We start from the raw sequence: 100,591 nt of genomic DNA, 5'->3' as shown, positions 1-100,591 counted from the left end.
GTTTCCACAATCATCTGTAGCAGTCCATGTTCTGGTTACACTGTAATTTCCGGCGCAGTTGCCTGGCGTAGTTACATCATTGAAAGTCAAGGTTACCGATGCATCACAAGTGTCAGTTGCAGTAGCTTGCGCAAAGGCAGGCAATGCTGGACAGTTGATAGTTGATGGAGCTGGTAAGGCAGCGATTACCGGCGCAGTAATATCCTGAACATTGATGGTTTGCGTAGCGGTGGAGAAGTTTCCACAATCATCTGTAGCAGTCCATGTTCTGGTTACACTGTAATTTCCGGCGCAGTTGCCTGGCGTAGTTACATCATTGAAAGTCAAAGAAGCAACTTCACAATTATCCGTTGCTGTCGCTTGCGCAAAGACAGGTACGGCTGGACAATTGATAGTTGAAGCAGCTGGTAAAGCAGCAATTACTGGAGCTACTAAGTCCGACGTCCAGGTTGCTGTTCGGGAAACTGGTGCTGCTGCGTTGCCACAGGCATCAGTCACGTTCCAGGTTCTGGTTTGTGAACGTAAACAATCGGTAATTACGATTGCTCCATCTGTGAATGTCGGCGTTACAGCACCACAATTATCGGTGGCTGTTGCTGTTCCAAGCGCTGCATTAATGGCATCTGCTGTTGGATTACAGCCCAGAGTACCATTTGTAGGTGTTCCGGTAGCAATGATAACCGGCGCCCCTAAATCCACTGTCCAGGTTGCTGTGCGAGAAACCGATGCTGCTGCGTTGCCACAGGCATCAGTCACGTTCCAGGTTCTGGTTTGTGAACGTAAACAACCAGTGATTACGATTGTTCCATCTGCAAATGTCGGAGTTACAGCACCACAATTATCGGTTGCTGTTGCTGTTCCAAGCGCAGCACCAATGGCATCCGCAGTTGGATTACAGCCCAGAGTACCGTTTATAGGTGTTCCGGTAGCCGTAATTATTGGTATAATCTCGTCTTCTGCAACAGTAAAAGTACTAGTGCATGTTTTAGGAACTTCGTGGCAAGCATCAAATACTTTATATTCGAAACTCAATTGTCCACCACAAGTCAGATTGCCTAAAGGTGGAAAATCTGCTAGGTTATCAGTAACTGGACTAATTCCACCTGTATTACTGAAACCAGCTTTCCAAGTATTATAAGCTGTTGTTATTGCTTCAGCCGTGCTGCATACTGGTAAAGTAACAGGCTCAGCGCATGTGACTGTCAGATTACTCAAATCCAAATTCAATTGAATTGGAGCCCCCGGAAAATCTTTTAATTCCGATTGGGCTGAACTCCCTGAAGATCTTGTTCTAATAAACAGCGTACTGATTATAAAGCATGGATTATTAGTTGCTTTGAGCACTTCGGTAAGATTGATAGCACCCTCAGCCCATTGATTAGGAGCATAAACACCCGGAGAAGTTCCATAGGTGTCAAAGGGTACTGTGGTAGTTGAAAAGTTATTGGTTAGATAGATATCGCCAAAAAATTCAGAGTTGGGATGAACTACATATTCAAAACCACCTCCTACTGCTGTCCATACCCTAATCACAACGTTAGCGTCACCACCTCCCTGAGTAAATTCAATAGTGAGCAATATGTCACCGACTGTACGTCCACCTTGAGTTCCTGCGCTTGTAAATCCGCCACTGCCGCCTGTAATTGGTGCAACACCACTTAAGGGGTCAGCGGGACCAAAGGTAGCACCAGTAATCATTAAAGGAGCCTGCAAAAACTCAAAATCTATGTAACTGCTCCCATTGGTTACCTGACGGTCACCTGCAAAAAGACACCACAAATCCGTAGTAACTCCAGGTCCGCTAGTACCGGCGACAAAGGTTTCATCATCAATACTTACGCCACCTATTATACCTGGATCACCATAACTAAAATGAGCACCACAATTTTGGATTTCATTTTTGTTAGGAGAAGATCCTGCACCCCAACTATAGGTGTTTGGATTATCATTTATCTTATTCGAAAGGGTAAATATCGTTGGATCATTTTGATAAGGATCCTGTAAAAAATAGCTTACCGGAACGGTCACCGGCTCAGTGGGTTTGTAAAAAACTGCCCCGGTAAATGGATTAATTACACCATGACCCGCTATAGTAGGATGCAATTGGTCAAACAAGTCACCTACACCTTCATATATAGTACCAATAGGTTCATGAGCAAAGGCATCGCCATCAACTCCTGAACCACTAATTGGGTATTGTACTGGCACTATACCTCTAATACTCCCCTGTGCATTGACCGTATGGCTCGTCAGTAAAATTGCTCCTAAAACAAGAGGCAAAACACACCACTGGCGCCAACGATAAGGTCTTAATTCTGATAAATAACCAATTGAAACGCTCTCCTTAAATTTTAAAAAATCTAATTCGGAAATAACGCCTTTCGCTATAAAGCAATTAATTATTGTACAGAATAAAAAATCGAAAAAATCGAAAATCGTACTCTTTTTCATAATAATAGTATTTTTATATCATAAATTAGAAAAAAACAGAAGTTTACAGACTTGGGAATAAAACTTGTAGAAAAATAAAACATCTTCATAAACACGTTTATGAAGTAATCCATCATTCAAAAGATTATTATTGCGTGGTACAACAACGAAATTCTTTTATCAAACTAGTTATGTTTAAAAAAGCAATCAAAAAGCTCTAATCTAAAGCGATTAGCATTGAAATTAATACATTAGGATGAAACAAAAGTTTTCAGATTCGGGGAGAAAACTTGCAGAAAAAAAACACCTCCATAAACACATTTACGAAGTTCTCCATCATCTAAAGGATTATTATTGCGGGGAACAATAACTAAATTCTTTTATCAACCAGATAGTCACTTAAAAAAGCAATCCTAAAAACTTAACCTAAAACAATTAGCATTGAAATCAAAAAACAGGATAAAACAAAAGTTTTCAGATTCGGGGAGAAAACTTGCAGAAAACGAAACATCTTCAAAAACCATTTTATGAAGTACTCCATCGTCCAAAGATTTTTTTATTGTGGGAACAAAAAACCCTTTTCATCTTATAAGCTACTCCTATAATAAACAGCTTAATCAATATTTTTTGTTAAATCAAAGTTAGGTATTACAGGAAAAAATGAAAAAAAAAGAAAGCTAAACAAGACAACATTCTGTTATACCCGACAAAGAACATAGTTCGCTAAGAAAAGCTTTACAACAATAAAAAATTAATAGTAAACAACTCGTTAAGTAATTGATAATCAATTAATTAAGCAATTTATTACATAAATTTTGTTAATTAAAAAATAATGTTAAAAGCGACAAATTGCCTTATGACATTAATCATTTTAATTGCATTTTGACTGATTTTTTAATAACAATTTCAGGAGAGTACTGATAATCTTTAAATTATTAAAATTGATTCGCTTTTTTAGGGTCTAAGAAACAGTTTTAAGAATTTTAAAATATTTCTTTTTATTCTTTCAAAATGCAGGAACAAAATGATAATAAAACTAAGAATGTATTTTACAGTTAAAATCAAAACCTCCTTCGATACTTTTTAGTTAGTACAAATATTAACGAATAATTAATCTGGATCTTAGTACAATTAGAAATCGTTTTTAAATATTTTACTACCTAAAAGGTATTTAAAAAAATTATTAACCAGAAAATTGACAACTAACAACAAAAACTCTATTAAAAACAGCAAAAATAAACCTCGAAAGTTTTTTCCTTTCGAGGTCTACTTATTTCTAATCCATTTTCTATTTTTGGGATTAGCTGATTATTTCGAGACTATTTTGAAGACATTACTTTTTTCACACTACTTCCACGATTAGTGGTCAATTTGACAATATAAACTTGTTCTTGGCCTTTTTTCGTATTGAGGTTTAGTGTAACTTCCTTATTTAAATAACTATTGTTATCCGTTTTTGAAAGTATTGAAACACCTTGTGCATCAATCACATCGATTTTCACATCAGAAGCATAGTCAAAATTATATTTAACGGTAAGCTGGTCTTTGAAAGGAACCGGATATGCATCAAAACCAACTAGTTCTGTTTTTGAAGCTTCAATTGAAGTATTTAGAAGTGTTGTTGCTGGGCATCTTGGAACATCATACCCAATAAATATTCTACAACCGTCAAAAGCATTATTGATTTTATCAACAGCACTTGCAATCTCCGTAAGTGATGCACTTACTGTTCCGCCACCCAAAGCTTTATTTGCCAATTCAAATAATCCTTGAACTGTTTTTTCTCCTTCTATGGCAGCCACAACACTTGCACTAATTGAATGATATTGATAGTCATTAATCACATTAACCAGATTACCAAATTGATCGTAAATACATTGACGCACTTTAGAGATATCTGAACCACAACCGCCTTCAGGAGCAGCAGTTACCAATATTCCTCCTTGCAATTTAAAATCACCAAGTGCCCCATTTATGCCTATATTAAGACCTAACGTTATGGTCTGAGCTAACAAGGTATTATTGATTCTTCCATTTTTCAAATAGCTGTTAGGCAATGCGCTTATAGGGAAGTTACCGGATGACAGCACATAACTACTTCCACCTCCTGGTAAAACATCAATTACGGCATTTCTATCGGTTAGTGTATTTGTAATTATCACAGAAAACCCAGTTAAACCTATTGTCATTGTGCCACCATAGGATGCTAAAGCTCTTTCTATAAGCGCTAAAGTTGTGAATTTGTCAAAACCACCATCCAAATCAGGAGCACATGACATTCCGCCAGGATTTCCATAATACCCTTGTGTATACGTACAGAGTGCTTTGGCACAGGATTCAGCAGTTACAGTCAAACAATTGCTGTAATCATAACAAGGAACCCCATTAACTGTACTAGTAGTTACACGGCGATAGTACGTAGTAACGGTCGCCACGCCTGGATCATATGTAGCTAAAGTAGCACCTTCTATATTACTGAAAGCGGCGCCACAACCTGCAGTATTACTTTGCCATTGGTATGTTATTATACCGCTGCCAGAACCAGGAGTTGTACTTGTAAACGCTGCGACATCATCTCCTATACAAACTTTCTGATCTCCGGAAATTGAGCCCGGATTTACGGCATTTGGCGTTACTGTCAAACAATTACTATTTACAGAACATGGAGCGTCATTGAGTGTTGAAGTAGTTACTCTTCGGAAATTAGTAATTACTGATACAGCTGCTGCGTCAAAAGTATCTGATGTAGTTCCTGGAATATTTGACCATGTACCTTCGCAACCTGTTGTACTCATCTGCCATTGGTATGTTACAACACCATTTCCTGAACCAGGAGCTGTGCTGGTAAAAGCGGTTGGATCAAATGGTGCACAAAGTGTTTGGCTTCCTGTTATTTCTCCCGGATTTACAGCGTTTGGTGTTACGGTCAAACAATTACTGTTTGCAGAACATGGAACACCATTGAGTGTTGAAGTAGCCACTCTGCGGAAATTAGTCACCACCGACACAATTGGCGCATCATAAGTGGCTAAATTTGCTCCGCCAATATTTGACCATGTACCTGTGCAGCCTGTTGTGCTTACTTGCCATTGATAAGTAATAACACCTGAGCCAGTTGCTATAACACTAGTAAATGCTGCTGGATCAAACGGAGAACAAAGTGTTTGATTGCCCGCAATTGAACCTGGGCTAATATCATTTACCGTTACAGTTAAACAATTACTGATTGCCGGACAATCTGCATCTGTTGAGTTAACTACACGACGGTAAGATGTTGTAACTGTCAAGCCGATTGGCGGATCATAAGTCACTGATGTCGCTCCCGGAATGTTGGTAAATGTAGCTGTGGCACAAGTGCCAATACCACGTTGCCATTGATAAGTAAGATTAGATCCGCTTGCCGGTACTGTTTCGGTAAATGCTGCAGGATTATCACCTGAACAAATAGTTTGATTACCCGCAATGGTACCCGGATTTACATTTATAACTGTTACTGTTATACAATTGCTTGTTGCTGAACAAGAAACACCATTTAGTGTTGAAGTCGCAATACGTTGGTAAGAAGTAGTAGCTGCAAGGCCATCAGGCACATCGTAGGTAGCTGAAGTGGCTCCTACAATATTAGTGAATGTAGCGGTAGCGCAAGTGCCTAAACCACTTTGCCATTGGTAACTAATTGCTCCTCCCCCTGTTGTACTTCCCGGAGTTGTACTAGCAAATACAGCAGGATTTCCACCAGAACAAATATTCTGATTTCCCGTAACTGTACCAGGAGCAATACTATTTGGAGTTACAACTAGTACATTACTGTTATCAGAACAAGGCACAGCATTAAGTGTGCTTGTTGCTACTCTTCTGTACCAGGTAATAACAACAACAGCTGGTGCATTGTAAGTAGCAGCAGTAGCTCCAACTATATCCGTAAAACCTGCACTATTACTTGTTGTACTAATTTGCCATTGGTAGGTAATAGCACCTCCTCCTGAACCAGGAGTTGAACTGGTAAAGGTATCCGGATCAAATGGCGTGCACAATGTCTGACTACCGGCAATTGTTCCTGGATTTATCGCATTTGGCGTTACTGTCAAACAATTACTGTTTGCAGGACAGGCCACACCATTAAGGGTTGAAGTGGCAACCCTGCGGAAATTAGTTACTACGGCCACAGCTGGCGCATCGTAAGTCTCGGATGTAGCACCAACAATATCAGACCATGTGCCTTCACAACCATTAATACTCATCTGCCATTGGTAAGTTATCGTACCATTACCTGTTCCAGGTGTTGTGCTGGTAAAGGCTGCTGGATTAAATGGTGTACATAATGTTTGACTGCCTGCAATTGTTCCTGGATTAACTGTAATTACTGTCCCGGTAACCTGAGTCCTTGGTCCTTCACATCCGGTAACACTGGTACAACTTACCCAATAACTTGTTGTTTGAAAAATATTTGGAGAAAAGGAAGTACCTGTAGCAACCTGATTCCCATCAACTGCAGCATCAAACCATTTCAAGGTTCCATCCGCACAACCGCTAGCAGACAGTTCAACGACCCCTGATCCGCAACGTGAAGCTGAAACTGTAACTGGTGCATCAGGTTGGAAACTTAAATTCAATTGAATTGGAGCACCGGGAAAATCCTTGAGCTCAGATTGAGATGAAGATCCTGAAGATCGTGTTCTGATAAATAATGAACTGATATTAAAACAAGGTTTTTCAAAAAATCTGAACACTTGAGTAAGATTGATGGCCCCCTCAGCCCACTGATTGGGAAGATAAGTCCCTGGATCGGTTCCATAGACATCAAAAGGTACTGTAGTAGTGACATTGTTATTAGTACAAAAGATGGAACCAGGAAAAGAAGTATTAGGAACAACTACATATTCGAAACCAGCACCAACTTGTTGCCATGTTCGAATAACAACTGTAGCTTCACCACCTCCCTGCGTAAACTCAATGGTGATTAATACGTCACCCACTGTTCGACCTCCTGTAGAATCAGGTGCGCCAGTAAGAAATGTACCGCTACCGCCATTGATTGCCGCAACACCAGTTTTGGGATCAACTGGACCAAATGTAGCGCCCGTAATTGTTAAAGATTCTTGTAAGAACTCAAAATCGATGTAACTGCTACCATTAATAGTCTGGCGATCACCGGCAAAAAGACACCATAAATCTGTTGCGACCCCCTTAATTCCAGGAGCCGGAGTAGGACTAATAAAGTTTCCTGATGCATCCGTCACTCCCCCATATATGTTTGGATCACCATAACTAAAATGTACCCCACAATTTTGGATTTCATTTTTGTTTGGTGAAGATCCCGCACCCCAAGTATACGTTTTGGGATTATCATTTATTTTATTTGAGGCGGTAAAAATAGTAAAGTCACCTGTATAATTATCTTTTATCTGATAAGTCACCGGAACACTCTGTGCAACAGGTGGATTTTGAGGAGCGCTGGGTTTGTAAAAAACATTACCCGCAGAGGGACCTGGCGTCACGTCAATCAAACCATGACCATTAATGTCAGTGTGGGTAAGATCAAACAAGTCACCTATATTTACAAAATTAGTACCAATAGGTTCATGAGCCCAGGCATCGCCATCGACTCCAGAACCTGATTTGGGATATTGCACTGGAACTATCCCTTTAATATTCTGAGAATTAGCCGTATAGCCCATCGTCAAAACTACCCCCAACATAAGAGTGAAAATATGTGATTGGCGCCAAAAATAGGACTGCAGGCTTGTTAGAAAATCATTAGCGTTTCTCTCATTAAATTTTAATTTAGAAACTCTTTTTTTCGATAAAAAACAACAAATTATTTTGTCGAACAAACCATCGAAAAATTTCGAAATTATACTCTTTTTCATAATAATAGTATTTTTAAGCCATACGTTATATCGAGTAGGAAATTTAAAGATTTGGAAAAAAATTGTAGAAAAACAATCACCTTCATAAACGCTTTTTATGAAGTACTCCATCGTCCAAAGGATTTCTATTGCGGGGAACAATAACTAAATTCTTTATCAACCAGAACTCAATTAAAAAAGCAACCTTAAAACTCTAATCTAAAAAACAACATTGAAATCATCGAAATAGGCATAGTACAAAAGTTTTCAGAGTCGGGGGAGAAAACTTGCAGAAAAAGAAACATCTTCAAAAAATAATTCAATGAAGGAATCCATCTTTCAAAGGATATTTTTTTGGGATAAAAAATCCTTTATTAACCGGAAAGTTGTTAAAAAAAACAACTTAAAACACTCTTAAATGGAGATTAAAATTAGATAATAAAACAAAAAAAGGAAAAAGGAAAAGAAGTATAATCGGCAACAAACGGTTATACTCGATTAAGTACATTTCGATTAAGAAAATTAGTATATAAAAAAGAGGCTTACAAATGCTTTTTTAATCATAACTATTTGTATATCAGATAATTACTTGTTAAAATAAGTGTGTAAATTTTATATTTCAGTTCTTATTTTAGCCTCTAAAAATGATAATTAATGAACTAATAATACATCTAAATTTAAACAACAAAGAGTACCTAATTCAATTTAAGCTAATTAAAAAACAAAACGTTCTTTCAGAACTACACATAAATATTAAGTACTAATTATGCAACTTTATTCAGGAAGTTTCAAAGAGCAAAAAATATTTTTATCAATGAGAAAATTGATTTATAAAAACAGTAAAAATAAACCTCGAAAATAAAAACTTTCGAGGTTTACTTCTATATTCTAATCCATTTAATATTTTTTAGGATTAGATAATTATTAAAAAAACTATCTGGAAGACATTACTTTTTTCGTACTGATTCCTCTGTTAGTAGTTACTTTTACAATGTAAACTTGCTCTTGTCCTTTATTTGCTTTAAGGTTTAGCGTAATTTCTTTGTTCAAATAACTATGAGTATCAGTTTTTGAAAGTACCAAAATACCTTGAGCATTAAATAGTTCGATTTTCACGTCAGACGCATAATCAAATTTGTATTTAATAGTAAGCTGGTCTTTGAAAGGAACTGGATAAGCATCAAAACCTACATTTTCAATTTTCGCATCTATAGGAGCGACATCTGTAGTAGTAGGAGCTTTTGCTGTAATTGAACAATTTCCAGGTAATGGAGTATTATCTGAACAACCTGCAACAGCATCTATAGTTCCAGTAGTTCCTAAGGCAGCTGTAGCTGAGCCATTAATGAAGCTTGCGAAAGTATACTTGCTAATCAAATCAGCACCAGAATAAACAGCACCAATTATTGATTTCACATCGTATTTCACAGAAACAATATAGGTTGCTCCCGGAGTAGCGCCTGTCACGGAGTAACTTGCATCTTTTCCTCCATTAATAACACTTCCTGTAAAGTTCACAGTTTCACAACTGCTTGTAAACAAACGAAGCTGACTTGAGTTTTGAATACTAAACAGTTTATTTAAATCACCATCATTGGATTGTTTTACCACAATTGTAAAGTTTGCTGCAGGAGCAGTAATATTTGAATAGTAGAAGAACACACCCGGTATAGCATTAGTTACTGTTTTATTGCTAACAGTTGTGCACACATTGTTTAACCCAATAGCAGTTCCTGTACTAAAGTGACAACAAGTAGTCTGTGTTGGGAAGATGTGAGCACAAGGAGTCACACTGATGGTTTGGCTACATGGAGCGGACTCATTACCACAGGCATCTGTTGCTTTCCAAGTACGTGTTTGACTTCCATCTGCATTGGTTACCGTACTAACAATAGTAATAGTGGCAGTACCACTACAACTGTCAGTAGCTGTTGGGGGATCAAAAATAAATTCTGCATTACATTCAATTGTTTTATTTGCTACACAAGTGATTGTTGGGACTGTATTATCAGTCACACTTATAGTTTGTGAAGCACTAGAACTGTTACCACAATCATCTGTAGCGGTCCAGGTTCTGGTTACTGAATATTCCTGTGGACAACTGCCAGGTGTAGTTACATCGGCAAAAGTCGGTGTAACACTTGCATCACACGCATCAGTTGCGGTTGGTGTAGTAAATACTGGTGTTGCAGGACATTCTACAGAACTTGGTGCTGGCAATGCTGATAGCACTGGAGCGGTATTATCCGTTACACCAATAGTTTGTGAAGCAGTAGAACTGTTGCCACAATCATCAATAGCGGTCCAGGTTCTGGTTACTGAATATTCCTGTGGACAACTGCCAGGTGTGGTTACATCGGCAAAAGTCGGTGTAACACTTGCATCACACGCATCGGTTGCGGTTGGTGTAGTAAATACTGGTGTTGCAGGACATTCTACAGAACTTGGTGCTGGCAATGCTGATAGCACTGGAGCGGTATTATCCGTTACACCAATAGTTTGTGAAGCAGTGGAACTGTTGCCACAATCATCAGTCGCGGTCCAGGTTCTGGTTACTGAATATTCCTGTGGACAACTGCCAGGGGTGGTTACATCGGCAAAAGTCGGTATAACACTTGCATCACACGCATCGGTTGCGGTTGGCGTAGTAAATACTGGTGTTGCAGGACATTCGATAGCACTTGGTGCTGGCAATGCTGATAGCACTGGAGCGGTATTATCGGTTACACCAATAGTTTGTGAAGCAGTGGAACTGTTGCCACAATCATCAGTAGCGGTCCAGGTTCTGGTTACTGAATATTCCTGTGGACAACTGCCAGGTGTGGTTACATCGGCAAAAGTCGGTATAACACTTGCATCACACGCATCGGTTGCCGTTGGTGTAGTAAATACTGGTGTTGCAGGACATTCTATAGCACTTGGTGCTGGCAATGCTGATAGCACTGGAGCGGTATTATCCGTTACACCAATAGTTTGTGAAGCAGTGGAACTGTTGCCACAATCATCAGTCACGGTCCAGGTTCTGGTTACTGAATATTCCTGTGGACAACTGCCAGGGGTGGTTACATCGGCAAAAGTCGGTGTAACACTTGTATCACACGCATCGGTTGCCGTTGGTGTAGTAAATACTGGTGTCGCAGGACATTCTACAGCACTTGGTGCTGGCAATGCTGATAGCACTGGAGCAGTATTATCTGTTACACCAATAGTTTGTGAAGCAGTGGAACTGTTGCCACAATCATCAGTCGCAGTCCAGGTTCTGGTGACTGAATATTCCTGTGGACAACTGCCAGGGGTGGTTACATCGGCAAAAGTCGGTGTAACACTTGCATCACACGCATCAGTTGCGGTTGGTGTAGTAAATACTGGTGTTGCAGGACATTCTACAGAACTTGGTGCTGGCAATGCTGATAGCACTGGAGCGGTATTATCCGTTACACCAATAGTTTGTGAAGCAGTAGAACTGTTGCCACAATCATCAATAGCGGTCCAGGTTCTGGTTACTGAATATTCCTGTGGACAACTGCCAGGTGTGGTTACATCGGCAAAAGTCGGTGTAACACTTGCATCACACGCATCGGTTGCGGTTGGTGTAGTAAATACTGGTGTTGCAGGACATTCTACAGAACTTGGTGCTGGCAATGCTGATAGCACTGGAGCGGTATTATCCGTTACACCAATAGTTTGTGAAGCAGTGGAACTGTTGCCACAATCATCAGTCGCGGTCCAGGTTCTGGTTACTGAATATTCCTGTGGACAACTGCCAGGGGTGGTTACATCGGCAAAAGTCGGTATAACACTTGCATCACACGCATCGGTTGCGGTTGGCGTAGTAAATACTGGTGTTGCAGGACATTCTATAGCACTTGGTGCTGGCAATGCTGAAAGCACCGGAGCGGTATTATCCTCTACACTAATGGTTTGAGAAGCAGTGGAACTGTTGCCACAATCATCAGTAGCGGTCCAGGTTCTGGTTACTGAATATTCCTGTGGACAAGTACCGGGTGTAGTTACATCGGCAAAAGTCGGTGTAATACTTGCATCACACGCATCGGTTGCCGTTGGGGTTGCAAATGATGGGGTTGCTGGACATACAATAGTACTTGGCGCTGGCAACGATGAAAGCACCGGTGCTGTATTATCTGTCACACCTATTGTTTGAGAAGCAGTTGCAATGTTACCGCAAGCATCTGTAGCGGTCCAGGTTCTGGTTACAGAATATTCCTGCGGACAACCACCTGGTGTAGTTACATCTGCAAAAGTTAGTGATTTTAATTCACAATTGTCAGTTGCAGTTGGTGTTGCAAAAGATGGAGTACCAGGACACTCAACAGTTGTTGGACCTGGCAATGCAGAAATCACTGGTGGTATTTCATCAGTACACAAATTCAATTGAATCGGAGCTCCAGGGAAATCTTTTAATTCAGATTGCGCTGAACTACCTGAAGATCTTGTTCTGATAAACACAGTACTAAGGACAAAACACTCATGCCCAGGTTGATCTAAACCGAACACTTTTGTAAGATTGATGGCGCCTTCAGCCCATTGATTTACAGCATAAGTACCGCCAGTTGCACCGCTTCCGTACACATCAAAGGGCACGAAGGTTGGTGCGGTATTATTGGTACAATAAATACCGCCTAGAAAAAGTGAATTTGGTCTAACAACATATTCAAAACCACCACCGGCTTTGGCTTCCCATCTTCGGATCACAACGGTAGCATCTCCACCACCTTGTGTAAATTCAATGGTGACTAAAATATCTCCAAGAGTACGTCCACCATCGGTACCAGCTGATACAAATCCACCACTGGTAGTACCAAACATTGATAAAGTAGCTTGTAAAAACTCGAAATCAATATAGCTGCTACCATTGGTTACCTGACGGTCACCTGCGAAAAGACACCACAAATCTGTAGGCTTTCCAGCCACAGCATAAGAAGTTCCTTCTACTGTACCTATTACATTTTGATCACCATAAGTAAAATGAACTCCGCAATTTTGGATTTCATTTTTATTAGGAGAAGATCCTGCTCCCCAAGTATAGCCCCCTGTTAAAGGGCCTGGGCCATCTGGATCACCAGGGTTACCATTAATTTTATTAGAACCGGTAAATATAGTTGGATCCTGAACATCGCCACCCCAGGCATCCGCCAACCTAAAGGTAGGCCCGGAACATAAAAATTCTGGAGGAGGTGCTAGATTAATTACACCACCACCTGAACCAACGTTATTATCAAATAAATCACCTACGCCTAGTATAGGAGTGTCAGCAAAAGCATCACCATCCACACCGGAACCTCCATGAGGGCACTGTACCGGGACTACTCCTTTAATAGACTGCCCGTTAGAGACATTACCCGTCATAAGAATTACTACCAACATAATTGGCAATCTAAGTGACTTACGCCAACAGCGTAGCCACAAATCTGAAAGGTACTCGATTGAATTTCTCTCCTCAAATTTTAAAAAATTTAATTTAGAAACAGTGTTTTTCGTTAAGAAACAACAATTTATTTTGCTGGATAAAACATCGAAAAACTTCGAAATTGTATTCTTTTCCATGATAGAAGTATTTTTACGTCATAAATTAGAAAAAAAAGAAGTTTACAGACTTGGGGGAGAAAACTTGTAGATAAAACAAATCACCTTCATAAACACATCATTTATGAAGTACACCATCATCCAAAGGATTTCTATTGTGGGAACAATAACTAAATTCTTTATCAACCAGATACAGGCACTTAAATAGTAACCTTAAAACTCTAATCTAAAAAACAATTAGCATTGAAATTAACGAAATAGGTATAAAGCAAAAGTTTTCAGAATCGGGGAAGAAAACTCGCAGAAAAACGAAACATCTTCAAAAAACAATTTAATGAAGTAGTCCATCATCCAAAGGATTTTTTATTTTTGGGGAACAAAAAAATCCTTTTATTCACCTGACAGTTGCTTTATAAGCAACCAAAATCAAATAATTTTTGTTAAATCAAAGTTAGGTATTACACAAAAAAAAGGAAAAAAAACAGGGCTAAACAAGACAACATTCTATTATTCCCGATGAAGAACACTGTTCGTTAAGAAAAGCTTTACGGCAGCAAAACATTAGTACTTAAACACTTGTTAAGTACTTGATTTTCAAGTAATTAATACTTGTATTACATAAATTTTGTTAATTAAAAATTAATGTTAAAAGTGATAAATATCGCTTATACTTTAAGCATGTTATTGCAATTTATATTGCTTTTTTTATGGAAAATTTGGACAATTATTGATAACATTAAAATTGTTTCATTTTGACTAGATTTTAGAAAAATCTTAAGGATTCTAATCTATTAATTTTTACTTTATAGAAATGTTGTAAAAAACACTGAAAATGTCAATAAAAAAACTCTTCATTACAGAAAAGCCTTTCTTATCTAGATTATCTAATGACCAAATATTTCAAAAAAAACGCTAACGCCAATTAAAACAAAACCGCTCAATAGCTAATGGAACGATTTGATATTAAAACCAATACTGCGTGCTAATTAGTCATTTTTACTTTTTTATTAATAAATTCTCAACACACCTAAGTACACACAACTCGTTCATTTGCAATATATAACGTTTTCGTAAAAGACAAAACAACACACAAATTGGAAAAAATAGATGTCTTCCAGCACATCTCATTTAAGTAATTTAGTACTAGAAATTTTAATTAATAATTAAAAACTAGTATTATGAAAAAGATTTTAAAATTGAGTTTATTGCTGGTAGTAGCAATGACTAGCGTGAATTCGTATGCAATCGATGATGATTTTTTACTTAATGTAAAAAAAGGTAAAGGAAATGAAATTAGCTTTTCTCTAAATGAAATCAAAAAAGTTAGTGTATCTATTTATGATGATGAGAATAATTTAATCTACACCGAAAATGCAAAAGGTGTAAAAGGAATCCTAAGAACCTATAATTTAGATGAATTTCCTGTTGGAACTTATTATTTGGTTGTAGAAAACAATCTGAAAAAAGTAAAACATGAAATTGTTATTTCTGAAGAAAAGGCCATTTTAACAACAAAAGCGATTTCGGAAGTTTACAAACCTGCATTGAAAAATAAAAACATTGCAAATGTTGATTAGTTTGTTGCTGAAACGAATATCCGATTATTATTTTTAAGAGGCTGTCTAAAGAAAGGCAGCCTCTATTTTTTTGTCGCGTTGACATGATTTAACAGTATTATGATATGGCATTCTTTCAAAAAACACAGTTGTTATATATGCAAGAACAACATCAACACTATTTTTGTTTTTACTATGCTGTCTAATAAGGAAACGGCTTGCTTTAATTCCTGAAACTTGTTTTCGGTTTCTTTTAGTCGTTTTTCGTGAATAGCATAACCCTTTACTAAATAATCTTTTAATCGTTGGGTTGCCCATTGTCGGAATTGTGTGCCTTGTTTAGATTTTACACGATATCCAACGGATATTATAACATCGAGGTTGTATAGTGCTATTGATTTATCTGAATTAGCGATATGCATTTTTTGCATATTGCTTTTTTCTTCTAATTCTCCTTCTTTAAATATATTTCGGATATGTCTGGAGATAACGGATTGATCTCTTTTAAACAAAATAACAAGTTGCTCCTGTGATAGCCATACAGTTTCATCTTCAAATTGAACTTCAATTTGTATTTGGTTTTCAGTTGTGATTGTATTTAAAAAAGCGTTGCAAAAGTTTTATATTTCTTAAAAATTAAGTTCAGGAAAATTAAAAACTTTTTAAAATCTCTAAGTTTCCAATCTTTTGGATAAATAACAAAACCTGTTTTACGTTTCCAAACCAGCGTGCTGTTTATTGAATAACGAACGTAAATATTTTAATTATTATTTACTTTGAAGTAAGAATCTTATTGTGGCCTTTATTTTGGTTATTTGAATAATTTACCTATTCCAGTGGACTGGAATACCCGTAATTTAACGATAAACAAAAATTTATTCTAGTCAACCAGTAGGTTAACCAACTGCAAAAAAGAATAAAAACAGATAAACACGAATCACCTACTAACCCAGTAAAATCAAGGTTTTGTTGTTTTTCATGTTCATCTGTTTTCGTGTTTTTACATATTTCTTCTATATTGACCGCCAACTTCAAATAAAGCTGAAGTAATTTGTCCTAGAGAGCAAACCTTAGTAGCTTCCATTAAGTGTTCAAATAAATTTTCGTTTTTAATGGCAGCCTCCTGAAGCGTATTTAGATGTTCATTTACTAAATCCTGATTGGACTGATGCAAATGGTGCAACATATCAATTTGGTATTGCTTTTCTTCTTCGGTGGCACGTATTACTTCGGCTGGAATTACCGTTGGAGAACCCTTGGAACTTAAAAAGGTATTTACTCCAATGATTGGAAATTCACCGGTATGTTTCAAGGTTTCATAATATAAACTTTCTTCCTGTATTTTACTTCTTTGGTACATCGTTTCCATTGCACCAAGAACACCACCACGCTCTGTAATCCTGTCAAACTCCTGAAGAACGGCAGCTTCAACTAAATCTGTTAATTCTTCAATAATAAAGGCCCCTTGAATTGGATTTTCGTTTTTGGCTAATCCTAATTCTTTATTGATAATCAACTGAATCGCCATCGCACGACGTACTGATTCCTCCGTAGGTGTTGTAATTGCCTCATCATACGCATTGGTGTGTAATGAATTACAATTATCATATATCGCATACAATGCCTGCAAAGTCGTACGAATATCATTAAAATCAATTTCCTGCGCGTGTAATGAACGCCCGGAAGTCTGAATGTGGTATTTCAACATTTGTGCACGTTCGTTTGCTCCGTATTTGTTTTTCATGGCTTTCGCCCAAATTTTACGTGCTACACGACCAATAACAGCATATTCCGGATCAACTCCATTCGAAAAGAAGAACGATAAATTAGGTCCAAAATCGTTGATATTCATCCCACGACTCAAATAATATTCCACATAAGTAAAACCATTAGAAAGCGTGAAAGCCAATTGCGTAATTGGATTTGCTCCTGCTTCAGCAATATGATACCCCGAAATAGAAACCGAATAAAAGTTTCTAACGTTTTTAGTGATAAAATATTCCTGAACATCACCCATTAATCGCAGCGCAAATTCAGTAGAAAAAATACAGGTGTTTTGTGCTTGATCTTCTTTAAGAATATCCGCTTGAACGGTTCCACGTACTTGAGACAAAGTTCTTACTTTGATTTCATTATAAATATCCGCAGGTAAAACCTGATCTCCGCTTACACCCATAAGCATAAGCCCTAATCCATTATTTCCTTCCGGTAAATCACCTTGATAATGGGGTCTCTCTACCCCTTTTTTCTTATAGATCTCGTTAATTTTTTCTTCTACCTCAACATCAAGACCATTTTCTTTAATATACAATTCACATTGCTGATCTATCGCTGCGTTCATAAAAAATCCTAACAACATTGGAGCTGGTCCATTAATAGTCATGCTCACTGAAGTCATCGCATGAACTAAATCAAAACCAGAATACAATTTTTTAGCATCATCCAAACAACAAATAGAAACTCCGGCGTTACCTATTTTTCCATAAATATCAGGACGAACATGAGGATCATTCCCGTATAAAGTTACACTGTCAAAAGCCGTCGACAATCGTTTTGCCGGTAATCCTGCACTTACATAATGAAAACGTTTATTGGTTCTTTCCGGTCCTCCTTCTCCTGCAAACATTCTTGAAGGATCCTCGCCTTCCCTTTTGAAAGGATACAAACCAGCTGTGAACGGAAATTCTCCAGGAACATTTTCCTGCAAGCACCAACGTAGAATATCACCCCAAGCCTGATACTTTGGCAAAGCAATTTTCGGAATTTGAGAATGTGAAAGCGATTCCGTATGCGTAGCCATTTTTATTTCTCTATCGCGAACTTTAAATGTGTAAACCGGATTTTTATATCTGTTTATTTTTTCATCCCAAGTCAAAATAATTTCCCAATTGTAGGAATCTAAATCCATTTTTACTTTATCGAATTGATTCAGTAAAAGGTTTAAAAAGATTTTATTCTCAGCTGCACCAGGTTTTTCCGATTCTAAAGCGGTTGGTAAAACAGAATCCTCATTAATTCCTGACTTATTCAATTCAGGGATTTTTTGGGATACCGATTCAATCGTTTTGAAAATTCCATATAATTTCTGGGCAACTTGTTCCTGACTAACCGCAGTAACATCATATTTTCTGTTGCTTTCTGCAATTTCAGATAAATAACGGGTTCTATGAGGCGGAATAACGAATATCTTTTCACTCATTTCGCGAGTGATTTGAAAAGTTGATTTCAAATCAGAATTCGTTTTTTCATGGATTTTATCCATAATCGCTTTGTAAAGCGTATTCATTCCCGGATCGTTGAACTGCGAAGCAATCGTCCCAAAAACAGGAAGTGCATCTAAATTCGCATCCCAAAGATTATTATTGCGTTGGTATTGTTTTTTCACGTCTCTCAATGCATCAAGAGAACCGCGTTTATCAAATTTATTTATCGCTACCAAATCAGCAAAATCAAGCATATCAATTTTTTCCAATTGGGTTGCAGCACCAAACTCCGGTGTCATTACATAGAGAGAAACATCAGAATGGTCCATAATCTCCGTATCAGATTGACCAATCCCTGAAGTTTCAAGGATTATGATGTCATATTTTGCTGCTTTAATCACTTGAATCGCATCAGCAACATATTTTGACAATGCTAAATTCGATTGACGTGTTGCCAATGAGCGCATATAAACTCGGGGACTATTGATGGCATTCATTCGAATTCTGTCTCCAAGTAGTGCACCACCCGTTTTCCTTTTGGATGGGTCTACAGAGATTATTCCGATTGTTTTCTCTGGAAAATCGATTAAAAAACGACGTACCAATTCATCTACCAATGATGATTTTCCTGCTCCGCCCGTTCCTGTAATTCCAAGAACAGGAATAGTACAATTTTCATTTTTCTCTTGAATTCCCTTCAATACTTTTGCTGCAACATCAGGAAAATTTTCTGCCGATGAAATAAGACGGGCAATAGCCATTGGATTTTTCTCTTTCAAACGATTGATTTCATCATCAAGTTTATCTCCAATAGCATAATCCGCACGTTGCACTAAATCATTTATCATTCCTTGCAAACCCATTGCACGTCCATCATCAGGAGAATAAATCCTGGTGATTCCATATGCTTGCAGTTCGGCAATTTCTGTAGGTAGAATCACTCCGCCTCCACCGCCAAATATTTTAATTTTCCCCGCCCCTTTTTCTTGAAGCAAGTCATACATATATTTGAAATATTCATTATGCCCACCTTGATACGATGTTATTGCAATAGCATTGGCATCTTCTTGAATGGCTGTATTGACAACTTCTTCAACGCTTCTATCGTGACCTAAATGAATTACCTCAACACCTGTCGATTGAATAATTCTACGCATTATGTTGATGGCTGCATCGTGTCCGTCAAAAAGAGCTGCAGCGGTTACAATTCTTACTTTATTATTAGGAATATAGGGTTTTACTTGTTCCATTTTGTGAATATGATAATTTAAGAGTGCAATTTACGACTTTTTTTTAATAATTGTTTGATGTCTATCATAGTTGTTGATAAAAAAGCAACAGATTTTACCCTGCCTCTGAACGGAACGACATCCTTTTCCTGTCTCGTCTTGTTCCTAAAACAAGAAAAACAGTAAAAGACAAAAAGCATAGCGAAACCTCTGTTCCCAAAATTAATACTAAAGTTTGTACTCCTAAATTAAATCATGGCTTTATTTTTGAATAAGTAGTACTTTTGACACGAGCCGTCTGACGAACAGACGAAGTAAACTAATAAAAACAATTTACGATGAAAAAATTTTTAATTTTAATGGTGGCGGTCTCTTTTTCCAGTTGTGCCGAAATGCAACAGGTTCTAAATCAATTACCCCAAACTCAAGGAATCGGTGGTGTAGATATTTCGGGTGGATTGAAGGAAGCCCTAAATAATGGAATTTCTAAACAAGTTACAAAATTAACGGCTACCGATGGTTTTTACAGAAATGAAGCCGTAAAAATTTTATTACCGGAAGAATTAAGAAAAGTAGATACTGGTTTAAGAAGAATTGGGCTTAGTTCATTAGCTGATGAAGGTTTAAAAGTATTGAATCGTGCTGCCGAAGATGCTGTGAAGGAAGCGACTCCTATATTTGTTGATGCTGTAAGAAACATGACTTTTATGGATGCCAAATCAATTTTGATGGGCAATGAAAGTTCAGCGACTAACTATTTACAAAATAGCACCACGACTGCTTTATACGGAAAATTTAATCCGGTAATCAAAAATTCGTTTACGAAAGTAGGTGCTGATAAAGTTTGGACCAATATTATAACAAAATACAACAGCATTCCTTTAGTTAACAAAGTGAATCCTGATTTGACTGACTATGTAACCAATCAAGCACTGAATGGTGTTTTCAAGATGGTTGCCGTTGAAGAGAAAAACATCAGAACAAATTTAAGTTCCAGAACTTCTGTTTTATTGCAAAAAGTATTTGCAATGCAGGACAAAATCTAATCAGAACATTAAAGTAGGGTTTAAATAATAAATGGTTATCGCTTTTTAAACATAAACAACTAAATCAAACTTTTTTATAAAAAGAAATAAGATTAGTTTTGATAAAAAATTTGATAACCGTTCAGCCTTAGCTGTGATAAAATCGGCTTTTTTTCTTGTCATTTCTATTGCGATGGAATCTAAGAAAAAAATATAGCGTATCACAGGATTAGCTCCCAAATAAAATTATATGCAGAAAATTACCATACTTATACATTGTGAAGATCAGAAGGCGATTATAGCATCCGTTACTAACTATATTGCTTCGATTGAAGGAAATATTATTTATTTGGACCAGCATGTAGATGCGGATGAAAACGTATTTTTCATGCGTTTAGAGTGCGAACTAAGTGCCCAAAAATGGGATTTAGAAACTATCAAAAAGGATTTTAAAATCAATTTGGCAACTCCTTTTAATATGTCTTGGGAAATTTACCCTCAAGAACAGAAACCAAAAATGGCACTATTCATCTCAAAATATGATCATTGCCTTTACGATATTTTAGGGCGTTACAGTGCAGGAGAATTGCCTCTGGAAATCCCTGTAATTATAAGTAATCACGAAGATTTGAAGGCTGTTGCAGAACGGTTCGACATTCCGTTTCATTATGTTCCTTTCACTAAAGAAATTAAGGCGGAGGGAGAACAACAACAAATTGATTTATTAAAGCAATACGATATAGATTTTATTGTCTTGGCACGTTATATGCAAATTATAACTCCAAATTTAATTGCGAAATACAAAAATAACATAATCAATATTCATCATTCCTTTTTACCTGCTTTTCCCGGGGCAAAACCATATCATTCTGCCTTTAAACGAGGAGTTAAAATTATTGGTGCGACGAGTCATTATGTAACAGAAGGATTAGATGAAGGTCCGATTATTGAACAAGATATTGCTAGAGTTTCTCATAGCCATTCTATCGAAGACTTTATCATGAAAGGACGTGACTTGGAGCGCATGGTTTTAGCAAGAGCCATTAAACTGCATGCGGAACGAAAAACGATGGTTTATAACAATAAAACAGTGGTGTTTTCTTAAAACCTCCTGAAATAGTAGGCTCCAAAGATGAAAGAGGCTAAAACTCAGTACAATTAAAATGTCACAAAAAATGCTCCCATTGAAATACCCCCAAATAGTTAAGCACTATCTGGGGGTGTTTTTTTTATCTTTTTAACTTAAAACTTCAATTTCATTAATTTTTCCACCAGTATCAAAAAAGACTTTCGTCCAAAATGATTTTGCTTTTTTATCCGTTGGATACCAATCTCTATTTTCTTCAACAAGAATAAAAAGTCCTGTATCTGTTCCCAAAACAATAAACTTATTTAGTTTAGGTTGTTTTGAGAATATCGAAAGGCCATATTTTTCGCAGATTTCATCACTCAGCTCTGAAACATTTTTGGCAACAAAACCTATCTCGCTTACCGATAGAACTGATGCACCATCAAATGGTTTCTCCGAGGCATTATCTAAATCATAACGGGCAATAAATTCCAAAACATTTCCATTATTGTCATAAAAATAAAAGGACTTTGCATTCCAGTTATAAAAATCAGCAATTTTATCCGGAGGAATTACCTCTAAAATTTTAGTTTCCTTTTCTATCCAATTAAAGGCTTCCGCCAACTTATTTTTTGGTATATCAAAAGCAAAATGATATACCGGCTTTAAATTCCAGGAAGCTCTGAACGTCAGTTTCGTGGAACCCGCAGCAAATGAAATACTCGAATTGTTTTTTGAAATAGTTTTTAATCCTATGCTATTATTATAAAACGTTTCCGTTTCATTGATATTATCAGTTAACAATTCAAGTTCGAGAATATTCATCTTATTACAGTTAAAACCATTTTATCTTTCAATCAAATTAACATCTACGCCCAATCCTAAAGCAACTCCAGTCCCTATTCGACCATCCGCTCTATACCAATGACTTAACTGACGGTTAACTATTTCTTCTTTTTTAGGTCCTTCAATACCAGACATGTGAGCAATGATATTATTAATCGTATTTAGTTGTTGCTCAACAGTCATAATTTTAAATAAATTACCCGGTTGCGTATAATGATCATTTTCTCCTTCACAATTTCTATCGTACCAGTCTGCAAAAGTACTTTGCATTTCCAAAGGTGGTTCTTTATATGTTTGATCTATTACCATAGCATCGAAACTATTTGGAAAATAATTCGGATTGCTTCCTCCATTACCATCTACTCGCATTTGTCCGTCTCGTTGGTAATTGTTCGTATCAAATGGGCATCGATTTACTGGGATTTGCTCATAATTTGTTCCCAATCGATAGCGCTGTGCATCAGGATATGATAATAACCTTCCTTGCAACATTTTATCAGGAGAATACCCACTTCCATCTACAATATGTGCTGGTGCAAATGCTACCTGCTCAATATCCTGAAAATAATTGTGCGGATTTTGATTCAATTCTAAAACGCCAACATCAATCAACGGAAAATCGCCATGGGGCCAAACTTTAGTTAGATCAAATGGATTTAAATAATAGTCTTGGGAATTTGCCTGCTCTTCCGTCATAACCTGAATTTGTAAATTCCATTGCGGAAAATTTCCCTTATCGATATTTTCAAACAAATCACGTTGTGAAAAATCCATATCACGAGACTTCATTTCTGCTGCTTCCTGATTTGTAAAATTTTTAATACCCTGCGCTGTTTTAAAATGGAATTTAACATAAGTTCGCTCATTAGCACTATTGATCATCGAATACGTATGGCTTCCATAGCCGTTCATATGGCGATAACCAAAAGGTGTCCCTCTATCTGACATAAGTATTAATACCTGATGTAAACTTTCCGGATTCAGCGACCAGAAATCCCACATCATGGTTGGTGATTTCATATTGGTATAGGGATCTCGTTTTTGGGTATGTATAAAATCACCAAATTTTTTGGGGTCTTTAACAAAGAAAACGGGTGTGTTATTACCCACTAAATCCCAATTTCCGTCTTCGGTGTAAAATTTCATGGCAAAGCCTCGCGGATCTCTTTCTGTATCAGCCGAACCTCTTTCACCTCCTACCGTTGAAAACCGAAACACTACTTTAGTTTCTTTTCCAATTTCAGAAAATAGTTTCGCTTTTGTATATTTAGTAATGTCGTGTGTTACGGTAAACGTTCCAAATGCTCCAGAACCTTTTGCATGCACTACCCTTTCCGGAATTCGCTCTCTATTAAAATGAGCCATTTTCTCGTGAAGAATATAATCCTGTAATAATAAAGGCCCTCTTGAACCTATAGATTGAGAATTTTCGTTTTCTACAAATGGTCTTCCAGACGCTGTTGTAAGTTTTTCATGTGATTTCATATTAATAAAATTTAATAGTTTTCATCAAAGAATAACAAGCTAAAAAACACAAACAAAATTGATGATTACTATCAAAAAAAGTCTGCTGCTTTTTTCAACAAAACAAAAAATAAAAATTTGAAAAGGTAACAATCGGTTAAATATAAAGTAAATTCTGGACCAGAGTCGCTTACCGACAATTAAAGAATAAAGTTAAAAAACTTAACTTATATACAACAAAGTAATAACAAAATCTTAACAGCAAAACGCTCGCTTATATATGATCTTTGCAGAGTAATAAACTGGTTATTTATTATTTTGGTTTTGGTTAGTTAAAGAATTGCCTGCATTTTTAATGCAGGCATTTTTTATTTAGCAGTATTTATAAAAGAAAGAACTGCATCATTGAATGCATTAGGCTGCTCCACATTTACAACATGTCCGCATTTTTCTATTACAAATAATTTAGAAGATCTGTAATGATTTTCAACTACTTTTCGAACTGAAGGTAAAAACATATAATCCTCTTCACCCATAACATAAAGGGTTGGAATATTCAATTCAACCTGACGAAACCATTTGAGAACTGGATTTATTTCGGCAGTTAGTTTAAACCATTTTATGAACTCTTTTTGGTATAGTTTTTTAGCCTCATTAATAAAAAGCACACGAGATTGCTTATGGCTTTTTTTAGGCATAATGACAAATGCAAAAAATTTATACAGGACCAAATAAGGCAATACATATTTAAACATATTTCCTAATCGCATTAATACTTGAGAACGGAAATTCATTTTTAGTATTGCACCACCAAGAATCATGCTTTGCACACGTTCCGGATACATTTCTGCCAATTGTCTGATCAAAATAGTACCTAATGAAATACCAACAAAATGTGATTTTTTTATTTTAAGAAAGTCTAAAACTTCAAGAATATCATTGGCTAAAGCCGAAAACGTATATTTTTGTTTGAAGGCCGTTTTCAAAGTAGGTTTTGATTCCCCATGCCCACGCAAATCCAGTAACAATATATTATATTGTTTTTTAAAATCACGTATTTGCTTGAACCAGATAGACGAACTTCCGCCAGCACCATGCACAAAGGTCACCCATTGATTGCTGTTTTTATTTTCGTAAATGGTATAATTAATCACTTCTTTTTTTTGTAAAAATATGACTTTAATTTTAAATCTCAATCTTAACATATAATAATGCTAATTTAACAATTGTAAAACGTAAATTTGCAAAAAATTTACACCGATGACTGGATTATTGAAAGAGAAAAGTGAAATAGAAAAGCTTAAAAGAGAATACCAAATATTCTCAGAACTAAATTTCAACATTGAAAATGACACCTCTGAATCAACTTCTATAACTAAAGAAGAATTAGTGCTGGAGGAATGTGAGCTATAATTTTTGATGTATTTTTTTAAAATATTCAAAAGCTTTTAGTAATCGGCTTCCGTACCAGGAAAACATTTCACCATCAACAAAAATAGTTTTTGCATGATGGGTAAAACGTCCTATTTCAAAAGCATCCTCTTCCTTGAAAGGAAAAGGCTCTGAAGAAAGAAAAACCAAATCCGGATCGCCTTCTAAACGCATTTTTTTAAGTTCAATTTCCGGATAACGCCCTTTGTCCTGATATATATTCTCAAAATGATTTAGTTTCAGTAATTCATTAATAAAATTATCGGAACCAGCTACCATAAAAGGATCTTTCCAAATGAAATAAGCAACTTTTTTGAGCGGTTTATCTTTGATGAAATTTTTAAAATCCCTTAGCGCAAAATCCAATTTATCGTTCCATTTCTGTGCTTCGGTTCTGCAATTGAAAAGCTGACCAAAATCGGTAATCATTTTAAAATTATCTTCAATTGTAATGATATTCGTCACCCAAACTGGGCAGATTTTACGCAATTCATCAACAATTTCTCGTGTATTTTCCTCTTTATTACAGATGATAATATCCGGTTGTAACAATTTGATTTTCTCAAAATGCACTTTTTTGGTTCCACCAACAATTTTCTTTGTTGATTTAAAATGATATGGATGCACGCAGAATTTAGTAATGCCAATAATTCTGTCTTCCAAACCTAAATCATATAATAATTCCGTTTGTGATGGAACAAGTGAAATAATGCGCTTGGGAGAAGTTTCAAAAGAATGGAAAGTTCCAAGTTGATCCGTTAGAATTTTCATGTTATATGCTTAACTATTTTAAACAATCATTAACTTAGAATTGCTTCCATCTCCTGTTGCATTTTCAAAGCTTCGGCTCTTGCTTTTTCAACAAAATCAGTTCCATTTGACGCATAAATAATGGCTCTCGAAGAATTAATCAGTAATCCTACATTAGCATTCATACCGTATTTACAAACTTCGGACAGGCTTCCTCCTTGTGCTCCGACTCCGGGAACCAGCAAGAAACTGTCAGGAACGATTTTACGAATTTCAGTAAAATATTCTGCCTTTGTGGCGCCTACAACATACATTAGATTTTCGCTGTTTTTCCAACTCTTAGACGTTTCTAATACTTGTTTGTACAATTCTTTGCCGTCTGTGTTTAAAGTCTGGAAATCGAAGGCTCCTTCATTTGAAGTCAAAGCCAGCATAATGGTATGCTTATTTTCGAAAGCCAGAAAAGGTTCCACTGAATCTTTGCCCATATAGGGAGCAACAGTAACACTGTCAAAATTTAAATCTTCAAAAAAAGCTTTGGCATACATTGAAGAAGTATTTCCAATATCGCCTCGTTTTGCATCAGCAATTGTGAAAATTTCAGGATACTTCTCGTTGATGTAATTGATTGTTTTCTGCAACGACATCCACCCTTTTATTCCGTATGCTTCATAAAAAGCAGTATTTGGTTTGTAAGCTACCGCTAAATCATATGTCGCATCAATTATAGCTTTATTGAATTCGAAAATAGGATCTTCCAGTTCTAATAAATGCTGTGGAATTTTATTCAAATCAACATCCAGTCCTACAGCTAGGAACGATTTCTTGATTCTGATTTGGTCTATAAGTTGTTGTGTAGTCATTGTTGTGTATTTAACCGTAAAGTTTACAAAGTTTTTCGCAAAGTTTACAACGATTTAATCTGTTTATTGTATTTCAAAGTCGAAAACAGTAAAAAACTATTAAAAAAAATACCATGCTAAATAATTTAGTATGGTATTTTCTCTTTATTCTTGCACCTATTTTCTTTAAAAAACTTCGCTTGCTTCTTTCAATTTTTCCATGTTGTTGACTAACGCTAGCTCATCAACAATTTTCTGAATGTCACCATTCATGATATTTCCTAAATCATACAAAGTCAAACCAACACGGTGATCTGTTACACGACCCTGTGCATAATTATAGGTACGGATTTTTGCCGAACGGTCACCAGAACTTACTTGAGACGTACGTTTTGTAGCATCCTCAGCTTGTTTTTTAGCCAATTCCTGTTCGTATAAACGGGAACGCAAAACTCCAAATGCCTTGTCTTTATTTTTATGTTGTGATTTTTGATCCTGACATTGCGCCACTAATCCTGTTGGAATGTGTGTCAAACGAACTGCTGATTTGGTTGTATTTACAGATTGTCCACCTGGTCCTGAAGAACAGAAAAAATCGACACGCACATCGTTCATATCAATTTGAACATCAAACTCTTCTGCTTCCGGAAGCACCATGACAGTTGCTGCCGATGTGTGAACACGCCCTTGCGTTTCTGTTTGTGGCACACGTTGCACGCGATGAACACCTGCTTCAAATTTCAAAGTTCCGTAAACATCTTCACCGGTAACTTCAAAAATCACCTCTTTGAATCCACCAGAAGTTCCTTCATTCATATCCACAACCGAAGTTCTCCAACCTCTATTTTCACAATACTTTGTGTACATACGGAACAAATCTCCTGCAAAAATACTCGCTTCATCTCCACCCGTTCCGGCACGGATCTCCACCATCACATTTTTAGCATCTTCCGGATCTTTAGGAATCAACATAAATTTGATTTCTTCCTCTAATTCCGGTAACCTTTCTTTCGCTTCGTCAAGTTGCATTTTGGCCATTTCGGTCATATCTGCATCACTATTATCCGCTATTATTTCGTTTGCTTCTTCTATATTTGCCATCAAAAGCACGTACTCATCACGTTTTTCAGCCAAAGCTTTTAAACTTTTGTACTCTTGATTCAATTGCACATAACGCTTCTGATCAGAGATAACATCCGGCTGAATGATTAAATCCGAAATCTCATCGAAACGTTGTTTTACTATTTGAAGTCTATCTAACATTTTCTTATTCCTTTATTTGGAGTGCAAAAATACAAAAAAGTATTCAGTTTGCAATATTCCCTTTTTGCTATTTCCACAAACCCCAATGTAATCCAAAATTATTTTAAAAACCAAGTTATGAAGTCTATAGCCAAGTCTATAACTTTCCTGCGTAAAAACTTTAAACTTTAAACAATTTTTAGATGCTCTTCCTATCATCCCTTGCAAGATTCTTCGCTTCAAACCCTTTTAATAGACAGGAAAGAAAGCTTCCGTTGTTCGCTATGCCACTACTAGAAAAAACACCAGATTGCTCTACTATACGTTATCATTAGCGCAGTATTGCAAACGGAGGGATTGCTTAGTTCCCCGCTAATAGTATACTGCCATGATTGCATTAACTAAAGTTAACAACTCGTTCCTCGCAATTATTAACTCGATACCCGTTCATAACTCCTAAAGATTTCTATTTAATACCAACTTCTAAATTCCTAATTTGCGGCTTTAAAATCAGTAGGAAAAAATGAAAGTCTGTATTGCCGAGAAACCAAGTGTAGCACGCGAAATCGCATCCGTTTTAGGAGCCAATACCAAACACGATGGGTATTACGAGGGCAACGGTTACGCCGTAACCTACACCTTTGGGCATTTATGCACCTTAAAAGAACCGAACGATTACAAACCTCATTGGAAAAGCTGGGATTTGAATAACCTGCCCATGCTTCCCGAAAAATTTGAAACCAAAGTAGTAGAAAATTCAGGTATCCAAAAGCAATTTAAAATTATAAAAAGTTTATTTGACAAAGCCGATCTTGTCATAAACTGCGGGGATGCGGGGCAAGAAGGAGAACTCATTCAGCGCTGGGTAATGAATGAAGCCAATTATAAAGGAGAAGTAAAACGATTATGGATTTCATCCTTAACCACCGAAGCCATCAAAGAGGGTTTTGAAAACTTAAAACCATCCAGTAACTACGATAATTTATACTACGCGGGATTTTCCAGAGCCATTGGCGACTGGTTATTAGGGATGAATGCTACCCGTTTGTACACCGTAAAACATGGCGGTTACAAACAAGTATTGTCAATTGGTCGGGTGCAAACTCCTACACTGGCTATGGTCGTTGACCGATTTAAAGAAATTGAGAATTTTAAACCGCAACCGTATTGGGAGTTGCAAACCTTATATAGAGAGACGCTTTTTAGTTATGAGGAAGGACGCTTTTTGAAAAAAGAAGACGGCGAAATTTTGGCAAATAAAGTCAAGGAAAGTGATTTTGAAATTGTTTCTATTGAAAAAAAGAATGGCAATGAATTTGCCCCTAAGCTATTTGATTTAACAGGCTTGCAAGTATATTGCAATACAAAGTTTGGATTTTCGGCAGACGAAACACTTAAAATTGTTCAAACCTTGTACGAACAAAAAGTAGTCACCTATCCTAGAGTCGATACCACTTTTTTACCAAACGATATCTATCCAAAAGTGCCCGGTATACTGCAAAAGTTAACCAACTACGCCGCGTTGGCGCAACCTCTTTTAGAAAAAAAGATTAAAAAATCGACTAAAGTTTTCAACGATAAAAAAGTAACGGATCACCATGCGATTATTCCAACGGGCATACAAACCAATTTGCAGTACAACCAGCAACTGGTGTATGATATTATTGTAAAACGATTTATTGCCGTTTTTTACGACGATTGTTTGGTAGCCAATACCACTGTAATTGGAAAAGCAGCCGATGTAGCCTTCAAAACCACAGGAAAAGAAATCTTAAAAAAAGGATGGCGCGTTGTTTTTGAAGACCCCAATGCAAAAGAAAAAGAAGCCGATATATTACCGCGTTTTGTTGTAGGCGAAAAAGGACCACATGAACCCTCATTTTTAGAAAAGGAAACCAAACCACCCAATCAATTTACGGAAGCAACTTTATTACGTGCCATGGAAACCGCAGGCAAACAGGTCGATGATGAAGATTTACGTGAATTGATGAAAGAAAATGGCATTGGACGTCCATCAACACGAGCCAATATTATTGAAACTCTTTTTAAACGCCAATACATTGTTCGAAATAAAAAACAGGTATTACCAACGCCAACGGGGATTCAGCTTATTGACACCATACAAAATGATTTAGTAAAGTCGGCCGAACTTACGGGTTCCTGGGAAAAGCAGTTGAAAGATATTGAAAAAGGAATGTTTACGGCCGGTGCGTTTATTAATAACATGAAACGTATGGTAGAAGCCTTGGTATATGAAGTACGAAGTGAAACCACTCGCGCCAATATTTCGCATACAGGAAGTATCCAAAAACAAGAAGCCACCGTGGAGAAAAAAAAAGCGGCAGGAATTTTGGCTGAAGCATGTCCGAAATGCAAAAAAGCTATGCTTGTAAAAGGAAAATCGGCTTATGGTTGCGGTGATTATAAAGCGGGTTGTAATTTTGTATTGCCCTTTACTTTTGCAGAAAAAAAAATATCAGAGAACCAATACTTGAGATTACTACAAAAAGGATCCACAGTAAATTTAAAAGAATTTAAAACCGATGCCGGAACAGTGGAAGGTTTGCTTCGCTTTGATGAAAATTTCAAACTTAAATTAGAACCTAAGAAAATAGCTGCGAAAGCAACATCGGATCTCTTAGCCTGTCCAAAATGTAAAAAAGGAACGGTTATTAAGGGAAACACTGCTTATGGTTGCAGCAATTATAAATTGGGCTGCGATTTTAAAGTTACATTTGATGTGGTTAGAGTTAAGTTAAAAGACCAAAAACCTACCAAAGAATTGGTTCATACTATTTTGAAAGAAAGTATCTAAGACTATTCATCGCAATTTTTAAATTTTAAAACTAAATAAAATTGATATTTCATTACTCGATAACAATCGCTTCTGGATATTCCAAAACTAAAAAGGCACACTATTCTATTTTTTTATACTTTAGCTTATTCAAAATAACATCAAATATTTACACATATGTTTCAAAAAACGATTCTTTTACTGCTTCTGTTAGCAATTGTTTCTTGTAAAAAATCAGATTCAAATAAAAACGAAAAAATCAAAGCGACAAATTGGTTATTGGGAAACTGGGAAAACAATTCGGCTGATGGAAATCTTTCCGAAACTTGGAAAAAAGTAAATGACAGTACTTTTCAGGCACAGTCTTACTTTATAAAAGAAAAAGATACCCTACACTTTGAATCTATAACATTGCAGCAAAAAGGAGAAGAACTGACTTATACCGCAACTGTACAAGGACAAAATAATGACAAACCAGTTTCTTTTAAATTGACAGCTTCAACCGAGAAACAACTGGTTTTTGAAAATCCAAAACACGATTACCCTCAAAAAATCACTTACACTCAAATTACTCCTGACAGTTTGGTTGCTAAAATTTCGGGAATCCAACAAGGAAAACCAAGTTCAGAACAATTTTCGATGAAAAAAACGAAGTAGAAATTCAATATTCCATACTCAAATCAAAACCTTGCTTCAAAAAAGCAAGGTTTTTTTTATACCTAAAATAATACAAATCAACTTGTTAAAATATTACTTTTAATTAGTCTAAATAATTCTTGTTAAATAAAAATTAAATTTTATTTTTGTCTTATTCTTATTTATTCTAAATAAGCTTTAATTAATTTAATTTCTAATCATGAAATATTTAAAACATCGAATACTTCAATTTATTTTCATCACATGTCTATTGCTACTTTCTACTACCACTGCTTTGGCCCAAAACAACGGCAGCTTAAAAGGCACCATTTTGACTAGCGACAACAAACCTGCCGAAGGGGTTTCAGTTTCTATAAAAGGTGCAAACAAAAATACTATTGCGGATAACAACGGTGCTTTTGTGCTAAAAAACATATCCGAAGGAGTTCATGTCCTAAAAGTTACTTTAGTTGGGTATAATGACCTGGAACAAGAAGTAAAAATTACTACAGGAGAAGTTACTGCCGTAGCATTACAACTTACCTTATCAAACAATGAGTTGAATCAAGTGGTAGTTTTGAGTAACAAAAGCGCTTTCAAAACGAATCGTGTTTCTTCTTCGCTTCGTTTGCAATCTCCCATTATTGAGATTCCTCAAAACATACAAGTTATAACAGGGAAACTGATAAACGATCAACAAATTTTTGATATGCTTGAAGGTGTCACCCGCAATGTGAGTGGCGCTACAAGAGTGGAACATTGGGATAATTATGCCAATATTACGATGAGAGGCAGTCAAGTAGCCGCCTTTAGAAACGGAATGAATATAAGTTCTACTTGGGGGCCGCTTACGGAGGATATGAGTATGGTTGAACGTATCGAATTTGTCAAAGGTCCTGCCGGATTTATGCTCGCAAACGGTAACCCAAGCGGTTTTTATAATGTTGTTACCAAAAAACCAAGCGGACGCACCAAAGGCGAAGCGAGTTTAACGCTCGGAAGTTTTGACAGGTATAGAGGTACATTGGATTTTGATGGAAAATTGACCAAAAACGGAAAATTATTGTATCGCATTAACGTAATGGGAGAAAAGAAACAAAGTTACCGGGATTTTGATTTTAATGATCGCTACACATTTGCTCCCGTTCTTAAATATTTGGCTACCGACAAAACAGCAATAACACTGGAATACACACAGCAATTTTCTAAAGTAAATGCCGTTGGCGCCAATTATCTTTTTTCGCACAGAGGATATGCTGACTTACCTAGAAGTTTCTCTACATCAGAAGGTAACTTAGATCCTACAAAAATGACAGAAAGAAATATTCTTGCCATTTTAGATCATAAAATAAGTGACAAATGGAAGTTTACTGCTCAAACATCTTATCTTAATTACCAACAAGAAGGAATGTCATTATGGCCAACTGGCTTTGACCCAACTAATGATGCCATACTTAAACGTGCTGGTGGAAATTGGGATATTTTAGGAAAAATATATGTTGGACAGGCTTTTGTAAATGGTGAAGCTAAAACAGGATCAGTTACCCACAAAATACTATCGGGATTGGATTTAAGTGATAAAACATTTTTTCATGACTGGTCACAATATTTTACTATGCCTGATTTAGACATTTACAATCCGGTACACGGAACACTAGCCGCTTCTCCTACTTTTGACAGAAGTAAAAGTCTAGAAGACAGGGGTGTGAAATACCAAAACAGTTACAAAGCGCTATACGTGCAAGACGAATTGGGTTTCTTGGATAACAAACTTAGATTAACATTGGCAGGAAGATATACCATACTTAAAGCTTATAATGTTTACTCTGGGGGAACCAAAAACGAAAAATTTACACCAAGAGTAGGTTTGAGTTATTCTATTGATAAAAACACAGCTGCCTATTTTGTAAATGATCAATCGTTTAATGAGAACTACGGTGCGAACTGGCAAGGCAAATCTTTTAAACCTGAAACTGGGGGAAACATAGAATTTGGTTTAAAAAGAGACTGGTTAAACGGAAAATGGAATTCAGTTGTTTCCGTTTATCAAATTACCAAAAACAATGTACTAACATTAGATCCTGAACATTCCTCTGGAACACAACAATTTAGTAGAGAAAGTGGACAACAAAAAACAAAAGGGTTTGAGGTAGACCTTAGAGGAGAAATTTTCAAGAATTTAGATATTATTGTTAACTACGCCTTTACGGAAGGAAAAACAACCAAAGACACTGATGCATCGCTTGTGGGAACTCAAGTAGCAGGAACTACAAGACATATCCAAAATGCCTGGTTGAATTATAAAATAGACAGAGGGACACTAAATGGAGTTGGTTTTTCACTGGGATACCAATACCAGGTAAAAAGAGCACCATGGTATATTTCGCCTGATAATAGCGGAATGCTTCCCGACTATTTCCGATTGGACGGAGGTGTCACTTACCAAAAAAACAAAATAGCAGTCAACCTTGTTGTCAATAATATCCTGAACAAATACTTGTATTCTGGAGGATATTATAGCTATAGCGATATGTATTACTGGCAAGCAGAGGCCGGCACCAACATGCGCTTGTCTGTAGCATATAAATTTTAGAGTTAGTTAGTTTTGTTTAACTAAACTCCTCATTTCGGTGGGGAGTTTTATCCATTTTTAATGAAAAATAATAATTTCAAAAAACTAATAGGAAAAATACACCTATGGCTTGGTTTATCATCGGGTATAATTGTTTTTATAATTGCCATAACGGGCTGTTTATATGCTTTTCAGGAAGAAATCCAAAATAGCACTGAAAAGTATCGTTTTGTAAAAGAACAGGACGATGCGTTTTTACCTCCTTCAAAATTAGCTGTAATTGCTAAAAAAGAACTTCCTGATAAACTGCTGCATGCTTTAAAATACAACGAAAAAAATGATGCTGCAGAAGCTGAATTTTATCATTATGAACCCACGTATTACTATACCGTCTTTATAAACCCTTATACAGGAAAAGTTTTGAAAACAGTAAACAATGAGGAAGGATTTTTTCCTTTTATACTAGACGGACATTTCAATTTATGGCTTCCCCATGAAATTGGTCAAGTGGTAGTTTCCGTTGCTACATTAATTTTTTTAGTCTTACTAGTTTCTGGATTGATTCTATGGTATCCCAAAAATAAAAATGCCGCAAAACAACGCTTTTGGTTCAAATGGAAAAAGACCACAAAGTGGAAAAGAAAAAATTATGACTTACATAATATCACCGGTTTTTACGTCCTAATAATTGGAATCATTTTCGCCATTACTGGTTTAGTATGGGGATTTCAATGGTTTGCTGACTCTTATTATAAAGTATCCGGTGGTGAAAAATCATTACTATATGAAGAGCCTCTTTCGAAAATAAACCAAAAAACAGCAACTGATACAATAGTAAAATTGGATAGAATTTGGCAACAAATGCAAAAAGAATACCCTCAAGCGGAATCAATTGAAATTCATCCACCCGAAACAGCTGCTTCTCCAATAGCTGCCAATGCCAATTCAGACAAAGGAACCTATTGGAAAATTGACTATCGGTATTTTGATCAATACAGCCTTAAAGAAATGAATGTCTCCCATTTATGGGGCAGACAAAAAGACGATAAGATTGCCGATAACCTTATTAAAATGAACTATGACATTCATACAGGAGCAATAGTAGGTTTACCAGGGAAAATATTTGCATTCCTGACTAGTTTACTTATTGCGAGTCTTCCAATATCCGGATTCTATGTTTGGTGGGGAAGAAACCGAAAATCAAACCCTAAAATTTAACATTTCATTTCCTATCTCAATTTTAAAAAATAAATAATAAAAAAAATAATTTTTAAAACACTGCTTCACAAGTAATTAATAAAATATTTAAATTATTATTCATATTTAATCTAAATAAATTTTGTTAAATAGAAATCAGATTCTATATTTGCATCGTTATTTTTAATTATTCCAAATAAACAATTATGAGAAGTATTTTAATATCCGCTTTCACCTTATTAGCTAGTATGAGCGGCTTTGCGCAAGAAACTGCAAGTACAGCAGAAAACACGAATACGATTGAAGTATTCAATACTGATTCAGATACTATAAAGAATAAAAAAGGAGGAACTCTTAAGGAAATAATTGTAACTCAAAATCAACATAAAAAACCAGTATCAGCAGTGCGATCAGGTTTAAAACCTATGGATATTCCTCAAAGCATACAAATAATAGGAGCCGAAGTTATTGAACAACAACAAGCGATTAGACTAAGCGATGTTATCAAAAATATAAATGGCGTTTACGTGGGTTCAGCACGTGGTGGAGCACAAGAATCTTTTTTCTCGAGAGGATATGACATGTCTGCAAATAATATGTTTAAAAATGGTTTTCGTTTTAACAGTGGTTCTATCCCAGAAGTTTCTTCTTTAGAAAAAGTAGAAGTACTAAAAGGAAGTGCTGCTTTATTATACGGAAATGTTGCTCCGGGAGGAATATTGAACATGGTAACCAAATCACCTTCTTTCCAAAAAGGAGGAGAAATATCAATGCAAATGGGAAGTTATTCTTTTTACAAACCATCTATTGATATCTATGGTCCATTAAACAATATTATTGCCTACCGATTTACAGGATCTTATGAAAACTCTGAAAGTTTCAGAGACAATGTAACCAAAGAACGTTATTATATTAATCCATCGGTTCTTTTTAAAGCTAGTGATAAAACAGAAATTCTATTACAAGGGGATTATTTAAAAGATGATTGGACTCCAGATTTTGGAACTGGAATCATTGGAAAAGAAATCGTTGATCTTCCTCGCAGTCTCTATTTAGGTGCTACCTGGTCAAATGGACAAACCAAACAAGCAACGGTTTCTGGATTAGTAAGCCATAATTTTAATAAAAACTGGAAACTGGATTTCAATTCTTCTTTTCAAAATTACAGCAGAACTTCAAAAGGAACCGAACGTGTTCAACCATCTCAAAATGGTGACTGGAGCAGACCTCTTGGACAAAACAAAAACCTAGAGCAAATCATTGGTGAGCAACTTAGTTTACAAGGAAGTTTTTCAACAGGAAAAATAAAACACCAATTATTTACAGGTGTTGATTTTGAAAACTCATTTGCACAAGCCTATACTTTTACCTTTAGCCCAACTACATATGGAAGTGGTAACATTTTTGATTTCGAAAATTTTGACCAAGGCGGAGCGATACCTAACGGAACTAATACCAGAATCGTAAAAACAGATACTAACCGTTTTGGAATCTATGCACAAGACTTAATTTCATTAACAGAAAAATTTAAGGTTTTGGCAGGATTGCGTTGGTCTTGGCAGGAAGCACAAGTTAACACGCATGACTTGATTAAAAATACAGTTGCAGAAGCAGGAAAACGTAAAGATCTTGCTTTCACTCCAAAATTAGGATTTGTATTTCAACCCACAAAAGATATGTCTTTATTTGCCAGCTACTCAAACTCTTTTACACCAAATTCAGGAACAACAGTTGATTTAAAAGCGATTGAGCCTTCTATTATTGATCAGTACGAAGTTGGAGTGAAAAAGGATTTTTGGAGCGGAATTTTAAGTACAAACATTACTGTATACCAAATTACAAATAGTAATTTAGCGCAAACCGCTGAATTTAAATCCGATGGTTCAAGCAATACGGATACTACTATAAAAGTCTTGAGCGGAGAAACAACCAGTAAAGGAGTAGAATTTGACATTATTGCAAAACCTATTGAAGGGTTTAATATTATCGCAGGATATAGTTATAACGACATGCGCTACACCAAAACCTCAGGTTTAAAAGGAAGCTTTATAGAAGGAGATCGTCTAGCAAGAACACCAGCAAATACAGCTAATTTAAGCTTTTTTTACACTTTGCCATCAGGAGCTTTAAAAGGAGTCTCTCTTGGGGCTCTGGGGAACTATATTGGAAAAAGAGTTGGTGGTTGGAATAATCAAATAGACGCATCTTTACCTAACGGAATTTTTGACAGAGAAATTCCACTTGAAGGATATACAACAATTGATTTGTCAGTAGGATATAATTGGAAACAATTTTCAATTCTATGTAAGTTATCCAATATTACTAATGAGTTGAATTATACGGTACATGAGAATTACAGTGTAAATCCAATTGCGCCACGCCAGTTAATGACGAGTTTAAAATATAAATTCTAATTAAACCTTTTATTTAAAATTGAGTCTTATTATTTTTTAATAAACTATAATTTTCCTTAACATGAAAAAAATCAACTTTAGAAATTTACACCGCGATTTAGGCTATTTCTATATCGGATTAATTGTTTCTTTTGCCTTCTCAGGGCTTATGATGAACCACAGAGAATTTTGGCATCCTGATAAATATACCACTGAAACAAAAGCTATTGAAGTACAATTGCCCGAAGAAAGCGAAATCAACGAAAAATTTGCTGAAGATCTAGGAAAAAAACTAGGTGTCGATGATAAAATGAGACGTCATATGGTAAAAAAAGGAACTTTTAAAATTTCTTTTGAAAAACATGACATTGAAATTGATATGAAAACCGGAAAAGGTGAAATCGTTTCTTTCATCAAAACCCCTATCATTAGTCAATCCATGAGCTTGCATAAAAACACTTCTAATTTCTGGATCTATTATTCTGATATTTTTGCGATAAGTCTAATCATAATTGCTTTGACAGGAACGATAATGATAAAAGCCGGAAAATTCAGTTGGAAAAACAGAGGCTGGAAACTGGCAGTCGCCGGAGTTTTATTTCCACTACTCTTTTTGATTTTATTCGGATAAGACATACCCAAAAAAAACAACAAACCTCTTCTAGAAATAGAGGGCACTGAAAAAGTCTTTTTAAGAATTAATTGTTAATAAAAAGGAGTAGAAAATCATGGTTTTTCTGCTCCTTTTTTCGTATATTTAGCTGTAATCATAAGGCTTTTTAGATGTTAGTTCAACAACAAAAAATTCAGTTCAGTCCATATTCTTCGTTATACGATTTAATCGTTCCCCAGGATAATTTGCTAAGGAAAATCAATGATTTGATCGATTTTTCATTTATCTACGATGAGTTGCTAAATAAATACTGTACAAATAATGGTCGCACAGCAGAAAGCCCTGTGCGTATGTTCAAGTATTTACTTCTAAAAACAATTTATACTGTTTCAGATGTTGATGTAGTGGAGCGTTCCCGTTTTGATATGTCCTTTAAATATTTTTTGGAAATGGCACCAGAGGAAGATGTTATAAATCCTAGTTCGTTGACAAAATTTAGAAAACTACGTTTGAAAGACACCGACTTATTAAATCTATTAATTGGTAAAACAGTAACTATAGCCGTTGAAAAGGGCATCATTCGCTCTAGGTCTATTATAGTTGATGCCACACATACTTTATCGAGATCAAATCCGTTTTCGGGCAATTGAAGTGTTAAGAGAACGTTCCAAACTGCTACGAAAAACGGTTTATTTATTTGATGACCAATGGAAAGAGCGTATGCCAGAGAAGAACAACTCCGATGAATTGGAAAAAGAATTGACCTATTGTAAAGAGTTGGAGAGAGTAATTGAAAAAGAACAAGCTTTAAGTTCTATCCCTGCTGTAAAAGAAAAATTAAACTTGCTTAAAGAAACAATAGAAGATACTCAGGAAAATTTTACGTTGTCAAAAGATACAGATGCTAAAACGGGTCATAAATCCGCTGACAGTTCATTTTTTGGCTATAAGACTCACCTAGCTATGACCGAAGAGCGCATCATTACAGCAGCTGTTGTAACATCAGGCGAAAAAGGCGATGGGCCAGAATTGCCTAAACTTTTAGAAATTAGTCAAGAAAATGGAATTGATGTTGATACAATTATTGGCGATGCAGCCTATTCAGGAAAAGAAAATCTTAAACTCACAAGTGAGCAAAACATTAAAGTAGTAGCGCGTCTAAATTCTACCATAACACAAGGGGCTAGAAAAGACGATGATAAATTTGATTACAATAAAGATGCCGATAGGTTTGTTTGCCCTGCAGGTCATATGGCTATACGAAAGGCTCTAAATGGCAAAAAAAATATTGGAAAGAATCAAAAACAAACCTATTATTTTGATGTAGAAAAATGTAAGTCTTGTCCTTTAAAAGAGGGTTGTTATAAAGAAGGGTCAAAGACAAAAACATATTCAGTATCGATAAAATCAGAATTACATCAAGAACAAATTGCTTTTCAAGAAACTGGCTACTATAGAGAAAAAGCAAAACACCGATACAAAATAGAAGCCAAAAATAGCGAGTTAAAAAATGTACATGGTTATGATAGAGCTTTATCGTATGGCATTACCAATATGCAAATGCAAGGTGCAATAGCCATTTTTACGGTTAACTTAAAAAGAATACTGAAATTAATGTAGGAAATCGCAACCTATATGAACAGTATCCAGAATCAACCTATATAAGTCAAAAATCGACTGATACAGCATACAATAAAAAACAGTTGTAAAAACAAAAACGCTTATAACGGATCTTTAAAATCCTTTTATAAGCGTTTTTTTTTGTCTAAAAAACGACACTAATCAAAAACAAGGGATGTTTTTCAGTGCCCTCTAGAAATAGTCGAGGTTTTTTGTTTTAAAAACAAAGCCCATTTTAACTATATTTGACAGAACCATTGCTTTGTTTCACTATTTCAACATATTCAATGTAATTCATTTTCAGGACCGTTTCAGTTAAAAAATCACGCCGAAACAAAAAAGTGACGCCGAAATAAATCACTATGAAAAATCCAAAAAACAACCAATTAAAAAAAAGTTTAGGCCTGAGTTTTGGTATTGCGGTATTAATTGGAGGTACAATTGGTGTTGGAATTTTGCGCACTCCCGGTGCGATTGCGGGCATGTTAGATAATTATTGGCTTATAATTGCTTGTTGGTTTTTTGGAGGAATTTATATTTTAATTGGTGCAAATTCTTATGCAGAATTAGCTACCATGCTACCAAAAGCCGGCGGATCTTATAACTATATAAAAAGAGCTTTTGGAGATTATGCCGGATTTATATCGGGTTGGTTTGATTACATCACAAATGCAATTCCACCTGCTTTTTATTGTATCGTTATCAGTGAATATAGTCTTATTTTATTTCCAGATCTGGAAAGTCATTCTACAAGTATAGCCATTGCATTTTTAATTGCATTTACCCTTCTACATGTGAGCGGTGTAAAAAACGGCAGTTTTATACAACAACTGACAAGCATTATTAAAGTAGTTTTCTTTATGGCACTGATTGTTGCCTGTTTTATGTATTCGGGTGTAAAAATAAATTCTTTTGAAAGAGACGCTCCTTTACTTGAAATGGGAGTTATATTCGGATTTTTCAAATCTCTTCAACTAATAATTGGTACTTATGACGGTTGGTACTCTGTTTGTTTTTTTGCAGAAGAAGATAAAAATCCAAGTAAAAACATTCCTAAATCATTATATACTGGAGCTGTAATTGTCATATTACTATATGTATTAATAAATATGGCATTTTTTCATGTGTTACCAGTAGCTTCTTTGGCAAATGCACCTCTGGCGGCTGCGGACGTTGCTAAAGTAGTTTTTGGAAATAATGGCGCAGTCATAGTAACCGTTATTGCTATTTTTTCTTTAATTAGTATTTTAAATGCCTATATGATGATCCCAGCACGAATATTATTCGGATTGAGTCGTGATGGTTTTTTTATTGACAAAGGAACCGCTATAAATAAGGGGGGTACTCCAATAGTGGCACTTTTAGTCTCCTCGTCGTTTAGTTTATTACTGATCATTATAGGCTCATTTGAGGTGTTATTTTCATTTGGAACCTTCATGTCAGTTATTGTTTGGGGACTAGCCTATTTCTCGCTGATAAAATTAAGAAATAAAGAACCTAATTTACCCCGACCCTATCGCTCCTGGGGATATCCATGGTCAACACTATTTGTGATTGCAGCGACCATAGCCCTACTGATCGGTTTTGCTTATAGCGACAAGAAAAACTTTGCAATCATTCTAATTATTACAGTACTATCCTATCCCGCCTTTTTATTTCTAAATCGTAGCAACAAAAAAGAATAAACTCAATCGAGTAGATTTTGTACTTTTCAAATGTCATTATAAAAACAACTTACTTCGCCTAAGCCTGCTTTTTAAATTATTTTGTCAAACGCTTAGAAATAGAAAATAATGTATTAACTTTGAAATGCAAAGTACTTTTGGATATTGCGAGGAAATGATGCTGCTTTCCATCTAACCGCAAGATTGCCCCGACACAAAAAGTTTAAAAATATCTAAAACTTTAATACATAACTAGAGTAACTATGAATAAGAAATCAAATCCTTGGAATATAATCAGTTGGATATTTGGAATTACTGTTTTTGCAACTGGAGTATTGAATATGTTTTGGGGGAACGATCCAGGTTTTGGAGTTTTTTTACTTCTTCTATCTTTCGTTTATTTTCCTCCGGTAAATACCGTTTTCAAGAAAAGGACAGGTTTCTCAATCCCTACAGTATTAAAAATCATCATGTCTATTTTTATTATATGGGCAGTGCTGGGCGTGGGTGAGTTATTCGCCAAGATAGACCTTATGATGATGGATTTATAACGCACAAGCAATGAACTTTACCACGGTTACAGAAAAGCGAGTGTTGCACGAAACCTTTAACAATCAATATGCTAAAATTCAACCAAAAATATTTTGCCATTACAATTTTGCTTTTTCTCATAGAAATCTTAATAGCCTTATTTGTGCATGACAAATTTGTACGACCCTATGTTGGTGATTTTTTAGTCGTAATTTTAATCTATTGCTTTCTAAAATCGTTTCTAAACTTGTCGGTTTGGATTGTCGCATTTATTGTTTTGCTGTTTTCATTCGCTATCGAAATCACGCAATCTTTTAATGCAATAGGAAAGTTAGGCTTGCAGAATTCAGAGATCGCTAAAGCACTTCTGGGAAATTCTTTTTCCTGGATTGATTTGCTTGCCTATGTTATCGGAATTTTGACTGTAATCAGTATTGAAAAATATAATAAAAATTAAACCTAAAATGCGTGGCACTTTTTCTTTCTTTGGAGTTATCTCCAAAAACAGACACTAAGGCACTTAATTTATTTGAATTCCGTTCTTTTCAAGTAGTTCTAAAAGACTGACATTTTGATTAGGATCATATTTCTCAATACCACTTTGATACCATTTCTCTATCATATTCATCTGATACGAAGTATACCCATCGGCATCTATAGGTAAGCCAAGTAACCCGGAGATAAGAAAATCTTCCAAAACTTTATCACTAACAATACGTTGGGGAATTCCATCCCGAATATTTCCGTTCATTCGCTCATAATCCGATCTTCCGGAATTAAATCCAGTGCTAAAAGCATCATTGTATTCTGCACTTCTAAATTGCTGAAATGGGTTTAAACCAATTCTATATCCTTCAGCATAATCTTGTGTATAAGCCGGACTAAATATTCTTTTCATTTCGTTATTTATGTAGTATTTCACAATTACTTTCCAAACATATTAACAATATTTGAGTAAATACACAAAAATCGATTAAAGGACAATATACTCTTTAAAACACAATAGCAGTGACGTTCGTCGATAAAATAGTATAATTCAATTACAACAATATCTGATACTGTTTTTTTTGAGGAAATAGCCTGTGCTTCTCCTCTTATCACAAGAAACATTTTTACACGTTTAATTTTAAATGATTATTTCATTAATTTTGAAGCATCCAATAATTACTTATATAAACTATTATGCCAACACCAATTTCAGAATGTCTGTATTGTCAAGACAATGAAACATTACATAATCTAATGATTAAAATCTGTGATTTAGAAGTGTCTCAATTATTTCTCTTTAAAGAACAGTCTTACTTGGGCCGCTGCAATGTAGTTTATAATAACCATGGCATTGAATTCTATGAATTGAGCGACGAACAGCGCAATGCATTCATGCGCGATGTGGCGACTGTAGGAAAAGCAATTGCAATAGCATTTAATCCAACTAAAATCAACTACGGAGCTTACAGTGATACCTTATCGCATTTACACATGCATATTGTCCCAAAATATAAAGATGGATACGGTTTTGGAAGTGTTTTTGAAATGAATCCACAAAAAACTATGCTATCTGAAGTCGAATATAGTGCGGTAATAGAAAAAATAAAAGCTGGATTATAAATTAAATCAGGAGACAATGTTAACTTTTCCATTTAAGGTACCATCCATAAAGCATGCAGGTAATACTGCCTTTTAATAAAAAAAATAAAACACATATGAAATGCCCCCAGATAGTGTTTAACTTTTTGGGGGCAGTTCATTGGGTGACTGGGATTTTTATAATTCTTAAAAAATCTAATCTTTATTTCAATCCAGCCAAACTGTGTTGGATAGTTTCAATTTTAGACAAAGCATCCGCTTCTTTTTGTTTTTCGTTTGCCAAAACTTTCTCCGGTGCACCAGCCACAAATTTTTCGTTCGCTAGCTTGTTTTGAACTGATTTAAGAAAACCTTGCACATACACCAATTCAAGAGTAAGTTTTTCAATTTCTTCCTCAACGTTTATATTTCCGCTGATTGGAATGAAATACTCATTCGATTTTACACGAAAAGACAAAGCACCATCAACTTTATCGGAAACATATTCTAATGAAGTAATATTTCCAAGTTTAGTCACTACGGAATCAAAATAAGTTGAAACCTTATCATTGTCCACAATTTTCAATTCAATCGTGTCTTTGAAAGGAATATTTTTGTCTTTACGAATCGTTCTTATCCCAGAAATCACTTCAATTGTATTTTCGAAATCAGCAATTAAACCTGCATTAAAAGGCTTCATTTCTGGCCAAGTTGAAACGATTAAAGCCTCTTCGGTAGTTCTAACAGCAAGAATTTGCCAAATTTCCTCTGTTAAAAATGGCATGAACGGATGTAATAATTTCATGTTATTTTCAAGCATTTCTATCGCTTTCGCAAACGTCAAACTATCGATTGGCTTTTGGTACGCCGGCTTTATCATTTCAAGAAACCAAGAACAAAAATCATCCCAAACTAATTTGTAGATTCCCATCAAGGCATCTGAAATTCTATATTTTTCAAAATTATCTTCAATTTCCAGAAGGGTTTGCTGCAACTTGGCTTCATACCATTCAATCGCTACTTTTGACGATTCAGGTTGCGCAATAGTATCTGAAACTTCCCATCCTTTTATTAATTTGAAGGCATTCCAAATTTTATTGGTAAACGCTTTTCCTTGATTGCACAATTCTTCATCAAACATGATATCATTCCCTGCAGAAGCGCTCAAAAGTAATCCCACACGAACACCATCAGCTCCAAACTTTTCGATTAAATCCAAAGGATCAGGTGAATTTCCTAATGATTTAGACATCTTGCGTCTTTGCTTGTCCCGAACCAAACCAGTCAAATATACATTTGTAAATGGTTTTTTTCCTGTATATTCATAACCTGCAATAATCATTCTCGCTACCCAGAAAAACAAAATATCCGGGCCCGTTACCAAATCATTCGTTGGATAATAATATTTAAAATCTTCACTCTCAGGATCCATAATTCCGCCAAAAACGGACATTGGCCAAAGCCACGAAGAAAACCAAGTATCTAAAGCATCAACATCTTGTCTTAAATCAGAAAGTTGAAGTTGCGCATTTGAAGTTTTGGCCTTTGCCAATACTAACGCTTCTTCTTTAGATTCAGCAACTACAAAATCTTCTTTTCCATCTCCATAGAAATACGCAGGAATTTGTTGTCCCCACCACAATTGACGGGAAATATTCCAGTCGCGAATATTCTCCAACCAGTGTCTGTACGTATTGTCAAAACGTTTTGGATGCAATTTAACTTCGCCATCTACCAAAACTGCTTTAATCGCAGGTTTTACTAAATCCTCCATTTTAAGAAACCATTGGTCAGATAAACGGGGTTCGATAACTGCTTTGGTTCTTTCTGAAGTTCCTACTTTATTAAGATGCGTTTCTGTTTTTACTAAAGCTCCGATGGTTTCTAATTCTTTGGCAATTTCCTCACGGACTACAAAACGATCTTTTCCTTTATAATGCAATCCAAAACTATTCAAAGTCGCATCTTCGTTGAAAATATCAATAATTTCAAGATTATGCTTCTCCCCTAGCGCTTTGTCGTTCATATCATGGGCCGGCGTCACTTTCAAACATCCGGTTCCAAATTCTATATCAACATATTCATCTTCAATAATTGGAATTACTCGTCCGCAAATAGGCACAATCGCTTTTTTGCCCTTCAAAGAAGCGAAACGTTGGTCTTTTGGATTAACACAAATTGCAGTATCCCCAAAAATAGTTTCCGGACGTGTTGTAGCAATCGTCAGGAAATCTTCACTTCCTTCGATTTTATATTTTAGAAAATATAATTTTCCTTGTTGTTCTTCGTAAATTACTTCTTCGTCAGACAAAGTAGTTTTTGCTTCAGGATCCCAATTTACCATTCTGTATCCTCTATAAATCAATCCTTTGTTATATAAATCCACAAAAGAACGAATTACCGAAGCTGACATGTCAGGGTCCATTGTAAATTTGGTTCTTTCCCAATCACAGGAAGCACCCAATTTTTTTAATTGGTCTAAAATTACACCGCCATATTTGTCAGTCCATTCCCAAGCGTGAGCCAAAAACTCTTCGCGTGTTAAATCATTTTTGTTAATTCCTTCTGCTTTTAATTTGGCTACAACTTTAGCTTCAGTAGCTATAGAAGCATGGTCTGTCCCAGGAACCCAACAAGCATTGAAACCCTTAAGACGTGCTCTTCTGATTAATACATCCTGAATCGTATTGTTCAACATGTGTCCCATGTGCAAAACGCCAGTAACATTAGGAGGTGGAATTACGATGGTATATGGTGTTCTGTGATCTGGCTTGGAATGGAAATAATTATTTTTCATCCAGTAGTCATACCACTTATCTTCAATGGTTTTAGCGTCAAATTGTGCAGGAATTGTCATTTTATTACGGATTCGTTTTAGCGTTAAATTCGATTGTTTGCTGGTTCAATTAAACGAATAACCAAATCAACAAATAATCTTTTAGACTTTGGTCTGATATTTGTACTTTCAATAGGGAACAAAAGTAAATAATTAAGTACACTATAAAAAGAGAAATAAAAATTTGTGCATTAATTAAAACAAAGTACTTTTACTAAACAGAATTTAAAAAAATGAAAATGAAAAAAATAATTACTTTAATAGCAATTGTATTTGCAAGCAGTATTGGGTTTGCCCAATCTGGAGCTAAAATTGAATTTGCAGCTAAAGACAATACCATTGATTATGGAAAGATTTCCAAAGGAAGTGATAATGGAATAAGAGTATTTCAATTTACAAATACCGGAGATGCCCCATTAATTATTACCAATGTATTATCTACTTGCGGATGCACCGTCCCAACTAAACCAACAGAACCTATTTTGCCAGGAAAAACTGGAAAAATTGAAGTTAAATACAACATGACTCCTGGTCCTATACGCAAAACAATTACTGTAGAAACAAATGCAGTAAACTATGACGGCGGAAGAGTTGCTTTGAAGATAAAAGGGGAAGTGATTACGAATTAAAGTCTATTTAAAATATTAAGAAGCGTTTTTTGAATCATTCAAAGGCGCTTTTTTTTTTAGAATATCGTGTAACTGAAACCTGAATTTTAGAGTTTGACCATTTCTTTTAACTTCTAATGTAATCCATTTTTCTTCTTCCGATTTAAAAAGGGAATTGATTTCCTGCAACGAATACCTATAAGTCAGGTTTTTGTTAATTGAAATAATTAAATCTCCTTTTTGCAAACCACTATTTGCCGCTGGTGAATTTTTCCTGACATGTGAAATTTCATAAATCGGTTTTAATCTAAATTTATATTTAAAATCGTTAGTATTATTCTTTAATGGAAAAGGATTGTCTCTAGATATTGAAGTAACAGTCTCAAGAGCTACCGTTTCTTCGACCCATTGTAATCCAGAATGCTGAATTTCGACTCCGCTCCTATTATAGTTAAAAGGATCATAATATTCTTTATTCTTCTTTAGATATAATAAATTATTAGTGTAATCAAAAATAACTGAAAATCTTTTCAAAATCTCCCCCCCCACAGAACCCACTCTTCCTGGAACTATTTTCACATTTCTTAGGGAACTCGAATCAGGGAAAGCAACAAGTGGATTAAGAAATTCAAATTCCGACATTTTAAACTTTGCAATTCTAGCTCTTTTCCCTTCAATATCGCCACTAAACCCCTTCCCCAGATAATCTTCAAAATTATTAGAAGGAACCTTAATTTCTTTGGATCTATTTTCAAAAAGCCAAACCGCATCGCTATTACCAAGATCTATTAATAATTTTGCAGGAAAACCAACAGAGTCAATAGTAATTGTATTTATTATATAAGGCTTTGATCTTTCTATTGCAATGTCAACTTTCTTGAATTTTTTTTCAATTTTATTCTTATTTCTCTCATTATCCCTATGAATAATTACCCTTCTTCTTTCGTAATTTATTTCTACTAAATTATTTCTAAAAAAATGATACCCAATAATTCCGTTCACCGGAATTCCTACATGGGCTGATAAATTAAATTCATCATCCAAAATAATATATAACAAGTGATTTTTGGACTTTAGCCCTTCGATTTCCAAAATATTATTAGTAGATTTTAATCCTTCAATAGCATCTTCACTACCTAAACCACGTAAAGTAATTTTTTCAATGTTAGAAAATTTAATTTCTTTTTTATCCTCTTCCAAACTAAACAGAATAGTCTCTTCAACACCGGAATCTAATAAAAAATTCAGTTCTATACCATTGACTTTTATGGGAACAAACACCAAATTATTTATAAACTTAAAAGGAATACTTACTTTATCACTCTTTTTGCTAAATTGAAATCCATCTTGAGCTAAAATAGTCAAGGCGCTGAAAAGAAGAAAAAACAAAATAATTACCTTTTTCATTAAAAATTCTTTCTATAAAGTTACTAAAAATACAACATAATTCTGCATTTTTGACACCAAATTGACTTACTAATTAAGGTAAATTTGGAAAAAAATTTGCAAATTTGCATTTCAATAATTAAATCATGCCAGAAATATCAAACAGAGGCAAACAGATGCCTGAATCTCCAATACGAAAATTGGCTCCTTTTGCCGACATGGCTAAAAAAAAGGGTCATAAAGTATACCATTTAAATATAGGTCAACCCGATATAAAAACTCCCGAAGTAGCCATTAAAGCCATTAAAAATATTGATTTAAGCATTATTGAATACGGTCCCTCCGCTGGTTATGAAAGTTACAGAAAAAAATTAGCCAAATTTTACACCAATCAAGATGTGAAAGTATCTTTTGAGGACATCATGATAACAACTGGAGGTTCCGAGGCACTTTTATTTGCTTTAGGAAGCATTATGGACCAGGGAGATGAAATTATCATCCCAGAACCATTTTATGCTAACTACAGTGCTTTTTCAGCAGAATCCGGTGCTACGGTAGTTCCCGTAAATTCTGTTTTTGAAAGTGGTTTTACCTTACCTCCTATTGAAGAATTTGAAAAATTAATCACTCCAAAGACGAAAGCAATATTGATATGTAATCCAAGTAACCCAACTGGTTATTTATATTCCGAATCAGAAATATTGCAACTAGGTAAACTCGCGAAGCAATACGATTTATTCTTGATTGCAGATGAAGTATATAGAGAATTTATATATGACGAAGACATTCATTATTCTGTAATGAATCTTGAAGGACTCGAACAAAATGTCATCATGATTGATTCTGTATCTAAACGTTACAGTATGTGCGGCGCCAGAATTGGATGTATGGTTACAAAAAATAGAGAGGTAATTTCAGCAGCGATGAAATTTGCCCAAGCTCGCTTGTGCCCTCCTACAATTGAACAAATAGCCTGCGAAGCAGCCATCGATACTCCTCAAAGCTATTTTGATGAAGTAATTGCAGAATATAAAGAACGTAGAGATACATTAATTTCGGAATTAAATAAAATTGAAGGCGTTATTGTTACCAAACCTAAAGCCGCTTTTTACTGTATTGCACAACTTCCTGTTGACAATACGGATGTTTTTGCACAATGGCTTTTAGAAAGTTACGATTTGAATGGAGAAACCGTTATGGTCGCTCCAGCTGCAGGCTTTTATTCGACTCCAGGAATGGGATTAAACCAGGTGCGTATCGCTTATGTTCTTAAAAAAGAGGATTTGATTAGCGCTGTTCGTATTCTGAAAGAAGCAATTCCTGTATATAATTCAACCCGATTAAAAAAGTTGGTTGCAACTGAATAATTACAATGAAAAAACACCTGGCTATCCTAATTGATAACCAAAGATTTCAAATAGTTTACAAAAGGCAGTAACAATAAAGTTATTGCCTTTGCTTTTTTAAAGCAATTAGAAAATCCTGCTTTGCAGATGATTGCTATATAGGCATCATTAAATAGTATAAACGATAGAAATTCTTTAGTTTTTATTAATTATCTTTACCGCTTAAATTTACATACCCAATATAATAGTCCCTTTTTAATGATAAATAACGAAGAATTTCAAGACGAGATAGGAAACAATCATGTTAGTACAAGTGCAAAAAATCCATTACGAGAAGATGCTTTTGCTATTTCAGATGAAGAAAAAATAGAGAAAATTAAAAAAGACGTTGAAAGCATTCTACTCACACTTGGAATGGATTTGACGGATGATAGTTTAAAAGGCACGCCCAATCGTGTAGCAAAAATGTTTGTAAAAGAAATTTTTGGAGGTCTTAATCCTGCAAAAAAACCGAATGCTTCCGTTTTCGACAACAACTATAAATACGGCGAAATGTTAGTTGAAAAAAACATTATCGTTTATTCTACTTGTGAACATCATTTATTGCCTATAATAGGAAGAGCTCACGTGGCTTATATTTCTAACGGAACTGTTATTGGTCTTTCAAAAATGAATAGAATTGTTGAATACTATGCCAAAAGGCCGCAGGTGCAAGAGCGCTTAACGATGCAAATTGTTCAGGAATTACAAATGGCTTTAGGCACTGAGGATGTGGCTTGTGTGATTGACGCAAAACACCTTTGCGTAAATTCAAGAGGAATCAGCGATATTGAAAGCAGTACCGTTACATCTGAATTTGGAGGTAAATTCAAAACAGATCAAACTCGTAGAGAATTTTTGGATTATATTAAATTAGAGACAAAGTTCTAAGTTACAAATAAATTCTATTTTAACAGATAAAGCCCCTAGCCCTCTGCGAAGCAGTACCTTTTTTATGGTTTCTTTATTAAAAAAAGATATTGCAGACACCGGGAAAAAGCTCTAAAAAAATTAATATAAAATGCCTTTATACAAAACACAAACACTAAAAATATACAATTCTCTTTCTGGAGAAAAAGAAACATTCAAACCTATTCACGAGGGCAATGTTGGAATGTATGTTTGTGGACCAACGGTTTACAGCAATGTTCATCTTGGTAATGTGCGAACATTCATGTCTTTTGATGTCATATTTAGGTATTTTTTACATTTGGATTATAAAGTACGGTACGTTCGTAACATTACTGATGTAGGTCATATTGTGGATGATGTGGATGAAGGCGAGGATAAAATTGCGAAAAAGGCACGTTTGGAGCAATTGGAACCTATGGAAGTAGTACAGCGTTATACCGTTGATTTTCACGACATTTTAAATGCTTTTAACTTCTTACCACCAAGTATAGAACCAACAGCAACTGGTCATATTATTGAGCAAATTGAAATTATCAAAACTATTATTGACAAAGGAATTGGCTATGAAGCCAATGGATCTGTCTATTTTGATGTGGTAAAATTCAATGAAACTAATCATTACGGAAGGCTAAGCGGACGAAATATTGAAGATATGCTGGCCAATACACGTGATCTTGATGGGCAAAGCGACAAACGAAATCCACAGGATTTTGCACTTTGGAAAAAAGCCGAGCCACAACATATTATGCGATGGCCTTCACCATGGAGCGATGGTTTTCCAGGATGGCATCTTGAATGTACCGCCATGAGCACAAAATACTTAGGCAATCATTTTGATATTCATGGAGGCGGAATGGACTTAAAATTCCCGCATCATGAATGTGAAATAGCTCAAAATGAGGCTTGCACGGGTCAGACACCTGTGAATTATTGGATGCACGCCAACATGCTTACCTTAAACGGTAAAAAAATGGCTAAATCTACTGGTAATAATATTTTACCAAGAGAAATTTTGACAGGAGAAAACAGCATTTTAAGCAAAGCTTTTTCGGCATCAGTTGCACGATTCTTTATGCTTCAGGCACATTACCGAAGCATTCTTGACTTCTCTGACGACGCCATTGTTGCGGCTGAAAAAGGATACAAGAGATTAATGGAGGCAGTAGATTCATTAAAAGATTTAAATGCCGGTCCAAACTCTACAATCGATATTGGTACCTGGAAACAATCGTGTTATGATGCAATGAATGATGATTTTAATACGCCCATTCTAATTGCACAACTGTTCGAAGGAGTTCGCTTTATCAATCTGTTAAAAGAAGAAAAAGAAACGCTAAGCTTGCAAGACTTAAAAACATTCACTGCTGCCATTACTGGTTTTGTATTTGATGTTTTGGGACTGGAAGATGAGAAAGTTTCAGACAGCAATAATGACAAATTAGAAGGAACTGTAAATATGTTGATTGAAATGCGAAAGCAAGCTAGAGACAATAAAAATTTTGCACTGTCTGATCAGATTCGAGATCAATTGATCGCTTTAGGCATTCAATTGAAAGACGGAAAAGAAGGCACGACTTTTAGCATCTAGACAGCCGATTTCTGATCACAAAAGCCGATAAAAAACTGAAAATTGAATATTGAAGCTTTAAATCCGAAAATCTAAATCATGTTATCAAAAATATTAATTTTCCCTTTTGTGCTCCTTGTTCGGTTTTACCAAGTGGCGATATCACCTTTTACGCCATCTGCCTGTAGATTTGAGCCTACCTGTTCTTCTTATATGATAAAGGCGCTACAAACACATGGACTACTTTATGGTGGTTTTTTAGGTACGAAGAGAATTTTAAGTTGCCATCCTTGGGGAAAAAGTGGTTACGATCCTGTTCCTGAGAAAAAGTGCAATCATAAACATTAACTTTTTTTAAATACGAAATTTACTTTAAATCTTTATTTTTACACCAAATAAAAAAATTCAACACTAATGACACACGCTTTAAACATCGTTTGGAATCCATCAGAAGGTATCGATTTAGGCTTTTTCATCATTCGTTATTATAGCTTAATGTTTGTAATCGCTTTTGGATTAGGCTGGTACATTATGAAAAATATCTTTGAACGTGAAGGTGAATCAATAGAAAAATTAGACTCACTTTTTATATGGACTGTGCTTGCTACTTTAATTGGTGCACGCTTGGGACATGTTTTCTTTTATGATTGGGAATACTATCGCAATCATTTAATGGAAATAATTCTGCCATTTCGATTCTCTCCCAACTTTGAATTTACAGGATATCAAGGTTTAGCGAGTCATGGTGCTGCCATATCGATAATAATTGCAATGTATTTTTACAGCAAAAATATCTTAAAAAGACCTCAATTGTGGATTTTAGACAGAGTCGTTATACCTGTTGCCAGCGGAGCCATTTTTGTGAGATTGGGAAATTTTTTCAATTCTGAAATTGTAGGAAAAGAAACAACATCTGCATTTGGAATTCGCTTTATCCGTGATAAATTTAGCCCAAGAGATGCTGTCAATGCGACTCAAATAGCAAATCCAAATGAGGCTTATAATGCCATTGCAACTGATCCAAAGTTTGCAGCACTATTAGAACAAGTGCCCGCAAAACATCCTACGCAACTATACGAAGCATTTTGCTATGTATTTGTTTTTGCTGTTTTATTTTTCTTGTATTGGAAAACAGAAGCAAGACTAAAATCTGGATATTTATTTGGTATGTTTCTAGTTCTTTTATTTTCTGTACGAATTGTCGTAGAATCAGTAAAAGAAAGCCAAGGTGGCTTTGAAAATGAACTAGGTTTACTTTCTACAGGACAGTGGCTAAGCATCCCTTTTATACTTATAGGATTGTATTTTATTTTCACAGCTGAAAAGCCGGTTATAGTAGCACATTAAATCCGTATCATAGCATTAAAATAATAGAGGCTGTCTAGAAAAATTACTTTTCGGACAGCCTCTTGTGTTTTTTATCTTTTTAATGAAAAATGGGACTTAAATTTTTTAGGAATGTTTAGCTCCGTGTAATCAACAGTAAACCAATAATCATTTGCAGGCATTGGTTGTCCAATATACGTTCCATCCCAGCCTGGCCCATTCGGGCTAATTTCTTTTAATAGTTTACCATAACGATCAAATATTAAAATTTTGGGACCCGATAGACCATCTAAACTAAAAATATTCCAAAAGTCATTGTACCCATCACTATTTGGCGTGAAAAATTTAGGATAATCAATCACTAAAACATTATTTCTTGTTATTGGAGGACTACAACCATTTTTGTCTTGTACAGTAATCGAGTGTGTCCCTAAAGAAACAAATTCAAAAACAGGACTTTCCTGAAATGGTCCATCATCTAATTGATACAAATAGTCTCCAGCTGCTGTAGCAGCAATAGTGACTATTTGGTTTTTTGAAAATGCATCCGTAACCGTCCAGGCTACATCTACCAGAGTCGATTGGTTGACGGTAACATTAATCGTCTTTGTGGTTGCACATTGATTGGGATTAGGCGTAAATACATAAGCTCCACTAGTAATATTATCAATCACTGCTGGTGACCACGTACCGGTAATTCCATTTGGTGATGTAGCATTTAAAATAGGCGCTACACTACCCGAACAAATCTCTAAATCAAAGAAACTAGGTTCAATAAGGGGATTAACCGTCACTACTAATGTTTGGGTTGTTGCACACTCCGTTGCATCTGGTGTAAAAACGTAACTTCCACTTGCTGTATTATTTACTGCTGCTGGAGACCAGGTACCATTTATGCCATTTGGTGCGGTAGTTGCTAATATTGGTGCTGTAGTTCCAGTACAAAAAGCAGGTATAGCTGCAAAGTTTGGAGCTGTTTTTGCTGTTACCACTACATTCAAGGTTTGAGTTGTTGCGCATTGATTTGCATTCGGAGTAAACAAATAATTTCCACTTGCTGCAGTATTGATTATTGAAGGTGACCAGGTTCCAACGATTCCATTCGGAGACGTGTTAGCCAAAAGTGGAGCAGTAGTTCCAGAGCAAAAAGGAGGGATATTCGCAAAATTAGGCGTTACAACCGGCACTATTGTAATGGTAGCTGTGGTAAGTGTAGCCGAAGTGCACTGACCAGCATTGGGAGTAAAAGTATAAGTAGTGGGTCCTAGTGTTGCTGTATTAACTGTTGCCGGACTCCAAGTACCAGTAATTGCAGGAGAATTGCTGGAACTGGTTGGTAAAATCGGTGCCGTTGCATTTTGGCAAACAGTAGCTGGAATCGTGGTAAAAGTTGGTGTTACTAAAGGCCTAACCGTTACGGATAGTGTTTGAGTTGTAGCACATGGAAATAAAACGGAATCTGGTGTAAATACATAACTCCCACTTGCCGTATTACTCACTATTGCCGGAGACCAAGTCCCTGTAATCATATTTGGTGATGTAGTAGGTAAAATAGGTGCAGCTACACCGGCACAAAAGGGCGCTATAGCAGGAAAATTAGGCGTTACTGTTGAACTGCCACAAGGCACAGTACAAGTAATCGTTTGCGCAGGAACACAAGGATGTGTTGCAGATGTTAAGGTTAGTGTAGCCGATTGGCCAGGCAACATCCCAGGAACTAAATAATGCGATAAACCTACAGTTCCACTACTAACAGGACCACCCTCTATCGAATAACTATAATTGTAGGTATTTGAAATCAAAGGATTGTTCGACCATTCAAATAAAACTGAATTATTAACCGTCGCCGGAGGGGTAAAATCTAGAGAATAAGTAGGTATTTGTGAAGGATCACATCTAAAATTAAGAATGACTGCACCATTATTAGCAACAACAATAACATCAATTTTAGAACGGGCGCTTTCAATACCACCTACTGTTTCACTTACGTAATAGGATGTTGTCCCCGTAGCAGCGGTTGAAGGAGTTGGAGCAGTTGCGGATCCGATTCCTGCTACTGGACTTGTACCATACCAAATTAAAGTTCCTCCAGCCGAAGGAGTTGCCGTTAATGGCACAGCAGGACTGTTTTGACAATAATAAATAGGAGTAGAAACAGTTGGTGGAGCAAAAGCTATCGCTGCGTTTTTATAAACCGCTGTAGTATTCACTCTATTTTCTAAAGATGAAAATAAGTAATTTGTATCCCTTCCGATGCTATTACTTTCATTCCCTCGGATCCTATTTTTGGCATAAGTACTTATAGTAGACAAAATAGTAATCAAAAAAATAAAGACGAAAGACTTAATAAATTTTTCCATTATATGTCGGTTTTAATTTGATCTAAAATAAAAGTAGTGTGCTTTAACAAATATTTAGTAAATATATAAAATTTGAAACTTTGATAATATAAACTTTCAATAAATATGTAATTTTAGAAATACCAACTAATTATAATGATGCAATTAAATTACTTGTACTATCTGATAGTCATTGGACAGTAAGACTCTTACTTTAAAGCCAAAAAAAAAGATCCAACTTTCGTTGAATCTTTTAAATATAATAAAAAAATTTTTTTTTAAACTTCTAGATGTTGTATTTCAACCAATTTTTTATCTTCTTTTGAAATTGTATCTACAAGTACTGGTGTCGCGATAAACAATGAAGAATACGTTCCTACAATGATACCAACTAACATAGCAAAAATAAATCCTCTGATAGATTCTCCACCAAAAACAAACATGATTAATAAAACCACAATCATTGTTAATGAAGTATTGATTGTTCTAGACATGGTCGTATTAATAGATTGATTTACAATCTCAGCAAAAGTACCTTTTGTTTTACCCGCTAAATATTCTCTCACCCTGTCAAATACAATAACGGTATCATTCATGGAATACCCAATAACGGTAAGAATAGCAGCGATAAAGTGCTGATCGATTTCCATACCAAAAGGCATAAATTTATAGCATAAAGAGTAAATCCCTAATACAAAAATAACATCATGTGCTATAGCCGCAATAGCGCCTAAACTATATTGCCATTTTCTGTAACTGATCATCAAATATAAAAACACAATAGCCATCGCTCCAAGAACAGCCCAATACGCATTCGTCTTAATATCCTCTGCTACAGTTGGCCCAACTTTAGAAGCCTGTAAAATACCTAATTTTTTACCATCATAAGCATTCACAAATTTATCATAGGTCAATCCAGCTGAGAAGTATTTTTTTAAATTATTATACAACAATTTATTCACTTCTTCATCAGCCTTAGTTCCTGGCTCTTCTACTTTATATTTAGTCGTGATTTTTAATTGATTATCATTTCCAAATACTTTTGCTTCTACACTACCAAATACTTTTGCTAATTCTTCCTTCACCACCTCTGATTGAACTGGTTTTTCAAAATGTACTTGAAATGTTCTTCCTCCAACAAAATCCACACCTTCATCAAGACCGTTTGTTGCTAATGAAATAACACTAATAATAACAACGATACTTGAGAACATATACGTCCATTTTTTTGCTCCTAAGAAGTCAAAATGGAAATTGTTAAACATGTTTTTAGAAAACTTGGTAACAAAAGTTAAATCATTCTTTTTACTAATATTCCAATCAATAAAGATTCTTGCAATAAAAATAGAGGTAAATAAAGAAGTTACAATACCGATTAATAATGTTGTTGCAAAACCTTTAATTGGTCCTGAACCAAAAATAAACAATACAGCTCCTGTTAAAATGTGCGTAACGTTTGCATCTGTAATTGATGACATCGCACCTCTCCAGCTGTATGAAGTTTTAATGGCTTCCTCCAATGATTTACCCGAACGCAATTCTTCTTTTGCTCTTTCGTAAATAATGATGTTTGCATCTACCGCTGTACCCATTGTTAAAACAATACCAGCAATACCAGGCAAGGTAAGAACCGCTCCGATACTTGCCAAAATTCCAAACAAGAAAAGTAAGTTAACTGCTAATGCAAGATTAGCATACCAACCTGCTTTACCATAATAAATCATCATCCAAAGCGATACTAAAAGCAATCCAATCAATGCTGAATTAGTACCATTGTCAATTGCTTCCTGACCCAAAGACGGCCCTACCACTTCTGACTGAACAATATCTGCAGCAGCAGGAAGTTTCCCTGCTCTTAATACATTAGCTAAATCTTTCGTTTCCGTAACATCAAAAGCACCTGAAATTTCAGATCTTCCACCCGAAATTGGACCGCTGGAAACACCTGGTGCAGAATAAACTACATCATCAAGAACAATAGCGATATTGCTTTTTTGAGTGTATGCTCTACCGGTTAATTCTTCCCAAGATTTTGCTCCTTGACCATTCATTTGCATTGAAACCGCTGGCTTACCCATTTGATCAAATGTATCGCTTGCATCTGTAACAACACCACCAGCCATTGCAGGTACATTATCTCTGTTCCCTTTTAATGCATATAATTCTAATACTTCAATATCTTTAGCTTTAGCATCTTTGATTGTGGTTGGAATACCCCAAACAAATTTTGCATAACGTTGATCCGCTGATAATAAAATTCTAATGTCAGCTCTTTTCAAATATCCGTTTACAACTGCCGTATCTCTTGGTGAGAAAAGTCCCAAAACCGGACCTCCGCCTTGACCAATAATTTTATCCAATAAAGGGTTTTCTCCTTTTTTAGCAGCAGTAGAATCTTTAGCATCAGTAAGCAAAGCGCTTAAAGAATCTTTTACAACAGGTTTTACCTCAGTTGTTTTGATTTCAGTTTTCTTCAATGCCTCATTAGCAGCCATTAAGAAGTTACCAATTTCTTCAATTTTATAGGTTTCCCAAAACTCTAACTGAGCTGTACTTTGCAATAACTTTTTGATTCTATCTACATCTTTAGCACCAGGAAGTTCCACAAGAATTTTTCCAGATTCTCCTAATTTTTGAATATTAGGTTGTGTTACGCCAAATTTATCGATACGTTTTCTTAAAACTCCAAAAGCACTTTCTACAGATTCGTCAACTTTTCTTTTGATTACTTTTTTTACTTCTGCATCAGTCATCTGAAAATCTACTCCTCCTTCACCTTGCAAACTTCTATTTGCAAAAATATCAGGAGAAGCCAATTTCACTGTTCCTTTTGAATTTGATTCAAAAGCATCGAAAAATGCATCTAGATAAGTTTGATTTCCTTTTTGATTTGCAGTAGCATCAGCCAACGATTTATTAAAAACCGGGTTTTTTGAATTATTAGATAATCCTTTCAAAATGTCTTTAACAGATATTTGAAGTGTAACATTTATACCCCCCTCTAAGTCAAGACCTTTGTTGATTTGCTTGTCTTTTACTTCATTAAAAGTAAAATCGGTAAATCCAAGATTAAATACTTTTTCTTTACCAATAGAATCTAAATATTTTACTTCTTTTTCAGGATTTCCACCTGCAAAAGATTTTGCATCACTTTCTACTTTATTAGAAATGAAAGTGAACGAAAGTTGGTAAATACTTACCAATGCAAAGAGAATTGCGAAAAATTTAATAAGTCCTTTATTCTGCATTATTACTAAAAATTAATTATTTTTTATTTATTATTTTTGCTTTAAACCTTATAAAATAAGCCCTGCCAACGATTTTTGCAACCAAAAAAGAATATCAGGAATTACATCAATTTTTTTAAACCGAGCAAATATATAATTAACGCTAAGATTAACCAATTTATTTATTGATTAATCTCAAAAAAAAGACTGCAAAAGTGCAGTCTTCTCTCTTTTATAATTACAATACTATACCAAAATTGATTTTAAAGCATCATTCATTTGTCTAACTGCATCTGCACTTTTAGCAAACAAGGCTTTTTCCTGCTCATTTAGTTTAATGTCAAGAATTTCTTCCACCCCATTTTTACCAATAATACAAGGTACACCTATACATATATCATTTTGACCGTATTCGCCTTCAACAAAAACAGAACAAGCGATCATTTTCTTTTGGTCGTTTAAAATACTATCTACTAAAAAAGCAACTGAAGCTCCGGGAGCATACCAAGCAGAAGTCCCTAAAAGCCCTGTAAGTGTAGCTCCTCCAACCATAGTGTCAGCAGCTACTTTTTGTAACACTTCTTCCGAAAGAAATTGAGTTACAGGAATCCCGTTATAAGAAGCTAAACGCGTTAAAGGAATCATAGTAGTATCACCGTGTCCTCCGATAACCATTGCCGAAATATCATTAGCGGGCTTGTCTAAAGCCAAAGATAAATACGTTCTGAAACGCGAACTATCCAATGCTCCACCCATACCTATAATTCTATTTTTTGGCAATCCTGTCGATTTCAACGCCAAATATGTCATAGTATCCATAGGATTTGAAACTACCACTATAATAGTATCCGGCGAATGCTTCAATACATTTTCAGCAACAGTTTTCACAATTCCTGCGTTGATACCTATTAGTTCTTCACGAGTCATTCCGGGCTTTCTAGGAATTCCAGATGTAATCACCACCACATCGCTTCCTGCCGTTTTAGAATAATCGTTAGTAACACCAGATACTTTGGTATTAAAACCGGTATTGGTAGCACACTGCATAATATCCAAAGCTTTACCTTCCGCAAAACCTTCTCTAATATCCAATAATACTACTTCGCTAGCAATTCCTCTATAAGAAATCACATCTGCACAGGTTGCTCCTACATTTCCTGCTCCTACAATGGTAACTTTCATATTTTAACGTTTATTCGGTTATTTTTTCTTGGTCAATCTCTAATTCCGTTAATCACTCCTTTATGCTAACAAACCACTGATTAAAGTAGCTCTATGCATCAATTTTAGCATAAACTGCATTTTTCTCAATGAATTCTCTTCGTGGCGGCACTTCATCGCCCATTAACATAGAGAATACTCTATCGGCTTCCGCCAAACTGTCGATAGTTACCTGACGCAAAGTTCTGAAACTTGGATCCATTGTGGTCTCCCACAATTGCTCTGCGTTCATCTCCCCAAGACCTTTATATCGTTGAATTCCTGCACTTCCTCCCATTCTTTCATTCGCCTGATCACGTTGCACATCATTCCAAGCGTATTCTTTTTTGTTTCCTTTTTTCACTAAATACAAAGGTGGTGCAGCAATATATACGTGTCCTTCTTCGATTAGTTCTTTCATAAATCTAAAGAAAAATGTCAAAATTAAAGTAGAAATGTGACTACCATCGACATCGGCATCACACATAATAATTACTTTATGGTAGCGTAATTTTTCAATATTTAATGCTTTACTGTCTTCTGCAGTTCCAATTGTAACTCCAAGTGCAGTAAAAATATTTCGAATCTCTTCGTTTTCAAAAACTTTGTGATGCATTGCTTTCTCCACATTCAAAATCTTACCACGTAGTGGCAAAATCGCTTGAAATGCACGGTCACGACCTTGTTTAGCAGTTCCTCCCGCCGAGTCTCCCTCGACAAGATATACTTCACATTTTGCAGGATCCTGTTCAGAACAATCAGATAGTTTTCCTGGCAATCCTCCGCCACCCATTACGGTCTTGCGTTGAACCATTTCACGTGCTTTTTTGGCTGCGTGACGCGCTTGTGCTGCAAGAATTACTTTTTGAACAATGATTCGAGCGTCATTTGGATTTTCTTCCAAATAATTCTCAATCATTTCACTTACTGCCTGACTTACCGGAGAAACAACTTCTCTGTTTCCTAGTTTCGTTTTGGTTTGTCCTTCAAATTGCGGCTCAGCAACTTTTACAGAAATAATTGCAGTTAATCCTTCTCGAAAGTCATCTCCCGAAATATCAAATTTCAGCTTATCTAACATTCCTGATGCATCGGCATATTTCTTCAAAGATCTGGTAAGACCCGTTCTAAAACCTTGCAAATGCGTTCCTCCTTCATGAGTATTGATATTATTCACGTAAGAAAAAATATTTTCCGTATAACTTGTGTTGTAAATTAATGCAACCTCCACCGGAATTTCTCCTTTTTCATTATCCATAGAAATCACGTGCGCAATAATTGGCTCACGGTTTCCATCTAAGTAACGGATGTATTCTTTCAAACCTTCATCAGAATGAAATACTTCTGACACAAAATTCCCGTTTTTATCTTTTTCTCTTTTATCTGTAAAAGTAATAGTAATCCCTTTGTTCAGGTAAGACAATTCACGCATACGAGCTGACAAAGTATCATAAGAATACTCTACAGTTTGTGTAAATATGCTTGGATCCGGATAAAAAGTAACAATTGTTCCTCTTTTACTCGTCACTCCAATTTGTTTAACTGGATATAACGCTTTACCTTTTTCATATTCTTGCTCGTATATCTTTCCATCACTACTATGTACTGTAGCCCTCAAATGGTTTGACAATGCATTTACCACAGAAACCCCAACACCGTGAAGTCCTCCGGAAACTTTATAGGAATCTTTATCAAATTTTCCTCCAGCTCCAATTTTGGTCATTACAACTTCTAATGCAGAAACTCCTTCTTTTTTATGAATACCTACAGGTATACCACGTCCGTTATCTTCAACAGAAACAGATCCGTCTTCATTTATATCAACTACTATGGTATCACAATGACCTCCCATTGCCTCATCAATAGAGTTATCCACAACTTCATAAACTAAATGATGTAGCCCTCGAACACCTACATCTCCAATATACATCGATGGACGCATTCTTACGTGTTCCATTCCTTCTAATGCCTGAATACTATCTGCTGAATAACTGTCCTTCTTGATTTCTTCGCTCATATATTTTATTCTAAAAAAATGTAATTTTTGTCTAACACGCAAATATATAAAAACACAAATTATATAACCGTTAAATTCCCTTTTTAAGCCCTTAAGTTATTAACATTTGTTCATATAACTGCAAAAAAAATGCTCTCAAAATTGAGAGCGTTCTTCATTTATACAAATTCAAATTAGTATTTCAAACAGTAACTCCTGTTTTGGCAATTTCAACATCTGCCTTAACGTGAGCAGCATTGGCTCTTCCGCTCGGGTCTTGATTTTCTTGCCATTTTGGAATCCACTTCCTAACCGTTTGGGCGGCACTAACTTGAGGGTAATATTTATTAAAAATAGACCTGTAAAAATACGCCTCTTTAGTCCCTGGCGCATTGTATGGAAATTCCGCTCCAGCTCCTGCTAATTGGGCATCAGTAACTTGAGAAGAACAGTATTCAATCAATTGATCGATCCAATTATATCCTACACCATCAGAAAACTGTTCTTTTTGCCTCCATAAAACCTCAGCGGGAAGATAAGGGTTGTCCGGAGTATCAAATGCTTTCCTTAGTATATATTTTTCTTTCCCTCCATACGTTTTAGGCATTTTCTCTTCTGCTTTGACACGAACTGCGACATCTAAGAATGCCTTATCTAAAAATGGAACTCTAGCCTCTAATCCGTGAGCCATAGTAGATTTGTCTGCTCTTAATAAATCGGCAGTAAATAATTTCTGAACCCGCTCAATTGTTTCTTTTTGGAAATCTTCTGTTGATGGTGCATTTCTGAAATACAAATATCCTCCGAAAATCTCATCTGCCCCTTCTCCTGAAAGCACTACTTTTATTCCCATATCAGCAATCGCTTTCGACAAAAAATACATTGGTGTACTTGCTCTAATCGAAGTCACATCATAGGTTTCCAAATGCCAAATTAATTTATCCAATATTCTTATCCCTTCTTCAATCGTAAAGTGAATTTCATGGTGCTCCGTACCTAAATACTCCGCTACTTTTCTCGCTGCTACAGCATCTGGCGCATCAGCATCTAGTCCAATAGAAAAAGAATGTAATTTTTTGCCGCTTTCCGCTAATAAACGAGAAGCAATCGCTGAAGTCAAAGAAGAATCTAATCCACCCGAAAGCAATACTCCAATTGGCACATCACTCATCAAACGCTTGCGAGTCGCTTCAGTCAAAGTTTCTCTGATTAAATCTAAATCGAGGGCCTGATCTGCTTTTAAATAATCTTCATACTCTGGTTGGTAGTATTTTACAAAACCCGTTTTCTGAGTATAATAATGTCCCGGAGGAAATGTTGAAAAAGTCCTACACTGATCAGCAATAGGTTTCATTTCAGATGAAAAATAAATCCTTCCTCGTTCATCCAAACCATAGTACAAAGGCTTTACTCCCATTGGGTCTCTGCCTGCAATAAAGTCATCGCCGTCAACGATAACAAAAGCCCAGTCTCCATCAAGCATATTACAGAAATCATATCCAAATTCTTCGTACAGATGAACTATAACCTCTGAATCTGATTTAGTTCTAAAAGTATGGTGTTGCAAAATACCATCCCTCAAAGCTTGATGATTATATATTTCACCATTATGTACCATATAGGCCGTTTTGGTACCTTGTATTGGTTGTTTTCCGGAATGCAAATCGACAATAGACAAACGTTCATGACTTAAAACAGAACCTTTTTCAGTAACATACAAATCACTCTCGTCGGGACCACGGTGACCCATCCTTTTGGAAAGTTCTCTTACTAGTTTTTCATCTTTTCCTTTTCCAATAATGGCTAATATTCCGCACATAATTTTATAATTTATCTTTTTGCTTATTTTCGTAAGTCAAAGATGCACTAACAGTCACAAATACAAAACACAAAGCCATGTTTTGGTTTAAATTTACAATCAATAAAAAGCTTTTTACATATAAATTGTAACTTATAGCTTCAAAAACCAGAGCACTACGTTACAAATTGTAAATAAGCACTTTAACCCGAAAATAAGTTCGTTTTACCTCTTTTAAACAGATGCTGAAAGCCTTCATTTTAACGATTTTATTTTCATTAATTGTCATTAAACCCTGGTCGTAAATACAAAATCAGCCCGTTTTTGCTACTTCTAGACTTTTTCCCATTTGAAAACCTCTTTCTAGACAGTTCTTACTAATCACATCGACAATATTTTGCCAAGCAAAAAAAAGACGCTCTCAAAATTGAGAACGTCTGACTAATTTATAAAATTTAAAATTGAAATGCTGTTTATCCTTTTATATAAGAATCTTCATGAACATTAGCAACTGCTCTTCCTGAAGGATCATTCATGTTTTTAAATGCTTCATCCCATTCTAATGCAATTTTTGTGCTACACGCCACACTTGCTTCTTGTGGAACACATAAAGCTGCAGCATCACTTGGGAAATGCTCATGAAAGATTGAACGATAATAATACTCTTCTTTAGAAGTTGGCGTTTGTAAAGGAAACTTATATTTAGCATTTGCTAATTGATCATCAGAAACTTCTACAGCTACCACTTCTTTTAAGGTATCAATCCAACTGTAACCAACTCCATCGCTAAATTGCTCTTTTTGTCTCCAGGCAACACTTTCTGGCAGCATATCTTCAAATGCCTTACGAACAACCCATTTTTCCATTTTGTGTTCGCTGTTGATCATTTTGTCTTGTGGATTAACTCTCATAGCAACATCCATAAATTCTTTATCCAAAAACGGAACTCGTCCTTCAATACCCCAAGCCGCTAAACTTTTGTTGGCACGCAAACAGTCGTACATGTGTAATTTACTTAATTTACGTACTGTTTCTTCATGAAATTCTCTTGCGTTTGGTGCTTTATGAAAATAAAGATATCCACCAAACAACTCATCAGCTCCTTCACCTGACAATACCATTTTAATACCCATTGATTTAATAACCCGCGCCATTAACCACATAGGTGTTGATGCTCTAATGGTTGTAACATCATATGTTTCCAAGTTGTAAATCACATCACGAACAGCATCTAAACCTTCCTGAATCGTAAATTTTATTTCATGGTGAATAGTACCAATATGATCGGCTACTATACGAGCGGCAGCTAAATCTGGCGAACCTTCTAATCCTACAGAAAAAGAATGCAATTGCGGGTACCATGCATCAGCGACATCTCCTGATTCAACACGTTTTTGCGCATATTTTTTAGCAACAGCTGAAGTGATGGAAGAATCCAACCCTCCGGAAAGCAATACCCCGTATGGCACATCACTCATCAATTGTCTGTGAACAGCTGCTTCAAGTGCCTCTTTAATAGCTGAAATACTTGTCACATTGTCTTTTACAGCATCATAATCCGTCCATTCTCTTTTATACCATTGAACAAATTCTCCATCTTTACTAGTCATATAATGCCCTGGAGGAAACAATTGAATTTTGGTACAGTATCCTTCTAATGCTTTCAATTCTGAAGCTACATAAAAAGTCCCGTGTTGATCCCAACCAATGTACAATGGGATAATTCCCATATGGTCACGAGCAACAAAATACTCATCTTTTTCTACATCATAAATAGCAAATCCAAAAATCCCATTCATCTCATCTATAAAATGAGGCCCTTTTTCTTTATAAAGCGCTAAAATAACTTCACAGTCACTTTCGGTTTGAAAGTTATATTTTCCTTCAAATTGTTTACGCAATTCACGGTGGTTATAAATTTCACCATTTGCTGCTAAAACTAGTTGTTTATCTTCGCTAAATAAAGGCTGTTTTCCTGAAGCCGGGTCAACAATTGCTAAACGCTCATGAGACAAAATGGCTTTTTCATTACTAAAAATCCCACTCCAGTCTGGTCCACGGTGACGGATAATTTTAGACATTTCTAATACTTGTGGTCTTAAAACTTCAGCTTTTTGTTTTAAATCAAAGGCGCATACTATTCCGCACATAATTATATATTTTTAATTTGTTTTTTTTATTTGATGTGACAAAGATGCAACAACAGTTACATTCCTAAAACACAAATAGCAATTTTGGTTTAAAATCTAAAGTAAAACTTAGGTTTTACAATTAAATCGTAATTAAAAATCAAAGAAACCAGTTTTGAAGTTGAAAATCCTAATTTCATCTCAATCAAAACTGCTTTACTTAAGCCTAATGAATCTAAACCGGTAAATCTATTGTGTTTTAATTTATAGAATCTCTTCTATCAGATACCTTGTAGTATTAATTTCAAAAGCAAACCCAATAGTATTTCCCATTAGTTTATTTCCTAATGGTGATTGTGGTGATAATGCAATAATATTGATTCCTTCGATATTGATTTTGGGAAGTGCCACACTGAGGTATAAATAAATTCCATTGGCTTTAACCAAACTGCCAACAATAATTGTTTCAGCTATTGTAGCAGCATCTATTTTATCTAAGACAGCTTTTTGCGTTAACACTTCTCTAAGTTTCGTATTGAGTTTCTCCTGCTCGATATGCATCATAGACAAAGCTGTTTCGTGTTTGTCTCCGGCAGAACCCTTGGCGTCGTTCTTAGAGTCTTCGGTAAGCGCAACAATCATGTCCTTGAAAACATCGATTCTATCCTGAACTAATTGAAGATAATGAGTATGTATTTTTTGTTTTAAAGTCATTTTTTGTGAAGTGCAAAAGTTATATTGATTCAAAGATAAAAAGTTCTATGTCTTAAAAAAGGCATAGAACTTTTTATCTTTGAACCACTAACCCCTTAAACCTATTTTAGAAATCAAATTTATAGTTTACTCCGGCAGTAACTTGAAAACCCTGAACCGGATAATTCAACCATTTTTGATAGGCTTTATTGGTAATATTATTAGCTCTTAAAAAAGCAGTCAATCGATCGCTGTATTTGAATCCAACATTTGCGTTTACATCAAAATAAGAGGATAAAGTAATAGGCGCTGGCTGATCTATATATACCAAATCCGTATTAATTTGAAAATCTTTACGCTCGCCTACATAAAACACATTTACACCAGCGAACCATTTTTTAGTTACATCAAAATCCAAACTTGAATTTATTTTTACAGCTGGCAAATTCCAGGCTTCTTCTTGAAAATCGTTTGTAAAACTGCTGAAAGTTCCACTGATTCCAAAAGATACATCCTTAGAAAAGTCCGCTTTTAATTCTCCATAAAAACTCAAAGTCCTCATATCGTCATACACCACTTGGAAGGAATTCCCGAAAGCATAGTCCCGATTGCTTGTATTTTCATTATAATCATTGCTTCTAAACAAGGCTTTATTTCTTTCATTAACATACGAACCTCTAATGTTATAACTCACACTATTAGCCAGCTTCCCTTTTAATCCTGCAAAAATATCATATTGCTGATCCGTTGGCGCTATATTTAATGTTGGAGAGAGAAACGGATTGTCGTCGACAAAATCCTGATAGGAATTTTGTTTTAAATTTCCTTCAGCTCCAGCGTAAAAAATCATCAAATCGCCGACAACTTTATAGGAAGCATTGATTTTTGGGTACACAAAAAAAGTATTATTACTGTTCTCATTATCCAGACTATAGAACAAACCAGCTCCAATATTCAGCGTCCAATCGTCTTCCTGCATTACAAAACTAGGAGCAATCCCAAAATTAGTAAAACCATATTTTACAGGAGATGTATTTGTATTCGAATAATTTTCTTTGAAACTGCCAGCTACATAATCAACAATTATATCTGTTTTCACAGCACTATCCATAACATCAAACTGAACAGTCGGCTTAGCATAAAATCTATTTTCTGAAGATTCAAAAGTATCTGAAAAATGACTGAATTTAAGGCTCATTTTATTAAAAATACTTTCATCAAACTCTAAATTTCCTCCTAACGATATCGTGCTATATACCTGTTGTGGTTTTAGACCATTAACCAAAACCTGTCTATCCTGAGCCGATAAAGTACTGCCAAAACCAGCAGGCAATCCATACCAGTTATAAATTTGATTTTGGTATCCCAAATCTACATTCCAGGAAAGATCGTTCTGGTTTGAACCATACATTAAATCAATCGATGTGTCGTAAAAACGATCCTCTAATTCTACCTTCTTGATTCCTCCTTGTGAGGAGTGATGACGAAACATTCCACCTACATAATCCGTAGTATTAATGTCATGATTTACGAACAATTCCCCGATAAAAGTTCCGTAATTCCCAAGTCCAAAAGTCGCGTAGTTTTTAAACAAATGGCCTTGTTTTTCCTTTTCCACTACTTCAGCTTTTCCTTTAGAAGGCGTAAAAGTCGAAGCTACCGGAAAAGAAAAGATGGTGTATTTTACCGTTTCTTTTTTAGTATTTTCTTCTTCATCAAGCGAAGGTGTTTCCTTCACTTTGAAAGCATCTGAAATTGTTGGCGTATACGGTTTCACAACATTTACTGTTTCTGTTCCTATTTGTTCCTTTTTTTGTGCAAACGCGAACTGGTAAGCAATTAGAAACAAACTAAGAATTATTTTATTTTGGAAATTGATGTTCATATTTTTTGTTTTTTTTCTAAAGAGCAAAGTGAAAAATTAAAATAAAGCAAACGCTTATTCTCTTACAATTCATTACTTCTCTTATCTTTTTTTCTTTCTTTTTATTTTTTTATTCTTGCTATTCACTACTAACTGTAATTTACAATTCCCATTCCCCTTTTGCTATGCATTGCGTTTTCCCGCCAATTTTTATATCAAAATGATTATCCGCTAATTTCCCGTCGAAATAAATTTGAGAAGATCTATTAATAAAATCACCCTGATAATTAATAATTTGAATTTCAGGCGAATGATATTTTAAAAGAAAAGCCTGCAAACAAGTACTTGCACTACCGGTGGCAGCATCTTCTTTAAGCTGATTCTCTTCAATATATAACATTCTGCTAATGAGCTTTGTTTCTTCTAAACAATAAAAATACAAGGCTCTATGATTTGTTTTACAATGGGCATGCAACCATTTACCCATTTTAACCTGATCCAGAATTAAATTCTCTAAGGCATTTCTATTTTTGAGAGGAACAATCACAAAAGCACTCCCTGTGGTAACTTCCTGAATTGGGAATTTAGTATCAAAATCAGTACTTCCTAAATTGCTGAAGGATAAAAAATCCTCCGGTAAAAAAATATCCAGAAACTCCGGTTGAGCCGCCTGCAACCAAACCAAATCTCCTGATTGATGAATTGGAATTTCACCAATTGGAACCGATAGCCTGATCCTTTCAGGTTGATTTTCAAATATTCGATTCATCAAAAGCCAAGAGGTTCCTATGATTGGATGTCCCGCAAACTGCATTTCGTGCTCTGGAGTGAAAATTTTAATTTCTGCAAATTTATTTTCCGGTTCAAGCTTAGTAATAAATGTACTTTCCGCAAAATTGATTTCACGGGCAATTTTTTGCATCTCTTCGTTACTTAAGTCTTCAGCACCTAAGAAAACAGCCAGTTGATTGCCTGCATATTTTTTCTCTGCAAAAACATCAACGATGTAAAAAGATATATCCATTTCCGTATATTTTTTAGCTTTAGATTATTTTAAAAATTTAAAGCCGTTTTTCCTTGTTTTCTTCTTATTTATCATCAGTGACTTCTTATTTGACAATCGATGAATTTGTCTTAGATTCTTCCGTTTTAATGTAGTCCAGTTCAGTTTGTGCTTCTGAAATAACATCTGAAAAATCAGTAAAATTCTGGATTACATTTTCTAAAATGTATGTTGCCTGATAACTGTCCTTCAATCCATAAAAGTTTTTTGCCATCAAGACTAATCCTTTAGCCCCAAAATATTTATAGCTCGAATAATTCTTTGCTAATTTTTGAACTGCAATATTTGATATTTCAAACTTTCCTTCTTTATTTTTAAAATAAGCGTCATAATATAGCGCTTCGGCTGCCAATTCTCCTTTAGCAATCGTCATAACTTTTGCATAAGCAGCTTGCGCCTTATTTTCATCACCCGTTTGCATTGCCGCACGTGCTATTATTATTTGCGCGTCACTTTTTACATTATTATCCGTCTTAGGATTCATCAAAACTTTCTCCGCATAAATTACCGAATTTGGATAATCTTTCTTCTCGTAGTATATTTTCATCAAATTGGACTGCGCAAATGTTTTATTTTCTGAAACATCCGCTTCCTCTTCTAAACGCGACAAGACTGGAATTGCCTTGCTGTACTCTTTGCTTTTAAGAAAAATTTGAGCCAATCGGGATAATGATTGTTCTGTAAACTCACTTCTGGGTTGATCAATTACATATTCATAATTAGGAATAGATTTACTTTCAGATCCTTCAGAAAAATAGGCTTGAGCAAGATAAAAATTAGCATGTAAAGCATGAATCCCTCTTGGGAAATTAGAAACATATCCACTAAATCCTGTAATAGCCTGCTTGGTGTTATTTTGTTGATACTGTTTTTCAGCAGCTTCATAAGTATCATTATCAAGTTCTGCATCTGTAACGGCAACAAAATCTAAAGTACGCACCCAATTCGCATATTCATCAACTCTACCATTGTCCACATAAATCAATCGTGCAGTAGCGACGGCTTCTAATGCTTCCGGAGTTCGAGGAAAATCCGCAGCTACTTTTTTAAATTTCACTAATGCCTGATCATCTTTATCTGAATTATAATAAATTAATCCCTGACGCAAAATAGATTTTGACGTAAAAGAACCTTTCTTGAATTCGACATTCAATCGGTCGTACGTTTTTAGCGCCAGCTCATTTTTATTCTCGGCAACGTAAGTATTTCCAAGTTCAAAAAGCGCATCATCACGATAAGCTGATTTTGGATACAATTGTAAAAATCCATTTAGCTCATCAATTTTCTTGTCATTTTTAGAAATAAATCCATAGCTAATTGCTTTTTGGAAATAAGCATAATCCGCATCAACACTTTTAGATTCAATAACCTTAGTGTACGCGTCCATTGCTGCACCATACTTTGAAGTAACAAAACGACAATCCGCTAAACGCAAATAGGAATCATTCAGACGTACTTTATCGTCCTTCACCTTCTCTATTTGGTTTTGAAAATAATTACCAGCTTGATCGTACTCCTTCAGTTTGAAATACGCATAGGCAATATTGTAATTGTGATTTTTATATTCTGGTGTTGTAGGTGCCTGAGCCAAACCTGCAAATTGTTTAAAACTTAACAAAGCATCTTTAAAATCATTTAAAACATACTCTGTTTCACCTTTCCAGAAAGTGGCTCGTGCAATAAAAACAGCGTCCTTTTGTTCATTTATAGATTTAGTAAACATTTTCAAAGCTTCGGGATAATTACCATCCGTATACAATTCCAGTCCTCTATAGAACGTTACTTTTTGATAGGCTAATTTATTCTCCGGGGTTTTATTTTTCTCCAGTAAAACAAATGCCTCCTTGTAGTTTTTAGAGGAAATATAAGAATCAATCAATAGTCTTTCTATCTCTGAACGGTTCGCGTTTTCTGGGTACTTTTTCAAAAAAGCCTGTAAAACAGCAGGTACACTTTGGTAGGAATTTCCCAATTCATAACTTAATTTCGCATAATTCAAACTTGCGTCTTCCTGAATCCCAGCGTCAAACTCCATTTCCGACGCATTTTTAAAAGCATTTAGGGCTTGTTGTTTTTTATCGGTATTCAGGTAACTTTCTCCCAAATGGTAATAGGCATTTTGAGCCACAAAATCTTTTCCGCCTATAATTTTATTGAACTGAGAAATTGCGTTTTCATAGTCTTTTTGTTTGTAGTACGCATAACCCAATTGGTAAAAGTCAGTGTTATTCCATCTTCCTTTTTTTCCTTTATAAGCAACTAAATACGGTATTGCCTTATCATATGTTTTTAAATTAAAATAGCTTTCGCCTATAATTTTATTAAGTTCTGATTTCTCTCCAGGATTTGATTTAGCCATTGCTTTCTGACCCAAATCAATTGCTTTTTGGAAATTCCCTAATTTGAAATTCATGTCGGCTTGATAATAAGAAAGCTTTTCTTTGTATTTTTCTTCGCCTGAAACTTCATCAAAATATTTTGTGGCTTGCTTATAATCATCTCCCTCGTATGCCATAAATCCCAAGTAATACTTAGCCTGCGAGCCATATTCAGCTGAGTTTACTACTTTATTAAGATAGACTGTTGCTTCTTTTTTCTTTTTGCCATTAAAAAAACTATACCCTTTCTGGAAATTGAATTTATCTCGGTCGCTATTACTCAAATTACTTTCATCAACTTTATCAAACCATTGTAAAGCTTGCGGATAATTCCCTTGATTAAAATGATAATGTGCTACTTCAATATAGGCCTGATTCTGCTTCACACTAGTCGGATAATCCGAAACAAAACGCTCCATCAGCTCATCAGCATTGGCTTGATTGGTTCGAATAGCACAATTCGCGGCATAATAGGCACAATCCGATTTTAGCTCTTCAGTAGCGGCTGTTTCTTTAACTTTATTGAAAATAATTTGAGCTGATGCATACTGGGCATCTTTAAATAAAGAAACCGCTTTATTAAAATCTTTCGAATCGTGAGTGTATATGGTAGATTTTTGTGCAAAAATGCTAGCAGTTATAATAAAAAAAGTAGAGAAGAAGAGCCAAGAAATTTTACGCATTGTGATTTTATTTTAAGAATTCAAATGTATCATATTCTGAACTCTATAACGAATCGCTATTAGCTTTTATTATGAACATTTTTTTTAACATCCTAAAATTCGTTTTTTAACAGGCCAAAAGTTCAGCATATCTTTCATCAATCCAAACTTCCAGACTTTCACATATTATCATAATTATGCAATTCTATCTAATACCGTAGAATTTATTTTGAATAGAACCGTTATCTTATTACTTTTACCACATAAACAAATGCAAAATATGTCACAATCTGTACTGTCTTTAAAAAATGTTACCATATATCAAGAAGGAAAAACTATTTTATCTGAGGTAAATTTGGATGTAAAACACGGTGAATTCCTTTACATCATTGGAAAAACAGGCTCAGGAAAAAGTAGCTTAATGAAAACCTTGTATGGAGATTTACCTTTGACAGAGGGAGAAGGAAGCATCGTAGATTTTGATTTAGCTACCATAAAGGAAGATGACATTCCATTTTTGAGAAGAAAGATTGGTATTGTTTTTCAGGATTTCAAATTACTTCCAGACCGTACTGTTAATGATAATATGTTGTTCGTACTTAAAGCAACTGGATGGACAGACAATGTAGAAATGCAAAATAAAATTGATGAAGTTTTAAATAAAGTCGGAATGAAAGATTTTGGCAAAAAAATGCCACATCAACTTTCTGGAGGAGAACAGCAACGTGTGGCAATAGCCAGAGCTTTGCTTAACGATCCCGAACTAATTCTTGCTGACGAACCTACCGGAAACCTTGATCCGCAAACAAGTGCCGAAGTATTGGAAGTATTAAAAAAAATTAATGCAAACGGAAAAACAATCATTATGGCAACGCATGATTACGCACTATTGATGAAATTCCCATCAAAAACATTGAAATGTGAAGATGCCAAAATCTTTGAAGTAGTTCAAAGAACGGCTTAATGCTCTCCATACTTATTCCTATATACAATTACAATGTTTACCCTCTCGTTTTAGAGCTGCATAAACAATGTATGAAGTGCAGCATAAATTTCGAGATTCTATGCCAAGATGATGCATCGGCATCCAATTTAAATGTTTTTAATGAGGATGTAAATGCGCTATCGAATTGCAGTTTTATATCATTAAATCAAAACATTGCCCATCGCGCAAACAGAAATTCCCTGGCCGAACAAGCAAAATATGACTATTTGCTTTTTATCGATGGTGACTCTATAATCATTCGTAACGATTACATCAAAAAATACATTTCTAATTTAAAGGATTTTGACGTTGTTTATGGCGGCAGGTTGCATCCCGAAAAATGCCCTTCCGAAAATCAAAAATTACGCTGGAAATACGGACTATTCATTGAAGATAAAACCGCCCAAAACAGAAAGAAAAAACTGTATAACTCCTTACTCTTTAATAATACGATAATTAAAAAAAACTGTTTCAACAAAGCAAAATTTGATAGAAACATAAAAAAATACGGACATGATGATACCCAGCTTTCGTATGAGTTAAGTGTAGTGCAAGCTAAAGTAAATCATATCGAAAATCCTGTTGAACACGGAGATATTGACACCAATTTAGTGTACCTAAACAAGACCAAAGAGGCCTTAGAAAATTTGATTTTATTATATCAGGGGGAAAAAATAGACCTTACGTTTATTCGATTGCTTCAGCTGTACCATTTTTTTATGATAACAAAATCAACTTTTATCATATCAAAAATGTACGCCTTTTTCGAAAAATCAATACTACAAAATTTAACGGGAAAGAATCCTAATTTGTGGGTTTTTAATTTGTTTCGTGTTGGATATTTATGTTCGTTAAATCAAAAAATTAGCTCTTTTTAATTCCAATAAACAGCTGATTCCAACTTTTCATAATTGCATCGATATTATATTTTTCGCTAGATAATTTCGCCCTTCTTCCCATTTCAATCCTTATCCCCCGATCTTCAATTAAAGTCTCCACCGCCTTTATATAATCCAACTCATTGCCATTTTCGATCAAAAATCCGTCTTCGTTTTGAGACAAAACTCCTTTTGGTCCACACGGACAATCATAAGCAATACAAGGTAACCCAGAACTCATCGCCTCAATTAATACCATTCCAAAGCCTTCAAATCGAGAAGTCATTAGATAAATAGAGGCTTCTAAATATTTTTCGTTAATATTTTGAACCGGTTCGTAAAAAACAACACTACTAGAAATATCCAGATTTTCAGCTAACAATCGTAAATCGATATTTTCGGATGATTTTCCATAAATTTCCAATATCCAATCCGAATGTTTAGCAACTACTTTTTTCCAGATTTGTAACATTCTATCGAACCCCTTTTCATAAGTATGCCGTCCAACAGCAATTATTTTTTTACTTTCTAATGCACTGATTTTATCTGAAGTAAACCATAAGGGGTTTGGAATTACGATTGTATTATAGATGTTCCATTCTGAAATGCTTTCGCATGTTTCAACAACAAATCGATCGTATTTCTTTATTCCTCTTTTTTTTAAAGCATGGATACAATTAGCGCCAACTTTTGTAAAAATAGTATTTCCTGATTCTCTTTCCTCGATAAACTTAGAACTGTGCATTTCTAGAATAAGAGGAACTTTATTTTTTAAAACAAAAGGAATGGAATAGGCTTTCAAGCCATTATCACAAACACTGACAACATCGGGCTGTATTGTTTTAACTGTACTGTTTATGGCTTTTATAAAAGAATAAAAAAACTGAAAAACATTCCCTTTCAAGATCATGTCATGAAAAACAATCTTGGAATTAAAAGAATAAAACAAAGGAGAAAAACCTTCATTTTGCGTCAGAATATGAACTTCATATCCAAATTTTTCAACTAGATAATTGGCTTTTACCGAAAGGACTCTGGCTACACCACCCTCATTATTTATATTTGGAACTACATAAAGAAGCTTCATTTTTTAGATACCAAAAATTCATCAAAATTCCTGATATAATCGTCTTCATTATAAACATCAGAAGCTAAAACCAAACAAACCGAACCAGATGAAAAATTTTCTAATTCTCTCCATATACCTGTTGGAATATACAATCCTGTTTTTGGTTTGTTTAAGAGAAAAGATTTCTTTTCGGTTCCGTCGTTTAAAACAACTTCAAAACTTCCGCTCAAAGCAATTAGCACTTCACTCTGATTTATGTGAGAATGACCGCCTCGAAAAGAATTGCTGGGCACATCAAAAAGATAATACACACGCTTGAATTCAAATGGTAAAATATCTTCTTGAATAAAAGCTAAATTCCCACGTGTATCTTCTACAACGGGAATTTTAAGCAATTGTATATCTTTTATTGTTCTCATAATTCTAGTCTAACCTAATTGCATTACATCCAACCACTGTTTTCCAATAACTGAAATAGAAAAAGATTGCACACTTTGTAACGCATTTTGTTTGCAATATCGATATAAATTTTCGTCTTCCACGAATAAATTCATCGCTTCAGAAAGTTTTTCAACATTTTGATTAGCGACTAGCAATCCATTTTCTCTATGCTGAATCATTTCACTGGGTCCTGATAAGCAATTGAACGCAACAACAGGAGTTTGACAAGCCAAAGACTCCAAAATAACATTTGGCAAACCTTCATTCAAACTGCTTAAAACAAAAAATTGTGCCTTTTTTAAATACTTAAATGGATTATTCTGGTACCCCAAAAAATGTACTTTGTCTTCTATATTTCTCTGTTTGGCTAAATTTTGAAGAAAATCTTTTCTTTCACCTTCGCCTAACAAAACCAAATGAATAGTATTGCTGGGCAAAACCGATTCCGAATATGCCTCAATCAGTTTATCAAATTGTTTGATGTTAGTCTCCATTTGGCCTATGCCAATAATATATTTGAACTGAAGTTCATTCAACGCTGTACTTTCCAATACAATAGCATCAATATCAATTGGATTATAAATTCGAACAACATTTTTAAGATGGTGTTTGTTTTCTATTAGTGCTTTAGATTGATCAGTAATAGTAGCTATTTTGTAACAATATCCATACATTAAACGAGTAAGAAAAGACCAATTCGGCATGTAATGATCAATCAAAAAACTATGAACCGTGAAAATAGTTTTTGTTTTGTAAAGCCATTTTGCTATCAATACTTCCTGAATAGGTTTTATCCTGAATCGGAAATCTATAATGAAATCAAAATTATTCTTGTCAAGGTATTTTTTAAGAAAAACGAACCGATTCCATTTATCGAAAAGTCCATTAGAAGTATTTTTCATCTTGCCTAAATTGACCAGTTTCCCTGAATACAAATAGGAAACTTCATCGAGAACAATAATATTGTGAACCTCTATTCCCTGCTTTTCAAAAAATTGAGACAATATCGCCATAACCCTTTCGGCTCCACCATGACTTAATCGATAACCAATTAAAGCAATTTTAATTTTTTTGTTAGGCAATATCATTATCGATTTCTTATTTTCGTATCAAATATAAGTCTTTTAAAAAAATATGCAACACAATCCATTGGTTACCATTATTTGCTTGTGTTACAATCAGGGAGAATATGTCTTGCAGAGTTTATTTTCTGTCATCAATCAGGACTATCCTACTATAAAGCTTATTATTGTTGATGATTGCAGTACTGATAATTCAAAAGCACTAATAGAAAAATGGCTCCTTGATTTTCCAACAATTCAATTTATTGCAAATGAAACTAATTTAGGGAGTACAAAATCGTTTAATAAAGCCTTGAAAGAAGCAGAAGGAGAATTCATAATTGACTTGGCTGCCGATGATGTTTTATTACCCAACTGTGTTACTTCGCAAATAAACACTTTCAAAAACACAACCTATAAAAATCTTGGAATTGTTTATGGAAATGTTGAATTGATTACAGAAAGTGGTGCATTTGATTCTTATTATTTCCCTGTGGACAATTTTAAAAAAGTAATTACCAAGAGAATAACGGGTAACATTTACGAAGCAGTTCTTTCTGGCGGAGACAGTATTTGTTCCGTTTCATCGATGGTGAAAAAATCGGTATTTGATCATTTAAATGGTTATGACGAGCGGTTAGCTTACGAGGATTTAGATTTTTGGATTCGCTCTTCTCGAATTTACGACTTTGATTTTATTGATGAAATCTTACTGCAGAAAAGGATTGTCAAAAATTCTTTAGGAACAGATTTTTTTAAGAAAAATGATGCCAGAGCCAGAAAAATCAATTACTCCACTTATTTAATACTAAAAAAAGCAATTGAACTCAATAAAACAGAAAAAGAAAACAAATCAATTTTAAAACGCATTCATTTTGAGATGATTCTTGCCTATAAAACTTCGAATAACTCATTATTATTGAAATATATTATTCTGGAAATAAAGTTGAGATTCCAGCTGCTGATTTCATAATCTACACTATTAAATAATCATCTAATGCCGCCTTCTCTCCTTCCCAATCTCTGGAAATAGAATCTTTTATAAATTTTGCGGGAATACCTCCTATCAAAATATTCGAACCGAAACAAGTATAATCTGCATTGCACAGACTATTAGAAGCGATCGTACAAAAATCAGGCGTTTTAGTATTTTGCAATACTGTAACCCTGCTTCCTGCATAATTGTAATTTCCTATTATGATTGGAGCCGTCATTTTGAATTTTTCGCCACTTTTGGTATTGATCATTTGGTGGAAATTGGTGTCCATAATTTGAGATTCCGAACCGAAACGGGCATAATTCCCAAAAACAATTCGTTCGATACAAATCAATTTAGCATTGGAACCTAGAGCAGCCATGTGACCCAACTCACAGTATCCATTCTCACCAATGTAGATAAAATAATCTTTACCAAATTGAACGTGACCCTTAAAGACCAGAGTTCCTAAAATATTAATTTCGGCGATTCCTTTGTGAAGTGTGTTCATTTCATAAGGTTGTCCGAAACCAATCATTCCTTTTTTAATAGCTCCTATAATTTCGATTTTACCAGCTAGTGAAGCGAATTTTACGTTACCGTAAAAAAACACCGGAAGCTTTCTAGCCACACTGAAAGGAAATTTTTTAAAATTAAAGTAAAGCGTTTTTATCCAATTTATGGAATAATAAAATCTAAGTTTTTGACACCTTGACTTTGCCTTTCTATAATTATGCTTTAAAATTTCAATCATTTTATTTTCTAATTATAGTATTGAACAATCCTTTTAAATCCATCTTTTTATTCATTTGAAATAAAACAAAAACAGTAGAGAGCACAACCATTATTGACATCAAACCATACTTCAAAATTGGATTCGGAATATATCGAAGTAAAAAAGCTACCATACACATCACTATGCAAATTAGATATATCTGGTAAAAATCACTGTCAAAATAAAAACCATATCTTTTTTTTGTAATCATTTTTAAAACAATAAAATGAATCAAATAATAAACAAAAAAACTAAATCCAAGTCCTTCCAATCCATAAAAATTATAGGCCAAAACATTTAAAAATAAAGACAGACTATTGAAACCAACAGCAGTTTTCAGAAACATTTTTGAATCTCCTTTTGCAATCAAAATATAGCCCATCGACCAGGAAACCGCTCTGAATAACATCGCTAATATCCCGAAAGAAACCATTGGAATAATAGCACTAAATTCTGGTGTAAACACAATCGTAACGATAAGCGGAATCAACGTTAAAAACAGAATTATTATAGGCGTTATAATCAATATCGAAATGAAAGATTGTTGAATAACACTAGTTCGGACTTTTTCGTTTTCATCGCATATAGAAGCCAATCTTGGAAAATAATCAGTACTCATTGCGGTAAAAATTATTCCAACATAAGAATTCAACAACGTAAAACCTGCATTATAAAATCCAACTTGTTCTAAACCTCCATGTTTTCCAACATAAATTTGGATTAAATACGTAGTCAATAAAGTCAATAAACCACTTAATGTAAGCATAACTCCAAGCCTGACAATACGCTTACCATCGCTCATTAATTGATTACGAGTTATACACTTTTTTTCGATTCTTATTTTATTCGAATAATAAAAAGTAACTAATAATGCCGATAGGGATGCAACAATTATTGTTGGAACAATTGCGTCGATTCCATAATAGTAATACAACGGAATCGAAAATAGCAGGCCACATACATTTCCATATAAATTAGCTTTCGCCAAAAAACGCATTTTTCTTAATCCTTGTAAAACAACTAATTCACCAATTGTCAACTGTCTAAACAATAATGTAATGGATAGAAAGACAAACGAATACATCTGATTCGAATTTCCAAAAGTGATAAGGCTCAACCAATTTGAAAAAACCATTGTCAACAATGCTCCTACAATTCCGGTTAGTACCGCTAACTTTTTTACAATTAACACTGTAATTGAAACTGTATTTAAATTCTCATTTTTATAATCCGCTGAAATATGCTTAACTGCACTTGTTTCTATTCCTAATCCAGAAAAACCGCTAATCATAGCAATCGCAGAATTTAACAAAGCTGCAATCCCCATTCCTTCAGGACCCATAAAAACAGCAATCAATTTGGTTCGAACTACAGAAATTATTATAGTTAAAAATTGTACTCCTCCAAAAAGCGAAGTCGTTTTTACAATTTGATGATATGCCATTTTAGTATCAGTCACTATTTAATATTTATTTAAAACAGCAATAATAAAATGCACTTCATCCATTGTCAAAACAGGACTTATAGGCAAACTCAATACTTCATCATGAATTTTTTGCGTAATAGGAAAAGACAAATGGTTCCATAATGATAAAGCTTTTTGATTGTGTGGCGGAATGGGATAATGTATGACGGTCTGGACACCATTTTGGTATAAATATTCTTGTAAGTTGGTTCTGTTTTGTGTTCGAATCACAAATAAATGAAAAACATGATTGTTAGAAAAATCCCAATTAGGTAAAATTATTTTCTCGTTTTTTATTTCAGACAAATAGCGTTTGGCTATAACTCTTCTCTTTTCATTTTCAGCATCTAAATTTGGTAATTTTACATTCAGGAAAGCAGCCTGCAATTCGTCTAATCTTGAATTTACCCCAATGTAATCATTATAATATTTGGTTTCCGAACCATAATTCCGAAGTGACTGAAGGACTTTGGCTAATTCCGAATCATTTGTAATAACAGCACCACCATCTCCTAAAGCTCCCAAATTTTTTCCAGGATAAAAACTGTAGGCTACACTTGATTGTTGATTCTTCGTTTTTGATTCTTCATTTTTGACTGCACCATGAGACTGTGCTGCATCTTCAACTACCAACAGATTATTTTGATTAGCAATTGCATGTATAGCATCCATTTCTGCCAATTGTCCGTAGAGATGAACTGCTAAAATTGCTTTAGTTTTCGACGTAATTTTTTTTAAAATTAGATCCGGATTGATAGTGTAGGTTTCTAATTTTGGCTCCACCAAAACAGGAATTAAATCTGCCTGTAGAATAGCCAAAATGCTGGCGATGTAGGTATTGGCAGGAACAACAACTTCATCTCCTTTTTGTAATCTCCCTAACTGTATATAGGCTTTAAAAATCAAAACTAAAGCGTCGAAACCATTCCCTATCCCAATGCAATGCTTTGCACCGCAATAGCTGGCAAAGCTAGTCTCGAATTCCTGGACTTCACTCCCTAAAATATACCAGCCATTTTCTAAAACATTTTTCATTTTTTCCTGAAAGGCAGTTTCATATGGTTCGTTTATTTTTTTTAAATCAAGAAATGGTATCATATAAGATTCATTTTATAAAAGTCCTGACCATAAACAGAGCAACCTAATTCTTCCTTTTGTTTCAAAAGCCCTGCATGATACCCTTTTTCATTATCATCATTAACGATACCCATATCAAAAAAAAGCTTTCCTTCTCTCTTGTATTTTTCTATTAAAGTAATGTATAAAAAATCTAATGCACGCAGCTTCTCCCCTTTTTTAGTGGTAGCTCCATATTGCGATTTCACAACCTTCTCCGTTTCAAATAGTGTAATTCCAGCAATAATCACGTCCTCATAATACACTGAGAACTGTTTGATATTATTGGGGAAATTCTCCTTTAATTTTGTAATTTCTGCTAGTGAATGAACAGGTTTAGCATGATATTTTTCCAATAGTCGTGGCACTAAAACCAATCCCCAAAAAGATTCTAATTGATGTTCTTCCACTACTACTAAATCGAGTTCCTTAATTTTCCTGAAATGCTTTAATTTACTTTTAGAAATAGTTAAAGGCATCATTAAATTGATGGCCAAATTCATTTCTTTCTTGTCCAAAAAAGCTCCTTTTTTAAGTAAAAAAAAATCAGCTTCATGATTACCACCGGAAGTATAGAATAAGGGAATTGATTTAAAATAAAAAGATCGTATCTCATTTTTTTTAAAGAAAGATAAAATAGCACCTAAAATTTCTTCTACTTTTTCTCCATTTATTTTATTGGAATATACTAATCCTCCATACGTCAGACCCTGATGCGAATAAACTTGCGCTCCAACTCTATTTGCCGGCAAAAAAGCAACCAATTTATCATTCTCAAAAACCATCAACGAGAAATCCTCGAATCGATCTTTATGGTATTCCATAAAATCGCGATGAAATAGAAAGGTAGCGTTTTTGGCCTGAGCAATAAAGGCATTCCAATTTGTATAATCCCTTTTCTGATATTGCCTTACTAAGTACTTATTCACTATTCGATTTTAAACTTTGTGAAAGTAATCAATTTTTATGTTCTAAAGTGGGTAAATACCATTTGAATTTCACGGCCATTAAACGGACAGAAATGATAACAATTGAAGTGGTTAGGTACAAAATATCATTGTCCAAATTCAGCTTCCGAAGCAAAAAAAAGACAATCCCTCCAAAAATACAAATCGTCGCATAGATTTCCCTTCTGAAAATAACTGGAATTTCAGTGCACAAAATATCACGTATAACCCCTCCAAAACAAGCCGTCATAGTTCCCAATGCAATACATACAATAGGATGAAGACCAATATTTATTCCTTTTTCAAGACCAATTAGAGTAAAAACCCCCAGTCCAATCGTGTCGAATAAAAACAAAGACGTTCTTAACCTGTCGAATTTTTTTCTAAAAATAATGGCCAGAATAAAGCCAATAGTGATTACATAAACATATTTCAAATCCAGCATCCACCCCACGGGCGTACGCCCAATCATAATATCTCGCAATGTTCCACCACCAACAGCAGTTACAAAAGCAATGATAAATACACCAAAAGGATCGAGTTTTTTACTCATAGCCGTCAATGCGCCTGACATGGCAAAAGCCATTGTACCGATGATGTCTAATAAATGAAACATTGAATTGCCGTTTTGAATTTTCGATTGTGACAAAAATAAAGAAAATACTCGTGAAACCGACTTCAAACTCCCACAATTAATGAATCTAATCCTTCCGAATAAATATTCAAATCCTATTAGAAAACTGGATTTTCTCTGTGTATCTTTGTAGTTATTAATTAAATAGTTGAAAGTCTTGAAACAAATCACTTCGATTCAAAATCCACACATAAAATCTCTAGTGCAATTGCAGGAAAAAGCGAAAGCACGCAAACAATCGGGAACTTTTTTAATTGAGGGGAAACGTGAAATTTCAATTGCTATAAAAGGCGGCTATGAAATGGAAACGCTATTGTTTTTACCGGAAATTTGTTCGGAAACCGAAGCCAGACAATTAGCTACAAATGCTGAATTGATAGAAATCAACAAAGAAGTGTATCAAAAACTGGCATATCGCGATACTACAGAAGGTATTTTGGCTGTAGCCAAAACCAAATCGTTGCAATTATCCGATTTGGAATTATCTGAAAACCCATTAATTCTTGTTGCAGAAGCACCCGAAAAACCAGGGAACATTGGCGCTTTATTACGTACTGCCGATGCTGCCAATCTGGACGCAGTGATTATTGCCAATCCTAAAAGCGATTTATACAATCCAAACATTGTACGTTCCAGCGTGGGTTGTTTGTTTACCAACCAAATCGCAACAGGAACAACATCTGAAATTATTGCTTTTTTAAAAGAACGGAAAATTAATTTTTACTGTGCAACTTTACAAAACTCCACTTCCTATCATACGCAAGATTACACAACACCAACTGCTTTGGTTGTGGGTACTGAAGCAACCGGACTGACTGAAGAATGGAGAAAAGAAGCGACCCAAAATATTATTATCCCAATGGGGGGTGAAATCGATTCTATGAATGTTTCAGTTGCGGCTGCGATCTTGATTTTTGAAGCCAAAAGACAAAGAGGATTTTAGATTGTACTAATAAGATTTCACTTTTGCCGATATAGAAAAAAAAGGAAATATTAAAAACTTACGATCTAGATTTTGTTATTTTAAGAACGAAGAACTATATCAAGATTAAAAAAAAAAAAAAAAAATACGTATGAGAAATATGATTTTCAGGATTTAGATTTTAAAAGAATCCAATAGCGATCTTACTTATTCCATTTTGGGTTTTATACTCAGAAACCCTTTTTTACTTGCATATCTCCGAACTAATTTCTATTTTTAGGAATTGAACCATGCCGTTATGATTGAAATAGATACAGAAAAAGAAAATAAAGCAATTGCTCAAGAATACAAAGAGTTATTACGTATAAGTTATCAAACCCTAAGTGATGAAGATAAAAAACTCATCCGTAAAGCTTTTGATGTTGCCGTAGATGCTCATAAAGATCAAAGAAGAAAATCAGGAGAAGCCTATATCTTCCATCCCATTGCTGTGGCAAAAATTGTTGCTTCAGAAATAGGTTTGGGAGCGACATCTATTGCTGCTGCTTTATTGCACGACGTTGTTGAGGACACCCTCATGACAGTGCAGGATATTGAACGCCTGTTCAATCCTAAAGTAGCCCAACTTGTTGAAGGATTGACAAAGATTTCAATGGTACAAAAGGATTTAAACGTATCCATGCAAGCGGAAAACTTCCGTAAAATGATATTGACGCTCAATGATGATGTTCGTGTAATTCTTATAAAATTAGCCGATCGTTTGCACAATATGCAAACGATGGACTCCATGCAAGAAGACAAGCAAACCAAGATTGCATCTGAGACGTTGTATATCTATGCTCCCTTAGCACATCGATTGGGTTTATACAACATTAAAACAAAACTCGAAGATCTGGGATTAAAGTATACGGAACCTGCTATTTACAATGAAATTGTAAGTAAAATAAAAGAGACCAAAGAAGAGCAGGATGCCTATATAAAAGACATTTCTGATGTACTAAAAAAAGCATTGGATGTGGAAGGAATTGATTATGTCATAAAAGGCCGTCCAAAATCCATTTACTCTATTCGCAGAAAAATGAAAGCGCAAAACGTAGGCTTCGATGAAGTTTATGATAAGTTTGCACTTCGCATTGTATATAAATCAACCCCGCACGAAGAAAAATTCCTTGCCTGGAAAATCTATTCCATAGTAACTGATTATTACAGACCGAGTCCAAGTCGCTTACGAGATTGGATTTCTTCACCTAAATCTACTGGTTATGAAGCCTTGCACATCACTGTTATGGGACCAAAAGGACGCTGGGTAGAGGTTCAGGTTCGCAGTGAGCGTATGGATGAAATTGCTGAAAAAGGATACGCAGCACATTACAAATATAAAAATGGGGCTACTGAGGAAAGCGAATTGGACGTATGGCTGAATTTACTAAAAGAAGCATTAGAAAGTTCAGAAACCAATGCGGTTGATTTTGTCGAAGATTTCAAAATGAATTTATATTCTAAGGAAATCTTTGTGTTTACACCAAAAGGAGAAATAAAATCATTGCCTAAAGGGGCAACTTCACTTGATTTTGCTTTTAGTATACACTCCGAAATAGGAATTCGCACCCGAGGAACGCGTGTCAATGGCAAATTAGTTCCTTTGAATTTCGAATTAAAAAGTGGTGATCAAATTGAAGTGATCACCTCGCAACATCAAAAACCAACTTCTAACTGGCTCGATTATGTAACTACTTCGAGAGCAAAAACAAAAATAAAAAACGTTTTAAACGAAAATACCAAGAAAATTGGTGAAGAAGGAAAAGAGCTGCTTACTCGAAAGTTAAAGCATCTGAAAATAACCTTGAACGAATCTGTTGTTAATGAATTGGTCAACTTTTTCAAATTAAAAACAAGTTTAGACTTATTTTACAGAGTAGGAATCGGAGCGATTGAAAATCAACAACTAAAAGATTATGCTGCTCAAAAAAGCAACACTTTTATTAATTTTTTCAAAAATAAAATAAAACGTTCGGCAAGCAGTACAGCAGATGAAGACATCCACAAACCAATAATAAGCAGCAACTATGATTTACTTGTTTTTGGAAAGGAGCATGACAAACTGGATTATAAATTATCCCCTTGTTGCAATCCAATTCCGGGTGACGATGTTTTTGGATTTGTAACTATCAATGAAGGAATAAAAGTGCATAAAAAAGATTGTCCAAACGCTATTGGAATGCAATCCAACTATGCCTACCGGATAATGACCGCCAAATGGATTGACTCTTCGCAAGAAGAATTCAAGGCGATAATAAATATTACTGGAATGGATGTTTTAGGACTTACAAATCAGTTAACTAAAGTAATTTCAAACAACATGCATGTTAATATCCAGAGCATCTCGTTGAGTACTGATGCAGGAATATTTCATGGCCAGGTGACGGTCATTGTTCAAAACAATACGATTTTAAAAAAAATGATCAATAATATCAAAAAAATTGACGGAATAGATAAAGTCACAAGAGTTTATAAAACGTAGAAAAATTTCAAGTTTTTTTGTTTCAGGCTTCAGCTTACTTGCTTAAAACTAAAAAAACTTAAAACTAAACAAACCTGAAACTTTAAACTTTAAACTAAAAAAATTATCTTTGCCAGCATATGACACTCATTTCCACAGATAACACCAAAAACCAAGAAATTGTAAAAAATGTATTTACAATGTATCTTGAAAAAAAAGGACATCGAAAAACTCCTGAGCGTTATGCTATCCTTCAGGAAATTTACGATAGTGAAGAACATTTTGATGTAGAAAACCTTTATATCAAAATGAAAAACAAAAACTATCGCGTCAGCAGAGCAACGCTTTATAACACTATTGAATTACTATTGGACTGCGCTTTAGTTCGCAAGCACCAATTTGGACAAAATCAGGCACATTACGAAAAATCATACTTTGACAAACAGCACGATCATATTATCATGACTGATACAGGCGAGGTAATAGAGTTTTGTGATCCAAGAATTCAAAGTATCAAAAAAACAATCGAAGAAATATTTGACATAGAAATTACCAATCATTCCTTATATCTATATGGAATAAAAAAACAAAAATAATACGGACAACTTATTAGCTGTCCTCTGAATAATATAACTAACTACAAATAACAGATAGAATGACCGTAGATTTATTACTAGGATTACAATGGGGAGATGAAGGAAAAGGAAAAATTGTTGATGTTCTTACTTCAAATTATGATATTATTGCTCGCTTTCAAGGAGGCCCAAATGCAGGACATACTTTGGAATTTGACGGAATAAAACATGTACTTAGAACTATTCCTTCCGGTATTTTTCATAAAACTGCGGTAAATATCATTGGAAATGGAGTAGTTATTGATCCTGTTGTTTTTCAAAAAGAAATCGAAGGCCTTGAAAAATTTAATTTAGACATCAAAAGCAAATTAATTATTTCAAGAAAAGCACATTTAATTTTACCTACGCACCGTTTATTAGATGCAGCTTCAGAAGCTTCTAAAGGAAAAGCTAAGATAGGTTCAACATTAAAAGGCATTGGTCCAACTTATATGGACAAAACAGGAAGAAACGGTCTTCGAGTTGGAGATATCGAATTGGAAGATTTTGCGGATCGTTACAGAGCTTTGGCTGACAAGCATGAAGCTATGATTAAATTCTACGATGTTGCCATTCAATACAACTTAGAAGAACTAGAAAAAGAATTCTTTGAAGCTATCCAAGAACTAAAAAAATTAGATTTTATTGATAGTGAAGAATATTTACACCAAGCGCAAAAAGCAGGTAAATCAATATTATGCGAGGGTGCTCAAGGTTCATTATTGGATGTTGACTTTGGAACGTATCCATTTGTAACCTCCTCAAATACAACTGCTGCAGGTGCATGTACCGGTTTAGGAATTGCTCCTAATAAAATAAAAGAAGTGTACGGAATTTTTAAAGCTTACGTAACTCGCGTAGGAAGCGGTCCTTTCCCAACTGAACTTTTTGATGAAGATGGTGCAACTATGGCTCGTGTAGGAAATGAATTTGGATCTGTTACAGGAAGACAAAGACGTTGTGGATGGTTGGACTTAGTAGCACTTAAATATGCAGTACAAGTAAATGGTGTAACGCAATTGATGATGATGAAAGGTGATGTACTTTCCGGATTTGAAACTTTAAAAGTATGTACAGAATATAACTATAAAGGTAAAAATATCTCTCATTTCCCTTACAACATCGAACCAGAAAATGTAACTCCAGTTTATCAGGATTTCAAAGGGTGGCATCAAGATTTAACCGGTATGACTACATACGATGAATTACCAAGCGAATTGAAAGAATACATTGAATTTATAGAAAAAGAAGTGGAAGTTCCTATCAAAATAGTTTCTGTAGGACCAGACAGAAAGCAAACTATTCTAAAATAAGATTACGAAACGCTCTGAAAATTCAGAGCGTTTTTTTTAGTTTATAAACCAATCCCAACGAATGAAAAATCCAGCTATTAAAATCCAAAAAACCGAATTACTTTCTGATAATTGGTATATCTTAAACAAAGTAACTTTTGACTATCAAAAAAAAGACGACTCCTGGATTACCCAAAAAAGAGAGGTCTATGATCGCGGAAACGGTGCAGCAATTTTACTTTATAACTCCCAGCAGAAAACAGTTATTCTTACGCGTCAATTTCGTTTACCAACTTATCTTAACGGAAACAAATCAGGAATGATGATTGAAGTTTGCGCAGGACTTTTAGACCAAGACCATCCCGAGCAATGCATCATTCGCGAAACTGAGGAAGAAACGGGTTACCGCATTACTAAAGTTGATAAAGTAATGGAAACGTACATGTCACCCGGAGCGGTAACTGAAATTTTATATCTTTTTGTGGGCGAATATAACGAATCTATGAAAGTAAGCGATGGTGGCGGAGTCGAACATGAGGAGGAAAATATCGATGTACTGGAAATGTCTTACGACGAAGCCTATGCCATGATTGAATCTGGAGAAATAAAAGATGCTAAAACCATTATGCTATTACAATATGCCAAAATAAAAAATTTCGTTTAACAAAAATGAGTAATCAGACTAAGGGAGTGTTTTTTGCCTTACTAGCTACTTTACTTTGGTCAGTAAACATGGTTATAGCCAGCGGTATTAAGGGGCATATCCCTCCTATTGGCTTAGCTTTTTGGCGATGGACCATTGCCTGTATCGCCCTTGCTCCATTCGCTATCAAAAGCACCGTTGAAAGTTTTAATATAATAAAGAAACACATTTCGTATCTTACACTTACGGCAGTATTAGGCATAACTATTTTTAACACACTCATTTATTTTGCAGGCAAAACAACAAGTGCAGTGAATTTGTCTTTATTAGCAATTTCGATTCCGCTATTCATTGTTATCCTCTCCAGAATTATTTTTAAAGAAAGTGTTTCCAGCAAAAAAATAGCAGGAATAGTTATAATAATTACAGGTGTTTTGGTACTTATCCTCAAAGGCTCGATGCAAGCATTACTAAATATCAACTTTACAAATGGAGATTTATTAATGCTAGTGGCTTGTTTCTTTTTTGCTTGTTATACCATTTTAGTACAAAAAAAACCAGAGGAATTACTCCCAAAGGTATTCTTATTTAGTGTCTTTGTAATTGGTACTATTATGCTATTTCCTTTTTACATCTGGGAACATATTTTCTGCAAAAAGATAGTTTTTGATTCTAAAACAGTATTGGCTACTACCTATGTCGGTATCTTTGCTTCTCTTGTTTCTTATTATTTATGGAACGAAGCAATTCGCCTGATAGGCACCTCAAAAACTGCAGTAATCTATTATTTGATCCCCGTTTTTAGTGGGATCCTGGCTTATTTTTTCCTGGACCAACCCATTATAATCACTCAAATTGCGAGCATGTTAATCATTATTACCGGTTTATTAATCACCAATAAAAAGTAACTTGAATAGAAACAAAAAAAGTACAATGAAACATTTCCATCGTACTTTTTTATGCCGAATTTCGAAAAATCAACTATTTATTTGGCTGCGGTGTCATTCTTAAATACGGTTTCACCCTTTCATATCCTTTTGGAAATTTCGCGGCAATATCTTCATCCTTAACTGCTGTTGAAATAACCACTTTTTCACCGTCCTTCCAGTTTGCCGGCGTTGCTACGCTATAATTTGCAGTCAATTGCAAACTATCAATTACACGCAATAACTCATCAAAATTTCTACCGGTTGAGGCAGGATAAGTCAGTGTTAATTTTATTTTTTTGTCAGGTCCAATTATAAAAACCGAACGAACCGTAAAATTCTCATTCGCATTTGGATGAATCATATCATACAATTTTGCGACATGCTTATCTTCATCAGCAATAATTGGGAAGTTAACTGTTGTATTTTGAGTTTCATTAATATCTTTAATCCACTCCATATGAGAATCTAATCCGTCAACGCTCAGTGCGATTACTTTTACATTTCTCTTTACAAATTCAGGATAATAATTCGCCACTGTACCTAATTCAGTGGTACAAACTGGTGTAAAATCTGCGGGATGCGAAAACAAAACACCCCAAGAATTCCCTAGCCATTCATGAAATTTTATCTTTCCTTGCGTAGTTTCTGCTTCAAAATCTGGAGCAATATCGCCTAATCGTAGTGTTGCCATGAGTTTTTTATTTTTATCTTTTAAAATTAAATAAAAAAACAATAGAACTTACAACGAAAATTATAAAAAAAGTACAAATTAACTTAAGCTACTTTCTTTTTCATGTTAGGCAAGAAATACGTAAGAACACCAATCAGCGGTAGAAAAGAACTTAATTTATAAACGTATTCAATACTAGTCTGATCTGCAACGTAACCCAGAATCGCTGAACCTAAACCTCCCATCCCAAAGGCAAAACCAAAAAATAGTCCAGAAATCATTCCTACTTTTCCCGGCATTAATTCTTGCGCAAAAACTAAAATTGCTGAAAATGCCGAAGCGATAACAATTCCAATAATAACAGCCAATACCCCTGTCCAAAATAAATCGGCGTAAGGCAATAATAGTGTGAATGGCGCTGCTCCGAGTATTGAAATCCAGATAATATATTTTCTTCCAAAATGATCTCCTAAAGGCCCACCGATCAATGTTCCTGCAGCTACTGAAGCTAAAAAAACAAACAAATGAAACTGCGATTCTTGTATCGTCAATCCAAATTTATCCATCAGATAAAAAGTATAATAACTTGACATACTTGCCATGTAAAAAAACTTGGAAAATATCAACAATAATAAAACCGCTATTGCTATCTTAATTTTTCTTTTGGACAATGTCACAAGATTATCATCCGCAGCTATTTTTTTTGCAGCTCGTAGATTCAAATGATTTTGGTACCAGAGCGCAATTCGCGACAAAATAATAATCCCTAAAATTCCCACTATCACAAACCATACTATATTTGATTGACCAAAAGGAGCCACAACCAATGCTACCAACAAAGGACCAATTGCACTTCCTGTATTTCCTCCTAATTGAAAAATTGATTGTGCTAAACCTCGCTTTCCACCCGAACCTAAATAAGCAACACGTGAAGCTTCCGGATGAAATATAGAAGAACCAATTCCAACAAATGCAACGGACACCAGTAACATCCAAAAAGAAGTTGAAATCGATAAAAATCCCAATCCCGTTATCGTAAATAACATCGCAATTACTAAAGAATACGGTTTTGGGTATTTATCCGTATAAAAACCGACAAAAGGTTGCAAAATAGAGGCTGTGAGCTGAAAAACGAATGTTATCAATCCGATTTGAGTGAAACTAAGATTAAAATTTTCTTTTAATATTGGATAAGTTGAAGGGATAACTGATTGCATTAAATCATTTAACAAATGCGCAAAAGCTATTGAAAACAACACAGAATAAACTGTTTTTTGAACGATTGGGACATTGATGCTTTGTGTTGCTGCCGCTGAGGAAATATTCATATTCTAATAATAAAAAGTTCAAAAATTAAATTAACTGTGTCACGAAGTACCAAAACACCAACGTTATGAAAGACAATGGTATTCCAAAACCAATCATCATACTACTCAATCTGGGTTTTAAACCATGGGAAGTAGCCAAAATACTAGCGGTTATCATTGGAGCCATCGCTGCCTCCATTATCGATACTTGAATCGATTTTGAATTTTGATTTAAAATTACAACATACAATAAATAAATTAAAGCCGGAGTCAAAATTAATTTATACAAAAGTCCCAATCCTAAAAATTTCCAATGTTGGCTTTTCTTATCAAACCGTAGTTGCAGACCAACGGAAAGCATGGCCAAAGGAGTCATCAAACTTCCTGTTTTTTGTAAAGCAAACTGAATATATTGATGGAAATCAAAATTGAATACATTCATTAAACACGCCAACAAAAAAGTAATAAATGGCGGAAATAACATTATTTTTTTTGCAATATAAAAACCACTTGGACTTCCGGCAGAATATAAAGTTGCCACAAGAATCCCTAAGGTTGAAAGCACAACAAAAGTACCTGGCTGATCTACAAGAATTGCGGTCTTTAAACCTTCTTCACCATATAAAGCCTGAATAATTGGAAAACCCAAAAATGAAGTATTTCCCAATCCGGCTGTTATAATCAAACAGCCCTTAAGCTTTTTTGACCATCCAAATCTATTTCCTAAAAAGCTAAAAAACAAATACGAAACTATAAAGCCAATCCATGTTACACCAATTGGATATAATAACTTATTATCCCATTCAATTTTAGGAATATAATATAATGCTAAAGCGGGAAGACAAAAATAAATAACCACATTGTTTAATCCTTTGTACGCATTGGATGGAAACTGCTTTACCTTTTGCAATACGATTCCAAGAAATAAACAAACGAAGATTAAAATAATGTTATTCATAGTGTAGAATTAAATGCAAAAATACCACTAAAATTTATTTTGAAAATAGCGAAATCATCATTTTGATTTTCTATTGTGTTAAAAAAATAAAAAACTTGGTAATTCAATTTTTAATCATACATTTGTAATATATATTATTACAGTATGATTTCAGGCAAATTTGCAATAACTATACATATCCTAACACTACTTTCTAAATTTCCAGATGAATATTTATCTTCTGAATTTATAGCGGGAAGTATGAATTTGCATCCCGTTTTGGTAAGAAAGGAAATAGCAAACCTAAAGAAAAACAATATTGTAGAGAGTAAAGAAGGTAAAAATGGCGGTACGAGGTTGCTGAAATCAGCCTCAAATATCTCATTGGATGCCATTTTTAAAATGACTTTTGACACGGTAACTCTAGGCTTTTCAAAAAATGAACCAAATCCAAATTGCCTCGTTGGAAAGAAAATAAATAAAAATTTAGAAAATTTATATGAAAACATTAATCAGGAAATCAGTATGCAGTTAAGCGGAATTTCATTGGAAGATTTTTCCAATAAATTCTAAAACTTTTTTTTAAATAAAACTGTAACATTTTTTATTACTTTTAAATATACACAATTATGAAAATCGCAATTATTGGAGCCACAGGATTTGTAGGTTCAACCATTTTAAATGAATTAGGAAGTCGTAATCATGAGATTACTGCTATAGCAAGAAATCCTAAAAATGATGCAAAAGCAAACATCAAATGGGAAAAAGCAGATATAAATAATACAGAAAAACTGTCTACCATCATTGCAGGTAATGATGTTGTAATAAGTGCTTTCAACGCTGGATGGACTAATCCAAATTTATACACCGATTTCATTAAAGGTTCAAAAGCTATTCAGGAAGCCGTGAAAAAATCAGGTGTGAAACGCTTTATTACCATTGGCGGCGCAGGAAGTTTGTTTGTTGCTCCAAATTTACAAGCTGTGGACACCCCTGATTTTCCAAAAGAATATTATGCAGGAGCGACAGCAGCAAGAGATTATTTGAATATTATCAAAGAAGAAAAAGATTTAGACTGGGCCTTTTTTAGTCCGGCCTTCGAAATGCACCAAGGGATAACAACCGGAAGAACTGGGAAATACCGTCTCGGATTAGAAAGTCCCGTTCTTGATGAAAATCAAAGAAGCATTTTGTCAGTTGAAGATTTAGCAGTTGTTATTGCTGATGAAGCTGAAAATCCAAACCACCATCAAGTTCGTTTTACAGCAGCATATTAATTATAATCCGTAATTTTCAAAAAACAGTTTCATAAGGCAATCGCTTTTTGAAACTGTTTTTGTTTTCACTACTTTTACTATTCAAAAAACTAGCTTTGCCGAACAAAAAAAACCAACCTAGCACCTTACACGAAAAACCTGGAATTTCACCCCCTGAAATTATCAGTCCAATTGCTGTTGAGAACATCAAAAAATTCAGAAAAATTCAATATTCATCCCAAGAATTGGTCAGTGGGATTCTTGCGAGAAACATAACGGCGTTGAGTCGAGCGATTACACTGGTTGAAAGTACAAATAAAGATCATTTGGCAAAAGCCAATGAAGTAATAAATGCATGTTTACCCCACGCCAACAAATCAGTAAGAATAGGAATAACAGGAGTTCCTGGTGTTGGAAAAAGTACTTTTATTGAAGCTTTTGGAAAATATTTGACCGGTTTAGGAAAGAAAGTAGCTGTTCTGGCAGTTGATCCAAGCAGCACGATTTCGCATGGAAGTATTTTGGGTGACAAAACCCGAATGGAAGAACTAGTTAAAGATGAAAATGCCTTTATACGGCCTTCAGCATCGGGAGAAACATTGGGTGGTGTGGCTCGAAAAACCCGCGAAACCATTACACTTTGTGAGGCAGCAGGTTTTGATACTATTATTATAGAAACCGTCGGCGTTGGACAAAGCGAAACAGTAGTTCATAGCATGGTTGATTTTTTTCTTTTATTAAAAATTTCCGGTGCCGGTGATGAATTACAGGGAATTAAACGTGGAATTATGGAAATGGCGGACGCTATTGTCATCAACAAAGCGGATGGGGACAACATTAGAAAAGCCAACTTAGCAAAAGTCGAGTTTGGCAGGGCTTTGCATCTTTTTCCGGCTAAAAAATCAGGTTGGATTCCTACAGCTTCAACTTGCAGCGCAATTACACATGAAGGAATAAGTGCTATTTGGAAAACAATTGAGGAGTTTCTGGAACTGACAAAACACAATAATTATTTTTATGAAAAGAGAAGCGAGCAAAATCAATATTGGATGCTGGAAACTATCAATGAGCAGTTGAAATTAAATTTTTACAATCATCCTGAAATTCAGCAATTATTGGATTCAATTAAAAAAGCGGTGCAAAATGATGAAATTTCACCTTTTGCAGCCGCTCAGTTATTATTGGAAAAATATTTTAAAAAATAAACTTACTCTTTTTCGTAACGTTCCATTTCTCGATCATAAAACTCATTAGCAAGAACAATTAACCCTTCCATTTCGGCATTCAGTTCCCCTTCGTCAAGATCCTCTGCTTCTTCCATAAATTCTACCTCATCATCTTTAAGATTGATTATGAATCTCGGATAGTCAAGGTGTATGATGAAAATATCTTCGGGAAAGTCAGTATTATCGCCTAGTAAAAATTTTGGTAATTCCATATTAATTATTTATTTTTTGCTATTATTTATTTTTGTTTTGCAACACTAAATTTTTGGTCAATCTCGAAAAGCGAATATACAAAAATAAAGCCGCCGCCGTTAATCCTGCCAAAAGTCCTATCCAGATACCCACCGCTTTCAATTCAGTATATTTTCCTAAATAGTACGAAATTGGGAAACCGATAATCCAGTACGCGACAAAAGTTATATACATTGGTATTTTCACATCTTGCAAACCACGTAGCGCACCCAAAACAACTACTTGAATTCCATCTGAAATTTGAAAAATAGCTGCTATCAAAAGTAACTTTGAAGTTATAATTATTATTTCATTGTTATCTATAACTTGAGCCGAATCGGACATATTCAAAAACAAATGGGGCAAAAAATTATGGAATATCACAAAAATTATCGCAAAAAACGTTTCCAGAACAATGGCTAGCAAAAAAATAGATCTCGCCACGGTAATCAAATATTTATAATCGTTCATTCCTTTAGTATGGCTCACTCGTATCATTGCTGTAACGCTTAAACCCATGGCTACCATAAATGTTGAAGATGCCAGGATAAGCGCAATTTGATTGGCTGCCTGGCTGTTTTTTCCCAAAGAACCGGAAAGCCAAATCGCAGCGGTAAACAAAGTTACTTCAAACAACATCTGCATCGCTGAGGGCAACCCAAGATTGATGATTTTTTTTAAAACTGATTTTCGTATTTCTTTAAAACTAAAATTCCTAAAATATTTTTTCAATGCTGAATTTCTTTTCATAAGGTAATGCATAAAAACTACCATCATTATTCTTGACAGCACTGTTCCCAATGCTGCACCCAAAATTCCCAATTTTGGAAAAATCCAAATTCCGTAAATCAGTACATAATTAAAAAACACATGCACTACATTGGCCATAAATATAGCATACATCGAATATTTTGTTTTGGCTAAACCATCTGCAAATTGCTTGTATCCCTGATATATAATAACTGGTATTAAAGAAAAAGCAACCCAATCAATATAAGGGGCAGCCATGTCAGCCACTTCCTTGGGTTGGTGCATCAAGTACATTATTTGTTTAGACAATACGGTCAAAATAAATAATGCAACTCCAAGAACCGTGCATAAAAGCAATCCATGATGAAAAGTAGAACGGATTTTTTTATCATCTTTTTCAGCATCAGCCTCAGCAGTCAATGGCGTAATTGCTGTCGAAAAACCGATTCCTAAAGATAAAGCTATGAATATAAAACTGTTACCTAGGGAAACCGCCGCCAACTCTGTAGAGCCCAATTTTCCAACCATAAAGTTATCCACGATACCAATCAAAGTATGACCGAGCATTCCTAAAATTACTGGATACGCTAATTTAATATTATAAGAAAACTCTTTGGTATATTGGGATAAATTCACTTTGATATTTTTTTTGGGCAAAGATAATTAGAAGCTTTCAATTGCATCGATACTATTGTAAATATAACGGCATTTTCTTATTCGTTTTTTAAATAAAACAAGGAATTCTATAACAAAACCAATTAATTCTATAACATTTCGAGTAATTGCGGGCTATACATTTGTAACGTTGTTTTGAATCAAATAAAAAACAAGACAACACCAAAAAAAATTATTAATAAAAATATTACAATTATGAAAATGACAGGAAAAATCAAAATGTTATTTGTGTTCGCAATAGCAATGATGTTTGCTAGCAATGTACAAGCACAAGAAACAACAAAAGAAGCAACAAATTATGATCAAGGATTCCGTTTGGGATTTGGTGCAAATGCAGGATACTCAGTTAATGACCCATACAAATTGGCACTGGGAGGTGATGTAAGAGTTCAATATGATTTATCAAAAAGATACTCTTTAACTTTAACAACTGGTTTCAGTAATTTATTTGTAAGTAAAGCAGACGGTCCTGATTTAGGTTTTATTCCAGCTAAAGCAGGTTTTAAAGCTTTCGTATGGAACGATCAATTTTATGTAATGGGAGAAGCTGGTGCTGCTTTTGCAGTAACTAATGGCTACAACAAAACATCTTTATTATTATCTCCAAGTATTGGTTATGCTTCAAAATATGTTGATGTATCAGTACATTACGAACACTATTCTGACTTTGCAAAAGTGAACAATAATGGTTCTATAGGAAAAGGTGTTGGACAAGTAGGAGTTCGTTTAGCTTATGGTTTTGAACTATAAAATATATAGTCTTAGTAAAAATGCCCTGAATTTCAGGGCATTTTTTATTTATAAAACTTTTTATCAGTTAAAGTCTTCATAAAAACAACCAATTGTTTCTTCTCCAACTTTGTCAGATTTAGTTTATCCTCGGGCAAAGTTTGATTTGGCAACTTAAATCCCAATCCGTTCCCCCCTCCCTCATTATAAAAATCAATAACCTCTTCCAGCGTTTTAAAAACACCATTATGCATATAAGGTGCCGTTATCGCTGCATTCCTTATTGTCGGAGTTTTAAAAGAATTTCGATGAATTCCAGCTTCCGTCAATTCAAATTTACCTAAATCAGCATCAAGTTTATTATTTTTATCAGGAACCCCAAGCACCTCACTTTCCGACTTCATAAAACTCGGAGGAACCGTTCCGTTTGTTAATGGAATAAAATGGCAAGTTGCGCATTTCGCTTTTCCGGCAAATAAATTAAATCCGGCGACTTCGTCCAAATTAAACTTTTCTTTACCACGCATAAATTCATCAAATTTTGAATCGTAATTACTTAATGATCTGATGTAAGACGCTAATGCATTTTTTATTGCAAATTCATCAATCTCTCTTCTAGGAAACGCCTTTTGGAATTTGATAACATAATAGGCCTCTTTTTTTAAAGATGAAATTGATTTAGACAAAGAACCATGCATTTCATTTTTATTGGTAATCACCGCTACAGCCTGATCCTCTATGTAACTGACTCTGGAATCTGAAAAGTAAGCACGCTGAAAAGCAATATTCGCAAGTGTAGGAGTATTTCTTTTAACCAACGACTTACCATCTAATGCAACAGATTTATCCAATCCATCTGTAAATGCCTTTTCTGAATGATGACAAGAAGCGCACGAACGTGAATTATCCCCTGACAAAACAGGATCATTAAATAACAATTTACCCAATTCTATTTTTTCCGGCGTCGTTGTATAATCTGGGAATGCCGAAAATGCCTCAACGTCAAAAGCAGCTTTATCAAAAAGTGTCTGTGCAGTAGTTTTTAGACCTCGTGTTTCTTTTATAAAAGGAATTTTTAAGCTGACCTGTGTTTCAAACAAACCTTTACTCAACGGATTGGCAACTTCCCGAATAAAAACAGCTCGGTCAAATTCATTAAACCTTGTATTCCTTTTTAAATACTCTTTTCCTTTTTTAATAGTTTTTAAAACCATTTGAAAAGATTCACTCTCCGAATTATCAACATAAATTTTATAGTATTTCTCAACACTTCCTAATGCTGATAATACTTCGGGAATGGAATTTTGTGCAATTGGTGAGTCAAATCCGGTAATTCCCAACGTTATGATTCTAAAAACTTCCAAACGCATGGCGTCAAAAACATGGGAATCTGTCAATTCATTCGTCTGTGACACTTTGTCCAGGCGCTTCAAATTAGCGGAAAGAATACCAATTTCTTTTACCAACTCCACTTTGGTCTGTGGATTGTATACCGGAAAAATAAATTCTTCAATCACTTGAAACCCTTCTGGAGACAAAGTCTTCCCATCATTTTCTTCAAATTCTGCCAATGCCGGACCATTTATAGCCTTAGAAACAACAGGAAAATAATATTCACTAATCATTTCCACTTGTTTGAAACTGGTATGGGCTTCCAAAAATTGTTGTTGAAGTTGCGATGCTGAGGCGTCTGATTCAACTAAATGTTCCAACTGAGAAACTTCATTTATAACTTTTAGAATATCTGATTTGTATAATTTATTTACCGCTTCATACTTAGGACTAGTATTCTGACAGGAAACCAATAAAATTAAGACCAATAAAATGCAACTATTTTTCATGATAAATTCGAATAACTTTAAAAAATTGAGTAGGTAATCGGACACCACCACTCTTTCACACCGCACCTTCCATGCTTCGCACATACCAGTCCTTTATACTTTTGAATCTCTGGTAATCCCTTTCAAAACGATGTAGTAGCGGATCTGACTTCATCCGCACCCATTGAAACTTGACAACTCCTCCAGCTTAAGCGTTGAGGATTCTTGGAAAAAGCTTGCCTCAACAGGCTACTTTAGCTTCCATGAGAAATTGCCCTTTCTCCAAAATATTATTTGCGGCGTTTAGA

The 100,591-nt window shown here is 34.9% G+C and carries 70 protein-coding genes and 2 pseudogenes; 34 read left to right on the top strand and 38 right to left on the bottom strand.

The features are described from left to right. The 3 genes and pseudogenes from ACNQGN_RS13290 to ACNQGN_RS13280 form a co-directional block, all read right to left on the bottom strand. Positions 1–2,451: pseudogene (locus tag ACNQGN_RS13290) on the bottom strand (hypothetical protein); the annotation flags it as partial. 1,298 nt (positions 2,452–3,749) lie between these two features. After that, positions 3,750–8,300, bottom strand: coding sequence for an Ig-like domain-containing protein (locus ACNQGN_RS13285; RefSeq protein WP_417988318.1), 4,551 nt, complete (start codon positions 8,298–8,300; stop codon positions 3,750–3,752). 912 nt (positions 8,301–9,212) lie between these two features. Beyond that, positions 9,213–13,664 (bottom strand): T9SS type A sorting domain-containing protein, encoded by a 4,452-nt coding sequence (locus ACNQGN_RS13280; protein WP_417988317.1) that lies wholly within the window; start codon positions 13,662–13,664, stop codon positions 9,213–9,215. A gap of 1,337 nt (positions 13,665–15,001) precedes the next feature. Here ACNQGN_RS13280 and ACNQGN_RS13275 point away from each other — a divergent pair. Further along, complete coding sequence (locus tag ACNQGN_RS13275; protein ID WP_417988316.1) at positions 15,002–15,400, top strand: FimB/Mfa2 family fimbrial subunit; 399 nt, start codon at positions 15,002–15,004, stop codon at positions 15,398–15,400. A gap of 131 nt (positions 15,401–15,531) precedes the next feature. Here ACNQGN_RS13275 and rhuM read toward each other — a convergent pair whose 3' ends face one another. Further along, a complete protein-coding gene (rhuM, locus tag ACNQGN_RS13270; protein WP_417988315.1) occupies positions 15,532–15,891 on the bottom strand; it encodes a RhuM family protein in 360 nt (119 codons plus the stop codon). 488 nt (positions 15,892–16,379) lie between these two features. Beyond that, positions 16,380–19,832, bottom strand: coding sequence for a methylmalonyl-CoA mutase family protein (locus ACNQGN_RS13265; protein ID WP_417988314.1), 3,453 nt, complete (start codon positions 19,830–19,832; stop codon positions 16,380–16,382). A 317-nt stretch (positions 19,833–20,149) separates the two neighbouring features. Here ACNQGN_RS13265 and ACNQGN_RS13260 point away from each other — a divergent pair, with 317 nt between their 5' ends. Together ACNQGN_RS13260 and purU are read left to right on the top strand one after the other, a co-directional pair. Beyond that, positions 20,150–20,857, top strand: a complete 708-nt coding sequence (locus ACNQGN_RS13260) for a DUF4197 domain-containing protein (RefSeq protein WP_417988313.1) — start codon at positions 20,150–20,152, stop codon at positions 20,855–20,857. Positions 20,858–21,086: 229 nt separating this feature from the next. Beyond that, entirely contained in the window at positions 21,087–21,941 is an 855-nt protein-coding gene (purU, locus tag ACNQGN_RS13255; RefSeq protein WP_417988312.1) for a formyltetrahydrofolate deformylase, read from the top strand. 132 nt (positions 21,942–22,073) lie between these two features. Here the strand turns inward: purU and ACNQGN_RS13250 are convergent, their stop codons facing one another. From ACNQGN_RS13250 to ACNQGN_RS13240, 3 genes are all read right to left on the bottom strand, one after another. After that, on the bottom strand, positions 22,074–22,730 hold the full coding sequence (locus ACNQGN_RS13250; RefSeq protein ID WP_417988311.1) for a VOC family protein: 657 nt from the start codon (positions 22,728–22,730) through the stop codon (positions 22,074–22,076). A gap of 21 nt (positions 22,731–22,751) precedes the next feature. After that, a complete protein-coding gene (locus ACNQGN_RS13245) occupies positions 22,752–24,236 on the bottom strand; it encodes a catalase (RefSeq protein WP_417988310.1) in 1,485 nt (494 codons plus the stop codon). A 347-nt stretch (positions 24,237–24,583) separates the two neighbouring features. Next, a complete protein-coding gene (locus ACNQGN_RS13240) occupies positions 24,584–25,369 on the bottom strand; it encodes an alpha/beta fold hydrolase (protein WP_417988309.1) in 786 nt (261 codons plus the stop codon). A gap of 106 nt (positions 25,370–25,475) precedes the next feature. Here ACNQGN_RS13240 and ACNQGN_RS13235 point away from each other — a divergent pair, with 106 nt between their 5' ends. Then, entirely contained in the window at positions 25,476–25,628 is a 153-nt protein-coding gene (locus ACNQGN_RS13235) for a hypothetical protein (protein WP_417988308.1), read from the top strand. Here ACNQGN_RS13235 and ACNQGN_RS13230 read toward each other — a convergent pair. The 3 genes from ACNQGN_RS13230 to prfA form a co-directional block, all read right to left on the bottom strand. Then, on the bottom strand, positions 25,623–26,417 hold the full coding sequence (locus ACNQGN_RS13230) for an ABC transporter substrate-binding protein (RefSeq protein WP_417988307.1): 795 nt from the start codon (positions 26,415–26,417) through the stop codon (positions 25,623–25,625). The two genes, ACNQGN_RS13235 and ACNQGN_RS13230, sit on opposite strands and share 6 nt — an antisense overlap. Before the next feature lie 29 nt (positions 26,418–26,446). Then, the gene (gene pyrF, locus ACNQGN_RS13225; protein ID WP_417988306.1) at positions 26,447–27,259 is read right to left on the bottom strand and encodes an orotidine-5'-phosphate decarboxylase; all 813 of its coding nucleotides are present in this window, start codon (positions 27,257–27,259) and stop codon (positions 26,447–26,449) included. A 165-nt stretch (positions 27,260–27,424) separates the two neighbouring features. Beyond that, on the bottom strand, positions 27,425–28,501 hold the full coding sequence (gene prfA, locus ACNQGN_RS13220) for a peptide chain release factor 1 (protein WP_417988305.1): 1,077 nt from the start codon (positions 28,499–28,501) through the stop codon (positions 27,425–27,427). A gap of 502 nt (positions 28,502–29,003) precedes the next feature. On the opposite strand from prfA, the gene ACNQGN_RS13215 reads away from it, so the two are divergent. From ACNQGN_RS13215 to ACNQGN_RS13170, 10 genes and pseudogenes are all read left to right on the top strand, one after another. Then, positions 29,004–31,295 (top strand): type IA DNA topoisomerase, encoded by a 2,292-nt coding sequence (locus ACNQGN_RS13215; protein WP_417988304.1) that lies wholly within the window; start codon positions 29,004–29,006, stop codon positions 31,293–31,295. A gap of 156 nt (positions 31,296–31,451) precedes the next feature. After that, a complete protein-coding gene (locus ACNQGN_RS13210) occupies positions 31,452–31,931 on the top strand; it encodes a DUF6265 family protein (RefSeq protein WP_417988303.1) in 480 nt (159 codons plus the stop codon). 199 nt (positions 31,932–32,130) lie between these two features. Then, positions 32,131–34,503 (top strand): TonB-dependent siderophore receptor, encoded by a 2,373-nt coding sequence (locus tag ACNQGN_RS13205; RefSeq protein ID WP_417988302.1) that lies wholly within the window; start codon positions 32,131–32,133, stop codon positions 34,501–34,503. A gap of 60 nt (positions 34,504–34,563) precedes the next feature. Then, the gene (locus tag ACNQGN_RS13200; RefSeq protein WP_417988301.1) at positions 34,564–35,700 is read left to right on the top strand and encodes a PepSY-associated TM helix domain-containing protein; all 1,137 of its coding nucleotides are present in this window, start codon (positions 34,564–34,566) and stop codon (positions 35,698–35,700) included. A gap of 185 nt (positions 35,701–35,885) precedes the next feature. Beyond that, complete coding sequence (locus tag ACNQGN_RS13195; RefSeq protein WP_417988300.1) at positions 35,886–38,093, top strand: TonB-dependent siderophore receptor; 2,208 nt, start codon at positions 35,886–35,888, stop codon at positions 38,091–38,093. A 61-nt stretch (positions 38,094–38,154) separates the two neighbouring features. Beyond that, positions 38,155–38,703: a PepSY-associated TM helix domain-containing protein gene (locus ACNQGN_RS13190; RefSeq protein WP_417988299.1), complete on the top strand. Its 549-nt coding sequence runs from the start codon at positions 38,155–38,157 to the stop codon at positions 38,701–38,703. Positions 38,704–38,855: 152 nt separating this feature from the next. Next, positions 38,856–40,305, top strand: a pseudogene (locus ACNQGN_RS13185) (IS1182 family transposase). A gap of 362 nt (positions 40,306–40,667) precedes the next feature. Further along, positions 40,668–41,990: an APC family permease gene (locus ACNQGN_RS13180; RefSeq protein ID WP_417988298.1), complete on the top strand. Its 1,323-nt coding sequence runs from the start codon at positions 40,668–40,670 to the stop codon at positions 41,988–41,990. Between the two features lie 242 nt (positions 41,991–42,232). Then, the gene (locus ACNQGN_RS13175; protein WP_417988297.1) at positions 42,233–42,520 is read left to right on the top strand and encodes a hypothetical protein; all 288 of its coding nucleotides are present in this window, start codon (positions 42,233–42,235) and stop codon (positions 42,518–42,520) included. Between the two features lie 68 nt (positions 42,521–42,588). Then, positions 42,589–42,957: a ribosomal maturation YjgA family protein gene (locus ACNQGN_RS13170; protein WP_417988296.1), complete on the top strand. Its 369-nt coding sequence runs from the start codon at positions 42,589–42,591 to the stop codon at positions 42,955–42,957. 63 nt (positions 42,958–43,020) lie between these two features. On the opposite strand, the gene ACNQGN_RS13165 is transcribed toward ACNQGN_RS13170, so the two are convergent. Next, positions 43,021–43,398, bottom strand: coding sequence for a hypothetical protein (locus ACNQGN_RS13165; protein WP_417988295.1), 378 nt, complete (start codon positions 43,396–43,398; stop codon positions 43,021–43,023). Between the two features lie 284 nt (positions 43,399–43,682). On the opposite strand from ACNQGN_RS13165, the gene ACNQGN_RS13160 reads away from it, so the two are divergent. Next, a complete protein-coding gene (locus ACNQGN_RS13160; RefSeq protein WP_417988294.1) occupies positions 43,683–44,108 on the top strand; it encodes an HIT family protein in 426 nt (141 codons plus the stop codon). 181 nt (positions 44,109–44,289) lie between these two features. Here the strand turns inward: ACNQGN_RS13160 and ACNQGN_RS13155 are convergent, their stop codons facing one another. Further along, entirely contained in the window at positions 44,290–46,923 is a 2,634-nt protein-coding gene (locus ACNQGN_RS13155; protein WP_417988293.1) for a valine--tRNA ligase, read from the bottom strand. A gap of 218 nt (positions 46,924–47,141) precedes the next feature. Between ACNQGN_RS13155 and ACNQGN_RS13150 the strand changes: the two genes are divergently transcribed. Continuing rightward, complete coding sequence (locus tag ACNQGN_RS13150; protein WP_417988292.1) at positions 47,142–47,531, top strand: DUF1573 domain-containing protein; 390 nt, start codon at positions 47,142–47,144, stop codon at positions 47,529–47,531. Between the two features lie 15 nt (positions 47,532–47,546). Here the strand turns inward: ACNQGN_RS13150 and ACNQGN_RS13145 are convergent, their stop codons facing one another. Further along, entirely contained in the window at positions 47,547–48,917 is a 1,371-nt protein-coding gene (locus ACNQGN_RS13145) for a retropepsin-like aspartic protease (protein WP_417988291.1), read from the bottom strand. Positions 48,918–49,042: 125 nt separating this feature from the next. Here ACNQGN_RS13145 and ACNQGN_RS13140 point away from each other — a divergent pair, with 125 nt between their 5' ends. The 5 genes from ACNQGN_RS13140 to lgt all read left to right on the top strand — a co-directional run bounded on the left by ACNQGN_RS13140 (position 49,043) and on the right by lgt (position 54,107). Next, positions 49,043–50,263, top strand: a complete 1,221-nt coding sequence (locus tag ACNQGN_RS13140; RefSeq protein ID WP_417988290.1) for a pyridoxal phosphate-dependent aminotransferase — start codon at positions 49,043–49,045, stop codon at positions 50,261–50,263. 237 nt (positions 50,264–50,500) lie between these two features. Beyond that, on the top strand, positions 50,501–51,172 hold the full coding sequence (gene folE, locus ACNQGN_RS13135; RefSeq protein WP_417988289.1) for a GTP cyclohydrolase I FolE: 672 nt from the start codon (positions 50,501–50,503) through the stop codon (positions 51,170–51,172). Between the two features lie 130 nt (positions 51,173–51,302). Next, positions 51,303–52,781 carry a cysteine--tRNA ligase gene (gene cysS, locus ACNQGN_RS13130; protein WP_417988288.1) on the top strand — a complete coding sequence of 493 codons (1,479 nt, stop codon included), beginning with the start codon at positions 51,303–51,305 and terminating at the stop codon, positions 52,779–52,781. A gap of 78 nt (positions 52,782–52,859) precedes the next feature. Next, entirely contained in the window at positions 52,860–53,108 is a 249-nt protein-coding gene (gene yidD, locus ACNQGN_RS13125; protein ID WP_417988287.1) for a membrane protein insertion efficiency factor YidD, read from the top strand. A 66-nt stretch (positions 53,109–53,174) separates the two neighbouring features. Next, complete coding sequence (gene lgt / locus ACNQGN_RS13120; protein ID WP_417988286.1) at positions 53,175–54,107, top strand: prolipoprotein diacylglyceryl transferase; 933 nt, start codon at positions 53,175–53,177, stop codon at positions 54,105–54,107. Positions 54,108–54,178: 71 nt separating this feature from the next. On the opposite strand, the gene ACNQGN_RS13115 is transcribed toward lgt, so the two are convergent. The 10 genes from ACNQGN_RS13115 to ACNQGN_RS13070 form a co-directional block, all read right to left on the bottom strand. Next, positions 54,179–56,446: a T9SS type B sorting domain-containing protein gene (locus ACNQGN_RS13115; protein ID WP_417988285.1), complete on the bottom strand. Its 2,268-nt coding sequence runs from the start codon at positions 56,444–56,446 to the stop codon at positions 54,179–54,181. A 257-nt stretch (positions 56,447–56,703) separates the two neighbouring features. Next, positions 56,704–59,673, bottom strand: coding sequence for a protein translocase subunit SecDF (gene secDF, locus ACNQGN_RS13110; protein ID WP_417988284.1), 2,970 nt, complete (start codon positions 59,671–59,673; stop codon positions 56,704–56,706). A gap of 225 nt (positions 59,674–59,898) precedes the next feature. Further along, positions 59,899–60,834 (bottom strand): malate dehydrogenase, encoded by a 936-nt coding sequence (gene mdh, locus ACNQGN_RS13105; protein ID WP_417988283.1) that lies wholly within the window; start codon positions 60,832–60,834, stop codon positions 59,899–59,901. Positions 60,835–60,925: 91 nt separating this feature from the next. Beyond that, positions 60,926–62,869, bottom strand: a complete 1,944-nt coding sequence (gene gyrB, locus ACNQGN_RS13100) for a DNA topoisomerase (ATP-hydrolyzing) subunit B (protein ID WP_417988282.1) — start codon at positions 62,867–62,869, stop codon at positions 60,926–60,928. Between the two features lie 181 nt (positions 62,870–63,050). Further along, a complete protein-coding gene (gene asnB, locus ACNQGN_RS13095; protein ID WP_417988281.1) occupies positions 63,051–64,667 on the bottom strand; it encodes an asparagine synthase B in 1,617 nt (538 codons plus the stop codon). A 452-nt stretch (positions 64,668–65,119) separates the two neighbouring features. Beyond that, positions 65,120–66,796 carry an asparagine synthase B gene (gene asnB / locus ACNQGN_RS13090; protein ID WP_417988280.1) on the bottom strand — a complete coding sequence of 559 codons (1,677 nt, stop codon included), beginning with the start codon at positions 66,794–66,796 and terminating at the stop codon, positions 65,120–65,122. Between the two features lie 243 nt (positions 66,797–67,039). Then, entirely contained in the window at positions 67,040–67,489 is a 450-nt protein-coding gene (locus ACNQGN_RS13085) for a hypothetical protein (protein ID WP_417988279.1), read from the bottom strand. Between the two features lie 106 nt (positions 67,490–67,595). Beyond that, complete coding sequence (locus tag ACNQGN_RS13080; RefSeq protein WP_417988278.1) at positions 67,596–69,353, bottom strand: TonB-dependent receptor; 1,758 nt, start codon at positions 69,351–69,353, stop codon at positions 67,596–67,598. A gap of 139 nt (positions 69,354–69,492) precedes the next feature. After that, on the bottom strand, positions 69,493–70,356 hold the full coding sequence (locus tag ACNQGN_RS13075; protein ID WP_417988277.1) for a PhzF family phenazine biosynthesis protein: 864 nt from the start codon (positions 70,354–70,356) through the stop codon (positions 69,493–69,495). An 85-nt stretch (positions 70,357–70,441) separates the two neighbouring features. Further along, the gene (locus ACNQGN_RS13070) at positions 70,442–73,456 is read right to left on the bottom strand and encodes a tetratricopeptide repeat protein (protein WP_417988276.1); all 3,015 of its coding nucleotides are present in this window, start codon (positions 73,454–73,456) and stop codon (positions 70,442–70,444) included. A gap of 259 nt (positions 73,457–73,715) precedes the next feature. Here ACNQGN_RS13070 and ACNQGN_RS13065 point away from each other — a divergent pair, with 259 nt between their 5' ends. Both ACNQGN_RS13065 and ACNQGN_RS13060 read left to right on the top strand, forming a co-directional pair. Then, on the top strand, positions 73,716–74,399 hold the full coding sequence (locus tag ACNQGN_RS13065) for a cell division ATP-binding protein FtsE (RefSeq protein ID WP_417988275.1): 684 nt from the start codon (positions 73,716–73,718) through the stop codon (positions 74,397–74,399). Further along, the gene (locus tag ACNQGN_RS13060; RefSeq protein WP_417988274.1) at positions 74,399–75,298 is read left to right on the top strand and encodes a glycosyltransferase family 2 protein; all 900 of its coding nucleotides are present in this window, start codon (positions 74,399–74,401) and stop codon (positions 75,296–75,298) included. The genes ACNQGN_RS13065 and ACNQGN_RS13060 overlap by 1 nt, the downstream gene beginning before the upstream one ends. Here ACNQGN_RS13060 and ACNQGN_RS13055 read toward each other — a convergent pair. The 3 genes from ACNQGN_RS13055 to ACNQGN_RS13045 are packed head-to-tail and all read right to left on the bottom strand — an operon-like array spanning position 75,285 to position 77,890. Continuing rightward, positions 75,285–76,385: a glycosyltransferase family 4 protein gene (locus tag ACNQGN_RS13055; RefSeq protein WP_417988273.1), complete on the bottom strand. Its 1,101-nt coding sequence runs from the start codon at positions 76,383–76,385 to the stop codon at positions 75,285–75,287. The two genes, ACNQGN_RS13060 and ACNQGN_RS13055, sit on opposite strands and share 14 nt — an antisense overlap. Beyond that, a complete protein-coding gene (locus tag ACNQGN_RS13050) occupies positions 76,382–76,786 on the bottom strand; it encodes a sugar 3,4-ketoisomerase (protein WP_417988272.1) in 405 nt (134 codons plus the stop codon). The genes ACNQGN_RS13055 and ACNQGN_RS13050 overlap by 4 nt, the downstream gene beginning before the upstream one ends. Positions 76,787–76,795: 9 nt before the next feature. Beyond that, on the bottom strand, positions 76,796–77,890 hold the full coding sequence (locus ACNQGN_RS13045; RefSeq protein ID WP_417988271.1) for a glycosyltransferase: 1,095 nt from the start codon (positions 77,888–77,890) through the stop codon (positions 76,796–76,798). Positions 77,891–77,942: 52 nt separating this feature from the next. Between ACNQGN_RS13045 and ACNQGN_RS13040 the strand changes: the two genes are divergently transcribed. Continuing rightward, a complete protein-coding gene (locus ACNQGN_RS13040; RefSeq protein ID WP_417988270.1) occupies positions 77,943–78,842 on the top strand; it encodes a glycosyltransferase family 2 protein in 900 nt (299 codons plus the stop codon). 1 nt (position 78,843) lies between these two features. Here the strand turns inward: ACNQGN_RS13040 and ACNQGN_RS13035 are convergent, their stop codons facing one another. The 5 genes from ACNQGN_RS13035 to ACNQGN_RS13015 form a co-directional block, all read right to left on the bottom strand. Continuing rightward, positions 78,844–79,476, bottom strand: a complete 633-nt coding sequence (locus ACNQGN_RS13035; RefSeq protein WP_417988269.1) for an LbetaH domain-containing protein — start codon at positions 79,474–79,476, stop codon at positions 78,844–78,846. Between the two features lie 124 nt (positions 79,477–79,600). Then, a complete protein-coding gene (locus tag ACNQGN_RS13030) occupies positions 79,601–81,079 on the bottom strand; it encodes an oligosaccharide flippase family protein (RefSeq protein WP_417988268.1) in 1,479 nt (492 codons plus the stop codon). 3 nt (positions 81,080–81,082) lie between these two features. Next, entirely contained in the window at positions 81,083–82,183 is a 1,101-nt protein-coding gene (locus ACNQGN_RS13025; RefSeq protein WP_417988267.1) for a DegT/DnrJ/EryC1/StrS family aminotransferase, read from the bottom strand. Then, positions 82,180–83,130, bottom strand: a complete 951-nt coding sequence (locus tag ACNQGN_RS13020; protein WP_417988266.1) for a FemAB family protein — start codon at positions 83,128–83,130, stop codon at positions 82,180–82,182. Before ACNQGN_RS13020 ends, ACNQGN_RS13025 begins: the two co-directional genes overlap by 4 nt. A 28-nt stretch (positions 83,131–83,158) precedes the next feature. Next, positions 83,159–83,764, bottom strand: coding sequence for a trimeric intracellular cation channel family protein (locus ACNQGN_RS13015; RefSeq protein WP_417988265.1), 606 nt, complete (start codon positions 83,762–83,764; stop codon positions 83,159–83,161). A 175-nt stretch (positions 83,765–83,939) separates the two neighbouring features. On the opposite strand from ACNQGN_RS13015, the gene ACNQGN_RS13010 reads away from it, so the two are divergent. The 6 genes from ACNQGN_RS13010 (at position 83,940) to ACNQGN_RS12985 (ending at position 90,661) form a co-directional block, all read left to right on the top strand. Continuing rightward, positions 83,940–84,725: a TrmH family RNA methyltransferase gene (locus tag ACNQGN_RS13010; RefSeq protein WP_417988264.1), complete on the top strand. Its 786-nt coding sequence runs from the start codon at positions 83,940–83,942 to the stop codon at positions 84,723–84,725. 277 nt (positions 84,726–85,002) lie between these two features. Then, positions 85,003–87,225, top strand: a complete 2,223-nt coding sequence (locus ACNQGN_RS13005) for a RelA/SpoT family protein (RefSeq protein WP_417988263.1) — start codon at positions 85,003–85,005, stop codon at positions 87,223–87,225. Between the two features lie 119 nt (positions 87,226–87,344). Beyond that, entirely contained in the window at positions 87,345–87,800 is a 456-nt protein-coding gene (locus tag ACNQGN_RS13000) for a Fur family transcriptional regulator (protein ID WP_035670620.1), read from the top strand. 59 nt (positions 87,801–87,859) lie between these two features. Then, positions 87,860–89,131, top strand: a complete 1,272-nt coding sequence (locus tag ACNQGN_RS12995) for an adenylosuccinate synthase (RefSeq protein ID WP_417988262.1) — start codon at positions 87,860–87,862, stop codon at positions 89,129–89,131. A gap of 61 nt (positions 89,132–89,192) precedes the next feature. Next, positions 89,193–89,774, top strand: coding sequence for a GDP-mannose pyrophosphatase NudK (gene nudK / locus ACNQGN_RS12990; protein WP_417988261.1), 582 nt, complete (start codon positions 89,193–89,195; stop codon positions 89,772–89,774). A 5-nt stretch (positions 89,775–89,779) separates the two neighbouring features. Beyond that, positions 89,780–90,661 (top strand): DMT family transporter, encoded by an 882-nt coding sequence (locus tag ACNQGN_RS12985; protein ID WP_417988260.1) that lies wholly within the window; start codon positions 89,780–89,782, stop codon positions 90,659–90,661. Positions 90,662–90,734: 73 nt separating this feature from the next. Here the strand turns inward: ACNQGN_RS12985 and ACNQGN_RS12980 are convergent, their stop codons facing one another. The 3 genes from ACNQGN_RS12980 to ACNQGN_RS12970 all read right to left on the bottom strand — a co-directional run bounded on the left by ACNQGN_RS12980 (position 90,735) and on the right by ACNQGN_RS12970 (position 93,617). Further along, on the bottom strand, positions 90,735–91,373 hold the full coding sequence (locus ACNQGN_RS12980; RefSeq protein ID WP_417988259.1) for a peroxiredoxin: 639 nt from the start codon (positions 91,371–91,373) through the stop codon (positions 90,735–90,737). Positions 91,374–91,456: 83 nt separating this feature from the next. Next, positions 91,457–92,680, bottom strand: a complete 1,224-nt coding sequence (locus ACNQGN_RS12975) for an MFS transporter (RefSeq protein WP_417988258.1) — start codon at positions 92,678–92,680, stop codon at positions 91,457–91,459. Between the two features lie 25 nt (positions 92,681–92,705). Continuing rightward, positions 92,706–93,617, bottom strand: a complete 912-nt coding sequence (locus tag ACNQGN_RS12970; protein WP_417988257.1) for an AEC family transporter — start codon at positions 93,615–93,617, stop codon at positions 92,706–92,708. Positions 93,618–93,761: 144 nt separating this feature from the next. Between ACNQGN_RS12970 and ACNQGN_RS12965 the strand changes: the two genes are divergently transcribed. The 3 genes from ACNQGN_RS12965 to meaB all read left to right on the top strand — a co-directional run bounded on the left by ACNQGN_RS12965 (position 93,762) and on the right by meaB (position 96,057). Then, on the top strand, positions 93,762–94,169 hold the full coding sequence (locus tag ACNQGN_RS12965; protein ID WP_417988256.1) for an RrF2 family transcriptional regulator: 408 nt from the start codon (positions 93,762–93,764) through the stop codon (positions 94,167–94,169). 56 nt (positions 94,170–94,225) lie between these two features. Next, complete coding sequence (locus ACNQGN_RS12960) at positions 94,226–94,873, top strand: NAD(P)-dependent oxidoreductase (RefSeq protein WP_417988255.1); 648 nt, start codon at positions 94,226–94,228, stop codon at positions 94,871–94,873. Positions 94,874–94,968: 95 nt separating this feature from the next. Then, positions 94,969–96,057 (top strand): methylmalonyl Co-A mutase-associated GTPase MeaB, encoded by a 1,089-nt coding sequence (meaB, locus tag ACNQGN_RS12955; RefSeq protein ID WP_417988254.1) that lies wholly within the window; start codon positions 94,969–94,971, stop codon positions 96,055–96,057. A 2-nt stretch (positions 96,058–96,059) separates the two neighbouring features. Here meaB and ACNQGN_RS12950 read toward each other — a convergent pair whose 3' ends face one another. Continuing rightward, on the bottom strand, positions 96,060–96,290 hold the full coding sequence (locus tag ACNQGN_RS12950; protein ID WP_039110009.1) for a hypothetical protein: 231 nt from the start codon (positions 96,288–96,290) through the stop codon (positions 96,060–96,062). A 22-nt stretch (positions 96,291–96,312) separates the two neighbouring features. Beyond that, positions 96,313–97,695, bottom strand: a complete 1,383-nt coding sequence (locus tag ACNQGN_RS12945; protein ID WP_417988253.1) for an MATE family efflux transporter — start codon at positions 97,693–97,695, stop codon at positions 96,313–96,315. A 234-nt stretch (positions 97,696–97,929) separates the two neighbouring features. Between ACNQGN_RS12945 and ACNQGN_RS12940 the strand changes: the two genes are divergently transcribed. After that, positions 97,930–98,484: a hypothetical protein gene (locus ACNQGN_RS12940; RefSeq protein WP_417988252.1), complete on the top strand. Its 555-nt coding sequence runs from the start codon at positions 97,930–97,932 to the stop codon at positions 98,482–98,484. 44 nt (positions 98,485–98,528) lie between these two features. Here the strand turns inward: ACNQGN_RS12940 and ACNQGN_RS12935 are convergent, their stop codons facing one another. Beyond that, the gene (locus ACNQGN_RS12935; protein WP_417988251.1) at positions 98,529–100,304 is read right to left on the bottom strand and encodes a cytochrome-c peroxidase; all 1,776 of its coding nucleotides are present in this window, start codon (positions 100,302–100,304) and stop codon (positions 98,529–98,531) included. Positions 100,305–100,591: the final 287 nt, after the last annotated feature.

The sequence above is a fragment of the Flavobacterium rhamnosi genome (assembly GCF_048286515.1).
Taxonomy (GTDB): domain Bacteria; phylum Bacteroidota; class Bacteroidia; order Flavobacteriales; family Flavobacteriaceae; genus Flavobacterium.
Note: the sequence above shows the minus strand (reverse complement) of the source record. Positions and strands in the feature narration are given on the sequence as shown.

What these genes read in the sequence shown, in the direction of transcription:
- ACNQGN_RS13285 (WP_417988318.1), bottom strand. Translation starts at nt 8,300, where the DNA reads ATGAAAAAGAGTATAATTTCGAAATTTTTCGATGGTTTGTTCGACAAA.
- ACNQGN_RS13280 (WP_417988317.1), bottom strand. Translation starts at nt 13,664, where the DNA reads ATGTTGGTAGTAATTCTTATGACGGGTAATGTCTCTAACGGGCAGTCT.
- ACNQGN_RS13275 (WP_417988316.1), top strand. Translation starts at nt 15,002, where the DNA reads ATGAAAAAGATTTTAAAATTGAGTTTATTGCTGGTAGTAGCAATGACT.
- ACNQGN_RS13265 (WP_417988314.1), bottom strand. Translation starts at nt 19,832, where the DNA reads ATGGAACAAGTAAAACCCTATATTCCTAATAATAAAGTAAGAATTGTA.
- ACNQGN_RS13260 (WP_417988313.1), top strand. Translation starts at nt 20,150, where the DNA reads ATGAAAAAATTTTTAATTTTAATGGTGGCGGTCTCTTTTTCCAGTTGT.
- purU (WP_417988312.1), top strand. Translation starts at nt 21,087, where the DNA reads ATGCAGAAAATTACCATACTTATACATTGTGAAGATCAGAAGGCGATT.
- ACNQGN_RS13250 (WP_417988311.1), bottom strand. Translation starts at nt 22,730, where the DNA reads ATGAATATTCTCGAACTTGAATTGTTAACTGATAATATCAATGAAACG.
- ACNQGN_RS13245 (WP_417988310.1), bottom strand. Translation starts at nt 24,236, where the DNA reads ATGAAATCACATGAAAAACTTACAACAGCGTCTGGAAGACCATTTGTA.
- ACNQGN_RS13235 (WP_417988308.1), top strand. Translation starts at nt 25,476, where the DNA reads ATGACTGGATTATTGAAAGAGAAAAGTGAAATAGAAAAGCTTAAAAGA.
- ACNQGN_RS13230 (WP_417988307.1), bottom strand. Translation starts at nt 26,417, where the DNA reads ATGAAAATTCTAACGGATCAACTTGGAACTTTCCATTCTTTTGAAACT.
- pyrF (WP_417988306.1), bottom strand. Translation starts at nt 27,259, where the DNA reads ATGACTACACAACAACTTATAGACCAAATCAGAATCAAGAAATCGTTC.
- prfA (WP_417988305.1), bottom strand. Translation starts at nt 28,501, where the DNA reads ATGTTAGATAGACTTCAAATAGTAAAACAACGTTTCGATGAGATTTCG.
- ACNQGN_RS13215 (WP_417988304.1), top strand. Translation starts at nt 29,004, where the DNA reads ATGAAAGTCTGTATTGCCGAGAAACCAAGTGTAGCACGCGAAATCGCA.
- ACNQGN_RS13210 (WP_417988303.1), top strand. Translation starts at nt 31,452, where the DNA reads ATGTTTCAAAAAACGATTCTTTTACTGCTTCTGTTAGCAATTGTTTCT.
- ACNQGN_RS13205 (WP_417988302.1), top strand. Translation starts at nt 32,131, where the DNA reads ATGAAATATTTAAAACATCGAATACTTCAATTTATTTTCATCACATGT.
- ACNQGN_RS13200 (WP_417988301.1), top strand. Translation starts at nt 34,564, where the DNA reads ATGAAAAATAATAATTTCAAAAAACTAATAGGAAAAATACACCTATGG.
- ACNQGN_RS13195 (WP_417988300.1), top strand. Translation starts at nt 35,886, where the DNA reads ATGAGAAGTATTTTAATATCCGCTTTCACCTTATTAGCTAGTATGAGC.
- ACNQGN_RS13190 (WP_417988299.1), top strand. Translation starts at nt 38,155, where the DNA reads ATGAAAAAAATCAACTTTAGAAATTTACACCGCGATTTAGGCTATTTC.
- ACNQGN_RS13180 (WP_417988298.1), top strand. Translation starts at nt 40,668, where the DNA reads ATGAAAAATCCAAAAAACAACCAATTAAAAAAAAGTTTAGGCCTGAGT.
- ACNQGN_RS13175 (WP_417988297.1), top strand. Translation starts at nt 42,233, where the DNA reads ATGAATAAGAAATCAAATCCTTGGAATATAATCAGTTGGATATTTGGA.
- ACNQGN_RS13170 (WP_417988296.1), top strand. Translation starts at nt 42,589, where the DNA reads ATGCTAAAATTCAACCAAAAATATTTTGCCATTACAATTTTGCTTTTT.
- ACNQGN_RS13165 (WP_417988295.1), bottom strand. Translation starts at nt 43,398, where the DNA reads ATGAAAAGAATATTTAGTCCGGCTTATACACAAGATTATGCTGAAGGA.
- ACNQGN_RS13160 (WP_417988294.1), top strand. Translation starts at nt 43,683, where the DNA reads ATGCCAACACCAATTTCAGAATGTCTGTATTGTCAAGACAATGAAACA.
- ACNQGN_RS13155 (WP_417988293.1), bottom strand. Translation starts at nt 46,923, where the DNA reads ATGACAATTCCTGCACAATTTGACGCTAAAACCATTGAAGATAAGTGG.
- ACNQGN_RS13150 (WP_417988292.1), top strand. Translation starts at nt 47,142, where the DNA reads ATGAAAAAAATAATTACTTTAATAGCAATTGTATTTGCAAGCAGTATT.
- ACNQGN_RS13145 (WP_417988291.1), bottom strand. Translation starts at nt 48,917, where the DNA reads ATGAAAAAGGTAATTATTTTGTTTTTTCTTCTTTTCAGCGCCTTGACT.
- ACNQGN_RS13140 (WP_417988290.1), top strand. Translation starts at nt 49,043, where the DNA reads ATGCCAGAAATATCAAACAGAGGCAAACAGATGCCTGAATCTCCAATA.
- folE (WP_417988289.1), top strand. Translation starts at nt 50,501, where the DNA reads ATGATAAATAACGAAGAATTTCAAGACGAGATAGGAAACAATCATGTT.
- cysS (WP_417988288.1), top strand. Translation starts at nt 51,303, where the DNA reads ATGCCTTTATACAAAACACAAACACTAAAAATATACAATTCTCTTTCT.
- yidD (WP_417988287.1), top strand. Translation starts at nt 52,860, where the DNA reads ATGTTATCAAAAATATTAATTTTCCCTTTTGTGCTCCTTGTTCGGTTT.
- lgt (WP_417988286.1), top strand. Translation starts at nt 53,175, where the DNA reads ATGACACACGCTTTAAACATCGTTTGGAATCCATCAGAAGGTATCGAT.
- ACNQGN_RS13115 (WP_417988285.1), bottom strand. Translation starts at nt 56,446, where the DNA reads ATGGAAAAATTTATTAAGTCTTTCGTCTTTATTTTTTTGATTACTATT.
- secDF (WP_417988284.1), bottom strand. Translation starts at nt 59,673, where the DNA reads ATGCAGAATAAAGGACTTATTAAATTTTTCGCAATTCTCTTTGCATTG.
- mdh (WP_417988283.1), bottom strand. Translation starts at nt 60,834, where the DNA reads ATGAAAGTTACCATTGTAGGAGCAGGAAATGTAGGAGCAACCTGTGCA.
- gyrB (WP_417988282.1), bottom strand. Translation starts at nt 62,869, where the DNA reads ATGAGCGAAGAAATCAAGAAGGACAGTTATTCAGCAGATAGTATTCAG.
- asnB (WP_417988281.1), bottom strand. Translation starts at nt 64,667, where the DNA reads ATGTGCGGAATATTAGCCATTATTGGAAAAGGAAAAGATGAAAAACTA.
- asnB (WP_417988280.1), bottom strand. Translation starts at nt 66,796, where the DNA reads ATGTGCGGAATAGTATGCGCCTTTGATTTAAAACAAAAAGCTGAAGTT.
- ACNQGN_RS13085 (WP_417988279.1), bottom strand. Translation starts at nt 67,489, where the DNA reads ATGACTTTAAAACAAAAAATACATACTCATTATCTTCAATTAGTTCAG.
- ACNQGN_RS13080 (WP_417988278.1), bottom strand. Translation starts at nt 69,353, where the DNA reads ATGAACATCAATTTCCAAAATAAAATAATTCTTAGTTTGTTTCTAATT.
- ACNQGN_RS13075 (WP_417988277.1), bottom strand. Translation starts at nt 70,356, where the DNA reads ATGGATATATCTTTTTACATCGTTGATGTTTTTGCAGAGAAAAAATAT.
- ACNQGN_RS13070 (WP_417988276.1), bottom strand. Translation starts at nt 73,456, where the DNA reads ATGCGTAAAATTTCTTGGCTCTTCTTCTCTACTTTTTTTATTATAACT.
- ACNQGN_RS13065 (WP_417988275.1), top strand. Translation starts at nt 73,716, where the DNA reads ATGTCACAATCTGTACTGTCTTTAAAAAATGTTACCATATATCAAGAA.
- ACNQGN_RS13060 (WP_417988274.1), top strand. Translation starts at nt 74,399, where the DNA reads ATGCTCTCCATACTTATTCCTATATACAATTACAATGTTTACCCTCTC.
- ACNQGN_RS13055 (WP_417988273.1), bottom strand. Translation starts at nt 76,385, where the DNA reads ATGAAGCTTCTTTATGTAGTTCCAAATATAAATAATGAGGGTGGTGTA.
- ACNQGN_RS13050 (WP_417988272.1), bottom strand. Translation starts at nt 76,786, where the DNA reads ATGAGAACAATAAAAGATATACAATTGCTTAAAATTCCCGTTGTAGAA.
- ACNQGN_RS13040 (WP_417988270.1), top strand. Translation starts at nt 77,943, where the DNA reads ATGCAACACAATCCATTGGTTACCATTATTTGCTTGTGTTACAATCAG.
- ACNQGN_RS13025 (WP_417988267.1), bottom strand. Translation starts at nt 82,183, where the DNA reads ATGATACCATTTCTTGATTTAAAAAAAATAAACGAACCATATGAAACT.
- ACNQGN_RS13015 (WP_417988265.1), bottom strand. Translation starts at nt 83,764, where the DNA reads ATGTTTCATTTATTAGACATCATCGGTACAATGGCTTTTGCCATGTCA.
- ACNQGN_RS13005 (WP_417988263.1), top strand. Translation starts at nt 85,003, where the DNA reads ATGATTGAAATAGATACAGAAAAAGAAAATAAAGCAATTGCTCAAGAA.
- ACNQGN_RS13000 (WP_035670620.1), top strand. Translation starts at nt 87,345, where the DNA reads ATGACACTCATTTCCACAGATAACACCAAAAACCAAGAAATTGTAAAA.
- ACNQGN_RS12995 (WP_417988262.1), top strand. Translation starts at nt 87,860, where the DNA reads ATGACCGTAGATTTATTACTAGGATTACAATGGGGAGATGAAGGAAAA.
- nudK (WP_417988261.1), top strand. Translation starts at nt 89,193, where the DNA reads ATGAAAAATCCAGCTATTAAAATCCAAAAAACCGAATTACTTTCTGAT.
- ACNQGN_RS12985 (WP_417988260.1), top strand. Translation starts at nt 89,780, where the DNA reads ATGAGTAATCAGACTAAGGGAGTGTTTTTTGCCTTACTAGCTACTTTA.
- ACNQGN_RS12980 (WP_417988259.1), bottom strand. Translation starts at nt 91,373, where the DNA reads ATGGCAACACTACGATTAGGCGATATTGCTCCAGATTTTGAAGCAGAA.
- ACNQGN_RS12975 (WP_417988258.1), bottom strand. Translation starts at nt 92,680, where the DNA reads ATGAATATTTCCTCAGCGGCAGCAACACAAAGCATCAATGTCCCAATC.
- ACNQGN_RS12970 (WP_417988257.1), bottom strand. Translation starts at nt 93,617, where the DNA reads ATGAATAACATTATTTTAATCTTCGTTTGTTTATTTCTTGGAATCGTA.
- ACNQGN_RS12965 (WP_417988256.1), top strand. Translation starts at nt 93,762, where the DNA reads ATGATTTCAGGCAAATTTGCAATAACTATACATATCCTAACACTACTT.
- ACNQGN_RS12960 (WP_417988255.1), top strand. Translation starts at nt 94,226, where the DNA reads ATGAAAATCGCAATTATTGGAGCCACAGGATTTGTAGGTTCAACCATT.
- ACNQGN_RS12950 (WP_039110009.1), bottom strand. Translation starts at nt 96,290, where the DNA reads ATGGAATTACCAAAATTTTTACTAGGCGATAATACTGACTTTCCCGAA.
- ACNQGN_RS12940 (WP_417988252.1), top strand. Translation starts at nt 97,930, where the DNA reads ATGAAAATGACAGGAAAAATCAAAATGTTATTTGTGTTCGCAATAGCA.
- ACNQGN_RS12935 (WP_417988251.1), bottom strand. Translation starts at nt 100,304, where the DNA reads ATGAAAAATAGTTGCATTTTATTGGTCTTAATTTTATTGGTTTCCTGT.